123 protein-coding genes, 18 tRNA genes, 1 rRNA gene and 2 pseudogenes (2 of these 144 cut by a window edge) are annotated in these 113958 nt (G+C 43.2%); 16 read left to right on the top strand and 128 right to left on the bottom strand.

Annotated features, from left to right (window positions below):
• Together SSV_RS00880 and SSV_RS00875 are read left to right on the top strand one after the other, a co-directional pair.
• Window positions 1-1136, top strand: the 3' portion of a protein-coding gene (locus tag SSV_RS00880; RefSeq protein ID WP_072073299.1) for a replication-associated recombination protein A. Its footprint begins 133 nt before the window's first position; the window shows 1136 of its 1269 coding nt (coding positions 134-1269); the start codon falls outside the window, past its left edge; it ends in the stop codon at window positions 1134-1136.
• A gap of 265 nt (window positions 1137-1401) precedes the next feature.
• Window positions 1402-1474 (top strand) — tRNA-Lys (locus SSV_RS00875).
• Window positions 1475-1560: 86 nt separating this feature from the next.
• On the opposite strand, the gene SSV_RS00870 is transcribed toward SSV_RS00875, so the two are convergent.
• From SSV_RS00870 to SSV_RS00855, 4 genes are read right to left on the bottom strand one after another with little or no spacing between them, the layout of a single operon-like run.
• On the bottom strand, window positions 1561-2700 hold the full coding sequence (locus SSV_RS00870; RefSeq protein WP_072073298.1) for a site-specific integrase: 1140 nt from the start codon (window positions 2698-2700) through the stop codon (window positions 1561-1563).
• Between the two features lies 1 nt (window position 2701).
• Window positions 2702-2890: a DUF3173 domain-containing protein gene (locus tag SSV_RS00865; protein ID WP_000369785.1), complete on the bottom strand. Its 189-nt coding sequence runs from the start codon at window positions 2888-2890 to the stop codon at window positions 2702-2704.
• 11 nt (window positions 2891-2901) lie between these two features.
• Window positions 2902-3879: a hypothetical protein gene (locus tag SSV_RS00860; protein ID WP_002896713.1), complete on the bottom strand. Its 978-nt coding sequence runs from the start codon at window positions 3877-3879 to the stop codon at window positions 2902-2904.
• 45 nt (window positions 3880-3924) lie between these two features.
• Window positions 3925-4107 carry a hypothetical protein gene (locus tag SSV_RS00855; RefSeq protein WP_002916824.1) on the bottom strand — a complete coding sequence of 61 codons (183 nt, stop codon included), beginning with the start codon at window positions 4105-4107 and terminating at the stop codon, window positions 3925-3927.
• A 332-nt stretch (window positions 4108-4439) separates the two neighbouring features.
• Here SSV_RS00855 and SSV_RS00850 point away from each other — a divergent pair, with 332 nt between their 5' ends.
• The 4 genes and pseudogenes from SSV_RS00850 to SSV_RS00835 all read left to right on the top strand — a co-directional run.
• On the top strand, window positions 4440-4949 hold the full coding sequence (locus SSV_RS00850) for a helix-turn-helix domain-containing protein (protein WP_072073297.1): 510 nt from the start codon (window positions 4440-4442) through the stop codon (window positions 4947-4949).
• Window positions 4950-5163: 214 nt separating this feature from the next.
• Window positions 5164-6309, top strand: a complete 1146-nt coding sequence (locus tag SSV_RS00845) for a low temperature requirement protein A (protein ID WP_072073296.1) — start codon at window positions 5164-5166, stop codon at window positions 6307-6309.
• A gap of 190 nt (window positions 6310-6499) precedes the next feature.
• Window positions 6500-7351, top strand: a pseudogene (locus tag SSV_RS00840) (ferredoxin reductase family protein); the annotation flags it as partial.
• A gap of 4 nt (window positions 7352-7355) precedes the next feature.
• A pseudogene (locus SSV_RS00835) lies at window positions 7356-8141 on the top strand (low temperature requirement protein A); the annotation flags it as partial.
• A 413-nt stretch (window positions 8142-8554) separates the two neighbouring features.
• On the opposite strand, the gene SSV_RS00820 reads toward SSV_RS00835, so the two are convergent.
• The 14 genes from SSV_RS00820 to SSV_RS00755 form a co-directional block, all read right to left on the bottom strand.
• Window positions 8555-9658 (bottom strand): hypothetical protein, encoded by a 1104-nt coding sequence (locus SSV_RS00820; RefSeq protein ID WP_072073293.1) that lies wholly within the window; start codon window positions 9656-9658, stop codon window positions 8555-8557.
• Window positions 9659-10238: 580 nt separating this feature from the next.
• The gene (locus SSV_RS00815; RefSeq protein WP_072073292.1) at window positions 10239-12089 is read right to left on the bottom strand and encodes a Cna B-type domain-containing protein; all 1851 of its coding nucleotides are present in this window, start codon (window positions 12087-12089) and stop codon (window positions 10239-10241) included.
• Window positions 12090-12557: 468 nt separating this feature from the next.
• Complete coding sequence (groL, locus tag SSV_RS00810; protein WP_002914472.1) at window positions 12558-14180, bottom strand: chaperonin GroEL; 1623 nt, start codon at window positions 14178-14180, stop codon at window positions 12558-12560.
• Between the two features lie 23 nt (window positions 14181-14203).
• Window positions 14204-14485, bottom strand: a complete 282-nt coding sequence (gene groES / locus SSV_RS00805; protein ID WP_002919847.1) for a co-chaperone GroES — start codon at window positions 14483-14485, stop codon at window positions 14204-14206.
• 204 nt (window positions 14486-14689) lie between these two features.
• Complete coding sequence (locus SSV_RS00800; RefSeq protein WP_072073291.1) at window positions 14690-14980, bottom strand: PTS fructose transporter subunit IA; 291 nt, start codon at window positions 14978-14980, stop codon at window positions 14690-14692.
• Between the two features lie 94 nt (window positions 14981-15074).
• Entirely contained in the window at window positions 15075-15929 is an 855-nt protein-coding gene (locus tag SSV_RS00795; protein ID WP_002896727.1) for a PTS system mannose/fructose/sorbose family transporter subunit IID, read from the bottom strand.
• The gene (locus SSV_RS00790; RefSeq protein WP_072073290.1) at window positions 15913-16758 is read right to left on the bottom strand and encodes a PTS mannose/fructose/sorbose/N-acetylgalactosamine transporter subunit IIC; all 846 of its coding nucleotides are present in this window, start codon (window positions 16756-16758) and stop codon (window positions 15913-15915) included. The genes SSV_RS00795 and SSV_RS00790 overlap by 17 nt, the downstream gene beginning before the upstream one ends.
• 27 nt (window positions 16759-16785) lie before the next feature.
• Complete coding sequence (locus SSV_RS00785; protein WP_002896729.1) at window positions 16786-17280, bottom strand: PTS sugar transporter subunit IIB; 495 nt, start codon at window positions 17278-17280, stop codon at window positions 16786-16788.
• Window positions 17281-17322: 42 nt separating this feature from the next.
• Window positions 17323-17760, bottom strand: coding sequence for a PTS sugar transporter subunit IIA (locus SSV_RS00780; RefSeq protein WP_072073289.1), 438 nt, complete (start codon window positions 17758-17760; stop codon window positions 17323-17325).
• A gap of 219 nt (window positions 17761-17979) precedes the next feature.
• On the bottom strand, window positions 17980-19263 hold the full coding sequence (locus SSV_RS00775; protein ID WP_072073288.1) for an ABC transporter substrate-binding protein: 1284 nt from the start codon (window positions 19261-19263) through the stop codon (window positions 17980-17982).
• Window positions 19260-19943: a response regulator transcription factor gene (locus SSV_RS00770; protein WP_002896732.1), complete on the bottom strand. Its 684-nt coding sequence runs from the start codon at window positions 19941-19943 to the stop codon at window positions 19260-19262. The genes SSV_RS00775 and SSV_RS00770 overlap by 4 nt, the downstream gene beginning before the upstream one ends.
• Complete coding sequence (locus SSV_RS00765) at window positions 19936-21249, bottom strand: sensor histidine kinase (RefSeq protein ID WP_002896734.1); 1314 nt, start codon at window positions 21247-21249, stop codon at window positions 19936-19938. The genes SSV_RS00770 and SSV_RS00765 overlap by 8 nt, the downstream gene beginning before the upstream one ends.
• Window positions 21249-22235 (bottom strand): substrate-binding domain-containing protein, encoded by a 987-nt coding sequence (locus tag SSV_RS00760; protein WP_072073287.1) that lies wholly within the window; start codon window positions 22233-22235, stop codon window positions 21249-21251. Before SSV_RS00760 ends, SSV_RS00765 begins: the two co-directional genes overlap by 1 nt.
• Window positions 22236-22515: 280 nt before the next feature.
• Window positions 22516-22911, bottom strand: coding sequence for a single-stranded DNA-binding protein (locus tag SSV_RS00755; RefSeq protein ID WP_002896737.1), 396 nt, complete (start codon window positions 22909-22911; stop codon window positions 22516-22518).
• A 128-nt stretch (window positions 22912-23039) separates the two neighbouring features.
• Here SSV_RS00755 and SSV_RS00750 point away from each other — a divergent pair, with 128 nt between their 5' ends.
• Complete coding sequence (locus SSV_RS00750; RefSeq protein WP_072073286.1) at window positions 23040-23627, top strand: hypothetical protein; 588 nt, start codon at window positions 23040-23042, stop codon at window positions 23625-23627.
• A gap of 499 nt (window positions 23628-24126) precedes the next feature.
• Here the strand turns inward: SSV_RS00750 and ytpR are convergent, their stop codons facing one another.
• From ytpR to SSV_RS00730, 3 genes are read right to left on the bottom strand one after another with little or no spacing between them, the layout of a single operon-like run.
• Entirely contained in the window at window positions 24127-24753 is a 627-nt protein-coding gene (gene ytpR / locus SSV_RS00740; protein ID WP_004193702.1) for a YtpR family tRNA-binding protein, read from the bottom strand.
• Window positions 24750-25085: a thioredoxin family protein gene (locus SSV_RS00735; protein WP_072073284.1), complete on the bottom strand. Its 336-nt coding sequence runs from the start codon at window positions 25083-25085 to the stop codon at window positions 24750-24752. The genes ytpR and SSV_RS00735 overlap by 4 nt, the downstream gene beginning before the upstream one ends.
• Window positions 25082-25369, bottom strand: coding sequence for a DUF4651 domain-containing protein (locus SSV_RS00730; protein ID WP_002903480.1), 288 nt, complete (start codon window positions 25367-25369; stop codon window positions 25082-25084). The genes SSV_RS00735 and SSV_RS00730 overlap by 4 nt, the downstream gene beginning before the upstream one ends.
• 170 nt (window positions 25370-25539) lie before the next feature.
• On the opposite strand from SSV_RS00730, the gene pepA reads away from it, so the two are divergent.
• Window positions 25540-26604 carry a glutamyl aminopeptidase gene (gene pepA, locus SSV_RS00725; protein ID WP_002927070.1) on the top strand — a complete coding sequence of 355 codons (1065 nt, stop codon included), beginning with the start codon at window positions 25540-25542 and terminating at the stop codon, window positions 26602-26604.
• A 118-nt stretch (window positions 26605-26722) separates the two neighbouring features.
• Complete coding sequence (locus tag SSV_RS00720) at window positions 26723-28207, top strand: DUF1846 domain-containing protein (RefSeq protein ID WP_002903591.1); 1485 nt, start codon at window positions 26723-26725, stop codon at window positions 28205-28207.
• A gap of 54 nt (window positions 28208-28261) precedes the next feature.
• Here SSV_RS00720 and SSV_RS00715 read toward each other — a convergent pair whose 3' ends face one another.
• The 33 genes from SSV_RS00715 to pbp1b form a co-directional block, all read right to left on the bottom strand.
• The gene (locus SSV_RS00715; protein ID WP_002901684.1) at window positions 28262-28696 is read right to left on the bottom strand and encodes a DUF2178 domain-containing protein; all 435 of its coding nucleotides are present in this window, start codon (window positions 28694-28696) and stop codon (window positions 28262-28264) included.
• A 9-nt stretch (window positions 28697-28705) separates the two neighbouring features.
• Complete coding sequence (locus SSV_RS00710) at window positions 28706-28870, bottom strand: hypothetical protein (RefSeq protein WP_002898608.1); 165 nt, start codon at window positions 28868-28870, stop codon at window positions 28706-28708.
• Window positions 28867-29070, bottom strand: a complete 204-nt coding sequence (locus tag SSV_RS00705) for a helix-turn-helix transcriptional regulator (protein WP_072073283.1) — start codon at window positions 29068-29070, stop codon at window positions 28867-28869. The genes SSV_RS00710 and SSV_RS00705 overlap by 4 nt, the downstream gene beginning before the upstream one ends.
• Window positions 29071-29367: 297 nt before the next feature.
• Entirely contained in the window at window positions 29368-30405 is a 1038-nt protein-coding gene (locus tag SSV_RS00700; protein WP_072073282.1) for a sensor histidine kinase, read from the bottom strand.
• Window positions 30372-31070, bottom strand: a complete 699-nt coding sequence (locus tag SSV_RS00695; protein ID WP_072073281.1) for a response regulator transcription factor — start codon at window positions 31068-31070, stop codon at window positions 30372-30374. Before SSV_RS00695 ends, SSV_RS00700 begins: the two co-directional genes overlap by 34 nt.
• A gap of 12 nt (window positions 31071-31082) precedes the next feature.
• A complete protein-coding gene (locus SSV_RS00690; protein WP_072073280.1) occupies window positions 31083-31805 on the bottom strand; it encodes a lantibiotic ABC transporter permease in 723 nt (240 codons plus the stop codon).
• Window positions 31805-32593, bottom strand: a complete 789-nt coding sequence (locus SSV_RS00685; RefSeq protein ID WP_072073279.1) for an ABC transporter permease — start codon at window positions 32591-32593, stop codon at window positions 31805-31807. The genes SSV_RS00690 and SSV_RS00685 overlap by 1 nt, the downstream gene beginning before the upstream one ends.
• A 1-nt stretch (window position 32594) precedes the next feature.
• Window positions 32595-33302 (bottom strand): ABC transporter ATP-binding protein, encoded by a 708-nt coding sequence (locus SSV_RS00680; RefSeq protein WP_072073278.1) that lies wholly within the window; start codon window positions 33300-33302, stop codon window positions 32595-32597.
• Between the two features lie 95 nt (window positions 33303-33397).
• Window positions 33398-34210 carry a 2-amino-4-hydroxy-6-hydroxymethyldihydropteridine diphosphokinase gene (gene folK / locus SSV_RS00675; RefSeq protein ID WP_072073277.1) on the bottom strand — a complete coding sequence of 271 codons (813 nt, stop codon included), beginning with the start codon at window positions 34208-34210 and terminating at the stop codon, window positions 33398-33400.
• An 87-nt stretch (window positions 34211-34297) separates the two neighbouring features.
• A complete protein-coding gene (gene folE / locus SSV_RS00670; protein ID WP_072073276.1) occupies window positions 34298-34852 on the bottom strand; it encodes a GTP cyclohydrolase I FolE in 555 nt (184 codons plus the stop codon).
• A gap of 31 nt (window positions 34853-34883) precedes the next feature.
• Window positions 34884-36227 carry a bifunctional folylpolyglutamate synthase/dihydrofolate synthase gene (locus SSV_RS00665; RefSeq protein ID WP_072073275.1) on the bottom strand — a complete coding sequence of 448 codons (1344 nt, stop codon included), beginning with the start codon at window positions 36225-36227 and terminating at the stop codon, window positions 34884-34886.
• Between the two features lies 1 nt (window position 36228).
• Window positions 36229-37182: a dihydropteroate synthase gene (gene folP, locus SSV_RS00660; protein ID WP_072073274.1), complete on the bottom strand. Its 954-nt coding sequence runs from the start codon at window positions 37180-37182 to the stop codon at window positions 36229-36231.
• A 194-nt stretch (window positions 37183-37376) separates the two neighbouring features.
• Window positions 37377-38015 carry a CAAX protease family protein gene (locus SSV_RS00655; protein WP_072073273.1) on the bottom strand — a complete coding sequence of 213 codons (639 nt, stop codon included), beginning with the start codon at window positions 38013-38015 and terminating at the stop codon, window positions 37377-37379.
• 117 nt (window positions 38016-38132) lie between these two features.
• Window positions 38133-38882: a CPBP family intramembrane glutamic endopeptidase gene (locus SSV_RS00650; RefSeq protein ID WP_176693522.1), complete on the bottom strand. Its 750-nt coding sequence runs from the start codon at window positions 38880-38882 to the stop codon at window positions 38133-38135.
• Window positions 38883-39025: 143 nt separating this feature from the next.
• Window positions 39026-40219, bottom strand: a complete 1194-nt coding sequence (locus tag SSV_RS00645) for an acetate kinase (protein ID WP_072073271.1) — start codon at window positions 40217-40219, stop codon at window positions 39026-39028.
• Between the two features lie 36 nt (window positions 40220-40255).
• Window positions 40256-41221, bottom strand: a complete 966-nt coding sequence (locus SSV_RS00640) for a class I SAM-dependent methyltransferase (protein WP_072073270.1) — start codon at window positions 41219-41221, stop codon at window positions 40256-40258.
• An 81-nt stretch (window positions 41222-41302) separates the two neighbouring features.
• Window positions 41303-41695 (bottom strand): competence type IV pilus minor pilin ComGG, encoded by a 393-nt coding sequence (comGG, locus tag SSV_RS00635; RefSeq protein WP_125434518.1) that lies wholly within the window; start codon window positions 41693-41695, stop codon window positions 41303-41305.
• Window positions 41676-42113, bottom strand: a complete 438-nt coding sequence (gene comGF / locus SSV_RS00630) for a competence type IV pilus minor pilin ComGF (protein ID WP_072073269.1) — start codon at window positions 42111-42113, stop codon at window positions 41676-41678. Before comGF ends, comGG begins: the two co-directional genes overlap by 20 nt.
• The gene (gene comGE, locus SSV_RS00625) at window positions 42097-42390 is read right to left on the bottom strand and encodes a competence type IV pilus minor pilin ComGE (RefSeq protein WP_072073268.1); all 294 of its coding nucleotides are present in this window, start codon (window positions 42388-42390) and stop codon (window positions 42097-42099) included. The genes comGF and comGE overlap by 17 nt, the downstream gene beginning before the upstream one ends.
• Complete coding sequence (comGD, locus tag SSV_RS00620; protein ID WP_176693521.1) at window positions 42356-42790, bottom strand: competence type IV pilus minor pilin ComGD; 435 nt, start codon at window positions 42788-42790, stop codon at window positions 42356-42358. The genes comGE and comGD overlap by 35 nt, the downstream gene beginning before the upstream one ends.
• The gene (gene comGC, locus SSV_RS00615; protein WP_072073266.1) at window positions 42750-43067 is read right to left on the bottom strand and encodes a competence type IV pilus major pilin ComGC; all 318 of its coding nucleotides are present in this window, start codon (window positions 43065-43067) and stop codon (window positions 42750-42752) included. Before comGC ends, comGD begins: the two co-directional genes overlap by 41 nt.
• Window positions 43067-44101: a competence type IV pilus assembly protein ComGB gene (gene comGB / locus SSV_RS00610; protein WP_255297065.1), complete on the bottom strand. Its 1035-nt coding sequence runs from the start codon at window positions 44099-44101 to the stop codon at window positions 43067-43069. The genes comGC and comGB overlap by 1 nt, the downstream gene beginning before the upstream one ends.
• On the bottom strand, window positions 44031-44972 hold the full coding sequence (gene comGA, locus SSV_RS00605) for a competence type IV pilus ATPase ComGA (protein WP_072073264.1): 942 nt from the start codon (window positions 44970-44972) through the stop codon (window positions 44031-44033). Before comGA ends, comGB begins: the two co-directional genes overlap by 71 nt.
• Window positions 44973-45101: 129 nt before the next feature.
• Window positions 45102-45482 carry a DUF1033 family protein gene (locus SSV_RS00600; RefSeq protein WP_072073263.1) on the bottom strand — a complete coding sequence of 127 codons (381 nt, stop codon included), beginning with the start codon at window positions 45480-45482 and terminating at the stop codon, window positions 45102-45104.
• Between the two features lie 138 nt (window positions 45483-45620).
• Complete coding sequence (locus SSV_RS00595) at window positions 45621-46682, bottom strand: zinc-dependent alcohol dehydrogenase family protein (RefSeq protein WP_072073262.1); 1062 nt, start codon at window positions 46680-46682, stop codon at window positions 45621-45623.
• 170 nt (window positions 46683-46852) lie between these two features.
• Window positions 46853-47959, bottom strand: a complete 1107-nt coding sequence (locus SSV_RS00590; protein ID WP_176693520.1) for a family 8 glycosyl hydrolase — start codon at window positions 47957-47959, stop codon at window positions 46853-46855.
• Window positions 47960-47967: 8 nt separating this feature from the next.
• Window positions 47968-49278 (bottom strand): glycosyltransferase family 2 protein, encoded by a 1311-nt coding sequence (locus SSV_RS00585; protein ID WP_004189100.1) that lies wholly within the window; start codon window positions 49276-49278, stop codon window positions 47968-47970.
• Window positions 49271-49414: a hypothetical protein gene (locus tag SSV_RS00580; RefSeq protein WP_002928913.1), complete on the bottom strand. Its 144-nt coding sequence runs from the start codon at window positions 49412-49414 to the stop codon at window positions 49271-49273. The genes SSV_RS00585 and SSV_RS00580 overlap by 8 nt, the downstream gene beginning before the upstream one ends.
• Window positions 49415-49425: 11 nt before the next feature.
• Window positions 49426-50214 carry a hypothetical protein gene (locus tag SSV_RS00575; RefSeq protein WP_072073261.1) on the bottom strand — a complete coding sequence of 263 codons (789 nt, stop codon included), beginning with the start codon at window positions 50212-50214 and terminating at the stop codon, window positions 49426-49428.
• The gene (wecB, locus tag SSV_RS00570) at window positions 50207-51364 is read right to left on the bottom strand and encodes a non-hydrolyzing UDP-N-acetylglucosamine 2-epimerase (protein WP_072073260.1); all 1158 of its coding nucleotides are present in this window, start codon (window positions 51362-51364) and stop codon (window positions 50207-50209) included. Before wecB ends, SSV_RS00575 begins: the two co-directional genes overlap by 8 nt.
• 763 nt (window positions 51365-52127) lie before the next feature.
• Window positions 52128-55775, bottom strand: coding sequence for a DNA-directed RNA polymerase subunit beta' (rpoC, locus tag SSV_RS00565; protein WP_072073259.1), 3648 nt, complete (start codon window positions 55773-55775; stop codon window positions 52128-52130).
• Window positions 55776-55815: 40 nt separating this feature from the next.
• The gene (rpoB, locus tag SSV_RS00560; protein WP_072073258.1) at window positions 55816-59382 is read right to left on the bottom strand and encodes a DNA-directed RNA polymerase subunit beta; all 3567 of its coding nucleotides are present in this window, start codon (window positions 59380-59382) and stop codon (window positions 55816-55818) included.
• Between the two features lie 393 nt (window positions 59383-59775).
• Window positions 59776-62190, bottom strand: a complete 2415-nt coding sequence (gene pbp1b / locus SSV_RS00555; protein WP_072073257.1) for a penicillin-binding protein PBP1B — start codon at window positions 62188-62190, stop codon at window positions 59776-59778.
• Between the two features lie 154 nt (window positions 62191-62344).
• On the opposite strand from pbp1b, the gene tyrS reads away from it, so the two are divergent.
• Both tyrS and SSV_RS00545 read left to right on the top strand, forming a co-directional pair.
• Window positions 62345-63601 (top strand): tyrosine--tRNA ligase, encoded by a 1257-nt coding sequence (gene tyrS / locus SSV_RS00550; protein ID WP_141640150.1) that lies wholly within the window; start codon window positions 62345-62347, stop codon window positions 63599-63601.
• 92 nt (window positions 63602-63693) lie between these two features.
• Entirely contained in the window at window positions 63694-64542 is an 849-nt protein-coding gene (locus SSV_RS00545) for a putative RNA methyltransferase (protein WP_072073255.1), read from the top strand.
• 83 nt (window positions 64543-64625) lie between these two features.
• Here SSV_RS00545 and SSV_RS00540 read toward each other — a convergent pair whose 3' ends face one another.
• Window positions 64626-65756 (bottom strand): ABC transporter ATP-binding protein, encoded by a 1131-nt coding sequence (locus tag SSV_RS00540; RefSeq protein ID WP_072073254.1) that lies wholly within the window; start codon window positions 65754-65756, stop codon window positions 64626-64628.
• A gap of 177 nt (window positions 65757-65933) precedes the next feature.
• On the bottom strand, window positions 65934-68156 hold the full coding sequence (locus SSV_RS00535) for an SIALI-17 repeat-containing surface protein (RefSeq protein ID WP_072073253.1): 2223 nt from the start codon (window positions 68154-68156) through the stop codon (window positions 65934-65936).
• A gap of 360 nt (window positions 68157-68516) precedes the next feature.
• Between SSV_RS00535 and SSV_RS00530 the strand changes: the two genes are divergently transcribed.
• Both SSV_RS00530 and SSV_RS00525 read left to right on the top strand, forming a co-directional pair.
• The gene (locus SSV_RS00530; RefSeq protein ID WP_072073252.1) at window positions 68517-69119 is read left to right on the top strand and encodes a TetR/AcrR family transcriptional regulator; all 603 of its coding nucleotides are present in this window, start codon (window positions 68517-68519) and stop codon (window positions 69117-69119) included.
• A 205-nt stretch (window positions 69120-69324) separates the two neighbouring features.
• Entirely contained in the window at window positions 69325-69897 is a 573-nt protein-coding gene (locus SSV_RS00525) for a TetR/AcrR family transcriptional regulator (RefSeq protein WP_072073251.1), read from the top strand.
• A 143-nt stretch (window positions 69898-70040) separates the two neighbouring features.
• Here the strand turns inward: SSV_RS00525 and SSV_RS12045 are convergent, their stop codons facing one another.
• From SSV_RS12045 to tgt, 46 genes are all read right to left on the bottom strand, one after another.
• Window positions 70041-70643 carry a DUF6287 domain-containing protein gene (locus SSV_RS12045; RefSeq protein ID WP_176693519.1) on the bottom strand — a complete coding sequence of 201 codons (603 nt, stop codon included), beginning with the start codon at window positions 70641-70643 and terminating at the stop codon, window positions 70041-70043.
• 85 nt (window positions 70644-70728) lie between these two features.
• Entirely contained in the window at window positions 70729-70947 is a 219-nt protein-coding gene (locus SSV_RS00515) for a heavy-metal-associated domain-containing protein (protein ID WP_072073250.1), read from the bottom strand.
• Window positions 70948-70951: 4 nt separating this feature from the next.
• Window positions 70952-73213, bottom strand: a complete 2262-nt coding sequence (locus SSV_RS00510) for a heavy metal translocating P-type ATPase (RefSeq protein WP_072073249.1) — start codon at window positions 73211-73213, stop codon at window positions 70952-70954.
• Entirely contained in the window at window positions 73213-73656 is a 444-nt protein-coding gene (locus SSV_RS00505) for a CopY/TcrY family copper transport repressor (protein WP_072073248.1), read from the bottom strand. Before SSV_RS00505 ends, SSV_RS00510 begins: the two co-directional genes overlap by 1 nt.
• 147 nt (window positions 73657-73803) lie before the next feature.
• On the bottom strand, window positions 73804-75306 hold the full coding sequence (locus tag SSV_RS00500; protein WP_072073247.1) for a zinc ABC transporter substrate-binding protein AdcA: 1503 nt from the start codon (window positions 75304-75306) through the stop codon (window positions 73804-73806).
• Window positions 75307-75315: 9 nt separating this feature from the next.
• Window positions 75316-76122: a metal ABC transporter permease gene (locus SSV_RS00495; protein WP_072073246.1), complete on the bottom strand. Its 807-nt coding sequence runs from the start codon at window positions 76120-76122 to the stop codon at window positions 75316-75318.
• Window positions 76115-76825 carry a metal ABC transporter ATP-binding protein gene (locus tag SSV_RS00490; protein WP_072073245.1) on the bottom strand — a complete coding sequence of 237 codons (711 nt, stop codon included), beginning with the start codon at window positions 76823-76825 and terminating at the stop codon, window positions 76115-76117. Before SSV_RS00490 ends, SSV_RS00495 begins: the two co-directional genes overlap by 8 nt.
• Window positions 76822-77265, bottom strand: coding sequence for a zinc-dependent MarR family transcriptional regulator (locus SSV_RS00485; protein ID WP_072073244.1), 444 nt, complete (start codon window positions 77263-77265; stop codon window positions 76822-76824). The genes SSV_RS00490 and SSV_RS00485 overlap by 4 nt, the downstream gene beginning before the upstream one ends.
• 365 nt (window positions 77266-77630) lie before the next feature.
• Window positions 77631-77714 (bottom strand) — tRNA-Leu (locus SSV_RS00480).
• 12 nt (window positions 77715-77726) lie between these two features.
• Window positions 77727-77798 (bottom strand) — tRNA-Gln (locus tag SSV_RS00475).
• Window positions 77799-77811: 13 nt separating this feature from the next.
• Window positions 77812-77884, bottom strand: a tRNA-His gene (locus SSV_RS00470).
• A 10-nt stretch (window positions 77885-77894) separates the two neighbouring features.
• Window positions 77895-77965, bottom strand: a tRNA-Trp gene (locus SSV_RS00465).
• An 8-nt stretch (window positions 77966-77973) separates the two neighbouring features.
• A tRNA-Tyr gene (locus SSV_RS00460) sits at window positions 77974-78054 on the bottom strand.
• 13 nt (window positions 78055-78067) lie between these two features.
• Window positions 78068-78140 (bottom strand) — tRNA-Phe (locus SSV_RS00455).
• A gap of 248 nt (window positions 78141-78388) precedes the next feature.
• Window positions 78389-79648 (bottom strand): glutamate-cysteine ligase family protein, encoded by a 1260-nt coding sequence (locus SSV_RS00450; protein WP_072073243.1) that lies wholly within the window; start codon window positions 79646-79648, stop codon window positions 78389-78391.
• A 247-nt stretch (window positions 79649-79895) separates the two neighbouring features.
• Window positions 79896-80282, bottom strand: coding sequence for a 50S ribosomal protein L17 (gene rplQ, locus SSV_RS00445; RefSeq protein WP_002894521.1), 387 nt, complete (start codon window positions 80280-80282; stop codon window positions 79896-79898).
• 11 nt (window positions 80283-80293) lie between these two features.
• The gene (locus SSV_RS00440) at window positions 80294-81232 is read right to left on the bottom strand and encodes a DNA-directed RNA polymerase subunit alpha (protein WP_072073242.1); all 939 of its coding nucleotides are present in this window, start codon (window positions 81230-81232) and stop codon (window positions 80294-80296) included.
• A gap of 45 nt (window positions 81233-81277) precedes the next feature.
• Window positions 81278-81661, bottom strand: coding sequence for a 30S ribosomal protein S11 (gene rpsK, locus SSV_RS00435; RefSeq protein ID WP_001118385.1), 384 nt, complete (start codon window positions 81659-81661; stop codon window positions 81278-81280).
• Window positions 81662-81680: 19 nt separating this feature from the next.
• A complete protein-coding gene (rpsM, locus tag SSV_RS00430; RefSeq protein ID WP_002894516.1) occupies window positions 81681-82046 on the bottom strand; it encodes a 30S ribosomal protein S13 in 366 nt (121 codons plus the stop codon).
• Window positions 82047-82063: 17 nt separating this feature from the next.
• Window positions 82064-82180 carry a 50S ribosomal protein L36 gene (gene rpmJ, locus SSV_RS00425; RefSeq protein WP_001808836.1) on the bottom strand — a complete coding sequence of 39 codons (117 nt, stop codon included), beginning with the start codon at window positions 82178-82180 and terminating at the stop codon, window positions 82064-82066.
• Window positions 82181-82202: 22 nt separating this feature from the next.
• Window positions 82203-82421 (bottom strand): translation initiation factor IF-1, encoded by a 219-nt coding sequence (infA, locus tag SSV_RS00420; RefSeq protein WP_001029883.1) that lies wholly within the window; start codon window positions 82419-82421, stop codon window positions 82203-82205.
• A gap of 117 nt (window positions 82422-82538) precedes the next feature.
• Entirely contained in the window at window positions 82539-83177 is a 639-nt protein-coding gene (locus tag SSV_RS00415; protein WP_072073241.1) for an adenylate kinase, read from the bottom strand.
• A gap of 173 nt (window positions 83178-83350) precedes the next feature.
• Complete coding sequence (gene secY / locus SSV_RS00410; protein WP_002905788.1) at window positions 83351-84658, bottom strand: preprotein translocase subunit SecY; 1308 nt, start codon at window positions 84656-84658, stop codon at window positions 83351-83353.
• Between the two features lie 12 nt (window positions 84659-84670).
• Window positions 84671-85111, bottom strand: coding sequence for a 50S ribosomal protein L15 (gene rplO / locus SSV_RS00405; RefSeq protein ID WP_002901833.1), 441 nt, complete (start codon window positions 85109-85111; stop codon window positions 84671-84673).
• Between the two features lie 154 nt (window positions 85112-85265).
• Window positions 85266-85448 carry a 50S ribosomal protein L30 gene (gene rpmD, locus SSV_RS00400; RefSeq protein WP_002894509.1) on the bottom strand — a complete coding sequence of 61 codons (183 nt, stop codon included), beginning with the start codon at window positions 85446-85448 and terminating at the stop codon, window positions 85266-85268.
• A 13-nt stretch (window positions 85449-85461) separates the two neighbouring features.
• On the bottom strand, window positions 85462-85956 hold the full coding sequence (rpsE, locus tag SSV_RS00395) for a 30S ribosomal protein S5 (protein ID WP_002894506.1): 495 nt from the start codon (window positions 85954-85956) through the stop codon (window positions 85462-85464).
• Between the two features lie 17 nt (window positions 85957-85973).
• Window positions 85974-86330 carry a 50S ribosomal protein L18 gene (gene rplR / locus SSV_RS00390; RefSeq protein ID WP_009659213.1) on the bottom strand — a complete coding sequence of 119 codons (357 nt, stop codon included), beginning with the start codon at window positions 86328-86330 and terminating at the stop codon, window positions 85974-85976.
• Between the two features lie 85 nt (window positions 86331-86415).
• Complete coding sequence (gene rplF, locus SSV_RS00385; protein ID WP_072073239.1) at window positions 86416-86952, bottom strand: 50S ribosomal protein L6; 537 nt, start codon at window positions 86950-86952, stop codon at window positions 86416-86418.
• Between the two features lie 191 nt (window positions 86953-87143).
• Window positions 87144-87542: a 30S ribosomal protein S8 gene (gene rpsH, locus SSV_RS00380; RefSeq protein ID WP_072073238.1), complete on the bottom strand. Its 399-nt coding sequence runs from the start codon at window positions 87540-87542 to the stop codon at window positions 87144-87146.
• Between the two features lie 213 nt (window positions 87543-87755).
• Entirely contained in the window at window positions 87756-88025 is a 270-nt protein-coding gene (rpsN, locus tag SSV_RS00375; protein ID WP_072073237.1) for a 30S ribosomal protein S14, read from the bottom strand.
• Between the two features lie 17 nt (window positions 88026-88042).
• Complete coding sequence (gene rplE / locus SSV_RS00370; RefSeq protein ID WP_002894499.1) at window positions 88043-88585, bottom strand: 50S ribosomal protein L5; 543 nt, start codon at window positions 88583-88585, stop codon at window positions 88043-88045.
• Window positions 88586-88608: 23 nt separating this feature from the next.
• Window positions 88609-88914, bottom strand: a complete 306-nt coding sequence (gene rplX, locus SSV_RS00365) for a 50S ribosomal protein L24 (protein ID WP_072073236.1) — start codon at window positions 88912-88914, stop codon at window positions 88609-88611.
• Window positions 88915-88988: 74 nt separating this feature from the next.
• Window positions 88989-89357, bottom strand: a complete 369-nt coding sequence (rplN, locus tag SSV_RS00360) for a 50S ribosomal protein L14 (protein ID WP_002894494.1) — start codon at window positions 89355-89357, stop codon at window positions 88989-88991.
• Window positions 89358-89382: 25 nt separating this feature from the next.
• Window positions 89383-89643, bottom strand: coding sequence for a 30S ribosomal protein S17 (gene rpsQ, locus SSV_RS00355; protein ID WP_000440801.1), 261 nt, complete (start codon window positions 89641-89643; stop codon window positions 89383-89385).
• A gap of 23 nt (window positions 89644-89666) precedes the next feature.
• On the bottom strand, window positions 89667-89873 hold the full coding sequence (gene rpmC, locus SSV_RS00350; protein ID WP_002894488.1) for a 50S ribosomal protein L29: 207 nt from the start codon (window positions 89871-89873) through the stop codon (window positions 89667-89669).
• Window positions 89874-89882: 9 nt separating this feature from the next.
• On the bottom strand, window positions 89883-90296 hold the full coding sequence (rplP, locus tag SSV_RS00345) for a 50S ribosomal protein L16 (protein WP_000960948.1): 414 nt from the start codon (window positions 90294-90296) through the stop codon (window positions 89883-89885).
• Between the two features lie 3 nt (window positions 90297-90299).
• A complete protein-coding gene (gene rpsC, locus SSV_RS00340) occupies window positions 90300-90953 on the bottom strand; it encodes a 30S ribosomal protein S3 (RefSeq protein WP_002894486.1) in 654 nt (217 codons plus the stop codon).
• Between the two features lie 12 nt (window positions 90954-90965).
• A complete protein-coding gene (gene rplV / locus SSV_RS00335; protein ID WP_002894484.1) occupies window positions 90966-91310 on the bottom strand; it encodes a 50S ribosomal protein L22 in 345 nt (114 codons plus the stop codon).
• 11 nt (window positions 91311-91321) lie between these two features.
• Window positions 91322-91603, bottom strand: coding sequence for a 30S ribosomal protein S19 (gene rpsS / locus SSV_RS00330; protein WP_000533766.1), 282 nt, complete (start codon window positions 91601-91603; stop codon window positions 91322-91324).
• Window positions 91604-91688: 85 nt separating this feature from the next.
• Window positions 91689-92522, bottom strand: a complete 834-nt coding sequence (gene rplB, locus SSV_RS00325; RefSeq protein ID WP_002894482.1) for a 50S ribosomal protein L2 — start codon at window positions 92520-92522, stop codon at window positions 91689-91691.
• Window positions 92523-92539: 17 nt separating this feature from the next.
• Entirely contained in the window at window positions 92540-92836 is a 297-nt protein-coding gene (locus SSV_RS00320; protein ID WP_002922993.1) for a 50S ribosomal protein L23, read from the bottom strand.
• On the bottom strand, window positions 92836-93459 hold the full coding sequence (gene rplD, locus SSV_RS00315; RefSeq protein ID WP_072073235.1) for a 50S ribosomal protein L4: 624 nt from the start codon (window positions 93457-93459) through the stop codon (window positions 92836-92838). Before rplD ends, SSV_RS00320 begins: the two co-directional genes overlap by 1 nt.
• Window positions 93460-93483: 24 nt before the next feature.
• Window positions 93484-94110, bottom strand: a complete 627-nt coding sequence (rplC, locus tag SSV_RS00310) for a 50S ribosomal protein L3 (protein ID WP_002894479.1) — start codon at window positions 94108-94110, stop codon at window positions 93484-93486.
• A gap of 84 nt (window positions 94111-94194) precedes the next feature.
• Window positions 94195-94503, bottom strand: a complete 309-nt coding sequence (gene rpsJ, locus SSV_RS00305; RefSeq protein ID WP_002894478.1) for a 30S ribosomal protein S10 — start codon at window positions 94501-94503, stop codon at window positions 94195-94197.
• 373 nt (window positions 94504-94876) lie between these two features.
• Entirely contained in the window at window positions 94877-95515 is a 639-nt protein-coding gene (locus SSV_RS00300) for a uridine kinase family protein (RefSeq protein ID WP_072073234.1), read from the bottom strand.
• Window positions 95516-95540: 25 nt separating this feature from the next.
• Window positions 95541-96683 carry a tRNA guanosine(34) transglycosylase Tgt gene (gene tgt / locus SSV_RS00295; RefSeq protein ID WP_072073233.1) on the bottom strand — a complete coding sequence of 381 codons (1143 nt, stop codon included), beginning with the start codon at window positions 96681-96683 and terminating at the stop codon, window positions 95541-95543.
• A gap of 152 nt (window positions 96684-96835) precedes the next feature.
• Between tgt and SSV_RS00290 the strand changes: the two genes are divergently transcribed.
• A complete protein-coding gene (locus SSV_RS00290) occupies window positions 96836-97711 on the top strand; it encodes a DUF975 family protein (protein WP_072073232.1) in 876 nt (291 codons plus the stop codon).
• A gap of 27 nt (window positions 97712-97738) precedes the next feature.
• On the opposite strand, the gene SSV_RS00285 is transcribed toward SSV_RS00290, so the two are convergent.
• The 3 genes from SSV_RS00285 to polA all read right to left on the bottom strand — a co-directional run bounded on the left by SSV_RS00285 (window position 97739) and on the right by polA (window position 101484).
• On the bottom strand, window positions 97739-98242 hold the full coding sequence (locus tag SSV_RS00285; RefSeq protein WP_072073231.1) for a kinase: 504 nt from the start codon (window positions 98240-98242) through the stop codon (window positions 97739-97741).
• Between the two features lies 1 nt (window position 98243).
• The gene (locus tag SSV_RS00280) at window positions 98244-98681 is read right to left on the bottom strand and encodes a CoA-binding protein (protein ID WP_072073230.1); all 438 of its coding nucleotides are present in this window, start codon (window positions 98679-98681) and stop codon (window positions 98244-98246) included.
• A gap of 160 nt (window positions 98682-98841) precedes the next feature.
• Window positions 98842-101484: a DNA polymerase I gene (gene polA, locus SSV_RS00275; protein WP_072073229.1), complete on the bottom strand. Its 2643-nt coding sequence runs from the start codon at window positions 101482-101484 to the stop codon at window positions 98842-98844.
• Window positions 101485-101582: 98 nt separating this feature from the next.
• On the opposite strand from polA, the gene SSV_RS00270 reads away from it, so the two are divergent.
• Together SSV_RS00270 and SSV_RS00265 are read left to right on the top strand one after the other, a co-directional pair.
• On the top strand, window positions 101583-102125 hold the full coding sequence (locus tag SSV_RS00270; protein WP_072073228.1) for a histidine phosphatase family protein: 543 nt from the start codon (window positions 101583-101585) through the stop codon (window positions 102123-102125).
• Window positions 102126-102204: 79 nt separating this feature from the next.
• Entirely contained in the window at window positions 102205-102690 is a 486-nt protein-coding gene (locus SSV_RS00265; RefSeq protein ID WP_072073227.1) for a YcxB family protein, read from the top strand.
• 47 nt (window positions 102691-102737) lie between these two features.
• On the opposite strand, the gene SSV_RS00260 is transcribed toward SSV_RS00265, so the two are convergent.
• From SSV_RS00260 to SSV_RS00155, 23 genes are all read right to left on the bottom strand, one after another.
• Entirely contained in the window at window positions 102738-103352 is a 615-nt protein-coding gene (locus tag SSV_RS00260; RefSeq protein WP_072073226.1) for an HAD-IA family hydrolase, read from the bottom strand.
• Window positions 103349-104626 carry an MATE family efflux transporter gene (locus SSV_RS00255; protein WP_072073225.1) on the bottom strand — a complete coding sequence of 426 codons (1278 nt, stop codon included), beginning with the start codon at window positions 104624-104626 and terminating at the stop codon, window positions 103349-103351. The genes SSV_RS00260 and SSV_RS00255 overlap by 4 nt, the downstream gene beginning before the upstream one ends.
• Window positions 104627-104803: 177 nt before the next feature.
• Window positions 104804-105739, bottom strand: coding sequence for a YitT family protein (locus SSV_RS00250; protein ID WP_002894123.1), 936 nt, complete (start codon window positions 105737-105739; stop codon window positions 104804-104806).
• Window positions 105726-107480: an aspartate--tRNA ligase gene (aspS, locus tag SSV_RS00245; protein WP_072073224.1), complete on the bottom strand. Its 1755-nt coding sequence runs from the start codon at window positions 107478-107480 to the stop codon at window positions 105726-105728. The genes SSV_RS00250 and aspS overlap by 14 nt, the downstream gene beginning before the upstream one ends.
• A 170-nt stretch (window positions 107481-107650) precedes the next feature.
• Window positions 107651-107863 (bottom strand): hypothetical protein, encoded by a 213-nt coding sequence (locus tag SSV_RS00240; protein ID WP_072073223.1) that lies wholly within the window; start codon window positions 107861-107863, stop codon window positions 107651-107653.
• Between the two features lie 142 nt (window positions 107864-108005).
• Window positions 108006-108380 (bottom strand): hypothetical protein, encoded by a 375-nt coding sequence (locus SSV_RS00235; RefSeq protein ID WP_176693518.1) that lies wholly within the window; start codon window positions 108378-108380, stop codon window positions 108006-108008.
• Complete coding sequence (locus SSV_RS00230) at window positions 108367-109353, bottom strand: hypothetical protein (protein ID WP_072073221.1); 987 nt, start codon at window positions 109351-109353, stop codon at window positions 108367-108369. Before SSV_RS00230 ends, SSV_RS00235 begins: the two co-directional genes overlap by 14 nt.
• A gap of 12 nt (window positions 109354-109365) precedes the next feature.
• Window positions 109366-111189, bottom strand: a complete 1824-nt coding sequence (locus tag SSV_RS00225) for a hypothetical protein (protein WP_255297028.1) — start codon at window positions 111187-111189, stop codon at window positions 109366-109368.
• 36 nt (window positions 111190-111225) lie between these two features.
• Window positions 111226-111531, bottom strand: coding sequence for a hypothetical protein (locus SSV_RS12145; protein WP_255297027.1), 306 nt, complete (start codon window positions 111529-111531; stop codon window positions 111226-111228).
• 2 nt (window positions 111532-111533) lie between these two features.
• The gene (locus SSV_RS00220; protein ID WP_072073220.1) at window positions 111534-111902 is read right to left on the bottom strand and encodes a DUF5082 domain-containing protein; all 369 of its coding nucleotides are present in this window, start codon (window positions 111900-111902) and stop codon (window positions 111534-111536) included.
• A 15-nt stretch (window positions 111903-111917) separates the two neighbouring features.
• On the bottom strand, window positions 111918-112430 hold the full coding sequence (locus SSV_RS00215; RefSeq protein WP_072073219.1) for a hypothetical protein: 513 nt from the start codon (window positions 112428-112430) through the stop codon (window positions 111918-111920).
• A 60-nt stretch (window positions 112431-112490) separates the two neighbouring features.
• Window positions 112491-112564, bottom strand: a tRNA-Arg gene (locus SSV_RS00210).
• A 31-nt stretch (window positions 112565-112595) separates the two neighbouring features.
• Window positions 112596-112681, bottom strand: a tRNA-Leu gene (locus tag SSV_RS00205).
• 7 nt (window positions 112682-112688) lie between these two features.
• Window positions 112689-112760 (bottom strand) — tRNA-Gly (locus SSV_RS00200).
• Between the two features lie 14 nt (window positions 112761-112774).
• A tRNA-Thr gene (locus tag SSV_RS00195) sits at window positions 112775-112847 on the bottom strand.
• A gap of 16 nt (window positions 112848-112863) precedes the next feature.
• A tRNA-Leu gene (locus SSV_RS00190) sits at window positions 112864-112945 on the bottom strand.
• Between the two features lie 5 nt (window positions 112946-112950).
• A tRNA-Lys gene (locus tag SSV_RS00185) sits at window positions 112951-113023 on the bottom strand.
• 32 nt (window positions 113024-113055) lie between these two features.
• A tRNA-Asp gene (locus SSV_RS00180) sits at window positions 113056-113128 on the bottom strand.
• Between the two features lie 16 nt (window positions 113129-113144).
• Window positions 113145-113217, bottom strand: a tRNA-Val gene (locus SSV_RS00175).
• Window positions 113218-113321: 104 nt separating this feature from the next.
• A 5S ribosomal RNA gene (rrf, locus tag SSV_RS00170) occupies window positions 113322-113437 on the bottom strand.
• 284 nt (window positions 113438-113721) lie between these two features.
• A tRNA-Leu gene (locus tag SSV_RS00165) sits at window positions 113722-113805 on the bottom strand.
• A gap of 12 nt (window positions 113806-113817) precedes the next feature.
• A tRNA-Gln gene (locus tag SSV_RS00160) sits at window positions 113818-113889 on the bottom strand.
• 13 nt (window positions 113890-113902) lie between these two features.
• Window positions 113903-113958, bottom strand: a tRNA-His gene (locus SSV_RS00155) (it continues 17 nt past the right edge of the window).

Below are 113958 nucleotides of genomic sequence, written 5' to 3'. Positions count from 1 at the left end.
ACGGGCCACCCGGCATTGGCAAAACCTCTATCGCCTCGGCTATCGCCGGCACAACCAAGTTTGCCTTTCGGACCTTTAACGCCACCGTAGATAGCAAGAAGCGCCTGCAGGAAATCGCTGAAGAAGCTAAATTTTCCGGCGGACTGGTGCTCCTGCTGGACGAGATTCACCGCTTGGACAAGACCAAGCAAGACTTCCTACTGCCGCTATTAGAAAGCGGTTTGGTCATCATGATTGGAGCGACGACAGAAAATCCTTTCTTCTCTGTCACCCCTGCCATCCGAAGCCGGGTTCAGATATTTGAGCTTGAGCCCCTCAGCAACGAAGACATCCGGACAGCCATTCAGCTAGCCCTGACAGACAAGGAGCGAGGATTTGATTTCCAAGTGGAGCTAGACGATGAGGCTCTGGATTTCATTGCTATCTCTACCAACGGAGACCTGCGCTCCGCCTATAACTCGCTGGATCTAGCCGTACTCTCTACCCCAGAAGATAGCAAGGGCATTCGCCACATCACGCTCGATGTCATGGAAAACAGCCTGCAAAAAAGCTATATCACCATGGATAAGGATGGGGACGGCCATTACGATGTCCTCTCTGCCCTGCAGAAGTCCATCCGTGGCTCCGATGTCAATGCCAGTCTCCACTACGCAGCTCGCCTCGTTGAGGCAGGAGACCTGCCTAGCCTAGCTCGACGCCTGACCGTTATAGCTTACGAAGATATTGGCCTGGCAAATCCAGACGCACAAGTCCATACCGTTACAGCTCTGGAAGCAGCCCAGCGGATTGGCTTTCCTGAAGCCCGCATCCTTATTGCCAATATTGTCATCGATCTAGCTCTATCGCCCAAGTCCAACTCAGCCTACCTAGCCATGGACAAGGCCCTAGCTGACTTGCGAAAGAATGGAAACCTCCCCATCCCCCGCCACTTAAGAGACGGCCACTATGCCGGCAGCAAAGAATTGGGCAATGCTCAGGATTATCTCTATCCTCACTCCTATTCTGGCAATTGGGTCAAGCAGGACTATCTGCCTGACAAGATAAAAGATGCCAATTATTTCACTCCTAATGAGAATGGTAAATACGAGCGAGCCCTTGGAATGACTAAGGATAAGATTGATGACTTAAAAAAATGATGACATCGTTTGCAAAAAATCACATTTTTCTCTTGAATTTTTCAAAATTTATGGTATTATAATTATAGAAACGCTGTGGTGTACGACTTCACACTTAAGTGTTGACCGACTATTTTTTGTATTATTAGGGAAACAAAAGACTTCTAACAGCATGCAAGCCGTGTCACGCGGAAGCAGCTTCAGTTAGAGCGAGTTGCCCACCTGCTTAATTGCGCGGGTTCAATACAAATCGTGAAGGTCCGGCACCAATACAGCTTTTTCTATTGCCTCCTTAGCTCAGCTGGCAGAGCAGCGGACTCTTAATCCGTGGGTCGCAGGTTCGATCCCTGCAGGGGGCATCTAAATCAACAGGAAAAAGCCTTGATTTATAAGGCTTTTTTGCTTGTCTATAACTGATTTGCCCCATCATTTGCCCCACATTTTTTTATGAGCAATCTTTCCAAACATCTCTAATTTGATTAAATTCTTCAAAAATTTTCTCTTCTAAAGTGTGTCCATATACTTCTACTAACATTGAAATATCTCTATGCCCTAGAATTTTTGCAATAACTCCAAGGTCAAATCCTTTGTGCCAGAGGTAGCTTCCATAGGTATGACGTGCTCCTTTTGTCGTGATAATTGGATAAATATCTAATTCATTTAAAAGAACACTCAAAGCTTTATTGACACTTGCAATATCTGGTACCAAGTGAATATATCCATAATGCTGAAAAATCATTTTATACCTATTCTTGATTCCTAGCTCTTTATTAGCCTTCTCCTGTTCAATTTTTAGGACTTGTAATATCTTAATACATTCTTCGTCTATCGGTACCATCCGAATAGACGTTTTATTTTTTGGAGGGACAAATTTATGAGAAAGGGTATTAAACCTCCTATATGTTTTTAGCAGTCCTCTGTCAAAGTCAACTTCATTCCAAGTTAACGCTATTAACTCTCCAAACCTCATGCCTGTTTTTAATAGAAAATAGACAATATAAGGAACAATTGAACGTTGGTAATCAAATTTTCTCTTTACTGCTAAAAGTAAATCCAGATAGTCCTTTTCTGTATGTAAATATTTCTCTTCTGTCATCTGTTGTTCTTTGGATGAAAATAACTCGACATGTTGTGTAAAATCATCTATTAGAACTTTGTCTGCAATTGCCATTTGGATGCTCTGATGAATCCCAGTATTCAATCTACCAAGAAAATTTCTACCAACTGTTTGTCCATACTTATTCATAATTCTTTGGTATTCACTCGCACGAATTTGAGTGACTTTTTTATTTCCAAATAATCTTTTAATTGTGTTTTTACGGAGAAGATATTTTTTCTTTGTCTCTTCCGACCTACTACTCGGTAGAATTTTTAGTTCAAGCCATTCTTGATACAGATCTACAAGAGAAATATCTCTAGAAATTCTTTTTCCTAAACGAAGTTCTTGCAGAATCGGTTCAGCTTCTGACTCTGCAAGTTTTTTTGTTTTAAAACCGCTATTATGAACAACAGTTTTCCCTTCGCTACGAATTTCATAGGTCCATAAATTACTATCTCCTCGCTTTCGATAACGAACACTTGCCATATTACGCCACCTCAGTTCCTAGAATCTCATTTACAACACTTTTTGGAACAACCATCAAACGTTTGCGATTATAAAATGTATAGCCTCGTGAGACAAGTAATTCTCTTGCCTGATGAATGATATCATTTGCTGTATGAGGGCGATAGCCCATTTCAATTAATTCTTTGTTACTAATTAAATTATTGTCCATAGTTATCCTCCTTATTTATTTTCTAAATTCAGAAACTCGCCTACAAGTAGTTGTAATTCTGCATTTAATTTAGGGAGATTCTGTATTAATACTTCTTTTAATTCTTCCGCAAATTGGTTCGTTTCTTCTCTCAATAGTTTGCGGACTCTTGTTTTTTTCTTTTTGATGCTGTCTGATTTTAAATTTGGAAAAGCCAATGATAACAGTTCAGGATTGTTGAGAAAGATAATTGTAAATGCTCTTTGCTCCACTCGAATATGTTCTAGCTTATAAAATCCGAAATTATCAAGTCGATTCATAACATCTTGGACCATCTCCTCACCAATCGCTTTGGTTCTAAGTTGGAATTCCAGTCTCCACCAAAACGGATTTACAGCCAAATCTAGCTTCTCATCGCGCTTGTGAGCAATGATTTCTTTATTCTTATCATATAACCTAACTTGTACATTACTACCGCTAGAACCCCAATATTTCGTCTCTAATTCACCCCCTCTACCATAGAAGACCTTATGGGTAACACCACCTTTAATATGTTGCAAATTAACGATTTCAGGCCTATTGAAAATGTCAAATGCCAAATCAAAACGAGACAAACGTACTGTCAATGAATTCAATCTAGCAAAGTACATTAATTGCCTCCATACTTTCATTCCATCAAATTCTTTTAAAGTATTAGGATTGAAATCAATTCGAATCAATTGTTCATTTCCATAAGTGGATAATTGAAAAAATATAATATTGATTGAATCATACTCATTAAAATCTTTAGCTAAAGTAAATACATCATCTCGTACGTTATCATGTATTTCAAATGAATCAACTCTTGTACTTATTGCCTGTTTCAGATTTTTAAAAATTTGTCTTAGGGAACCAATGTCTGTATCCCAGATAACCGTTAATCTATCAATACTGACATCTAACCGCTGTACTAATTCTCCTACATCACATCGTTCTTGAATACTTCTTAAATCTTGTATAGAAACCAACAAAATTGTCCCCCCTTCTTTTAGATTTTTTAGGTTTCAGAAACACCGTCAAATCAACGATTGCTCGTTCCGTCGTTCTTTGGGCGTTGCCCTAAGTGTCCCTTTTTGCTGGCTGTTAGAATAGCCAGCTTTTGCTTGGCTAGAAATTGTCTGGACGGCAGTCTGCAGGACTTCGCCTGACTTCCCGTCAGGCTCGTCCCTTGTCCTTGTCCACACAATTTCTAGCTCCAAGGCTTCGAATAGTCATAAGTCATAGTCTCATCCTCAACTTCCTCCTCACTCACAGTCTGCAGGACTTCGCCTGACTTCCCGTCAGGCTCGTCCCTTGTCCTTGTCCACACAATTTCTAGCTCCAAGGCTTCGAATAGTCATAAGTCATAGTCTCATCCTCAACTTCCTCCTCACTCACTGTCCCTAAACTTATGAACTATTTTTTATCATTTATAACTTATTTCTAAGTTATAAATATATTTTATAAAAAATATTTTAGTTAGTCAACTAAAAACTTGATTTGTAAGTTTTTAGGTGATAAAATAAGTTAAAAATAAAAATAGGAGTTTCCCATGACCTTTATTATTCAAAATTTTGGACCCAATTTGGCACGATTGCGCATAGAAAAAGGAGTAAGCCAAACTCAACTAGCTGAAGATTTAGGAATCGGTAAACAGTCCATCTCTGATTACGAAAAACAAAAAAGCTATCCTACCTTTGCAAATTTGGATAAGATAGCGGAATATTTTAATGCAACTCCAACCCAACTCTTTGGAACGAGTAAAGAGATTGAGTTAGAAAAGAGTGTTCTTGAATCTAATGAATACTCTGATAAAGTAAGTGAAATCTTAAAAGCTGTCAAATACATCGAGCATTTCCTACATACTGATGGACAGTACTTAGAGGATTTACTTTACCTAACAAGAGGCAACCAACTATACACAGAAGATGGAAAAGAGTTGTATATTGATCCAACTTCTCAGAAAAGAACACTTCATACCCAATATGAACCTGGTTTTATTGTAGCAAGAGAGAAATCTCCACTAGAGCTCTTAATTGAAAATAAGGAGCTATTAGATTAAATAAAAAAAGCGAGGATATCCTCGCTTTTCTATTGTAAAATCTTATTCTTCATTATCAATCATCAAACACTCTGCCTGTGAGTTGGTACATGAGGTAAATGTGCTCCAAGGTTTTGACGATTCGCGTCACATGAAGTTATTTAAGCATCTCCTTTTCTCTCATTACCATTTTCTGTTATAATAAATTGTACTTCTAGAATAGAAAGGACTTAAGATGACAACTCTTATTAAACATAAACGTGTAGAATTTTCAGAACTTTTTTATGACCTAGTTTTTGTTTTTGCAATTTCAAAAGCAACTACTTTAATTGACCATCTTCATAACGGTATTTTGACTTGGAATTCTTTCCTTGATTTTTTCATGGCTGTCTTGGTTCTCACCGATTCCTGGATGATTCAAACCGTTTATACCAATCGCTATGGAAAGAACTCTTTATTTAACATGGTAATCATGTTTATCAAAATGGGACTTTTACTCTTTATAGCCAATATGATTGGACCTGATTGGCAACAATATTTTCATTATCTCTGTTGGGCTATTGGTACATTAACCCTTACCTTATTTTTTCAATATTTGGTTGAGTTTTTTAGAAAATCAACCGATGATGTTAATCGGGAAAGTATCAAAGGTTTTCTATGGATAACAGGTCTAGGAAGTTTAGGAGTCTATCTAGCAGCTCTTCTTCCTATTTACGTTAGAGTCTATATCTTCTTTGCTAGTATTCTGCTAACATTTATTATGCCAATTATCTTGCTTAGTAAAGATAAGCATTACCAGGTAAATCTCCCCCATTTAATCGAGCGCATCTCCCTTCTTGTCATTATTACGTTTGGAGAGATGATTATGGAGCTAGCTAACTTCTTTACAATCGAGAATTTCTCGATTTATTCGGTTCTTTATTTCATTATTATGCTTTCTCTGTTCTTGTTTTATTTTGGTCAATTCGACCATGCTATTGATGAAGAATCTAATCAAAAGGGACTATTTCTAATTTACAGTCACTATCCTATTTTCATTGGACTTATTATGATGACCGTTTCGATGAGTTTTCTTCTGAATCCTGAAGCTAATCTTCTCTTTGCAACCATCTTCTCTTATATCGGATTTGGCCTCTTCCAAGTTGCTGTCCTAGTAAATGGGCCCTGTAACAAACACTATCTTCGCTATTCGAAAAGTTACTACTGTGTCCAAGCGACACTCTATCTGGCTGCCTTGATTCTCTCTTTAATCTTTGCTTCTAATCCTATAATAGTAGTGAGTATTACAACCATTTTAGCTCTAGCTATAGCCATTCATTTTATTTATTTTTATATGACACAGAATAAAAAATATTCCAAATCTAACTGGGAGTTCTTTTAATGAGTTTATAACATAAAAAAAGCTTTGGGAACCAAGGCTTTAATTTTTTCATTAATTTGTTTTTTAAAAATTACAAATCTATTGGTAGCTTTTTGGTAGCTAAACAGACAAATTTTATAATGTTTATCAAAGTGAACATAAAAAGAATGTTGATTTGTCAGCATTCTTTTTTATTTCAAATGTATTCTCGGAATTAGAAAAATGGTTCCATGGCATCGAAAAGATGTATGCTTATCATAAGTTTACAGCTATCTTTTCCGTCGTTCTTCTTGCTCTCCACAATGTTGCCATGGGTGGCAGTCTCTGGGGCTCTCATCTGGCAGCCCAGCTTGGGAACGTCGGCATCTATCTATTTGTCAGCATTGTTCTGGTGGCCTATCTTGGCAAGCACATCAAATATGAAGCTTGGCGCTGGATTCACCGCTTTGTCTATTTGGCCTATATCTTTGGTCTCTTCCACGCCTATATGCTGATGGGCGGTCGACTCCTAACACCGACCTTACTAGGTTTCGTAGTCGGATTCTACGCTATCATCGGTTTAGCTTCTGGCTTTTACATCATCTTCCTCTATCAAAGTTTGGCCTTTCGCCATCTGGGAAAAATCATGCAGGTCAAACGCCTCAACCACGATAACGTGGAGTTGAAAATCCAACTCAGTCAAAAGTTAGACTACCAGTACGGTCAGTTTGCCTTCGTCAAGATTTTCCAAGAAGGATTTGAAAAAGCGCCACATCCCTTCTCTATCTCTGGCGGCCATGACAATATTGTCTATTTTACTATCAAGAACTCTGGAGACCACACTAAGAAACTTTATGACAACATTCAAGAAGGAAGAAAGGTTACCATTGACCGAGCTTATGGCCACATGATTCTTGACCAAGGACAGGAAAAGCAGATTTGGATTGCTGGTGGGATTGGCATTACGCCCTTTATCTCCTATATCCGTGAAAATCCTAATCTGAATCGTCCAGTCAGCTTCTACTACGCTTATACTGGAGCAGAAAATGCTGTTTACCTAGACCTCCTCAAAGACTATGCGGCCAANTTTGGTTGAGTTTTTTAGAAAATCAACCGATGATGTTAATCGGGAAAGTATCAAAGGTTTTCTATGGATAACAGGTCTAGGAAGTTTAGGAGTCTATCTAGCAGCTCTTCTTCCTATTTACGTTAGAGTCTATATCTTCTTTGCTAGTATTCTGCTAACATTTATTATGCCAATTATCTTGCTTAGTAAAGATAAGCATTACCAGGTAAATCTCCCCCATTTAATCGAGCGCATCTCCCTTCTTGTCATTATTACGTTTGGAGAGATGATTATGGAGCTAGCTAACTTCTTTACAATCGAGAATTTCTCGATTTATTCGGTTCTTTATTTCATTATTATGCTTTCTCTGTTCTTGTTTTATTTTGGTCAATTCGACCATGCTATTGATGAAGAATCTAATCAAAAGGGACTATTTCTAATTTACAGTCACTATCCTATTTTCATTGGACTTATTATGATGACCGTTTCGATGAGTTTTCTTCTGAATCCTGAAGCTAATCTTCTCTTTGCAACCATCTTCTCTTATATCGGATTTGGCCTCTTCCAAGTTGCTGTCCTAGTAAATGGGCCCTGTAACAAACACTATCTTCGCTATTCGAAAAGTTACTACTGTGTCCAAGCGACACTCTATCTGGCTGCCTTGATTCTCTCTTTAATCTTTGCTTCTAATCCTATAATAGTAGTGAGTATTACAACCATTTTAGCTCTAGCTATAGCCATTCATTTTATTTATTTTTATATGACACAGAATAAAAAATATTCCAAATCTAACTGGGAGTTCTTTTAATGAGTTTATAACATAAAAAAAGCTTTGGGAACCAAGGCTTTATATGATATCAATCACCGACCACGAAAATGTTTAGCTTACAGAACTGCTAGTGAAGCTCTAGAGGATGAGTTCGAGTAAATGTTGCACTTATTCTTGCAATTTATCATTTACTTGATGCACGAACTCGATATTTTTTTCGTTAATTTGTTTTTGCCCCACTTTTGCCCCATTTTTAAATCCTGACATTGAAAATACCTAAAAGTATTTCCCTAAAATCAGCTATATTTCAACATTTTTGTTTATTTTCAATATGAAAAGTTCTTACAAATTCATGCAGGGGGCATAGAAATAGATAAGAAAAAGCCTTGATAATCAAGGTTTTTTTCTTGTACTTTTGCTTATTCAAATCTTTCTCAATTTTAAAACGTATATCACAGCTTCCCTTCCTCTATCTCTTTTAAAAATCTTGTCATATAGATCAAGTGTCCTTTATTTGTATGTACATTAGCATCTAGGTATTCCAAGCATTTCCTAGCTCTAGGAGTGACTGAATATAGAGCCTTTACCTTTTCCCTCATTTCTAATGCCTCTAATACCAGCTCTTCATCTTTCTTTGCTTCTTCTTGGGATTGCTTCAATTCTGATTTTTTTAGCTCCTTTAATACCTTTACTTTTTCAGCAAGATCTGTTAAATTACTCAGTTTTTCTTCATATTCGCTTCTTATACTGTCCCCTTGTTGTTGTAGCCATTTTTTTAATTCTTCAAAGCTCTCATAAAGGTTCTTCCGTTTTAGCAGCTTTATCTCCTCTTCTCTTTGGAGCCGATCCTCCTCTAATTTCCTTTCCTCTTCTAACTTATTTTGCCGTTCAATTTCCTCTTGTTCCCGCAACCGAGCAAGCCTCTCCTCTTCTTTTTGTTTAGCAACTCTATTCCTCTTCTCAGCCTCCTGCTCCTCTTGCTTCGCCTCCTCTCTCCACTGTTTCAATTTTTCTTTGTAGCTTTCAATATCAAATATTTCATTAAGTTCTGGATGAAGATAATCATTTATGACATAAATGATACGCTCAATCTTATTATACGCCAACTGACGTTCCTCATTTTTTCTGCTTAAAGCCATTTTAAAAAGAATATAATCGTTCCATGGATTAAACTCATTTTCTTTATCCTCTTTAAAATAACCCTTACTATAAAAATCTTCCAGCATCTCTTCATCCATCACTTCACGAAGATCTTCAAACTTTAGATTCTTTTTTAATTTATAAATTTTTTCTGCTCTCTTTATACTTTTAGTTAGTTCTTCATTTTCAAAATTCTCAATACAGGAAGAACCGATTGGAGAAAGCTCTATCCCAGAGCCATCATTCCTAGTAATAGCAAATACCTTCTTGAGGCTTTTATGACCGCATAAACAACTTTGTTTTCTATCAGCATCAATTTTTACAAGTTCGGCTTTTGTCCACTCCATTTTTGCCTCTTCCCAATTATCCGCAATACTCAGTTCAATAACTGTCTCTTTCAATAGTTCCTCTGACATTTTTATATCTCCTTATTCCAAATGTTGGTTCCTCAAATTGAGTGAATCTTCTCCTCAGATTTCTAGTACAAGTATAACAGAAAAGAAGATAATCGAAAACGCATACATATAATTCTCTAGATAATTTCCACAAAAAAAATCCCCTTTCCTTTAGGCACAAAAAGGAGGGGCATTGCATAACAAAAACTACGAGAGAAGACTGAAGTAAAATAAGTTTGACGAAAACTTGATAAAGATGATCACACACCGAGCATATTCCTAAGGATGTCTTATAAATTTTTTGGTTTAGGAATTAAGAAAGATTATATATATCAAGTTTCGATGTGCTTCATGCTTGCACATCAAAGCGGCCTTCCCCGTAGTTCTGAGCAACTAATCTGTTCTAGGAAACATCTTAGTTGCTTTTTATTTTAAAACAACAATATTACGGAATATCATAGTCTTGATTAATAAAAGAATACAAGATAATGACCGATTGTAAAATAAAGCTTGCTTGTTCCTACTTTCTAAAAAAAGACTGTTGCTGGTCTAGATTTTGCCGATAAAAAATCTCTGTCCCTTAAGGGAACAGAGATAAAAATTATTTCTTCTTCGCACGGAAGGCAATGAAGCCTACCAAGCCTACTAGAGCTACTCCAGCAGCAATCATGATCCAGCTAGCATTCTCACCAGTCTTAGGAAGACCCTTCTTAGTTACAACATTATAGGCATTTCCTCCGCCACTACCATTGTCTGATTCGATAATCACATCAGTGCTTCCTGTACTGCTACTTGAGCTAGAAGTCGTGCTACTGCTACTTGAGCTAGAAGAACTACTGCTACTACTCTTAGAGCTATTGTCCGAGCTAGGTTTCGGCGGTCTTGGAACTCCTGGAACTGGTGTATTGGTAATGTTCATACCATCAACAGTAGCTGTATAACCATAAACACGGTCTTCAGTAACTGAGTAGACAATATCTTTTCCATCTGCGCCGGTCGCTGGCAAGTCAGTAAACTCATACTTCCACTCGCCCTGCGCATTTGGACCGACTTCCTTAGAAGCAACTTCAACACCATTAGCATGGAGACGAACAGTAATCTTGTCTGGACGTTTGCCATCTTTATCATTGTCGTCATTCCAAGTCTTGGTACCTGAAGCAGTAATCAAGGCCTGACGATTGGTGAAGTCTTTGTAAATAATACCAGAACCATAATTCTTGAGCTGAGCGGCATTGACCTGAATCTCTTCATCTGACAGTTGGTAGCCTGCTGGTGCCTTGGTTTCCTTAATCAGATAATGCTCTTTAATCAAGTTGCTGAAAGAAGCAATCCCATTAGCATCGCTAGTTGCTTTTTGAACAACAGTCACACCATCCTCATCGTACAATGTGAATTCAGCACCTGCCAAAGGTTTACCAGCTTCATCTTTCTTAGTCACCTGTACACCATAGACATCCCCATGTGCATAGCCGTTCGCACGTTGGTAGCGGACAGCAACTGATGATTTTTGTTCTTCGATATTGTCTGCTCGCATGATTGCTTCATTCGGGAAGACTGTTCCATCAGCCGGAATTGTTGGGAAATTAACACGGTAGCGAACATAGAAGCCTTCATTAGCACCGATATGTCCCATATTAATAGTAAAGGAACGCTTGTCAGCAGCAAGATTAATCGCGTAGTTTCCTGTCACATCCTCGCGCTGCTGGCTTAGTCGGTAAGAGTTATCAGCTGGGTCAACAACCCATGAGCCCTTAAGGATTTGGAAGCTATTGAGGTCAATTTCTCCGGTATTAAAGCCCAGCGTATCTGAAATAACAACATTATCCAGTTCTTGATTTTGTTGGTTGATATTCAGACTGTAAGTAATGCTCCTGATATTATCCGCATTATTCCAGCCGTATTTTATGAAAGTATAAGGAGTTGCTTGGCCAGGAAGACCTTTGTAATCAATTTTCCCATACTCAATGATCTTCTTGCCAACGATAAGTTTCAGAGGAATTGAACCTTTATCTCGAACTACATTATGGTCAACGCGAGCTAAAAGGTGAACTTTCCCTTCAATATGAGAGCGAGTCAGGACATAGTCTGTATAAGTCAGTGTAAGCTGCTTAGAGCTTGCATCAACCACAGCTGTCGCTACGAGATTGCCGTCATCATCTTTGACTTCAAAATCAGCCCCTTCCAAGGCAAACTCAACAGGAAGTCCAATGGTAGTCGTATCTCCTGGCTGAACCTTGCCGTAATTGAAGACAAAGTTTGCGTCAATTTGAAATTTTTCCCAAGGGGAAAGGCCGTCAGTCAGTGCTTCACCTTTTTGATTGTAAACATTGATTGATGTGATAACATCATCTACCGTGTTAGCTCTGGCAGATTGACTGCTAGAAAACAGGCTAAAGAGGAGCACAAAGGCTACTGAGAAAAAGCGTGCAATAGTATGAGATATTTTTTTCATAAATAATCCCTCCATTTTTCCTTTTTTCCTTTTTATTGAACATGTAAAAAACATTAAGATTTCTTTACATTTCCAATTTACTACATATATTAGACTAGCATACGATTGACCATAAGTCAACTAATTACCTTAACCAGTTCTGGTCTGGTACACAGGGTGTAAACCAGTTTATTTCTCCAAAAACCTTGTCATATAGGAGTTGGAAACAGTTTCATTCGTCACCTTTTTGTATTCTTCGAAACAAAATTGTAACATTAGACAATCCAATAAATGAACAAATATTGATAATGTGACTACAAAAATAATCATATATATAAATATATTTCTGACAACAAACATAAGTATTAAAGCTTCTGGCAAGACTTGTTATAATCAAAAAAACTGAACAAATCTGCTCAGTTTTTTGTTTGGTAAATATAAGCTAAAGATTATATCTAATTTATACGAATATATAATTCTACTATTTTTCTACATCATACCGCCCATCATGCCTGGATCCATAGCTGGAGCCGGGCTAGCTGGTTCTGGTTGATTAGCCACTACTGCTTCGGTTGTCAAGATAAGACTGGCAACAGAAGCGGCATTTTGCAAGGCTGAACGGGTCACCTTAACTGGGTCAATGATTCCTGCCTCAATCATGTTAACCCATTCGCCAGTCGCGGCATTAAAGCCTGTACCAACTTCAGAGTTTTTCAGACGGTCAATGACGATTGAACCTTCAAAGCCTGCATTCAGAGCGATTTGACGAACAGGCTCTTCCAAGGCGCGAAGAACAATGTTACGTCCAGTCCCTTCATCCCCTGCCAACTCAAGACCTGCAACAGCGTCCAGTACGTTGATATAGGCCGTACCACCACCAGAGACGATTCCTTCTTCTACCGCTGCACGGGTTGCATTAAGGGCATCTTCTATGCGGAGTTTCATTTCTTTAAGTTCTGTTTCGGTTGCAGCTCCAACCTTAATCACAGCTACACCACCGGACAATTTAGCCAGACGCTCTTGCAGTTTCTCACGGTCAAACTCAGAAGTACTGCTTTCAATCTGTGACTTAATGACTGCCACACGGTTAGCAATGGCTTCAGGATTGCCAGAACCTTCCACAATCACAGTGCTGTCCTTATCAACAGTGACTTTAGAAGCTTGTCCAAGGGCTTCAATCGTAGCATCTTTGAGCTCTAGGCCAAGATCATCTGTAATCACTGTACCGCCCGTCAAGATAGCAATGTCTTCCAACATAGCCTTACGACGATCGCCAAAGCCTGGTGCCTTGACAGCTACGACATTAAAGGTTCCGCGAATCTTATTAAGAACCAGCGTTGGCAGAGCTTCTCCGTCCACATCATCCGCCACAATCAAAAGCGGACGGTTGGTTTTCAAGATATTTTCCAATAATGGCAAAATCTCTTGAATGTTAGAAATTTTCTTGTCAGTAATCAAGATGTAAGGATTGTCCAGTTCGGCTACCATTTTTTCATTGTCAGTTACCATGTACTGAGACAAGTAGCCACGGTCAAACTGCATCCCCTCAACCACATCCAACTCAGTTTCCATCCCTTTGGACTCTTCAATGGTAATAACGCCGTCATTTCCAACTTTTTCCATAGCTTCAGAGATGTACTCGCCGACTTTCTCGCTGCGAGAAGAAACGGCAGCAACTTGAGCAATAGCTTCCTTGTTAGAAACTGGTACTGAGTTAGATTTCAGGGCTTCAACAGCTGTCGCAACGGCTGCTTCAATTCCACGGCGGATACCGATTGGATTCGCACCAGCTGTAACATTCTTAATTCCCTCGCGAACGATAGCCTGTGTCAAAACAGTTGCTGTTGTTGTTCCATCACCAGCGATATCGTTGGTCTTTGAAGCAACTTCTGACACCAGCTTAGCCCCCATATTTTCAAAATGGTCTTCCAGTTCGATTTCCTTGGCAATGGTTACACCGTCATTGGTGATAAGAGGTGAACCAAAGGATTTTTCCAAAACGACATTGCGGCCTTTAGGACCCAAAGTCACCTTGACAGTATTCGCCAAGATGTCAACTCCACGAACCATACTGCTTCTTGCATCTGCTGAAAATTTAATATCTTTTGCCATTTTATTATTCCTCTCTTTTAATCTTACTCGACAACTGCTAGAATATTGGCTTCACTGACTAAGAGATAAGCTTCATCTCCGTCCTTGACTTCCACACCTGCATGGCTTTCTACGAGAACCTTGTCCCCTTCCTTGACACTCAGGGCTACCAGCTCACCGTTCAAAGTACGAATCCCTTGTCCGACTGCGACAACTTCTGCTGTCTTAGTCGCTGCTTGGCCGTTGCCTGCAATGACAAATCCACCAACTTTCTGCTCTTTTTCTTCTACTTTCAAGACCACACGGTCTCCTAATGGTTTTAACATAGTTTTCCTCCAAAGATTGATTTTTTAGCACTCTAAACTATCGAGTGCTAATCTATAGTTATTATTTTATCACTTGGTCAGAAATAGTCAAGAAAAAAAGCGGCTAGATGAAAGAAAAATTTTATTTTTTTCTTCACTTGGTCCTAAACTCAAAAAAACAAGTCCGAGCTAAAATCCTCTCAGACTTGTCTTTAGGGGGAATGTCTATCTTGCAAGTTTTAGTTTTGCTTCAAAATCATCAACCACTTTTTGCAGATTTAGGCGTCCTCTATAGATTCCATAGCCAAATACGAGCATGGCTAAGATCCCTAGTAGAGCTAGGACGATTCCTGCAATCAGCGCTAGGAGATTGCTCTCATGAAAGAGATAAATCAGAACAAGACCCATGCTGGCAATGGCAAAGAAGAGACTGAACCAGCGTCCTAGATTTTCAATCATATGCTTCTGGTAGTGAATTTCTGTTTCATAGCCTTGAATCAATTCTTGTTCTGTCATGATCTTCTCCGTTCTTTCTTTTGCTCTGCTCCAATAAATTTGTATTAGACTAGCAGCAAATCGGACTTACTGCCAGCCTAAAATTGAGCGAGGATTAGTATTTCAATTGAGGGTCAAAGATGCCAAGCGCTACACCAATCAAAGCAATGACAACCAAGAGGAGCATAACGAGGTTTGGTGATACTTTTTTCTTGGCCATCAGCCACCAGCAAAGAGTGATAAAGCCAGCTGTTAAGAGACCTGGATAAACACCGTCAATCTTTTCTTGCAGCTTCAAGAAGGCTTCGCCATCAGCATTTTTCAGCTCTAATGAAGTCGTTACAGATACCCAAGTTGCAGCAACTGCCCCGATAACCATACCACCAATGACACTGATTGCCTTACGAAGCGCCTGTCCTTTAGGTCCTACAAGGAACTCTACCGCCTTGTCCCCTAATTCATAGCCTTTGAAGTAGGCAAAGCGCATACCGCCATAGATGAGAACATTCCAGACAAGGATGTAGAAGAGAGCGCCGATAGGATTTCCACCTTTAGAGAGGCCAAGAGCAATCCCCAGCAGAACTGGAATCAAAGTTCCAACCACCAAAGAGTCACCGATACCCGCGATAGGTCCCATGAGACCGGCACGCATACCATTGATAGTTTCGCCATCAACAGCGTCACCATTGGCACGCGCTTCTTCCAAACCAGCTGTAATCCCCACTACCAAAGCCCCGAGCTGAGGTTCTGTATTGAAGAAAGCTGTATAGGTCTGCATAGCTTCTTTCTGCTCTGCTTTGTCTTTGTAAAGTTCTTCCACAATTGGCAGCATAGAGGTCAAGTAGCCGAAAGTCTGCATGTGCTCTTGAGAGAAGCAAGTTAAGTGACCATAGTACCAATGGTGGAATGATTTCGCTAAAGTCTTTTTAGTTATTTTCTTTCTTTCAGCCATCTTAGATATCCTCCTCATCGTCATCAAAGTCAGCCCCACCAGCTGGCGCGGTTACACGAGCTGATTTGATGACTTCCAATTCATAGTAAATTACTGCAAAAATCAATGAAACAACTGCACTGGCAACCAAATTAAGACCGAGTGACTTAGCCAAGGTGAAGCCCACAAAGAATGGGATAAAGTCAGCAGCCTTGGTAACGATTTGTTTCAAAAGAATGGCAATACCGACACATGGGAGAAGAGCTCCGACTGTAAAGAGGGATTTCATGATGAAGCCATCCATTGGCAGGTGAGTCTTCATCAGTTCAACCATATTCGGACCAAACTTCGTGATGATCATGGTTGGAAGGAAAGAGAAGACAAAGTGGGAAATCCAAGGATAGACCCAGTCAACAACGTAAAGCTTTTTGAATTCGCCTTTTTCAACAGCTTTCCAGCCAATGTGCTGCCAAAGCAAGTTTGTAGTGGCTGTTCCATAGAAGAGAACTGTACCGATAGTACCAACTGCTGCTCCGATTGGTGCAGCTGCTGCAGCGATAGCAGATTCTGACGTGATTCCTTTAGAGTGAACAAACAAGATTGCGAGAGGGATCCCAATGTAAGAGATCGCCCGCACGTCAGCGGAAACTGTACCACCTGGTGTTACCAGAGCGATATAGAGGACCTGAAGGGCTACCCCAACCATAATCCCTGTTTTTAAATCTCCGAGAATCAACCCGCTAATCAAACCTCCGACCAGAGGACGTCCCAGAGTGTAGTTACCAATACTAGAACCACCCATACCAGGCATAGAAGCTAAACTAGCAAAAAGACCCAGTAAAGCGGCTTGCAGCCAAGAAATTGTCATAATAGACTCTCCTTTTCATTATTGTAATTAAAAACCAAATTTAGACTTGAAATCGCTCCAGTAACCGATGGAAACATCAGGCAAGAGCTGGAATTTGACTTTGTAGCCAGCTTTTTCAATCGCTTCAATCGCTTCTGCCTCTTCCTGAGTGATAGACTGGTTGTTGCCCAGCTTAACAGCTCCCGGACGGTCATTAGCAGGACCTACGATAATTTCCTTAACATCCCCAGGTACAAAACCTTGGTCCACTAGGATTTCCTTCATGTCTACAGGATTTTTCGTAATGAGGAAATAGCGACTGTCTGACTCAGTGACCTTGCCTGATTTTTCCTTGAAGGCTTCCTTGGTCCAAACAAAAGTCTTCTTGTCAGAAGCTCCCTTGTAGGCCTGAATCAAAACCTTGTTTCCTGCCGCTGCATTATTAACTGCAATCAGGCCATCGCATGGGTATTCCTTAGCCCAACGAGTGACTGTTTGACCGTGGATCATGCGGTCGTCAATCCGTACAAATGATACTGTCATCTTTAAAATCTCCTTTTATCTTTTATAATGTATGCGGAAGCACTAAATGTCGTCTTCATCTTCGTCAGCTGCATCGCTTACGACTTCAAATTCCTGCAAAGCAGCTGTAGCCTCGGAAAGGATAGCCTGAGCCAGCTCTTTTCCGTCTAAGATGTCTTTCATAACCAAGCCAGTCAGTCCCATAGTCAGGTTCAAACCTCCCAAGATAATTGCTGAGTCGAGCTTACCCATGTCAGCTAAGACGCTAGCTGCTGTCGTCAGAGGACTGCCTCCTACAATATCAGCCAGAACTAAGACACTGTCATCAGCGCTTAAGCCAGACAAGGCCTGAGTAAAATCAACTGCAAAATCATCAACTGACTTGCCTTCCTGAAGACCGACCGCAATCACCTGGTCCGTCTTGTCTCCAGCAAACATCTTCAAGGAACTCTGCACGCCTGCAGCCAGTCCCCCATGGCTGACCAGTACAAGGTATTTCATCTTTCCTGCCTCCTTTATCCTTCGACTTCTTAGCCAAGTCAGGCTTTAGATGACGAAGGATTTATTGATGATTTTATTGTACAGAATATGGAACCGGTTTCATATTGTCAAATGTCACTTTGCCCAGATGACATTTGTTAGGAAAAATATGACATTTGTCATATTGGTCTAGGCAGCTGTACTTTTTCTGATTTAATTGGCAATAAAAAAGAAAGCAGATTATTTTCCGCTTTCTATTTCTCTTTGAATGCTCGGCAAGGCACTGTCAATCTCTTGATTCTGCATAGCATTTTGAATTAGATAGTCCATCCGATCCATCGTATGACGGTCCACTTCCAGACTGATGTCAATGATGGAGCGATTCATCATGTGGTCTAGCCTCTCAGAAGTCAAGGAATCCAAGCCAAAATCATCGGCCTGTAAGATTTCTCTACCCTGTTGACTTTTCACTACAGATGGTAAAACTGAGGTCCCCTGCGATTTTTCAAACAAGGCCTGCTGGCTTTCTTTGTCCTGTGACAGCAAGAGCATAAATTCCCAAGCCAGCTTCTCTTGCTTACTATTGGAAGACATGGCAAAGAGCGAGGTCTTAACCTGTGTTCCCATCACCTGGCTATTGGCTGTCGGCATCGGGATACAGGTCCAAGAAAAGCTAGAATACTTGGCAACATGGTATGGATAGGGCTTGTAGGTCCGATACTGGGCCAGACTCATAGGATAGAAGGCCACCCGTCCCTCATCAAAGTCATTAGAAGTCACCTTATAGTGCTGGCTGAGCATGTCTAGCTTGCTCATAAAGGCCAAGGCTTGGTGCATCTCTGCGCTGTCTACATTGATACCGGATTTATCGATAAGATGGCCGCCATAAGCTACCAGAGCCTGCTGCCAAGTGTAATCTGTAATACCGTACTGATCCACCACACCATCGCCATTGGTATCCTTGGTTACTTTCTTGCAAATCTCATAGAAATCCGCCAGGGTCCAACCTGACTCAGGAATGCTAATTCCTTCTTTTTCAAGCAGATCTTTATTGACACACATCATGATGGGATTGCTCTCGACTGGAAGAGCATAGCTGACTCCCTGATATTGCCCAGCTTCATAAGCCACCGGATAAAAAGCCTTTCGCTCATCATCCGTTAAGAGGGTATCCAAGGATTTAAGCGCGCCAGTCGAAGCCAACATGCTAAAGTCGTTTTCCGGTACCATAAAGAGATCCGGCTGCTCGCCTTTCAAGACTTGCTCTGCCAGCCAGTCAGCGTAATCATCCTTGGGAATACCGCTTTCGTAGACGACCTTGACATGAGGATGCGTCTTTTCAAATTTTTTAATCAGGCTGTCCAAGACCTTGTTTTCGCGACTATTAGGCACATCCCAGCTAGAGCCAGCATAGACACCGATACGCAGGACTTTTTCCTGAGCTGAAGCCCAAAAGACAAAAGCCAGAGCAACAGATATGATCAGGACAACCAGCAGGGCCAAATGTCTCAGTCTCCACTTCATTTGTCGCTTTCCTTACTAAAATCTCTCTGGGTGACTCCGGTCTGCACAGCCCAGATAGCCAGCTGGGTTCGGTCGCGCAAGTTGAGCTTGGCTAGGATGCCTGACAGGTAATTTCGGACTGTCCCTTCTGATAGAAAGAGCTTGGCTGCAATTTCTTTATTCGAAATCCCAAAGCCAATCTGCTGGATAATCTTCCACTCCGTCCGGCTCATGTCCTCTATATTTTCCTCCGTCACTGTGATAGCAAAGTTGGACTGAGCCATCTGTGAAAAGATTTTGAAGACCTTGGTGGCAATATTGGGATTGATCATAGCTCCGCCTCGATAGACTGTCTGAATGGCTTCGTGAAGCTCTTCTGTCGAAACCCCTTTAAGAATATAACCAGACGCACCGTATTTGAGAGCGGAGAAGATAAATTCATCGTCATCAAAGGTCGTCAGAATGATAATCTTAACATCTGGATACTGCTCCTTGACAGCCTTGGTACAGAGAACACCGTCCATGACTGGCATGCGAATATCCATTAAAATCACATCTGGGCGTACCCGATGAAGCTTTTCCAGCACTTCCTTACCGTCTCCGACTGTTCCGACAACCTCAATATCTGCGTGGGCAGACAGAATGATTTGCAGAGACTCGCGAATCAAGGCCTGATCGTCTGCTATTAAAACCTTAATCATGTCTTCCTCCTATTTTTGGGATTTCGATATGCGTGTAGAAACCGTCCCGATTTTCAAATCGGACGCTTCCGCCAATAATCATTAGACGCTCCTGCATCTGCTTGAGGCCATAGCCATAGTGGAGTTCATCAAAGCCAACACCATCATCCTGAATGGTCATTACATAGGACTCTTCCTCCAGCAACTCAATCCAGATAGTCTTGGCATGTCCATGGCGGACAGAGTTGGTAATAGACTCCTGAATCACTCGGAAGACAATGTCTTCCTTGGCAATATCCAAGTCAATATTATCCCATTCGTAGCGGAGATGAATCTCCAAATTGGAGATAGCTTCATACTCACGGATAATCTTAATCAGAGCTTCCTTCAAAGTGTTATTTTCCAGAGCTCCCGGCCTCATCTTATTGAGCGAGCCGCGAACATCACGGATACCGTCTCGAACAACGACAGAGACATTATTGAGCTGCTCCTTAGCCCGATTGGTATCAATATCAACCAAGACCTTGACCGCATCAATACCCGCTGAAATTCCCGTCAGGGCATGGCCCAATGTATCGTGAATCTCTCTGGCAATCCGCTTCCGCTCTCGGTCTTCTGCTATTTTCTCAGACAAAGCCAGATAAGAGTTCAACTCGCGATTAGCCTGAGAAGCCATGCGCAGCTCTTCCTCAATCCGATGACGCTCTGTAATAGCCGACAGGATATAGAAGAGCAAGGAAATCATAAAAACGACGATATTGAGGGAGTAGAGAAAGTTCTTGCCAAAAAGCAGCAACAGCCGGACGGACTCTGGGTAAAAACGAATATAGGTATCTAGAGAAGGCAACTTGATAAAGAGCGACATGAGGTCATAGTTGGACAAAAGCAGCATGCCAAAGCTCAAAATAATGAAAGAAAACCAGTACTTCTTGTCCTTGGAAGAATTGAACTCCTTAGAGCCATAGAAAATATCCGCAAACACCAAAAGAATCAAGCCATTGTAGGACGAGTGCAAGACGGAAAAGATGACTAGCATGAGCAGGATTTCAATAATTGTCGCCTTGTCATAGACGGACAGCTGATTGGGGTGGCGCTCGCGATAGTACATGACCAAAAGCAAACTACCATAGAGGCTAATTGATACCCAGAAAATCAAGCTGGGAGAGCCCGGAATGGCATCCAAACGCTCCAAAAGCGAGTGACTGAAGCCCTTAGCCGCTACATAGTTGGTCGCAAAGAGATAGATGGACGCATTATAGACAATGGCAACCAGATTGATGACCATCAGGGCTATTTTGCTGTAAAATATACTTTTTTGAGGTCTCATTATTGCCACCCTGTAACTGTGTATTGACTGATATTATCCCTGTTAACTAAGTGAACAGGAATCAGGTATTGGCTGTCGTAGGATTTCCCCTCCTGCATCAGCTCAATTACCTGCGCCACCTTGCGTCCCATCTGAATGGGAGATTGGGCCACCGTTCCTTCTATATCGCTAGTCGTAGCCAGAAAGTTTTTGATATCTGGCGATCCATCCACACCGTAGATGGAGATTTTCTTATCAAGACCTTGATTTTTAATAGCAGCCAAGGCCCCGATAGCTGCCCGATCATTGAGCGCCATGACTACATTGAAGTCCAATCCTTCGTCTAAGGCACTTTTTACTTGCGGCATGCTTTCCTCTGTCTGGCCCAATGTTTCTCTCTGGGAAACAACCTTATAGCTAGGCTGATTTTCAATGGTATCAATAAATCCCTGAATCCGGTCCATGGCAGAGACGGCATTGCGGTGCTCCAGAAGAAGAATATTGGCAGAAGGCAGACGCTTCATCATGTCCTGGGCAATCAGGACGCCTGCTTGGTAGTTATCAGACACAATTGTCGTATCCACTTTTACATCCTGACTGATAGGCGCATCCACTACGATGATTTTAATACCAGCTTTCTTAGCCTTTTGAAGAGAGGAAATAATACTTGGACTATTGCTTTTTACCGGATTGATGACAATGACATCAACCTTTTCTCGGACAAAAAAGTCAATCTGCTGGCTCTGCTTGCCCTCATCCAGCTCAGGATCCCGGACATAGAGTCGGCTGCCCTGCTGGTTAGTTTTCTTCTCCAGCTCCGCATTTAAGGTCTTGTAAAAGTCATTGTTCATAGTCATGTAGGTCACCCCTATCTTGACTTGCTTCTCATCTGGCAGAACACCCTTGAAATAAACAAAAAGCAAACCCAAGATAAGCAGAATGAAAAGCGGCCAGAGAGCCTTCTTTTGATAATGCTGTATCCGTTTTTTGACCGTAGCTGATACCATTTTTCACCCCCTACGCCGCAAGCACCTTTATGAAACATATAGCATTATTATATTACAAAGCCGCCAAAAAGCAAAATCTTTCTAGAAATAGCTATAATAAAAGAGGCGAGACAGAATCTAAAAAATCCATGATTTTTGATTCTTGGTCCCACCTCGGCAATCATAATTAAACTTTTAAAAGCTTGAGAGAAATAGACTTTCAGTCAAACAGAGCTTGCATCCTGCAAAACTGAATGATGATTTTTTAGAGCTGGGTCATTTCCCAGTCTTTGCTTCTTGCTTAAAAGGGGAGTTCCTCTTCTTCCAACACCAAATCTGCCAAATCAGCTCCGCTATTATTTTCACGCAGGGCACGCTGAGCCCGACTTTCTAGGAGCTGGAAGCTATGACAGAGCACCTCTGTCACATAATGAGTCGCCCCCTCCTTTTCATAGCGACGAGTCCGCAGCTCACCATCCAGAGAAATCAAGCTGCCCTTACTTGCATAGCTGGCTAAAGTCTCAGCTAGACGCCCCCAGACAACCACATTTACAAAATCCGCCTCACGCTCACCGCTCTGAGATTTATAACGGCGATTAACCGCGACCGTTGCGCGAGCCACAGATTTTTCATTCGCAGTCTTGTGCAGTTCAGGCGTAGCCGTAAGCCGGCCGATTACAATTACTTTATTATACATTTTATATCCTCCTAACTTATCATTCGCAAAAGGAGGCAAAAAGTGAAAAAAATGTGGTATAGTATAGATAAAAAGGAAAGTTGCAGTTTCTGCCCCTTTTCTACTAGATTTGTACAACGGAGGCTCCGATGACCATTAAACATTCGCCTGTGAAAAATATTCTTTTTATCCTGATTTCTCTGTGGTTCGGAGGTTTTTCTGCCTTAGCTGCCGTAGACTACCTGACTAGCTCCAACCCCTACAAAGACACTAGTTTCTTTGTCCTTAGTCTGCTGGTTGCTGCTTTCTTCTTACTGCTCCTTATCTTTGCTATTCGCAGACTAACCATTCATGCGACTATCCTCTCCTTTGACCACGACTATGTGACTTACCATTATAGCGGACTCTTATCAGCAGCCACCTACTGCATTCCCATGCAGCAGATTAGTCATGCTCGCTACAGCCGAGACAGTGAAGAATCCGAGATTAGTCTTTGGATGGAGGATGGTTTCCATGACTTTGCAGCCTTTAACCATCCCCGCCACAAAATTTATGCCTATCCTGACAGCCAACTCATCGGTATTGTTTTCAAGAGAAAGCGCCTCAAAGTTTTGGAAGACCACGGCCTAAACAGCCTTATCTACCAATACAAATACAGCACTCCGAGCCAGAGCCCCACAGCCACTCCTCAGTCGACAACCGACTCGCAAAGTAATAGCGACAGCGTCTTCTTTTGAGACAGTGTTGTGATTGTTAAGACAAATCACTTTAGATTACGGAGGATATCTAATGAATTATATAGCTTTTGTTTACTCCATTCTTTTATTATTTTCAACCTATTTCGCTTATAAAAAGAAGATGGGCGGCTCCAAAATCTCATTAATCGTAAGTTTATTTTTATTTTTCTTAACTCTTCTGAATTTATTTTTCTTCAATTTTTTACTGAAAGCTTTAATATCTATACTTTTAATTTTAATCTCAGTAAGTTTTTTCTATGACAGAAAAATGAGTAAGAAGCAGATTCATTATACTCATCATTGTGTTAGATTGATTTTTCATCTGTTAATTATTTATTTTCTCTACCATTAGCATGAGATAGATTTTTAACGCTAAATTTACTACTATAAAAAAATAGAGCGAAACGACTATACAAATCGTTTCGCCCTATTTTATATTTCGGCTACTATAGGATACCTCGCCTATTCCTGAGCTTTTTATGATGTTGAATCCTTATTTTTATCCCTGCCAATGTTTGGCTGGGTCAAAGGCGGTGCCAACTAGTTCGCTATCGGCTAATTCAATGATGCCGCGTTTTTGAGGCGCATTCGGCAGCTGAAGTTCCCGTGGGCTGCACATCATGCCAAAACTCTTTTCGCCTCGAAGTTCTCCCGGAAAAATCAAATTTCCTTTAGGCATCATAGCACCTGGCAGAGCCACAATCGTTTTGAGGCCGACTTTGGCATTAGGAGCACCGGCCACGATTTGAACGGTCTTATCAGCAGCTACCTGCACTTGGCAGATATTCAGATGGTCACTATCTGGATGAGCTACCATATCAACAATTTCTCCAACCACAAACTTCGGCTGGCTGTCATTGACCAAGTCCGCTGGGAAGCCTTCCTTGCTCAACTCCTGATTGAGAATAGCCACTTGCTCATCTGTCAAAAAGACCTGTCCGCGCTCTGCAATTTCAAAAAGGTCTGACTGCTCAAAAATATTCCAAGCTACTGTCTGGCCATTATCTTCACGGTAAACACGCGCCACTCGTCCCTTGCGCTCAGCCGCCAGTTTAGCTCCTTGATTGTCCGCAACAATAACCATCAGCACATCGCCGACATATTCTTTATTATAGGTAAAAATCATTTTAAGCTCCCTTTTTCTCTTATACTCGCTAAAAATTCATTGATTTGACCCTTGGTCTTGCGGTCACGATTGACCAGACGACCAATCTCCTGTCCCTTTTCCAGCACTACTAAGCTGGGAATCCCGTATACGTCCCACTCTTTGGCCAGATCCAGATAATCATCACGATCCACTTGGATAAAGCGATAGTCAGGATTTTCCGCTTCTATCTCTGGCAGAAAAGGTTTGATAAATCGGCAATCTCCGCACCAGTCAGCTGTGAAAAAGATGACAGTCTTCTCCCCATCATTGACATAAGAAGCCAATTCCTCTATATTTACAGGAAAAATCATGCTTCTTCCTCGTAGCTTAGCTGACCATTTTCATAGACAAAAGCAAAATGGCGGTCGTCCTCTAAGACCAGACCACCAACCAAGCGGTCATCTGTGGACTCGTAGAGCTTAACATAAAGGCAGGAAATAGTGCCCTGACTGGAAAAGAAATCTCGCACAAGCTCGACGATTTCCTCCCGATTACGCAGTCGTTTCTGCTCCTGTACGACTTTGGCTGCTCCAAAAGCCAGCGCTCCGGCCCCCAAAAGGGCGGTTGTGGTTAAAATGATTTTTTTAGCTTTCATGTAGAATATTTTAACACAAAAGAGCAGAGGCGACAAACAATATTCCAGATTTTACTTAGATAAGCTGGATTCTTGAATGGGCAGTCCTGTTGATTCAGGCAAGCTATAAGATTTTCCTACTCATTTACCGCAAAAAGTGATAAAATAGGGGACAGAAAGAAGGTAAGTTTATGACAACATTATTTTCAAAAATCAAGGAAGTAACAGAGCTTTCTGCTATTTCGGGTCACGAGGCACCTGTTCGCAGTTACCTGCGGGAAAAACTCACTCCCCATGTCGATGAGGTTGTCACCGACGGCCTAGGCGGTATCTTTGGGGTACGCCATGCAGAAGCTGAAAATGCTCCCCGTGTATTGGTAGCGGCCCACATGGACGAGGTTGGCTTTATGGTCAGCGAGATTAAGCCGGACGGCACCTTCCGCGTAGTGGAAATCGGCGGCTGGAATCCGCTGGTCGTTAGCAGTCAACGCTTCAAACTCTTTACCCGTGAAGGTCGGGAAATCCCTCTTATCTCAGGCTCTGTCCCTCCTCATCTGACGCGCGGATCTGGCGGACCAGTTATGCCACAGATTGCAGATATTGTCTTTGACGGTGGCTTTGCGGATAAGGCGGAAGCTGAAAGCTACGGCATCCGTCCAGGAGATACGATCGTTCCAGACAGCTCTGCTATTCTCACAGCTAACGGGAAAAATATCATCTCCAAAGCCTGGGACAATCGCTACGGCGTCCTTATGGTCAGCGAATTGGCTCAAGCCTTGTCTGGTCAACCACTAGACAGCCAACTCTATGTCGGGGCCAATGTTCAAGAAGAGGTTGGCCTGCGTGGTGCCCATGCTTCAACGACAAAATTTGCCCCTGAGGTCTTTCTAGCTGTGGATTGCTCCCCAGCGGGTGATATTTATGGCGGTCAAGGGGCCATCGGCGACGGAACGCTGATTCGCTTCTTTGACCCTGGTCATCTCATGCTGCCAGCTATGAAAGACTTCCTCTTGACAACTGCTGAGGAAGCAGGCATCAAGTATCAATATTACTGCGGTAAGGGCGGAACGGATGCTGGTGCTGCCCATCTCCAAAGCGGTGGCGTGCCATCTACTACCATTGGTGTCTGTGCCCGCTACATTCATTCCCACCAAACTCTCTATGCCATGGACGATTTCCTGCAAGCCCAAGCCTTCCTGCAAGCTCTGGTCAAAAAGCTGGATCGCTCAACGGTGGATACGATTACCAACTATTAATTGAAAAGGCAGCCCGTTCTTCATTCGGGCTGCTATCTCTTTTGTCTAATACTTTCTCTTTCAACTTTCCAATTTGAAGAAAATTTTGTTATAATGCTTAGCAGAGGTGAAAATATACATGAAAAAAATTGCTTTTGATTCTGAGAAATACTTAAACCTGCAGCGCGACCATATCTTGGAGCGTATTAATCAATTTGAGGGCAAACTTTACATGGAATTCGGCGGTAAAATGCTGGAAGACTTCCATGCTGCCCGCGTCCTGCCAGGCTATGAGCCAGACAATAAAATCAGACTGCTTAAAGAGCTCAAGGAACAAGTAGAGATTGTCATTGCCATCAATGCCAACAACATTGAGCACTCTAAGGCGCGTGGGGATTTGGGCATTTCCTATGATCAGGAAGTGCTGCGACTAATCGATACCTTTAACGAGCTGGATATTTATGTAGGCTCAGTGGTCATCACCCAGTATTCCGGTCAGCCGGCAGCTGATCTCTTCCGCAGCCAGCTGGAAAAGAATGGCATTGCCTCCTATATCCACTACCCAATCAAGGGCTACCCGACTGACATGGATCATATCATCTCACCTGAAGGTATGGGGAAAAACGACTACATCAAAACCAGCCGTAATTTAGTCGTTGTGACCGCACCTGGTCCTGGTTCTGGTAAATTAGCTACTTGCTTGTCCAACATGTATCATGACCAAATCAATGGCATCAAATCAGGCTACGCCAAGTTTGAAACCTTCCCCGTTTGGAATCTGTCCCTACACCATCCGGTCAATTTAGCTTATGAGGCAGCGACGGCAGACCTGGACGATGTCAACATGATTGATCCTTTCCACCTACAAACTTATGGCAAGACTACAGTCAACTACAATCGTGATATTGAAATTTTCCCAGTCCTCAAACGTATGCTGGAGCGCATCCTTGGAAAATCACCTTATGCATCCCCAACGGATATGGGCGTCAACATGGTCGGCTTTGCCATTGTAGATAATGATGCTGCTATCGAGGCATCTCAACAGGAAATTATCCGTCGCTACTACCAAACTATTCTGGACTTCAAGGCGGAGCGCGTTTCTGAATCTGCTGTCAAGAAAATCGAACTCTTGATGAACGATCTGGGTATCACACCGCTGGACCGTAAAGTAACAGTTGTTGCACGCGATAAAGCTGAAAGCACTGGTGAGCCAGCTCTGGCCTTGGAATTGCCAAACGGTGAAATCGTAACTGGTAAGACCTCTGAGCTCTTTGGTCCTACGGCAGCTGTATTGATTAATGCTATTAAGAAATTAGCCAATATTGCCAAAGAGACCAAGCTGATCGAGCCTGAGTATGTCAAGCCAATCCAAGGCCTGAAAATCAATCATCTGGGCAGCCGCAATCCTCGCCTCCACTCAAACGAAATCTTGATGGCTCTGGCAATCACAGCCATGGAAAATCAAGATGCGGCAAATGCCATGCAACAACTCGGTAATCTCAAGGGCAGTGAGGCCCACTCCACTGTCACTCTGACAGATGAAGACAAAAACGTCCTGCGCAAACTAGGCATCCATGTTACAATGGACCCCGTTTACCAGTATGATAGACTCTATAGAAAATAAAAACAAGCTCTGTTAAAAGCTTGTTTAGAAAGCTGGCGACGCCAGCTTTTTTTGTTAATAACGCCTAGACAGGAGAAAACGCAAGAGATAGTAAAGTCCCAAAACCAGGATAATGGTCAAGGTCAGAAACTGATTGAGATTTAAAATGATTGGGAAAACCATAGACAGGACACTCAAGCATGCTGCCAGAAGCAAAAGAATATTAAAAAGCAGTGTGCGAGTCTTTTCGTCAATCATGCGATTGCGCTCATCAGTCACCTGAATGTAGAGCTTCTCAAAATTTTCCTCCCGTCTTAGGACCAGATTATACCGAATGGTCATCAAAGAAAGCCCCAGCAGGATGCCGACCATGACTCCTTCCTGCTGATCATCCAGAGAATGAAAGTGGCTCCAGGCCAGTCCTAGCAAGATGATAAAGGTTAAGATACGCCCCACGATAACTTTCCTTTGAAGTTTTTTCCGAAATTCTTGTTTCGTTAGTGTTTCCATGTCAACCTCCTACTTTTCATATCCTTGAAAAATTTTCAACATCACTACAATTAGAATAATTCCCACAAAAGGCAGGATTTCCTTAGGTATAAAATTGGCTTGCAAATGGAGATAAAATAAGCCAACCACAACCAAAATAGCCAATATCCATTTACACAAATAAGTCCATTTCATGATTCATCCTCCTCAAAGATAAAAACTTCTTCAATCCTTAAATTGAAAAAGGAGGCAATTTTATGAGCCAAAAGCAGCGAGGCATTGTAGCGGCCTTTTTCCAAAGAAATAATCGTTTGTCTCGTGACCTCTAGCTTCTCAGCCAGTTCTTCTTGGCTGAGCTTTTTTCTTTTTCGTAATTCTTGAATTCGATTTTCCAAGGCTGCCTCCTTTCCATAATGTAAAACAAACTTTACTTTTCAAATATAGTATAGCCTCCTTTACATCTTTTGTCAAGAAGAAAGCGGCAAAAAAAGAGGCTGGGACAAAAGTCCTAGCCTCTCAATTGTCTTTGGATTGTCGAGCAAGACGCAGTGGTTGAGTGGGCTCTACTACGCTGATTTCATCAGCTTTTACAGCCCTACTCAACTGTGCGGAGGTGGGACGACGAAATCGAATTCTAACGAATTACCGATTTCTGTCCCACTCTCTTTTATCATCTTTATTGATTTCCTTTGTTATTTGCCTTTTAAAGCTACAGTCAACTCGACACAGGCTCCTCCTTGGTCTGGATTGAGCAGGGTCAGACGACCACCGTGCAAGAGAGCTACCTGCTTAGAAAAGGCTAAGCCGATACCATGATGGGGATTAGCTGAATTGCGGCTTTGGTCACTCTGGTAAAAGAGCCGTTCCGCTCCCAACAGCATCTCCTCTGAAAATGAAGGGCCGTTGTTCCAGATAGAAAAAACCAACTGGTCCTGCTGCACTGATACCGTTAGCTTGACTTCCTTTTGATCCTGGTCTGCATGTTCAAGCGCATTTAGTAAGATATTGAGCAAAGCTCGCTTGAGATAGTCCAAATGGATCAACAAAATCAGACTAAGCTCACAATCTTCTTGGAGAGAAAAACGATAGCTTCCCTGTTTGCTGAACAGTGCCCAGTCGTCCTGGAGATTAGCCAAAAAGTCCCCTAAGGAAAGCTGACTGAACTGATTAGAATCAATCTGAAAAGTCTTAGCGTAATCAATCAAAGAGCCACAATACTCTTCCATCTTGTGACTAGCCTGCAAAATCTCAGCAGCATAGTCTGCCTGTGGCTGGCCTAACTGCGCCAACTCCAAGAGCTCAGCATTCCCTTTAATCACAGTTAGGGGCGTCTTCAAATCGTGCGATGTCGCTGATAGCTGTAAAATCAACTCCTGATTATGCTGCTGCTCTTTTTCTAGAAGACGAGCATTTTCTTGGTGGCTGCTCCGTAAATCGCTATAAACTTCGAGCATTTCCTCAATCCGAAAAAGCTGGCTTTGATTTTCTTCCAAAAGCTTCTCGCTCTTTAGCATTTTTATTTCCCTGTCGATTTTTCGGAGCAATTTCAAAATATGATAAAAAGTAATTAGCAACAAGCTCCCTGCCCAAAAGAACAAGGTAAAAAGAACGTGATCACTTCCTTGCGTAAATTCATAACCTATAAGCACAAAAATCAAAACATGAAAAAAGACGATTTTCAAGCTGGTTGTCCAGACTAGGCTTTGAAAATTTCGAGTTCTAATTGCCATCTATAGCCTACTCCTCTCACTGTTGCGATTGCTTGCAGCCCTTCTTGTTTGCATTTTTGGCGAATCTGATATACGTATTCTGAGATGGAACGAAGCTGTGTTTCTGAGCTTTCTGGATAAAGCAAGGTATGCAAGCGTTCAGCTGAAAAGGTCTGCTTGGGATTGCTAGCTAGTAAATGCAGCAACTTAAACTCTCGCTCTGAAAATTTCAAGACTTTACCAAAACAGGCAACTTCATAGCGCTCTGGATAAAATTGACAAGAAGCAATTTCAGAATATCGCTCCTCCCGTCTTTCCTCCCGCCGAAGATGAGCTCTGACACGCGCCAGCAATTCTTTGGTTCCAAAAGGCTTGACAATATAGTCATCTGCTCCGCGAAAGAGGCCTTCCACCTTGTCCGCCTCCAATTCCTTAGCCGTCAGAAAGATGATTGGACACGAAAGATGAGGACGAATGTAGGAACACAGCTCAAAACCATTAACAGGCTCCATCATCACATCCAGCAGAATCAAGTCATATCCGACAAAATGCGTCAATTCTAGCTCTTCTATCCGATCAAGCGTCGTCACATCATAAGCATCGAGCTCTAGAACATTTTTCACCAGCTTCAAAATGCTCCGGTCGTCATCAACCACCAAAATACGATACTGTCTCATAATTTCCATTATAGCATACCTCTAGCGAACATCTCGTTTCAAGGTTAAGAATATAGCAGAGCTCAAAACCAAAGCTAACCATAACAGCTGTATTCCCAGACCTGATAAATCTATTGAATGCTGAAGCTCTTCATACTCAAAAAGATTTAGCGTAGCCAGATCGGGTAGGTATTTTGCTTCTTTGATGAAAGTCGCCAATAAACGGCTGAGACCAATCAAGAGAGGAAAGAGCACCGACACCGGCAAAACCCAAGATTGAAATAGCAAAGCGAGGCCAGCAGTTAAAAAAGCCAGAAAAATATTGCTGAGAAGACCAAAAGAGCTGTAATAGAGGAATTTCCCCAGTAAGGACCAGCTAAAGTCCAGGTCAAATCGAGCCAGCATAACAAGGAAACAGCTCCCTATCATGATACTGTAGAGGATCAAGAGCAGCACAGCCAGAAAAAGGAACTTCCCAGCCAACCAAGCCTTTCTATTTGATACGGTTAGAAAATTCGTTCGCATCCCAGACTTGACAAACTCCTGAGCAAAATAGAGCGAAGTAAAGATGACGATGACAGGCTGCGCCAGATAGAGGGCATGCAAAGCCTCGCTCAGAGCCTTTGCCTGGCCAACTGCTGTTTGACTATAGTCAAGATTCATCAGAAAAAATGGAACAACTACCAGAGTCACCAAGGCTGCACCAAGAGCAAGAGAGTAAGAACGGAACTTAATCCATTCACTTTTAAGCAGAGCTTTGATCATCAGTAGTGTCCTCCTAAATCCGTCTTCAAAAAGCGCAGAGAGGTCATACCGCCGATGACTAGTAACCATGCACCAAGTATCAAGAGCCCTTGCAAGGGATTGTTGGCATATTGGGAAGTTGGCGTTGCAGCAAACAACTCTCCTGCTGGCTGTGGCAAATAAGCTCCCCAACTCGTGTGAGCTGCCAGGTAGTTTCCCAGATTATAGATCTGAGGTACGAGAAATAGCAGAGGAACTAGCATGGTCCGAGCCAATAAACCTAACAAAAATGAAAGGATTCCTAATAAGGTTAGAGATAAGGTTTTCCACAAAATCAAACTCCAAGCTGCCTGATTGAGCAGAATCGGATCAAGCCCTTCCTTTCCTAAAGCCAGGTGCATGACCATATAACTACAGTAGATTGATAAAAAGCTACTGGCAAGAGAAAAGCAAGCAAAGGTCATGAGTTTCCCCACAAGCAACTTCAGACGGTTATTACAGGTCAAGAGACTGGTTCTCAAGCTATGAGACTGAAATTCCATAGCTCCCAAAATTCCAGCTAAGATGACCAAAACCATGACTGCCATAGAAGCCCCGTTGAGACCTAGATATTCCAGCGGATCAATGGCGTTTATCAGATTAGGAACCGTCTCAGGCGTGGCATCCAAGCCGATAGACAGATACTGTCGGCCCTCCAACCAGGATACGACAGGCACCAATAGCAGCATGAAGGCCACACTCACTTTGAAAGCCTTGGTTGAGCGGATTTTCAACCATTCTGAATGCAATAAAGACATCGTTTCTTTCATCTTAAACCTCCTCTGTCAAATCAAAGAAGATATCTTCTAGACTGTCTGAATCTTGCAGCACCTCTTCCAATCGCCCTTGCTCAATAATTCGCCCATGATGAATCAAGACCACATCATCTGTCACCATTTGCACCTCTGACAGGATGTGGGAGGATAGAAGTACCGTTTTCCCTAAATCAGCCTGCTGACGGATGAACTTTCTAAACCACTTAATCCCACTTGGATCTAGTCCATTAGTCGGCTCATCTAATATAAGAAACTGAGGATCACCCAGCAAAGCTGCCGCTAAACCCAACCGCTGACCTTCCCCCAGAGACAGGCTTGACAAGAGGTCCTTCCTCTTATGAGCGATTCCAGTCATCTCTAAAACTTCATCAATCCGAGACTTGGGAATAGCATTACTCGCTGCAATAATCCTCAAGTGGTCATAGACCTTTCGATTTGGCAGACCGCCAATGCCGTCAAAGGCTGCACCTACCGTTCTGAGCGGATAGGTCATTGACTGATAGGTTTGCCCATCAAAAGTCGCCGTCCCTGCTGTCGCCCGATCTAACCCCAAGAGAATCCTCAAGGTCGAACTTTTCCCTGCACCATTTGGACCCAGAAAAGCTGTAATCCGACCGCTTCTAGCTGTAAAAGAAATATCTTCTAAAATCTGCTTGCTGCCATGCTTTTTGCAGACTCCTTCTATTTTCACTGTATGTTCCATACTGAACTCCTTTTGATTTTTCTTTAGTATACAGGGGCAAGTTCAGAGAAACTTCAGACAATAAAAAAAACTTGCCTTACGACAAGCTTCTTTTCTCATTTTTCAACCTCATCCCAGAGTTGGCGGATGCTTTTTTTCTGTACTGGATCGACAAAGTGTGGCGCGATTTCCACCAGAGATTGCAAGACAAAAGCCCGCTCAGCCACATAAGGATGAGGAACTATCAAATTTGGACTGTATATCTCCTCTTGCCCTATGTAAAGGATATCTAGATCAATCACACGAGGTCCCCATTTGATCTCCCGCACGCGCCCTAAATCCGCTTCGATAGTCAAGAGCGTCTGCATTAATTCCTCAGGATTGAGCCAAGTCTCAACTTCAACAACTTGATTGAGAAACGGAGCCTGCTCAACACCACCCCAAGGTTCTGTCTCGATACGACTTGATGCCTGCAAAATTCTTATATTTTGCTCTGCCATTTTTTCCAGAGCTGCATCCAGATTGGCAGCTGGGTTGCCTTGATTGCTCCCCAGAGCGATAAAGGATTTGCGCTTTTGACGTACTAACTTGACTGAGCAAGTCTCTAAAGGCAACGGCACCGGTGCCCAAGGCTTCTTGACCTCCAAACTGACCTTCTGTACCAAAGGATGGGTCAGAAAAATGCGGTCAATCAACTTGTAAGCCAGCGTCTCAATCAAGTCTTCCTTGCTCTCCTGACACCAGTGGGTCAAATCCTGAGCCAATTCTCCATAGTGGATAGAAGCTGTCAGGTCGCCTGTTTGGGCAGCCCGAGTCATATCATAGTCCAAAATCAGATCCAGCACAAAACGCTGGCCCAATTCCTTCTCCGCTCCAAACAGACCGTGATAGGCATATACTTCTAAATCCTTAATGCGCAGCTGATCCATTCTCTTATCCTTTCTAATTCCAGTTTCTGCATTTCATTCTTGATAAAACTATCTAGCCTTTCCCGACACGCTCCACCTCTGATAAGATCAATGTCCCATCAGTTTGTAAGCTTCATTTTTTAGGTCCTTGTCCGTCGCTAAAATGCCACGCGCCGCTGTAGTAATCGTTGCAGTGCCAGGCTTTCTGACTCCGCGCATATTCATACACATATGCTCAGCTTCCACCCAGACCAGGGCCCCTTGGGCACCCAGATAGTCCATCAAGGCTTCAGCAATCTCTACGGTCAATCGCTCTTGAATCTGCGGTTTCTTGGCATAGACCTCTACTGTTCGGGCCAGCTTGGACAAGCCTGCTACCCGACCATTAGGCACATAGGCGATGTGAACTTTCCCGTAAAATGGCAGGAAGTGGTGCTCACACATGGAATGAAAGAAAATATCCTTCTCCACTACCATGTTATTGTCAATGATTTCAAAAGACTTGGCCAGATGTTCCTCAGCAGTCTCGCCCAGCCCAGCAAAGATTTCCTGGTACATTTTAGCAATGCGCTGTGGCGTCTCCTGCAAACCTTCGCGGCTTCCGTCTTCTCCAACCGCCTCAATAATCTGGGCAACAGCTGCTTCAATTTTCTTCGTGTCCATATATACTCCTATGTTCGTTTTTATTTTTTAATCATTTACTTGGCTGAGAAGGACGCTCAGCCAAATCTAACTTGCTATTCTCAAGGATTGCTTTTCTGACCTGAGCTAGAAAATACAGAGAGCCCGTGATCAGCAAGAGTTCTTCTGACTCATGCTCTACTGCTAAATAATCTGCTAAATAATCTGGCCATTCTTTGTAAGAGAGACCTTGCTGCTCAGCTAGGGCTTGCATGCTCTCTTTAGAAAAACTCCGCGGATCGGCAAAGGCTGTCAAGCTTATAGCTGCTTTGGGAATCTTTTGCAGCAGCTCCACCATGTCATCCAAGGCTTTGGTTTGGATACAAGCAAATAAAATGTGCTTTCTATACGTCGGATAATGTTGGTCCAATGTCGCTGCTAACGACTGCAGGGCATGGGGATTATGGGCTCCATCCAGCAAGATAAGCGGCTGATTCGATATCCTTTCCAAACGACCAGGCCATACAGCAGCAAGCAAGGCCCTCTCAACCTCTGCTTTTGTCAATAAAGGCAGCGACTGCAGCTGACAGTATAGGTCGCACAAGTGCAGAGCTAGTCCAGCATTGTCCGCCTGATGCAGTCCCATCAGAGCTGTTTGATACGAGTCTTTGGCTCGATAGGCATTCGAAAAGGAAAAGCTCTCCCCCTTCTCTGACGCTTGATGTTCCACTTGATAGTCTTGAGACCAAGAAAAGAGCGGAGCATCTTTTTCAGCAGCCTTTTGCTCGACTACTGCCAGAGCCTCTGGCTCCAACCTACCGGTCACAATGGGAACTCCATGCTTGATAATGCCAGCTTTCTGCTGGGCAATAGCCTCTAGACTGTCACCTAGCAAGGCCACATGATCCAGACCGACTGTTGTGATTGCAGTGAGCAAGGGCTGGCAGACATTGGTACTGTCCAAAAGCCCACCCATGCCGACCTCAATAATAGCCACATCCACCTGCTGCTGGACAAAATAATCATAAGCTAGAGCAGTTATAATCTCAAACTCAGTTATCCCAAGCAAGCTAGAGTCTGTCGCATGCTGGGCCAAAAGGTCTTGGTAAAGAGAAAGCAATCGCTGAAGGTCTTGGTCGGAAATTGCATTGCCATTAATGGCAATCTGCTCATTGTAGCTGACTAGGTAGGGAGAGGTGAAAGTGCCAACACGCAGGTCTCGCGCCTCCAAAAGTTGGCGCAGATGGGCAATGGTTGAACCCTTGCCATTAGTCCCTGCAATATGAATGACTGGCAGCTGCAAATGCGGCCCCCCCCGCAACTCCAGTAAACGCTCCATCCGCTCCAAGCCAAAATTGGGACTGGCTGTCCGATAGGCTTCCAGCCAACTTAAATCAGGTAATTCTTGTTTTTTCATCTTACTTATATTGACCTAGATTGAGATCTTCTGTCTGCTGTGCTAGACGAATCGCATCGCCAACGGCCGCAGCCATCCGGTGCTTAGCCACTTCGTGCACTCTGACAACTTCAACACCTCTGCTGGCCGCAAGGCTAGTCAGATGGGCTGAAGCTGTATCACGGTTTTCAAAGCCTTCCTGAGTCTCAGGATTGACCTCAAAGCCGTTTTCTTCTATGATACTAACGAGAAACCGCTTACGAGAAACCCCAAGAAAAATAGGGAAACCAGCCTGATGGAGACTTTCCAGCTCCTGCAAAAGGAGAAGATTCTCACGCTTTGTCAAACCGAAACCAATCCCTGGATCCAGCATGATATTCTCACGCGAAAGGCCAGCGTTTTCGGCCACCTTCAAAGATTTCTCAAAACACTTCCACATGAGTTCTGCAATCGGCAGCTCTGCAAAAAGAGACAATTCTTCCTTGCTAAAAGCAGGGGCAAAGCCAAATTCTGGGAAAATCCTTGCACTGGCATGTTGAGGACGAGCCATCACTGGATTAAACATGACAATGACTGGCGCGCCATATTTCGCAGCCGTCTCCGCCATATTTTCATCGCCCAAGAGACCAGTAATATCGTTGATGATATCTGCACCCGCAGCCAAAGCCGCTGCAGCCACTTCCGACTTCCAAGTATCCACAGAAATCACAATATCACTTTCCCGACGAATAGCTTCAATGACTGGCACCACCCGTTCTATCTCTTCTTGAATAGCCACAAAATGACTGCCTGGCCGAGTAGACTCACCACCAATATCCAGCATGTGAGCTCCCTCAGCAATCAGCTTTCTAGCCTGAGCCAATGCCGTCTCAACCGTATTGTAGCGCCCACCATCTGAAAAGGAATCCGGCGTCGCATTTATAATACCACAGAGGCCCGTTCGGCCATCTGGAGCAATTGCTTTTAGATTTACCATTTAACTTTCATCTCATTTCTATTGGCTGCTCTGCTCTTCAACAAAAAAGGCACACTCATCTAGTGTACCGCAAAGCTCTCAGCAGATGCAGCATCCAGTCCTATGAACTGCACTCGACTTCACAAGAAGACCTTATCTAGTCCCTTGTTTCATTTACCATTTTACCATAATTCTTCTATTTGACAAAACACTTTCTAAAAGCAAAAGGGTAAAAGGCTGAGAATAATCATATTTCGGAGAATATGGGCCAGCATAGACAGCTCCAAACGCTGAAAATAAGGTCTGAGGAGATGGACAAAGACTAGTCCCAAAACTAGATAGGAGAGAAAACACAGAGTTTCCTGAGGATTTTTCGCAAGGGAAAAGCAGAGCAAACCTAGTGCAATCCCCCAGCTCTTCCGATAGCGAAGAGAGAAGTCACTGTCAACAAATTTCGGTGCTGCAGGGGATAAAACGGCAATATCAATCCCCAGAAGCAAAAGAGAAGATGACAGAAAACTCTCCGTCATCATCTGCTCCATCGCCTGTCCTGACTGCGCCTCCTTACCACACAGCAGAAGAACCCCCGCAGCATTGACCAAAATCATCAAAAAATACAAGAAAAGCAGGTGTCGATAGTTGCTTGACTGACGCAAAGAACCTTTGATTTCCTGCAGTTGTCTGGAAAAATAAAAGGCACAACAAAAAAGCAATCCCAGCAAGCCCACCATAAAAAGCAAATTAGCATGACTAAAGACCAAGCGATGAGGCATTGGATGAAGTATGAGCAGCAGTCCCGTCTGAGTCAACATAGCCAGCAATAACAATTGAATGATTTTCTCTAATTTCAGCATATTCTCTCCATTCTTCTCTTATCATTATAGAAAAAGTAAGAGCAAGCTGGGAGAAATCCCCTCAAATGTCCTAATTTGTGCCTCAAATGACCAAAAAAGCAGATATTCTCTGCTTTCCTACTTGTTCACCAAACCTGTCAGTATCATGATGAGTACTGCAACTCCATTTCTCAGCATGTGTGCCAAAATAGACATTTCCAAACGCTTAAATATGTAAGCAACAGTGGCTAAAACAGCACCCATACCTGCATAGATAACAAAACTGCCAATGTTGGTCGGACTATGAAAAAGACCGAAAAGAATGACTCCTACAACCAATCCCCAAACATAATGCTTGGTAAAAATCTTCTGAGGAATCAATCCGCGAAAGACCACTTCCTCCAAGATAGGGGCCTGAATCACAGCTCCTACCACTAATAAAATCTTGGGTACATGCTGAAATAAAGCGTTCAAGGCATCCTGATTAGCAGTGGATATGGCCTGACCTTCCAGTAACATAATAATTGCTCCCAACATGTTGACACCAATCATGACAACATTAGAAACAGCTAACCAGCCCAACGAAGACCATTTGAAGAAGCTAAAGTCAAGGCTCAGCAGTTCTTCTTGCTTCGCCATTCTCAGAACAAAAAAGATAATCAAAAGATATACCACCAGCACAAAGATAGTCTGGCCAGCTGAAAAACTCTTCTCAGAAGCAGTCATCTGTCGGATAAATATAAATGGTATCTGGCTGAGAAATAAGACAAACAGAGTCAGTAGGATGTACTCTAATTTTTTTAGAATTGCTTTCATATCTTCCTCCTTTTCCTTCCTAGTATAGCTTAATTTTCTCTTTTTGTATAGACAATTCTTAACTGCAAGCATTTTATATATCACGTATTGAGAGCCAATACTGATAGTGACTATGAGATAGAATCGCTCAATGTTTTCAAGACCAACAACCAAGAAAATTCTTTCTTAACGCATACAAAAAGCCCAGTCAAACTGAGCTTTTAAATTTTCTTAATTTATTGATTTTTAAAACGTTCAACTTCACGCGCGATGACCAATTCTTCGTCAGTTGGAATAACCAAAACTTTGACCTTGGCATCAGGACTGGAAATCTCGCCTTCAGCACCACGCACATTCTTTTCTGGATCCACGTTACAGCCAAACCACGAGATACCTTCAACAACCAATCTACGAATGGTCACAGAATTTTCACCGATTCCTGCGGTAAAGATGATAGCATCAGCTCCATTTAAGACAGCAAGATACTGACCAATATATTTCTGAATCCGGTCTACAAAAATGTCGTTGGCTAATTGAGCCTTGGCATCACCTGCCCGCATCGCTTCATGAATATCGCGCATATCACTAGACTTCTCAGAAACTCCAAGCAAGCCAGATTCACGGTTCAAAACATTGACCATATCTTCTGGTGTATTAAAATCATTTGTATGTTCCATAAGGTAAGGAATGATATCTGGATCAATATCACCAGTTCTTGTTCCCATCATCACACCTGCAAGTGGTGTGAATCCCATAGATGTATCAACAGATTTTCCACCTTTAACTGCTGTAATAGAACCACCATTACCGATATGACATGTGATTAATTTTAATTCTTCTATTGGACGTCCCAAAAGTTTTGCTGCTTCTTGAGCTACGAATTGATGGCTAGTTCCGTGAGCACCATATTTACGAACTTTATTTTCTGTGTAATATTTAGTTGGTAATGGATAGCGGTAAGCTTTTTCCGGCATAGTTGTATGGAAAGAGGTGTCAAAGACTACCACGCTGGTAATGTCTGGCAGAATTTCTCTAAAAGCACGGATGCCTGCAGCATTGGCTGGATTATGCAATGGAGCCAGAAGAGACAACTCCTCTACCTTTTGAATCACTTCTTCATCAACGAGGGCTGAATCCTTAAAGTATTCACCGCCAGCCACAACACGGTGGCCCACACCGGTAATCTCATCATAAGATTCAATGATATTAAAGCGTTTCAAATCATCCAGCAAAATTTTTACGGCCTGCGTATGATCTTCAATATCAAGAACCTGCTTCTCTGACCGACCATCAAACTTCACTGTTGAAATAGAATCCTTGAGACCAATCCGTTCCAGCAAGCCCTTAGCCAAGACCTTTTCTTCCGGCATCAAATAGAGTTGCCATTTTAAGCTTGAGCTTCCTGCATTAATAGAAATTGTTTTCGACATTTCTTCACCTCTTTAAGCGTTTTCAAAATCATTATATCAAAATTTTGTTTGAATTTCACTATCTTTGTACCAGTTTTGAAAACTTTGGCGGAATTTAAACATTTCATCATGATCCTGCAAATCCCGCAGAGGGTAGATAAAAGGCTGAACGTTATTCGCTTCTTGCTTCCTCAAGACAAAAAGGGTTTTGGCATGCTTGCTGCTTGAGAAAATAGACTCTGGCAAGGTTATCATCGCAATAAACTGAGCCTTGGCTAGGAGCCATTTTTTCAGCAGAGGAGCTTGAGCGCTGGTCAAGAGGTCATTCGGCGCCAGAAATATGGCATAGCCTCCCGGCTTCAGATATTTGAGCGATTGCTCCATTAGAAGATGATGGGCATAAGTGTGCTCATCCGGACTAGCCACTTCATAGCGGGAGGCGATGCTGTCGTCCGGATAATAACCGACCGGTAAATCACTGATAATGATATCACTCTCTTTCAGAACCTGAGGCCGAACCGCATCACCCTGAGCAAAGTGAGCCTTAGAGTTCATAACCTCTGCAATGCTGGCAGAAAGGTCAATTAATAAATCATCTAGCTCCAGACCTAAGTAGTCTATCTTCTTTTGGGTATGATTGAGAATAGTCTCAGCTAAATTTCCTGTTCCGCTGCCGATTTCTAATACATCAGCTTCCTCTCCGTGAGCCAGCTGGTCCAGCAGGAAAGTAATCAAAAAACCAATTGTATCAGGTGTGAATTGATGATTGACCTGCATGGGCTCCGTCTGGGCAGCCTTCATTAGGATAAACTGATAGGCTCTCCGCCACTCTTCCTTGGTCAAATGCAGAGCGCGGATTTTTTCATCGTTGGTCAGAACTTCTTGTAAATCCGTATCTCCATCTAGGTAAATGCCGTTCTGCTCAATCAGAGCATCGTAAAAATTGGTCGCCAGAGCGTTTTGGATATTCTGGACGTTTTCGAGAATCAGAGTATAAGCTTGTTCTATCTTTTCAAAATTCATGGAATCCTCCGTTTATCCTATCATACCAAAAATAAGGCGCTATTCCAAGATATATAAAATTACAAAGATTTTACAGTTATATTAGTCCGACTTACCAGCTTCGTCCAAAATCGCTTTCTCTTTTTTGTCAGTTGCTTTTTTGTCTTCCTTTGCTTTACCCTCATCTTTCTTAGAAGTACTAAAAGTAAAGGAATAGGAATGACCGCTGCTGAGCTGACTGCTGATTTCAAGATTCTTCCCTTGCCTGCGGTAGACAGCCTTGCCCTGCTCAAACTCCATCTCACCGCTATCATCCTTGGCTGTAGCTTTTGTCAGAACTGCCATTGCATAAGCTTCTGTCCTTTCCATGTTGAAAAGCTGCAAACGCTGACTGCTGACTTGACGGTTGAGATAAAACTGCAGGAGCAGGCTAAAGACAGCGGCCATCAGCAGCGCATACAGTAAAATACCAGCCTCAACTTTCTTCTTCCACACGATAGACGAACTCCCTCTCTAAACCTTTTTCAAAGCGAAAATGAAGATGGACAAGCTTACCTTCCTGACGGACGTCAGCTGCTTCTAAACCATAAATCATGGGCTGGTAGCCGCGACCGCTCTTATCTGTTTTACGGAAATCATCTCCCTTGGATTTACCCAAGGCCAAGTCCCTGCCATCTTGTCTGATGTAGATTTTATTGTCTTCAACCTTATCAAATTTACTTCGCGAAAGCTCCGTCTCCAGTTGGTCGGCAAACAAAAGCCACTCTTGCTGCTGATTATTCTCCTTCTGATGCAGTTCTGAAGATAGGAGCTGGGTCATGGCCTGAAAGACCAGTATCCCACCACTGAGAACCAGCAAGGCTACTAAGGTCTCCAAGAGAGTAAAGGCCTTGACTTTAAGGTTTTTGAACACGGATGACTACCTCCCCTTCGTGATAGACTAGCAGCTGCTTATCTGTCTTAAGCTGACGTACAGTAATTCCGTTGATATGAAGCTCTTCTTGCCCTGTCTGCAGAGCCATGCGAGCTACCCGAAGCACCTCTTCCTGATGCAGAAGGACCCGCTGCTCCTTACGAGACCGGCTAATCTGCCCCAAAAGCAAACTGGCAATAGCCGCAAAAACTGCCATGGCCACCAGAGCTTCCAGCAGAATGCTAGCTTGAAGCTGTCGTCTTTTTAAACTTGCCATTCCCCATATAAAGCTGGTAAACAACTGTCCTGTCCTCCGTCTGAAAAGTAATTTTGCTGAGTGAGGAATTTCCACCGGCCCGGTCAAACTGGATGACCTGCTGCTCATGTTCCTGCAAAGTTTGTGGAAAGTCCAGCTCTTGATAGCCATTGGAAATCTGCCGGCCTGAAATCTTGAGAGACAGTTTCTCATGACCGGCTAAACTCAGCCTCTGCGTCTCCTGATAGAGCCTCTCAAACTCTAAAAAGAAGAGCTGTTCTTGAACCTGATTGAAGCCAGCCCTTACCGAGCCTGACAAGCCCAGTAAGAGAAAACTAACAACAAAAAGAACGATGAGACTTTCCAGCAGTGTAAAAGCCTTAATTGGCAACCGTTTGAGTTTCGCCACTGTGTTTTCCATAGTAAGCCTTATAAGAATCTGCCTGTTTCTGGCTGATATTTCCTGAGCTGACTAGCTTGCTTAGGCTAGCCTTTTCATTGGTATTCTTCAGTTCATAGAGCTCCGCCTGGCTTTCTACTACCTTGACCACCGCTGCCGTTCCTGTATCTGAAACAGCATCTTTTTGCTTGGTCAGATTAGGCACAAAGAGCAGCAAGAGAACGCTGATAACCAGCAAGACAATCAGCATTTCCACAAGGGTGAATGCTTGAACTTTTAAGGTGTTAAGTTTTTTCATTATAAATGAACCTCCATATTCTGATAAATGGGCAAGAGCATTGCCGCATAAAGTAAAACAATCACTAAGGCAACAAAAATAAATACTAGGGGCTGAATGAAATTCATGGCTCGGTTGATACGTAGGAAAAATTCCTCCCAAGTCTTTTCAGCATAGACTTCCAGCTCACTACCTAACTTGGATTTGACCTCGCCATACTCAATCATCAAGGACAATTCTTTCTTAAAGAAAGGATAACTAGCCACCTTGTCCGCATAGCCTTGTCCAGCTTGCAAAGCGGTAGCCATGTCTGCTCCGATCTCCTGAAAGAGTTGGGACGGTTGATCCTGCATAATCGCAAAAATCTGACTCAGTTCCAAGCCCTGACCAATCATATTCCCCCATTCACGAGCATAATAAGCGGTCAAGTAGGCCTGTACCAAGCGTCCAAAAAAGGGCAGAGCTGCTAGTTTGCTGAAAAAACGAATCTTGGATGACTTTCGATAGTAAAAGAGAGCCACTGAAACCAAGACAGCTAAAGCAAGGATGCTCCAAAAAAAGATCTGAGGCAGGTGATTAATCAGCTGAGTAGCTAGATTCTGGCTGTCCAATTGAGGCAGAAGATAGTTGCGCAATCCCAGCATGATAAGGACCAAAAAGCCCAGCAGCATGAGAGGATAGGTTCCTACCTCTATCAATTTTTTCTTAACCTTGGATAGATTTTCCAGATAGGCCTCAATCTTGCCCAGACTAAGTGTCAGATTGCCATGCATCTCAGATAAGGACAGCTGGGTAACAACGCTATCGGAAAATCCCAGTCGACTGACAATCTCTGAAAAGGACTGACCAGCTGACAAGCCTGCCCGCATTTCTGCCACATAAGCCTCCTCCAGCAAGGCACTTCGCCTCAGAAAGTCTACAATCTCTGCTAGGTGAAAACCGCTGCTGAAGAGATTATGAAAGAGCTCAATAATCTTTTTCTGCTTAGGCGTAGACAATTTTTTCGGTCTGCCTTTGCTCAGCACTGATATGTCCTTCTGCAAAAAGCTGATCAATCTGCTGATTCCAGACTGCGGCTTCGTGCTCTTGATAGTTTTGACTGACAAAATCAACGACACCTCCTCCCCCAATTAAACGCTGGTAACACACACCCTGAAGGACCATTCTTAGCTCGTCCTCACTAACACCCAATTCCAAAAGCCGCTCATAGACACCTCGAATACTCTTAGCATGAATCGTTGAAAAGACCGTAGCTCCAGTCAAACTTGCCCGAACCACTGCTCTAGCTGTCTCTCGATCACGGATTTCCCCGATAATCAAGAGATCCGGCCGATGTCGCAGAGACAGCTTAATCAAACTATCATAAGTCATGCCAATGGTTTCATTCAGCTGCAGCTGCAGCATAGTCTCTTGCTTAATCTCAACCGGATCTTCAATCGACATAACCTGCTGACCAGAAAATTTGAGCTGAGCCAAATGGTACATCAAGGTCGTCTTGCCACTGCCGACTGGGCCTGAGAATAGATAGAGGCCGCGAGCCTGAATTTTCTTGCGCAACTCCGGCAATTGCTCAAACCAAAAGCGCAGCTCCCTGTCTTCATCATGCAGGAGCCGGATAACCAGACTTTCAAAACCACGGTAATCCCCAACTGACGACAGCCGGATTGAAACCTTGGCTTCCTCACAGTCATAATCGCAAGACCCAAGTTGACTGCGGCGCTTCTCTCCAACATTCATACCTGCGACAAACTTAAAGTGGCTGATAACCGCTGACAGAAGCTCAAAATCATGAGTCTTTATAAAGCGACGTTCATCACCAATCCTCATATAAAGCTCATAGCAAGTGCTCTTAGGAATGAGGTAAATATCCTGCGCCCCTTCTTGCCGAGCCTGCCTGATCATTTCTTTTGCAATTTCTTGAACCATACATCCTCCTCACCTTACTATTCGCAAAAAATCCAGAAAAAGAAAAAACAGCGGAAGAAACTTAACTTCTAACAAGTTAGGTCTCTTCTGCTGCTCTATTATCAGATTTGCAAAATATATTCTGTCGATTTAAAGAGGCTTAGCGGTTTTTAGTTTAGCTGAGCAAGCTCGGTGCTTTTCAAGGCCGTTCTGCTTAGTATAGCCTGGCCGGTACTTGCTCTTAGGAATCTTGCACTCATTCTCCAGCAAAAACAGTGAGTAGTACTGCTGAACATTCTCATCACACTCCTCGCACCAGCGCTGATCCTCCGGATTCCAAAAAATAGTCATTAAATCACTGCGGCTCTTATACAAAGGTGACTGGTCTGCCATTTGCAGCCAGCGGGTTTTATAATATTTAAGGGCTTCATAATAATCATCGAAGTGCTTCTTTGCAACGACATCTTCTTCCCAGCCATCCAGGAACCACCACGGTTCATAGTCCCCGTACATCTCAATTACACAATACATACTCGTCCTCTCTTTGTACCGTATATTATATAAGAATTCTTTGACTAACAAAACTATTTTGCTCAGAATCAGAAAACAATATAAAAACCCCTTTTAACCAAAGATTAAAAGGGATAGGAAAAAGACAACTTAAGAATTTTATTGGACTGGGGAGAGGTCATTTTCTATAATAACCTTAATAGCATGATGGTCAGCAGCTTGGCCAAAGACCTTGAAAGCTTCTTCAATTTCACTCAACTTAAAGTAATGAGTCACTAGCTTTTCTGGCTCAATCTTATGACTTTCCAGAGCCTTTAACAGCTGTGGAGTAGTATTGGTAGATACCAGCCCGGTCGTCACATTGATATTTCGAATCCAGAGCCGGTCTAACTCAAACTCGACAGGTTTGCCATGAACTCCACAGTTAGCAATGGTTCCATCAACGGCAATAACTTTCTGACAAAGATCAAAACTGGCTGGAATCCCTACTGCTTCAATGGCTACATCAACCCCACGTCCATCTGTCAAGTCAAAGATAGCCTGCACAGCTTTTTCAGCATCCGCTGAATTTACCTTATCTGTTGCCCCAAAGGCCATGGCCGTATCTAAACGATTCTCATCGATGTCAACCATGATAATCTTTGACGGAGAATAAAACTGAGCTGTCAGCAGAGACGCGAGACCAATTGGCCCAGAGCCAACGATAGCTACTGTACATCCAGGCTCTACTTTGCCTTTTAAAACTCCTATTTCATAAGCTGTTGGCAAGATGTCTGACAGCATGACTAAGGCTTCATCGGATAAATCAGACGGTGTATGATAGAGAGTATTATCCGCATGGGGCACACGCAGATACTCAGCTTGAGTTCCGTCAATCAAATGCCCGAAAATCCATCCACCTTCATCTTCACAATGGGCGTAAATGCCCTTCTTGCAATAGTAGCACTTGCCACAGGCACAAACACAGGAAATCAGAACCTTATCACCCTTCTTGAAATTGGTTACACTGTCACCAACTTCTTCAACAATACCGATGCCTTCATGTCCCAGAATTGTTCCACTCTTGCAGGCAGGAACATCACCTTTTATAATATGAAGATCAGTCCCACAGATAGTGGTCTTGACCATGCGGACAATAGCATCTGTCGGTTTGCGTACGACAGGTTTATCAACATCTATAAACTGGGCAAATCCCGGCTTAACATAAGTATAGGCTTTCATAGGCTATCCTTTCTATTGTTATGTTATGATGAATGTTTTCCATTTTATTTTAACAGTTTGTGAAAAAAATCTCAAGGTTTTTCCCCCAAAAAAGTGGGACAAACACCGTTTTGTCCCACCCTATTGTCTGCATTATCTTAAGCAAAATTTTCATCTTGCTCGTTTCTGCATTATAAAGTTTCTAAAGCAATCATCGTTGTCACAGCTGCGTCATAGTAATTATCTGACGGCAAGCCCTGCATGAAGAGATATTTATTTTGCTGCACCAATTTGCGGAATTCTATATTGTTATTAGCCGCATAGAATACTGGAGCAGTAAAGCTGCCAGCCTGATTGCTATTGAGAGCCTTGCCTTTCAGGTTGTAGCCCGCATAAATCTTTTCTTGATTGAGGAAGAAGCTCAACATCTTCTTCAGCATTTTTTGACTTTTTTCATCCTTGCTTTGAGCCAAATTGTAAGGAAGTCGGCAGGCATTATAAGAATAATAGCCATCATTTGCAGATTCAACCGTATCAGCATCAGCTGCCCGAACTTTGTCGCCTTCAACCCAGATAAAGTCTGGTATCAAACCAGTCTTATTATCAGCGCTGATTGCTTCAAGTTTGCTGAGCATGTTATCCCGGATTGTCAGCCACTGCTTATCCTTTGTCAACTCATAGAAAGCTTGGAACTGCTGTGGCAATGTATCAGAAGTCCGCATGAGATTATAAAATTTCGATTCTGCATTTGCCCAGTTCCCAACCGTCAAAACACCGTTGCTTTCATTATAGTTATATGCCAAGACATCTTTCAGAATAGACTGAGCCTGAGCTTGGTATTCTTTAGCCTTGTCTGGCCACTGCTTAGATGCCTGAATCAAAGCATAGGCAATGTAGAGATCGCCGTCTGTAGCATTGTTTTCGTCTTCATGATTGCTCTTACCATCCTTAATCGTCTGTTTCCAAGACATAAGCTGGGTATCTTTCAGACGATGAGCTAGATAATATTGGTAGAGCTTTTCAAAATCAGCAGAACTAGCATAGCCTTGCTTAGCTGCATCCACAGCAATCACCATGCCATAACCTTGCGCCTCAGATAGCACAACATCTTCAGTCTTACTGTTTGCCGTCCTGATATAAGACAATTTGTCCTTGGTTACAACATATTCTTTAGACCATTGGCTGTATATCTTCTTTTTGATATTCGGAGTACTGCCCATGCGGGTGTACAAGAGAATACTAGCCAAGACAGCCAGAATTATCACAAACCAAATAAATCTTAATCTTGTTCTTTTCACACTTTCTCCTAACCTGCAAATCGTTTTGTTTTAACCCACTTGGTTTCTTTCCGCTTCAAAATCTTGTCCAAGATAACAGATCCTACTGCATCTAAAGAAACAACGATAAAGAGCTGAGAGTAAGTCAAATAGGACACAAGAGCCAGCCAAATCTGTTTGGTGGTCGCCTGTCCAAACTGAGAAGCCAGGGCGATATTGATCTGCAAAAGATAAAGCAAAATCATCAGAAGCCAGTTAAAGAGCATCAGCTGGACGATATAGATATTCTGAGCATCAAAAGCGAAAGGAATCCGCACATCCGGTATAAAGAGCTGGGTAATCATTGCCGCTACATTGGCAAAGAAAACCAAGTCAGATAAGACAATCGCCAAATTAAACCAGAAGAAGATACAAGAATAATTAAATACTTCCAGTTTCACACGCCAGTTACCGCCGCTAAAAAGATGCTTGAAGTTGTCAATAACCACCTCGTAATTCCCCTTAGCCCAGCGCTTACGCTGCAAGTAGTAGGACTTGAGGGTCTCAGGTTCTTGCTGGAAAGCCTCAGAGTTATAAGCCAAAGCAATCAGTTTGCCGCTCTGCATAATCTTAAAGGAAATTTCCGTATCCTCTGTCAAGGCACCATTTTTCCAACCACCAATACTCTTAACAAACTCAGTGTTAATCAAGAAGTTTGTACCTGGAATCCGTCCAATCTTGAAGAGATGCCACATACCTACGTGATAAACACGCTGAGTTACAACGATTTCTTGGTTGATACAACGGGTCAGGAAGTTCTGGTTGGCATTACGGGTCTTATTGCGTCCAAAGGAAGCAACGTGGCGTTCTGGATCTTCTAAGACTTTCTTGACTAGGAAGTAAAGGGCATTCTTTTCTGGCATAGCATCCGCATCGTAGACACAGATATATTCACCCTTGGCCATCTTCAGGGCATCATTCAGCACCCCTGCCTTACCTCCCGTACCTGTACGGTCTGTAATTATAACATTGCGTCCAGCATACTCAGGCATCGCCTGTACTTTCAGCATTTCCTGATAGGTATCGTCCGAGCAGTTGTCCGCAAAGAGCAGAACTTCCACTCGGTCATGAGGATAATCCAAGTCCAGAATGGCCTTAGTCGTCTGAGCGATAACCACATCTTCATTGTGGGCAGGAACAACGACTGTAACCATAGGATAATGCTCCAAGGGACTGGTATCCACATTGAAGTCACTGCGCTTCATCCAGAAATGCACGGAAGAGCATAGAATAACCAAAGCCCAAGCCAGAGACATCCAGATGGAGAACAGGGTGATAATCATAATAAGCTGACTAATCATGACGAGTCACCGCCCTAAAATTTTTATTAACCCGATTGTAAATAACCAGATAATAGATGAAGAGGACAAAAAAACTAATAGCAAAAAAGATACTTAGCACCATAGATACGATAAAAAATACTTCAGTTAAAGACATGAGTTTACCTCCTAATATTCTACAATAATGTCGGTTTCAAGCTGACGCTCCAGATTGCTCAAAGCGTCGTCAAAATTATGGAATTTATCAATGTTTTGAGCATTCAGTTTTAAGCTGCCAGACTGAAACTGAATTTCTTGGTCAGTTTTCTTATTTTCAAAGCGCATTGTCGTCAAATCGGCACGCACTTTCTCTTGGAAATATTCCTTGACTTCCTGATCCAGATCTTCTACCAGAACGAGAAAGTTACCATTGGATACATAGTAAACCGTTTCTACATTCTGGAAGTCCCAGTTGAGAAGTCGTAAAATTCTCTTGAGCATCCGCTTGTACTCCCGAGAGTGAATTTGATAAAAATGATGATTGTGCGCCCAATGCACTAGCAAGGCCTGAAAGGCTGGAGCTTCTTCCAGATGCACTTTCTTAACTAGCTCATCATAGGCCTCAGCAGCATCTTCACTGTCATCCTGCACTAATCCCAAGCGCTGATGGAGATAGAAATTCACTCGGCTGGTCAGCCAAGCGCTGACAGGGAAGACGTAAAGCAAGAAGAAAACTTGATTATCCGGCAGATAAGTTACATCAAAGAGCAAGACCAGGGTTGCAATAACTACACCTAAAATCATAGCCCATGTCACCAAGAGATCGGATAGGACAAAGACACTAAAAATACCTAATAAAATCAGCGCGATTCCGATATAAAATATGTTAGCTGCAAAATTCCAACTGTAGAAAAGAATTAGTCCAATTGCCAGTACAAAGACTGCTAATGATTTTTCTAGTCCTTTTTTCCTAAACATTCTTTACTCCTGTCTTAAATTCTTCCGGCCTAGCCGTCTGCTTAAAATAGTGAGCTATTGCTTGAGCAATCCGCTCAGAAGCCTTACCGTCACCATACGGATTGCTGGCTTGGGCCATTTCCTGATAGAGTGACTCATCTGTCAGCAGGGCTTCCATTGCCTCTGCTACTGCTTGAGTTTCTGTACCGACCAGCTTCAAGGTACCGGCTTCAACTCCTTCTGGTCTCTCTGTTGTATCACGAAGTACCAGTACAGGCTTACCTAAGGAAGGTGCTTCCTCTTGTACTCCGCCTGAGTCTGACATGATAAAGTAGCTTTTAGCTGCGATATTATGGAAATCCAACACATCCAAAGGCTCAATCAGATGAATTTTCTCATTGTCACTCAGAATTTCTCTAGCCGCTTCCTGAACCGCTGGGCTCAGGTGAACAGGATAGACAATCTCTACATCATCATGGGCATCTACAATCTGCCGTAAAGTTCGAAAGACCCTTCTCATCGGCTCTCCTTGATTTTCCCGGCGATGCATAGTCACCAAAATCATCTTGCGAGCTGAATCAATACGGTCAAGCACTTCGTGCTGGTAATCATCTTGGACGGTCAGCTTGAGAGCGTCGATAGCTGTATTTCCTGTGACAAAAACCGTTTCTGCTGGATGGTTTTCCTTGAGCAAGTTAGCCTTACTCTGATCTGTTGGCGCAAAATACAAGTCCGTTAAAGAGTCAGTCATCTGACGATTCATCTCTTCTGGGAAAGGAGAGTATTTGTTCCAAGTCCGCAAACCAGCTTCCACGTGGCCGATACGAACTTGATTATAAAACGCTGCGAGACTAGCTGCAAAAGTCGTTGTCGTATCACCGTGCACCAGCATAATGTCTGGCTTGTTTTCCTTTAAGATATCATCCAGCTTATGCAGGATCTTGACAGTAATATCTGTCAGGGTTTGATTATTCCCCATAATGTCCAAATCATAATCAGGCTCAATCTTAAAAGTTTCAAGCACCTGATCCAACATCTGACGATGCTGAGCAGTCACAACCGTTGTTGTTTCAAACAAGTCTGCCTGCTTCTTCAGTTCAATAACCAGCGGAGCCATCTTAATTGCTTCTGGACGAGTTCCAAAAACAACCATTACCTTAATTTTCTTCATTTTTCCTCACCAAAAATCAACATTGTTATATTAACTTTTTACTAAAAAATGTTTGTTTTAAGCAACCTTATTTATTTTACCATCAAGCGTTTCAATAATCAAAGCATGAACTATTATTTTATACTTTCTTAATAGTAATTTACATGTTGGTAACTTATTTAAGATTATTTTAATTTTCTTAACTTAACTGTAACTTAAAATTACTGAAATTTTTTGGTTTTCTCAAAAAAATAAATAAAAAGGAAAGAATTTATAGGCTTAAAGCCCTGATTTATGCAGAATTTTGTGTTTTTTACCTATATTTTTTAATCTTTATCCATTGTAATAAAATATTATTCTATTTGTAATCTAATTGTTTTCTACTCTTTATATTTCAAAATCCTCCCTTCATGAATGAGCTAGCTAGATAAACGCCAGCTACTGTTCTCCACAATCTTCGACTACTACCATTAAAACCAACCTCCTCTTTTTAAAAATTTCAAACCTGCTTCTCCTACTATTTTAGGAATTTTAAAATAGTATAACCTAGCGCTATCATACCACCAGAAACCATTGATCTTTCTGATTAAAAATAGATGTGACAAATCGTATCTAAAAAAGCTGAAACACGAAATCTTGCGTGATTCTTCTATAATAGTTTAGTCATAAAGGGGAGCTTAAAATGCACTACTCCTGATTATATTATAGGATAATATCTATTGACGAGCAAGGAATTATCGGCTGCAAGAAAAAATCCCTCCCGAAAATCGGGAGGGAAAGTTCTTTATTTAAGAACAATATTTTCTTCAGTTTCAAATCCATCTGGCAGTTCTGTCACTTCGTCGATAATTTCAACTTCATTGACAGCCTGAGGTTCCAGATTGCGGTAGCGGGCCATACCAGTACCAGCTGGGATAATCTTACCGATGATAACATTTTCTTTGAGTCCGAGCAGATGGTCTTTCTTACCACGGATAGCAGCATCTGTCAGGACACGAGTTGTTTCCTGGAAGGAAGCTGCAGACAGGAAGCTATTTGTCTCAAGGGAAGCCTTGGTGATTCCCATGAGGACTGGACGAGCTGTCGCAGGCACTCCGCCTGAGATAACCACATCACGGTTAGCATCTGTGAAGTCTGTAATATCCATGAGAGTTCCCATGAGAAGATCTGTATCTCCTGGATCCATGACGCGCACCTTGCGAATCATCTGGCGAACCATTACCTCAATGTGTTTGTCGCCGATTTCTACCCCTTGGCTGCGGTAAACTTTTTGTACTTCAGCAAGTAGGTAAGTTTCAACAGACAAGACATCACGGACAGCCAGCAAGTGCTTCGGCTGGATAGAACCTTCAGTCAAGGCAGCACCGCGAGAGACTTGGTCGCCCACTTCAACCTTCATGCGAGCTGTAAATGGTACCACATATTCACCTTCGCCAGTTGCACCTGTAACAAAGACCTTCTTGGTACGAGTAGATGCATCTTCTTCGATGGCAGTAACTTCACCCTTGACTTCAGTGATGACCGCTTCCCCTTTCGGATTGCGGGCTTCAAAGATTTCTTGGACACGAGGAAGACCTTGTGTGATATCGGTATTGGAGGCAACACCACCCGTGTGGAAGGTACGCATGGTCAGCTGTGTACCAGGCTCCCCGATAGACTGGGCAGCGATGGTTCCGACCGCTTCACCGACTTCAACCGCATCGCCAGTCGCCAAGTTGATACCGTAACAATGACGGCAGACACCGTGACGGGTGTTACATGTAAAGACAGAGCGAATCGTCACTTCTTCAACACCAGCATTAACAATCTCGCGCGCCTTATCTTCTGTGATCAATTCATTTGGACCAATAATGACAGCACCAGTTTCTGGATGTTTAACCGTCTTCTTAGTGTAACGACCATTTAGGCGCTCTTCCAGAGACTCGATCATTTCCTTGCCTTCTGTGATAGAAGTGATGAGCAAGCCGCGGTCTGTACCACAGTCATCTTCACGGATAATCACATCTTGGGCAACGTCAACCAGACGACGAGTCAGGTAACCCGAGTCGGCTGTCTTAAGGGCCGTATCGGTCATACCCTTACGAGCACCGTGGGTAGAGAAGAACATTTCCAGAACGGACAGACCTTCACGGAAGTTAGACAAGATTGGCAATTCCATGATACGTCCATTTGGCGCAGCCATCAGACCACGCATACCGGCCAACTGGGAGAAGTTAGAGATGTTACCCCGGGCTCCAGAGTCCATCATCATAACGATAGGGTTCTTCGGATCCTGGTTGGCAACCAGACGTTTTTCCAATTTCTCACGAGCTGCCCGCCACTCAGTAGTCACTGCATTGTAGCGTTCGTCATCAGTAATCATACCGCGACGGAATTGTTTAGTAATTTGTTCAACGCGCTTGTGGGATTCTTCAATAATCTCAGCCTTGTCTTCGACAACTGGGATATCAGCGATACCCACTGTCAGACCAGCCAAAGTAGAATGGTGATAACCCAAGTTCTTCAAGCGGTCAAGAAGAGCAGATGTTTCTGTTGTACGGAATCGTTTAAAGATTTCCGCGATGATATTCCCCAGATTTTTCTTCTTAAACGGAACATTGATCTCAAGCTGTTCAATGACTTCCTTGATGTCTTGTCCTGGCTCCAAGAAGTACTTAGCTGGCACACCTTCTGTCAAGTTAGCATTAGTCGGCTCTTGCAGATAAGGCAATTCCTCTGGCATAATCGCGTTAAAGAGGATTTTACCAACAGTTGTGATCAAAATCTTATGCTTCTGGTCTTCTGTCCAAGGCTTGTTGAGACTGTCTGTTGCAATACCAACACGAGTATGCAAGTGAACATAGCCGTTGCGGAGGGCCATGACAGCCTCATCCATATCCTTGAAAATCATACCTTCGCCTTCGCGGCCAGCCTCTTCCATGGTCAGGTAGTAGTTCCCCAAGACCATATCCTGAGACGGTGTCACAACTGGCTTACCGTCTTTGGGATTCAAGATGTGCTCAGCAGCCAGCATGAGGATACGAGCTTCAGCTTGCGCTTCCTCTGACAATGGTACGTGGATAGCCATTTGGTCCCCGTCAAAGTCGGCATTGTAGGCTTCACAGACAAGCGGATGCAAACGCAAAGCTTTACCGTCAATCAGAACTGGCTCAAAGGCCTGAATTCCCAGACGGTGAAGGGTCGGTGCGCGATTAAGAAGCACTGGATGTTCCTTAATCACTTCTTCCAGAATATCCCAGATGCGTTCATCTCCACGCTCTACCAAGCGTTTGGCAGCTTTTACGTTCTGCACGATGTCACGAGCAACGATTTCCCGCATGACAAATGGCTTGAAAAGCTCAATCGCCATTTCACGCGGCACCCCACATTGGTACATTTTCAATGTAGGACCAACGGCGATAACGGAACGACCTGAGAAGTCAACCCGTTTACCCAGCAAGTTTTGACGGAAACGACCTTGTTTCCCTTTAAGCATGTGGCTCAGAGACTTAAGCGGGCGGCTACCTGGTCCTGTGATAGGACGACCACGGCGACCATTGTCAATCAAAGCATCAACCGCTTCCTGCAGCATCCGCTTTTCATTTTGAACGATAATGCCAGGTGCGTTGAGTTCCAGCAAGCGAGCCAAACGGTTGTTTCGGTTAATAACCCGACGATAGAGATCGTTGAGGTCAGAAGCCGCAAAACGACCACCATCCAGCTGAACCATTGGGCGCAGATCCGGTGGAATAACCGGCAGGATATTGAGGACCATCCATTCTGGCTTGTTGCCAGATTTATAGAAGGCATCCAAAACATCCAAGCGACGAACAGCCTTGATCCGTTTTTGACCGGAAGCAGTTTTCAATTCTTCTTTAAGGACAGCAATCTCAGCTTCCAAGTCCACTTGTTTCAAGAGGTCTTGAATAGCTTCTGCTCCCATTTTGGCTACAAATGAGCCTGCACCGTACTCGCGCAAACGTTCACGGTACTCACGCTCCGTCATGATTGACTTGTGCTCTAGCGGTGTATCCTTAGGATCAATCACCACATAAGCCGCAAAATAAATGACTTCTTCCAGGGCACGTGGGCTCATATCCAAAGTGAGCCCCATGCGGCTTGGAATTCCTTTAAAGTACCAAATATGTGAAACAGGAGCCTTCAATTCGATGTGGCCCATACGCTCACGACGAACCTTAGCACGAGTTACTTCAACACCACAGCGGTCACAGACGATTCCTTTGTAACGAATCCGTTTGTACTTACCACAGGCACATTCCCAGTCCTTTGTTGGACCGAAGATCACTTCGTCAAAAAGACCTTCGCGTTCTGGTTTCAGGGTTCGGTAATTGATTGTTTCAGGTTTCTTCACTTCCCCATAAGACCATGAACGGACCTTATTTGGAGAAGCTAGGGTGATTTGCATACTTTTAAAACGATTTACATCAACCACTATTTCTTACCTTTCTTCATTTTCTAATCAGTGTGTATTCTTATTCTTTTCCTTCAGCCTCAAAAGCTGCTTTCGCTTCTTGAGCTGCTTTTTCACGCGCTTTTTCAAGATCATCAACGTGAATCACATCATCATCTTCACCTTCGTCTAGGTCACGCAGTTCTACTTCATTGTCATCTTCATCGAGAACGCGCATGTCCAGACCAAGAGATTGCAATTCTTTGACAAGAACGCGGAAGGATTCTGGCACACCTGGTTTTGGAATTGGTTTTCCTTTAGTAATAGCTTCGTAAGCCTTCAAACGTCCGTTGACATCATCTGACTTGTAAGTCAGGATTTCTTGCAGAACGTTAGAAGCACCGTAAGCTTCCAAGGCCCAAACTTCCATCTCACCAAAACGTTGTCCACCAAACTGAGCTTTACCTCCGAGCGGCTGTTGGGTAACCATTGAGTAAGGACCTACTGAGCGGGCATGGAGTTTATCATCTACCATGTGGTGGAGCTTGATCATGTACATGACACCGACAGATACACGGTTGTCAAACGGCTCACCGGTACGTCCGTCATAGAGAATAGTCTTGGCATCGCTGTCCATACCAGCTTCGCGGACAGTATCCCAGAGATCTTCTGAGCTTGCTCCATCAAAGACTGGTGTTGCAATATGGATGCCCAAGTTACGCGCTGCCATACCAAGGTGGAGCTCCATAACCTGACCAATGTTCATACGAGATGGCACCCCGAGTGGGTTCAACATGATATCAACTGGTGTTCCGTCTGGCAAGTAAGGCATGTCTTCCACAGGAACGATACGGGATACAACCCCCTTGTTTCCGTGACGACCAGCCATCTTATCTCCGACCTTAATCTTACGTTTTTGAGCGATATAGACACGAACCAGCATATTAACGCCAGATTGCAGCTCATCACCATTAGCACGGGTAAAGATCTTCACGTCACGAACCACTCCATCGGCACCGTGTGGCACACGCAGAGAAGTGTCACGAACTTCACGAGACTTGTCTCCGAAGATAGCGTGCAAGAGACGTTCTTCAGCAGAAAGGTCTTTTTCACCCTTAGGAGTTACTTTACCTACAAGAATATCGCCTTCTTTAACTTCCGCTCCGATGCGGATAATACCCATTTCATCCAGATTGCGAAGGGCATCTTCCCCTACGTTTGGAATTTCGCGGGTAATCTCTTCAGGGCCAAGCTTAGTGTCGCGAGTTTCTGATTCGTATTCTTCCAAGTGAACAGAGGTGTAGACATCGTCTTTCACCAGACGCTCACTCATGATAACCGCATCCTCGAAGTTGTAACCTTCCCATGTCATGTAGGCAACGATTGGGTTTTGTCCCAAGGCCATTTCTCCCTTTTCCATAGAAGGTCCGTCAGCGATAAAGTCACCTTTTTCAACGACATCGCCAACTTTCACCAAGGTACGTTGGTTATAAGCAGTTCCTGAATTAGAACGGCGGAATTTTTGAATTTGGTAAACATCAAGAGAACCATCTTCGCGGCGGACTTCAACCTTGTCTGCATCCGCATAGGCAACCTTACCATCATGCTGGGCAATAACCGCTGCACCAGAGTCGTGGGCAGCTTGGTATTCCATACCAGTACCGACATAAGGCGCTTTTGGATCAATCAAAGGCACAGCCTGACGCTGCATGTTGGCACCCATGAGGGCACGGTTGGAGTCGTCATTTTCCAAGAAAGGAATACATGCTGTCGCCACGGCAACTACCTGCTTAGGCGATACATCCATGTAGTCTACTTGGTCTGATGGAAATTCTTGGTTATTACCTTGGTGGCGTCCCATAACGATAGGCTCAGCAAAGCCGCCTTTTTCATTCAGCTTAGAGTTGGCCTGCGCTACGATAAATTCATCTTCCTCATCAGCTGTCAGCCAAACGATTTCGTTGGTTACCACGCCAGCTTCACGGTCTACCTTACGGTAAGGCGTTTGAATAAATCCGTATTTGTTAAGGTGTCCATAAGAAGACAAGTTATTAATCAAACCGATGTTTGGTCCTTCAGGCGTTTCAATCGGACACATACGGCCATAGTGAGTATAGTGCACGTCCCGCACTTCATAACCAGCACGGTCACGTGTCAAACCACCAGGTCCTAAGGCAGAAAGACGACGCTTGTGAGAGAGTTCAGACAGCGGATTGTGTTGGTCCATGAACTGTGACAACTGTGAAGAACCAAAGAATTCTTTAATGGCTGCAGTTACTGGACGGATGTTGATGATTTGCTGCGGAGTCAGTACTTCATTATCCTGAACAGACATCCGTTCACGAACATTACGCTCCATCCGAGAAAGTCCGAGGCGGACTTGGTTGGCCAAAAGCTCACCAACTGCACGAATACGACGGTTCCCCAAGTGGTCAATATCATCCACACGACCAATTCCTTCAGCCAAGTTGAGGAAGTAGCTCATCTCAGCCAAGATATCAGCTGGTGTCACAATCCGTACCTTGTCAGAAGGATTTGCGTTACCAATGATGGTCACAACGCGGTCTGGATCAGTTGGTGCCACAACCTTGAACTTCTGCAATTCTACAGGGTCTGTCAAAACAGCTGAGTCGTTTGGAATATAAGTGATTTTATTCAAACCATTGTCCAGCTGCTCTGCAATGCTGTCAATCACACTACGGGTCATAACTGTACCAGCTTCAACCAAGATTTCTCCTGTTTCAGCATCTACCAATGGCTCTGCAATGGTTTGGTTCAGCAAGCGTGTCTTGACGCTGAGTTTCTTATTAATCTTGTACCGACCAACTGCTGCCAAGTCATAACGATGCGGATCAAAGAAACGCGCATCAAGGAGAGAGCGAGAGCTTTCAGCCGTCTTAGGCTCGCCTGGACGAAGACGCTCATAGATTTCTTTCAGAGCTTCATCTGTACGGGAGTCCATTGGGTTCTTGTGGATATCTTTTTCGATGGTGTTGCGCACCAAGTCGCTGTCACCAAAGATGTCCAAGATCTCATCATCACCTGAGAAACCAAGCGCACGCACCAAAGTGGTAAATGGAATCTTCCGTGTCCGGTCAATACGAGTGTAGGCAATGTCTTTTGAGTCTGTTTCCAACTCTAACCAAGCTCCGCGGTTAGGAATAACCGTTGAACCGTAGCCGACTTTCCCATTTTTGTCAACTTTATCGTTAAAGTAAACCCCTGGAGAACGAACCAACTGGGATACGATAATCCGCTCACCACCATTGATGATGAAGGTTCCCATTTCAGTCATGATTGGGAAATCACCAAAGAAGACTTCCTGAGTCTTGATTTCACCAGTTTCCTTGTTAATCAGACGGAAAGTCACAAAGATTGGCGCTGAATAGCTGGCATCGTGGATACGTGCTTCTTCCAGCGTATATTTAGGCTCACGGATTTCATAGCCGACAAATTCCAATTCCATGGTGTCGGTAAAGTTTGAAATAGGAAGTACATCTTCAAAGACTTCCTTCAGACCATGATCCAAGAAATCTTGGAACGAATCCGTTTGGATTTCAATCAAATTTGGTAAATCAAGAACTTCCTTAATTCTTGAAAAACTACGACGGGTACGGTGTTTACCGTATCGAACTTCATGTCCTGCCAAGTTTTTACTCCTTTATGATAAGATACTAAGCCCTTGATAAAGCGAGAAGAAACCTATCTTTTTCTCAACGCTTTGAGGGCGAGTTCTGTGAAATGTTTTCAGAGGAAAATCCTCTGTCATTTACAATGCTGCAAAACAGCTACAATCAGTCCCTTTTGTATAATTTTCAGAAAAATTAAATTATGGTTACACAATCCGTTTTTCCTAAAAATAGGCACAAAAAGAGCAGCTAAATCTGACTTATTCAAGTTTGATTTAACTGCTGTAAGCTTCTATTTGGACAATATTTCAAATAAAGCACACGACAAATTATTGTTATCATTATACCTTATTTAGCTAGAAATTGCAAGGATTTCATCCGCTTTCTGAAAAGTTAAAACTGTTCTTGATGCGCTAGTTCCCCTGCCGGTTATTGTTGGAATTGGAGCTGGAATTAGAATTAGAGGTAGAACCGCCCAGAATAGCTGACCAAGCCTTCTGATAATCCGCATCTGATGCCCCGATACCAAAGCGGTAGGTCGTGGTCGGAGCACCGTTTTTAGCCCAATAGCTAGGCACTGTCGGACCACTGAGATTAACAGAACGGCCATTTACCGTTACTGTACCTGGCTTTTCCCCTGTGGACTTGAGTACATCAGACTTAATCACACTCGGATCAAGAGTGAACTTATCACCAACACCCCAGGCATTTGGATCTGCTTGATAGATGGCATCTGCCATATAGGCCATGTAGGAGGCGTTATTATTATAACCAGTCAACGCCGCCATAGAGCTATTATCATCATGACCAATCCAGCCTCCCAAAGTCATCTTAGGAGTAGAAAGCATCAGCCACATATCGCCGTTGCTGTTGGTCGTTCCGGTCTTACCAATCCAGTCAGCTCCAGCCAAGGTTCCGTTGACCTGACTGATTCTAGATTTATAGGTCGTAGTAGCTCCAGAATTGATAACTCCCCTCATGAGCTCCTGCATAATCGTAGCCGCTGCTGGGCTATAAATCTGAACAGGATTGGCCTTATGCTGGTAAATCACCTTGCCATCTCGGTCTGTGATTTTTTCAACCATGTATTTTTTCTGGTAGGTTCCATTATTAGCCAAGGTTTGGAAACCATTGGTGTGCTGAGCTACAGATACTTCGATTCCGCCGCCCATTGGGAGACTCTCAATGCTGTAGTCATCGATGTAATAGCCCATTTTTTCCATATAGCCACGGACATTGACACCTTTTTCGCGTAATCCGCGGTAAGTCCAATAAGCCGGAATATTCCAAGAAGTATTAAGCGCTTCTTGCAGATCCATCATGGCTGTACCACGGCTGTCCACGTGCATAATCGGGTCGCCGCTTGAAAAGTTAGTCGGATAGTTAGAAAGAACGCTGGCGCTGCCCATCAAGCCTTGGTCAATAGCAATCCCATAAGCCAGAATCGGCTTAATAGTTGAACCCGGTGACCGTTCCGTATCAAAGGCGTGATTGTTCTGATTGGAAGCATAATCTCTGCCTCCGACAAAGCCAATCACAGCACCAGTTTTATTATCCAAGAGGACATTTCCCACTTCAACTGCACCAGTTCCGTCATCCAAGACGCCCCCATAGTTGGCTACTGCATTTTGCATAGCGGTGTGGATGTTCTTGTTAATCGTGGTGGTGACAGTATAGCCGCCATCACTCAGTTCTTTAGCAGCCAATTCTTTGTATGCCTTGACAGTGTCATTGTTTTTCAGCTCTTGCTGAGAAACATTGTCCCGCTGAATCAAGTACTCGTACATGGTCTGCTGAGCTTCTTCGACCGCTGTGTAGTAAAGGTAGCCATGCGAAGATTTTTCTGAACTTTCAGAAGGCTTGAAATCCTTGGTCAAGTCGTAGTCCTTGTATTCTTTATACTCTTTCTCGCTTAGACGGCCCGTCCGATACATATTATAGAGCACATCCTTGGCACGTTCCAAGCCCAGAGCCATATCTCCTGCACTCTTGAGACTACCATCTGCTGCATAAGGCGAATAAACAATCGGACTCTGTGGCAAGCCGGCAATAAAAGCAGACTGGGGCACAGTCAAATCCTTAGCAGAAACACCAAAAATCCCTTGAGCAGCTTCTTCCACACCAGCGATATTCTGCCCCTTATTGTTGCGCCCGAAAGGCGAAACGTTCAAGTAAGTCGTCAAAATATCATCCTTGGACATGTAGCGCTCCAAAGCTAGAGCATCAACAATCTCCGCTGCTTTCCTCTTGAAAGTCGGTGCATCGCCCACCACCTGCTGTTTGATCAATTGCTGGGTAATGGTTGACCCACCGCTAGACGAGCCAACTCCAACAACTGACCCGAGCGTAGCCCGAAGCACAGCCTTGGGCACCACTCCGTTATGCGTTTCAAAGTTCTCATCCTCTGTAGCGATAACGGCTTTTTTTACATTTTCAGAGATGGCGTCACTCTTAACTGGGATGCGGAGCAAATCATTGTCAACATCTGAAATCAAACTGCCATCAGCATAGGTAAGCTTAGAAATACCAGAGATATTATTCACCTGCTTGACCAACTCTTCCTGCTTGGGCACTTCCACCTTACTGAAAAGACTAGCTGCATAGCCTATCCCAATCCCAGCACCGATTACGGCACCGAAGAAGATAAACACAAAAGCCATATTCATCAGAAGTTTAAAAGTCCGCAAGAAAACAGCAAAAACATCACCGATAGACCAGCCATTATTGCCACTACCAATCTTCTTGCTCCATTCTGGAAGATGTATTTTTTTGATAAACTGCTGGGCTTTTCCCCAGAACTCTTTTAATTTTTCTATTAATTGTTCCAAGTTCGATTCTCCTTGTTATCCTCCCATTATACCAAATATCTATGATTTATTTCAAGGAAACATTGCTATTTAAAAGCTTTATGATACAATAGAGTAACATAAATTTAAAATATAGATAAGCCAATTTCTTGGCTTTTAGAATAGGAGAGACATGATGCACATTTTTGATGAGCTAAAAGAACGTGGCTTGGTATTCCAAACTACTGATGAAGCAGCTTTACGCAAGGCCTTAGAAGAAGGACAAGTCTCTTATTATAGTGGATACGATCCGACCGCTGACAGCCTGCACCTTGGCCACTTGGTAGCCATTCTGACCAGCCGTCGCTTGCAACTAGCCGGACACAAACCCTACGCTCTGGTCGGAGGAGCAACTGGATTGATTGGCGATCCATCCTTTAGGGATGCAGAGCGCAGCCTCCAAACCAAGGAAACCGTGGAAGGATGGGTGAAATCTATCCAAAATCAGCTTTCTCGCTTTCTGGACTTTGAAAAGGACGATAATAAGGCCGAAATGGTCAATAACTATGACTGGTTCAGCAGCATCAGCTTTATCGATTTTCTGCGCGATGTCGGCAAATATTTCACTGTCAACTACATGATGAGTAAAGATTCCGTCAAGAGCCGGATTGAGACAGGGATTTCCTATACAGAATTCGCCTACCAGATCATGCAAGGATATGACTTCTATATTCTCAATCAAAATCATGGTGTAACCCTTCAAATCGGTGGTTCTGACCAGTGGGGCAATATGACAGCGGGTACAGAGCTACTGCGCCGCAAGGCTGACAAGACTGGCCATGTGATAACCGTTCCGCTCATTACCGACGCTACTGGCAAAAAATTTGGTAAGTCAGAAGGTAATGCTGTCTGGCTCAATCCTGATAAGACTTCTCCTTATGAAATGTACCAATTCTGGATGAATGTCATGGACGCAGACGCTATCCGCTTCCTGAAAATCTTTACCTTCCTATCCTTGGATGAGATCGAAGAGATTCGCCAGCAGTTTGAAGCAGCACCACACGAACGCTTGGCTCAGAAAGTCCTAGCTCGCGAAGTGGTCAGCCTGGTTCACGGTCAAGAAGCTTATCAGGAAGCCCTCAATATCACTGAGCAGCTCTTTGCTGGAAATATCAAAAATTTGTCCGTCAAGGAACTCAAACAAGGTTTGCGCGGTGTGCCTAACTATCAGGTCCAGGCAGAAGACAACCTCAATATTGTAGAACTGCTTGTGACAGCCGGCGTGGTAAACTCAAAACGTCAAGCCCGCGAGGATGTCCAAAACGGTGCTATCTACCTCAATGGCGAGCGCATCCAAGATTTAGATTATGTCCTTAGCGCCTCAGATAAACTGGAAGACGAGCTGACAGTTATCCGCCGCGGTAAGAAGAAATACTTTGTCCTGACCTACTAAAGATACAAATCCGATTACCTGAATCGGATTTTTCTATGTCTTACCAATAAGAAGTCATCCAGTTTTATAAAAACAATAGAAAGAGAGAGCCTATGAAACCAAAACTCGCCCGATTTGCCCAAGCTCCGGCTCTGGCCTGCCCACTCTGCCAGCAAAGCTTGGCTATGGAAGAAAACAGCCTCAAGTGCGCCAATCGCCATTCCTACGACATTGCTAAATTCGGTTATGTCAATCTAGCTCCCCAGGCCAAACAAGCTAAAGACTATGACAAAACGAGCTTTCAAAATAGGCAAGTCATCTTGGAAGCCGGCTTTTATCAGCATATCCTAGACGAGTTACTGGATCTGCTGCAACCCCTGCCTAAAGAGCAGACCATTCTAGACGTCGCATGCGGAGAGGGATATTATGCTCGAAAAATTCAGGAAGAATTTCCCAACAAAGAAATTTATGCTTTTGATTTATCCAAAGATTCTATCCAGTTAGCTGCCAAAAGCGATCAGAACCTAGCTGTAAAATGGTTCGTCGGGGATTTGGCACACTTACCCGTTCAGGATCAAAGCATGGATGTCTTGCTGGACATCTTCTCACCAGCCAACTATCATGAATTTCAGCGAGTATTAAAAAAAGAAGGACTTATCATTAAAGTCATTCCTACAGAAAATCATCTGAAAGAAATTCGTCAAAAAGTTGCTCAACATCTGGACAAGAAAGATTATTCTAATCAAGATATCATCCAGCACTTCCAGAAGCACTTTATGATTCTATCTAGAAAAACCGTAGAATCCACACATGCCCTGCATTCTGAGGAGAAAACTGCCCTGCTGCAGATGACTCCTTTACTCTTTCATGTTGAAAAACATCTAATCAATTGGGAGCAGCTTACACATGCCACCATTTCAGCCGAGATTCTTATCGGAAAACTAAAACAAGCAAAAATCTGAGCACCATTCAGTAAAAAATGAAGTTATAGTAGCCATTTTAAAAACGCAGACAGGATTGTCTGCGTTATTTATTTATCTACTGATTAATAGACCGTCTTCTCTGTCTCTGGATCAAAGAAGTGCGCTTTATTGAGGTCAAAACCTAGGTCAATACCCGCACCAGTTTCTAGGTGATCTCGTGAATCCACACGCGCTACAAACTCACTAGAACCCACTTGGCAGTAGAGATGAGACTCTGCTCCCAGCAATTCTGAAACAGAAATCTTAGCATGCACAACTGAATTCGGGAAAGTTTCCAAGAAAGCAGCTTCCGCATTGATATCTTCCGGACGAATACCGAAGATCAGCTCCTTGCCCTCGTAACCTTTCTCCCGAAGAACCTTGAGTGCTCCTTCTGGCACAGTCAAGCGCAGACCTTCTGCTACAATCTCATTCCCTTCAAGCTTAACTGGGATGAAGTTCATAGCTGGGCTGCCAATGAAGCCGGCAACAAACTTATTAACTGGGTTGTTATAGACTTCCTGCGGTGTACCAATCTGCTCCACTCGCCCAATCGTTCCAGTTCCAGCAGGATTCTTGGTCGCTGACATGATAACAATCCGGTCAGCCAGAGTCATAGCTTCAGTCTGGTCGTGCGTTACGTAGATAGTTGTTGCTCCGATACGACGGTGAATTTTAGCGATTTCAGCACGCATAGAAACACGCAGCTTAGCATCCAAGTTAGACAGAGGCTCATCCATAAGGAAAACCTTTGCATCCCGAACGATAGCGCGTCCCATTGCTACCCGCTGACGCTGACCACCAGACAAGTCGGCTGGCTTACGCTGCAAGAATTCCTTCAAGCCCAGGATTTCTGCTGCTTCATTGACCCGTTTTTCAATATCTTCCTTGCTGTACTTGCGCAGCTTGAGACCAAAGGCCATGTTGTCGTAGACAGTCATGTGCGGATAAAGGGCATAGTTCTGGAAGACCATAGCGATGTCGCGGTCTTTTGGTGCCACATCATTGACCACCGTACCATCAATAGAGGCAGTTCCTTCTGTGATGTCCTCAAGACCCGCAATCATACGTAGAGTAGTTGATTTCCCGCAACCAGACGGACCGACAAAGACGATAAATTCCTTGTCCTTAATATCAAGATTGAAGTCTTCCACTGAGTAGTGGTCGCTGTTGGGATATTTTTTATAGATATTTTTCAGATTTAATTCGACCATAATAAGCCCCTTCTTTTGAATAAAAATATTTTATTTTAAGCTCTCGTTTGCAAAGCGCTTTCACATTGTCCATTATATCGTTTTTTCTTGACTTTTTCAAGCACTTTTAGTAAAACGTTTGCATAATTTTTAAAAATTTTCTCCATCAAAAAAGAGGCCAAGTGGCCTCTTTAAAACTTATTCTTCTTTTTTTCTACTACGGAATGACAATCCAGCTGCGCCTAAAGCACTGATAGCTCCTGCAACTATGAGAAGAGCATTAGAAGCTTGACCCGTATGCGGCAAGACTGACACACCACTCTTACTTTCCTTGTTTTTAGGCTTAACTATCTGAGGGATAGTAGCTGATGAAGGCTGCGCTTGTACTGATTTGGAACCATCAATTGTTGACAAAATACTGGTCGTCACTTGGTAAGCTGGTAAAGCTTCCGCCACAGCCGCGTCAGCGGCATTGACACCACCGGTAAATTCTGGGAGAGCCGACATTTGAGGAGCGCTGTCTGGATGCGCACTCCTGAATGATGGCTGAACGCCAGCATCATAGATTCTATTTTCTGTCATAGTCGGTTCAGAATCATTGACGCCGCCAGTAAATTCAGGCCGTGTTGCTGTTGGTGCTTCTGAATCACTAACATTTCCACTGAATTCTGGTTGTGCAGACGACTGCGGAGCTGTATCTGGATGAGTTCCAACTTCATGGCTAGATAAATCATATTCCGACGCCGTCGCCGTTTCTGGCTCAGAGTCGCTAACTCCTCCACTAAATTCTTGCCTAGCTTCCTGTGGTGAATCACTTGGAATAGAAGAAGTCATCTCAGCTTTGGCAGCATTCTTGACAATTGCTTCTAGATTTTCAAGAGCTTTTGTCTGCTCAGCAGCGATCTGTTCCTGCAGTTTCTCTGCTTTTTCTGCACTGTCTACACTATCATCTAGCTGTGCAATCGCATCTGTCACCGTCTTTAATACTGCTCGAATCTTTTCTTTAGCTTGCTTTTTATCGAGTTCTGAAAGTGTTTGGTGATGTTCAATCGCTTCAATCTGTTTGTCGACTTCTTCTTCAAGCTCATCTAAAACCAAATCTTTGCCAACTGGATGAATCGTGCCCAAGCTAGCAATTCCAGCTTCTTCAATTCTCTCTAGTTCCTCTTCAGTATCAGCCTTTTCAAGCGCCGTTTTTGCTTCTGCTAGAGTTGCTTCTGCTTCAGCTTTAGCTGTAGCCTGTTCTGCCTCTGACAGATTCGGGTTGCTCCGTAAGTCTGCTAGCTTATCAGACAGAGCAAGATCTAGTTTCAGTCCAGTTGTAACTTTCAGCAAACCTTGCTTCTCTGCCGCTACCTGTTCTTGAATTTTTTCAGCATCATCAGGACTTTCAACCCAAGCATTATGAGCTGCAATTGCTTTTTGAGCTATGGCTGCTGCATCTTCAATTTTCTTTTTAGCTGCAGTTTTTTCCTCAGCAGAAAGACTTTGACTCTTCTCAACAGCCTCGATAGTAGCTGTTTTTTCTTCCTGAATTTCTTTTAAGAACTGCTCTTTGCCAATAGGGTGAATCTTGGCTAAGCGGGCTATAGCTGTTTCTTTTGCCCGGTCATAGACTTCCTGAGAATCTGCTCCTTCAATAGCCTTCTTGGCTGCTTCAACCACCTGCTCTATCTCACCTCTAACTGCTTTCTTTTCTGCTTCTGAAAGATTAGGATTTGCTTCCAAGTCAGCTAACTTGGCAGCCAGAGTGAAATCTACGGTTGAACTTGCTATAAATTTGAAAAACTTATCTTCCTCGGTTACTGCTTGCTCTTGAATCACTTCCGCCTGCTCTGCTGTTGCTGCATTAACATCTAATTTCTGAATTGCATCTTCTGCTTCTGCAGCCTTCCTCCTTACAGACTCTTGGAAGCTTTTCTTTTGCTCCTCAGGCAGTAAATCGCTACTATCTACAAGTTTGTCAAACTTTGCTTTCCCATTTTGGATTTCATCTAGAAGTAAATCTTTGCCGACTGGATTGATAGAGTTGATGTCTGCCAATCCATCTTCTTTAGCTTGATCAATCCTTTCTTTATCCTCAGCTGCGGCAATTTCATTCTGAGCCTTTGCCGCTGTTTGATTGACTTCGTCCTTAGCTGCTGCAAGCTCCTCATCTGACAAATTCGGATTATTCCCAAGATCTGTCATTTTCTCAGCCAGAAATGTGCCTACTTCCTTGTTAGCAGCCTCCCTGACTGTTGTCAAATCCTGATTTACTGGCGATGCAGCGACTGGAGTCTCTACTGCATTTGCCACTGGCTGCTCCTCATCAGCCGCTACTAAACTGTGACCCAAAAACAGAGCACAAATAAGGACTGACCCAACACCTAAAACAGACTTCCGAATAGAATATCGCAAAACTTTTTCTGTTCTTTTCATCTTTTTTCTCCTCTGAACATATTTTATTATCCCGATCAGTAATCCTGAATAAAAAGTCCAGCCAAACCTCCCATAAATCTTTCAGATTAGGTAATCTTTAAACTACACTTTCTATTTGACTTCTGATAAGATCTCTTTTTTTATCATTTTAACATATTAACTTTTTAAAATAAAATGATTGCCGGCTTGATATATGTACAACTTTTAAAAGATTGTCTATTTTTAAATAGACAATCTGTCCATAAATAAAACTGAATTTTTTCCATTTAACAATGTGTAAACTTTTTTAGTAAAAATTCTGGGCTATTTTCTAGCTTATTTCAGGCAGAAAAAGTAAAATGGTATAGGAGGGATAAAATTATGGCTCTTAATACACGAGATAGGATTTTGGATGCATTTTTTGAATTAGCAGATAAACAGCCAGACAGGCTGCGTTTTACCTTTACAGAAATCGCTAAAGAAGCCGGTTTGTCAAGACAAGCCATTTACAAACGACACTTTAATAACACTACTGAAATTATCGAATACATTCGCCAAGATATGGTAAATCAAGCCTTTGCTCCCAACTGGAATAGCAACAATTCTGAAGCGGGCTTAGATCCTTTCGCCTTTTTGGCTCAAACGATTCTTCCCGCTATTTATGAGCAACGCCAACGCATTAAAATATTATATACTAGTTCTGTCGATCCTCTGTGGAGCGATTTTATTACTGCCAGTTACAAGGACTGGATCGAGCAGAATCTAAATCTTGATCACCAAAAATTAGGTATTCCTGAAGACCTGGCCAATCAACTGCTGGCCGGCTGGATTAGTTCTCTTATCGAGAATTGGATCACTCAGGATGACCCCGTTCCTTGCAAGCAGTTTTCTAAGACATTTCTCAACCTTGTATCTTCACCCCTAACCAGCTTTGCTGCCTATGATAGTCCAGCTGGTTCTTCAAACAAAATTGTTATCGCATAACCAACCAGAAGAAAAACAGAGAAATGACAGAACCGGTCCTTGTAAGGGAAGACTGGTTTTTTTATATTAAATTTTAAAAATAATTGGACATTTTCTCTATAAAGCGTTATCATTTTAGTTGACAAATGGTAAACTGTCTTGTTGGAGTCTGCTCTATTTTTTGGACATACCAGCAAGAACTTAATATAAAAGAAGGAAGGTACTTATGCCCCAAGATACTCGAGACAAAGTCGTCAATGCCTTAATTGAGCTGGCAGAGCAAAATCCTGAAAAGTCTTATTTTACTTTTTCAGAGATTGCTAAACAAGCCGGTCTATCGCGCCAGGCTATCTATAAAAAGCATTTTAGTAATGTTGAAGACATTATCCAATACATCCGTCAGACAATTATGACTCCGTTTTTGCCCCTGTATGAAAGCTACGAAGAAGGAAATGGAGAAAATCCATTCTGTTTCTTTGCCCAACATATGATCCCTACCCTCTATGAACATAGGAAATGGATGAGGGTGCTCTACACTACAGCTATCGATCCTTTCTGGAGTGACTATCTATCTACCTTCTTCACTCAGTGGGTCGTGCAAAATTTAGAAATTGACTCTAAGAAATTGGGAATTCCAAAAGAAATGGCTACGGAAATTGTTGTTAGATGGATTAACTCCCTCATTGAAATTTGGATTATCAAAGAAGATCCTATGCCTGCAGAGGATTTCGCCAAGCTCTTCCTAAATGTGATTTCAACTCCTATGGATCAGTTTATAACACCTCATAGTGAGTCCTAATTCAACTAAAAGCTATAAAACCTGCCTAATTTAGGCAGGCTTTTTTTGTCAGTAAAATTTCTTACTTTACAAAAGAAAAAAGAGCAGATGTTTTTCTGCTCTCATCAACTATATAGATTTTAACACCAAAAGCCAAGCTTCGTTTAATCTACCCGATAATAGAAGCTGCCTTGCTCGTCAAAGCTATTCAGGCCAACTCCTGTCCAGATTCTGTCTTGACTGGCATCTGAGTTGTCTGTAAAGTTTTCCTTGTCTGCGACCTTAACTCCCTTAGGAAGAAACTCAATCAGAAAACCTCCGCTTTCTCCGCCGTAGACACCGCCAGCAGCAGTGCCATAGTCTGTCAGAGAAGCTCCGTACAATTCATAAACACTTGAAACCAAACCCTTGTCATCAAAAACAAGCTGGTTGCCAGAAGCATCCTGCCAGGTTCCTTTAACGCTGGCATAATTACCATTTGCAAGTGCTGAAATGTCCATCGCGTCTTTCTTTTCCTTGGTTTTTTCTGTGCTCGTACTCTCTGAGCTAGCGCTGCTAGCCGTTGAAGATGCTGCCGCAGTTGATTGACTGGATACCTGCTCCACAGAACTTGTTACCGAGCCCGTACTGCTAGTAGGCGTCTCTGATTGATTCGTAGCACTGCCATTCGAGCAAGCTGTCATAGCTAATAAAGCAGCTCCTGCTAGTAAAAAAGGTAAAGCTTTTTTCTTCATTTTTCTCCTCTTTCTCACGGTAAGATAAAACATGTGATTAGTAACATTATAGATTATTTTATCGCTTTTTACAAGAAGAATTCTAGCAAGTGGGCAGGCGCAAAGCTACTGATTTTATTCATTCAGCTTCTGCCACATCCAGAACCCTGTAGATTGTTTTTGCCAAAGCAGCTTCATAATCTGATGCACCATAAGGCTTATCAGTCGTGACTTGGGCTGTCTGCTGTTCTAGATTTACCGCCACATCTGACACCCCCTCCATAGACAGGAAATGCTGGGTGACGTGTTTGACACAGTTTTGACAAGATAAGTTTTCTAATTGGACTGTTTGTTTCATAGATTCATTCCTCCGTATATTTCTTCATTTTAAAGCGTCCTAGACGCAGAGCATTTGCCACAACTGACACTGAGCTTAAGCTCATGGCCAGACCAGCCAGCATAGGATTGAGCAAGGGACCGCCAAAAAGATGCAGAAGCCCCATAGCAATCGGGATGCCCAGTGTATTATAGGCAAAGGCCCAGAAAAGATTTTCCTTGATGTTACGAATGGTCGCCTGACTGAGCTTGATAGCCTTGACCACATCCTGCAAATCACTATGCATGAGCACTACATCTGCCGACTCAATAGCTACATCAGCGCCTGATCCGATGGCAATTCCCACATCTGCCTGAACCAGAGCCGGCGCATCATTGATACCGTCTCCGACCATGGCCAGTTTTTTACCAGCTTCCTGCAAGTTCTTGATAGCAGTTGCCTTACCATCTGGCAATACACCTGCGATAACTTTTTGGATTCCAGCTTTCTGAGCAATAGCTGTCGCTGTTTCTTCACGATCTCCTGTCAGCATGATAACTTCCAGCCCCATAGACTGGAGCTCTTGTACAGCCGACAGGCTGCTGGATTTCATCTCATCTGCTACCGCTAAAATACCAGCCAGCTGTCCATCTACTGCGACAAACATGGCTGTCTTCCCTTCTTGGGAAAGCTCCAACAACTGCCCTTGAAAGGCACTGCTATCAATGTGCTCTTCTTCCATCAATGACTCATTTCCCACCAGAAGCTGTCTACCCTCAACCTGAGCAGCCAAGCCTCGGCCAACAATGGCCTCAAAATGACTGACAGGTAGCAAGCCAAGCTCCTCCTCTTCAGCTGCTTCCAAGATAGCCTGAGCCAAAGGATGCTCAGAATGCTGCTCAGCACTGGCTATTAACCGCAACAAGTCGGACCGATTCAAATCACTCAAGGGCAGCAGATCTGTCAGACTGGGCTTACCAACCGTAATCGTCCCCGTCTTATCAAGAACAATAGTATCCAGTTGATAAGCTGCTTCCAAAGCTTGTCCAGACTTAATCAGAATTCCATTTTCAGCCCCTTTACCAGTCCCAACCATAATGGCTGTCGGAGTGGCTAATCCCAGCGCACAAGGGCAGGCAATGACCAGAACTGCGATAAAGATTGACAGAGAAAAGCCAAGGCTCTCACCAGCTAGAACATACCAGCCCAGCGCAGACAAAGCAGCCAAGCTCAGCACGATTGGGACAAAATAAAGCGAAATCTTATCGGCCAAAGCCGCTATTGGCGCCTTAGACCCCTGCGCTTCCTCCACCAATCTAACAATCTGGGCTAAGGTCGTATCCGATCCTACCCTAGTTGCTTGGTAGTCAATACTACCATTTTGATTGATTGTTGCACTGGTAATGGTATCGCCGACCTTCTTTTCAATCGGGACACTTTCACCAGTCATCATGGACTCATCCACAAAGGTCTGACCTTCCGTCACAAGGCCGTCTACCGGCATACGCTCCCCTGGCTTGATACGGATAATGTCTCCAACTCGGATATCCTCCGTATCAATGGTCACAGCTTCACCATAACGAATCACTGTCGCCTGACTAGGCACTAGCTCAAGCAGAGACTGAATTGCCTGAGACGTTCTCCCTTTAGCTGAACTTTCCAGATATTTCCCCAGAAGAACCAAGGCAATAATCACTGCAACCGACTCAAAATAGAGCTGATGAACAAAGGCATGATAGCCTAGAAAAACCTGACCGACCGAGTAGAGGCTGTAAAAAAATGCTGCGCCGGTCCCCACCGCAATCAAACTATCCATATTGGGATGTTGCTTGATAAGATTGCGAAATCCTCTCTGATAGAAGCCACGCCCAATCCACACAGCAGGCAGAGTCAAAAGAAGTTGTGACAGAACGAAGACCAAGGGATGCGCCATATGGTTCAAGAAACTAGGCAAGGGAAGACCAATCATACTTCCCATAGAGATATAAAGTAAAGGCAGAGACGTAAGTAAAAGAATCAGTAATTCTTGCTTTTTCCTTTCCAATTCCTTCGCTTTCATTGTAGCCTCTTCGCTTACATGGGACAGTCGGTCTTTTCCTTTTTCTTCCGCCTGATAACCAGCCTCGGCTACTGCATCCAGCACTTGCTGGCTGTCAAATCCCTCCTTAGGAACCAAACTGAGACGTTCTGTTGCCAGATTGACACTGACGTCCTTGACCGTTTCTAAGTCCTTGACCGCCATCTCAACTGTCATAGCACAAGATGCACAGGTCATTCCTGAGAGTTTGTATTCTTTCTTCTCGCTCATCAATGCTCCTCCTTTCCGTGCCCGCAACGACACTGACCTTGCGGACAGTGACATTTGATTTCTAACGGAGCTGAAGCCCTTTTCTTATCAATAGCCTGACTAAGCAGTTGCAAATCTCCTTGGCTGAACTGACTTCTCTCAATCATCGAAATCAAAAGTTCTCCGTGTTTAGTGTTACAGATATTGTCAAAAAGAGCCTGCCAAGTACTTTCCAAATGGTCCGCTTCTAAAATTCGAGCATCATAGTAAAACTTGCCCTCGATTTTTTCCATAGCGATAAATTCTTTGGTCTTCAGACGATTCAAAAGGGTCTTGATGGTTGCGGGCTTCCATGAGAAGTCTGCTTCCAAACGCGCTATAATCTCTGTACTACGGCTATGTGGATAAGCCCACAACACACGCATGACTTGCCATTCAGCTTGGCTAATATTTTGCTGTTCCATTGTTTAGCACTTCCTTGTTATTTACATTTGTAATTCAATACTTTATTAGTTTACATTTGTAATCGTAATTTGTCAAGTATTTTTATCGCTAATTTTCAAAATGTAAAAAAGAAGGCGGGATAATCCCGTCTTCTTACTTTATTTATATTAGTGCGCCAGCATTTCTTGGGCAATTTCTTGACCGGTCAATTTACTTGGATAGTAGGTTGGCCAGTTTTCCAGTTCATCAAAGAGTGCTTCCTGGCTTTCGCCGCCATAGAAGATGTGGAAATGAGCTGCCTTAGTTGGTGCAATGTTGTGGTCGCTAAACTGAACATACTTGTACTCTCCGGCATCCTCGTCTGTTGCTTCAAACATAAAGCGAACTCCGCGATTTCCCTTAGAGTAAGTCAGAGTATGCTTACCAACGTATTTATACGTATATTTCTGGGATTTTCCATCTACCACAAATTCCATAGTCTTATCTGTGATATTGATATTGGAAACATCCGTCTTGTAGCCCTTGTCATAGTAGTCCTTGTATTCAGCTGCCGTCATTTTTCCAGTCAGCTTAGCCTTGTAGTCAAAGACTTGGTCCAAGGTCCCGTCCTTCAGATAAGGGTAAACAGACTGCCACTCGCCAGCATAGTCAGACAAGGTCCGATCCTTGACAGCACTGTCTTCAAAGTAGCCGTTTTGGACTGTCTTATCGTCTTCTTCTTTCTCGGCTGCAATCTCTGCTCCCTCTTGGTCAGTTGTCTTCTTGAGAGCCTTTAGATTGGCCTGCATGATAGAAATATAGTCTGCCCCATCCTTGGTCTGCTCTTCAGTCAAGCTTTCCAGCGGATTCAAGACATCTAGTTCTACCCCTGTTTCCTTAGCCAGAGTAGAAGCCAAAGCCTGAGAGGCATTCTCTTCAAAGTAGATATACTTGATTTTATTTTTCTTGATATACTCGGTCAATTCAGCCAAGCGTGAAGCGGATGGCTCGCTATCTGGTGAAAGTCCAGAAATTGGCACCTGCTTCAAGCCATAGTCCAATGCCAGATAGTTAAAGGCTGCGTGCTGAGTGACAAAGCTCTTTTGCTTGGCATTCGCCAAACCATCTTCATATTCCTTGTCCAAGGCTTCCAGCTTCTTGATATAAGCCGCTGCATTTTTCTCAAAAGCAGCTTTCTTGTCAGGATAAGACTTGCTCAGGCTATCACGGATGTGCTCCACCATTTTAATAGCCCGCTTCGGAGATAGCCAGACATGGGGATCATAGGCATGATGATGCCCCTCTTCCCCATGGTCGTGGTCTTCTTCCTCTTCGCCACCAGGCAGCAAGAGCATGTCTCCTGTTGCTTTGATAACCGTTTCTTCCTTATTTTTCAAGTTTTTTAGCAGATCTGGAACCCAAGTCTCCATGTTTTCATTTTCATAGACAAAGGCATCTGCATCCTGAATCTTCGCAACTGCCTTTGCAGAAGGTTCATAATCATGTGGCTCTGTTCCAGCACCGATTAGAAGATCAACATTGGCCTCATCCCCAGCCACCTGCTTAGTAAACTCATAAACCGGATAAAAAGTCGTGACAATATTGAGCTTGCCATCTGCATTTTTTTGATTGGAACAAGCTACTAAGAAAATACTCAGTAAACCTGCTAATAGTAAGCTAATTTTTTTCATTTTCTGCTCCTATTTTATAAATTTTTTGACCAGATTGACCAGCAAGAACAAGCTGACGAAGATAATCGTAATGCTGGCGCTTGCTGGCGTTTCTGCATAGTAAGAAATATAAAGTCCGGCAATCATACCAAAGAAGCCGATGACATTTGCCAGCAAAATAACCGACTTGAAATTTTTCCCAATCCGCAGGGCAATACTGGCCGGCAGGACCATAATGGTCGAGACCAGCAAGGCTCCCGCAGCTGGAATCATGAGGGCAATCGCAATACCCGTCACAATATTAAAGAGAATAGACATAGTCCGCACAGGCAGCCCATCCACAAAGGCCGTATCCTCATCAAAGGTCAAGATATACATAGGCCGAATGAAGAGGAAAGTCAAGACAAGCACCACAGCAGCAATGACAAAGAGAGAAATCACCTGCTCCCTACTGATAGTCACAATGGAGCCAAATAGATACTGATCCAAACTCATCGAGCTTGAACTCTTACCCTTACTCATAACAATCAAGGAAACCGCTAATCCCGTTGACATGAGAATAGCTGTACCGATTTCCATGAAATTCTTATAAATAGTCCGCAGATACTCTAAGAAGACTGCTGCGATTATAACCACCACTACTGTTGTGAAGGTCGGTGACAAACCTAGAACCAGGCCAAAGGCCACACCTGCCAGTGAAACGTGACTAAGCGTGTCACTCATGAGGCTCTGACGACGTAAAATAAGGAAAGTTCCCAAAATCGGCGAAAAAAGGCTCATGGCAATAACTGCCAGAAAGGCTCGCTGCATAAAATCATAGGAAAATAGATTAAGCATGGCTTACCTCCTGTCCGCTGTCACTTTCATGCACATTGAAGCAGCGCCAAGGTGAATCCTGATTCCGGACCAGGTGAATGTTGCGATCAGCATATTTACGAACTTCTTCCGGATCGTGTGTAATCATCAAGACAGCTTTTCCATGCTGATGAGCACTATGGTGCATGAGCTTGTAAAATTCATCCTTGCTGCCTGCATCCATCCCTGTTGTCGGCTCATCTAGGACAAATATATCTGGATCTGAAGCAAACATCCGAGCAATCACAGCCCTCTGCTTTTGCCCGCCAGAAAGAGAACCAATCCGCTTGTCCCGATGTTCCCACATTCCAACTGACTCTAAACTAGCCTTGATATGCTCCTCATCGTGCTCATTCAAATGACGGAACCAACCCTTGCGCGGATAACGTCCCGACTTGACAAACTCATACACCGTACTAGGAAAACCAGCATTAAAACTAGCAATCTGCTGAGGAAGATAGGCAATCCGCAATTTCTTGCCTCGCACATTAGTTTTGGAAATCTTCACTTCCCCATGCTTAGGCTGCAAAATACCCAAACTAGCCTTGATAAGCGTCGTCTTAGCAGCTCCATTTTCCCCCGTCAAAGTTAGAAACTCACCACTGTCTAGAAAATAATGAATATGCTCAAGCACGGGCTCCTTGTCATAGTAAAAGGAAAGATTATCCACTGTGATATATCTCATTTACCAATCTCTCCCACCAATGCTTCCAAGAACTTCGCAATTGTCGTCTGTTCACTAGCAGAAAACTGGTCTGCCAATTTTTGATACGTCTCCAAAGTATGTGCGTGATGATGTTGATGTTCCTTTGCGATCGGCTGCGCTAAGTCAGTCAAACGGTAAAAGGTAACCCGAGCATCTCTCTTATCTTTAAAGGCTTGCAGCATCTCTTGCCGAACTAAAGATTTCACAGCCTTGGTCACAGCAGCTTGACTCACATTCAGTTTTTTTGCTAAATCAGAATTTGTCAAAGATTCCTCAGACAAAAGCATCAAAATATGCTCCTGCGTATTGGTTAAAGGCACATCACTCGTGCAAGAACCAATCAGAATCTCATGCTGATTTTCTGCCTTCAAAATAACTTCATTTAAAAATTGATCGACCTTCTGCGCTAAATGAGTCATTTCTTCCCTCCTTATCTTAACCAGTTAAAGCTTTACTGGTTAATTATACCACAAAACAGAAAAGAGTCAAGAATTTTCAGTAAAGGTCAGATGCTTTTCACAAAAAATATTTAATTATACAATTAGATTCTTAAGCCTTAAATAAAAACTCAATCAGAGAATAAAAAGGAACAAACCAAGCAGCTCCTTATTAGCATTCTAGATCCTATAAGCCATTTAATGATGAAAGTCTCCCTTATCAATTACACTAGTTAAGTGTAAATTTACAAGCAAAATCACAATTCAACCTTCCGCCTTAGCTTGCAAGTAAATACTACGGAAAAGACAAAAAAACGAAGCTAAAATGCTTCGCTAAACTTAAGCAATACCGGCGGCCGGGGTCGAACCGGCACGTCCGTGAGGACACTGGATTTTGAGTCCAGCGCGTCTGCCAATTCCGCCACGCCGGCTCAAGTTTTTAACTGGGGTAGCTGGATTCGAACCAACGCATGAGGGAGTCAAAGTCCCTTGCCTTACCGCTTGGCTATACCCCAATAATATTAAATAGGCGAGTGATGGGGATCGAACCCACGCATGCCAGAGCCACAATCTGGTGTGTTAACCACTTCACCACACCCGCCATATTCAAACACGGGCAGTAGGAATCGAACCCACACTGAAGGTTTTGGAGACCTTAGTTCTACCTTTAAACTATGCCCGTAAAGGTTATGGAAGGGGAGGGATTCGAACCCCCGAACCCGAAGGAGCGGATTTACAGTCCGCCGCGTTTAGCCTCTTCGCTACCCTTCCGATTATAAAATTATGGCGCGAGACGGAATCGAACCGCCGACACATGGAGCTTCAATCCATTGCTCTACCAACTGAGCTACCGAGCCAACTATTGCGGGAGCAGGATTTGAACCTACNCATTACTGTCCACTGACAGATTTATTTTCTCGTTTTTTGACAGGTTACATATCTCTATGTCACCCTGCACTTGGTTCGTCTTGTTCAGTTTTCAAAGGGCTTTGTCTTTCGCGACAACTATATTAGTATATCACCCAACCACACCTCCTGTCAATACCTTTTTCCGATTTTTTTAAATTTTTTTGAAGTTTTTTATTCATTAAAGTCTTTTCATCTATTAGAGTGTAGGAAGATATACTTCCTCCCCTAGTTGACGGGCTAATAAACCAGCTCTTGCCAACTGAAGCAAAGTCTTTGTGAATTCATAAATATGCTCTGTTTCACTTGCAGTCAACTCTTTTTTGGAAAACTTTCTTCTTAAAGCTTTGTAATCCTGACCTTCCTCCTGAAAGAAGGGAGCGTCTTGTAAAAATGCTTTTACATTTTCCAAGTTTTCTAAAACACCAAGATGAAAAGCAGCAGAAGCAAAAGTTTTATCAAAAGGCTGGGTGCAAACACTCCGAAACTCTACTGTCCCCCGTGTCGTCAAATCTTGATACTGGTAACTTCTGTGATTCTTGAAGTCTGCTTCCCTTGGAGTCAAGTTTACTTTTTCACCTGAAAGGCCGTAAGCTTCAATAATTTTCTGGCTCAAGTATTCATTAGCAGCTATCGGATAGAAATAGTAGGATTTGCCTTCCCGTTCGGCAGTGAAAAGTGCTGATTTACCAAGATAAGCAAAAAAATCATCTTCTGTTTGAAAATCTTTCTGATTAACGCCTGCATTTTCCTGTAAAATACCATGCATCGATTGCTCCCAGAAAATATCCCGAGCTATTTTTGTATCCCAAGAAGAATCTGAAAACTCTGAATTGGCAAAGAGGTATGCTTTAGCAGCTTCAATTTGATTGAAGACATTGATAACAGTTAAATAATTTTCTCTTGAGACATCCAACTGAACTTGACTCCCACAAATAAAAGCACCATATTCTGGATAATTGTGCAGACCTTCCATGTTCTTTCCCATAGCTAAATACTGCATCAGCATTTCATATCTTGGATATTTAACTGGACTATTATCATTTTCTGCCCAGAAAGGATGAATACCTTCACCTTGAATTTCATGGTTTTCTTCGCGCAGAATTGGCCGAATAATATTCAGATAGGTCTTAAAACGCTCTTCAACTTCTTGAATTCTACTAGCCTTGGCAAAAGCAAATTCCAAAGTATTGTAAGAAACCTCAAAAAGAATTCTGTCTTCATTTTTAGTAGATTTCAGTTGGATAGGATTCCCATCTCTATCGAATCGTTCTGCCTCAAAATCATACTCTTCTAACAGACGTTTCAAGAGATTCTTGGCAACGGTCGTATCAGTCCCTCCGCCCTGGCAATTGACAATAGGAAATTCTAACTCAATGCCAATGTAGACAGTTGGATTTTCTTTAATATTCTTTAAATAGCGTTCTTTTAAAATTTGGATTGAATCAATCATTTCGATTTCCTATAAATTTTTGATAGTGTTAGAGTATTATAACAAAATTTCAGGTATTTTCCTAGCTTCATGCAAAAACGCCTGCTTACGAAATTGTTTTTGTCTTAAAAGCAATTTCGTAAACAAGCGTCTACCTATTATCAACTATATGATGAGTGTTCCCGCTAGGAAAAAATCCTAGCGGTAGACCAGAGCTAGACTAAGAATAGAGCTTCTATTCCATCATCATAACACTCAACAAAGATTGATGATCTTATACTAATTCGATGATTGCCATTGGCGCAGCATCTCCGCGGCGCGGTTCAGTTTTCAGGATACGAGTATATCCACCGTTGCGCTCTGCATAGCGTGGTGCAATCTCAGAGAACAATTTTTGAAGAGCAGTAGTTGTAGTATACTTTTCTGTTGCTTCATCATAGTTTTCTGATGCGATTTCATTGCGTACAAAAGCTGCGGCTTGACGGCGAGCGTGCAAGTCTCCACGTTTGCCCAATGTAATCATTTTTTCAACTGTTTTACGGATTTCTTTAGCACGAGCTTCAGTTGTCACGATTGATTCGTTGATCAGCAAATCAGTAGTCAAATCGCGAAGCATTGCTTTACGTTGTGAGCTAGTGCGTCCTAGTTTACGGTAAGCCATGTATTCCTCCTTTATTTATCGTTTTTTAACCCCAGACCGAGATCAGCAAGTTTAACTTTTACTTCTTCCAGACTCTTGCGTCCCAAGTTACGAACTTTCATCATTTCTGGCTCAGATTTTTCTGTCAAATCAAATACAGTATTGATACCTGCACGTTTCAAACAGTTGTATAAGCGAACTGACAAATCTAATTCTTCGATGGTCCGTTCCAAAATGCGGTCATCAGAAGTCTTTTCTGCTTCCTTCATAACGTCTGCAGCGATAGCTACTTCTGTCAGGTTGGTGAAGAGATTCAAATGCTCCGTAAGGATGCGGGCTGAAAGTCCCAAAGCATCTTCTGGAATAATTGTTCCATTCGTTAAAATTTCAAGGGTTAGTTTGTCAAAACCATCGTTGCTACCAACACGAGCTGGCTCAACCTGGTAATTAACTTTTGTCACTGGCGTATAGATGGAATCCACCGCAAGTGTTCCCACTGGTGCATCATCTTTCTTATTTTCATCTGCAGGCACATAACCACGACCGCTGTTGACAGTCATCGTCGCCTTAAAGCTTGCACCTTCTCCGATTGTAAAGAGATAATGATCAGGGTTTATAATTTCAATATCACTGTCTGTCAAAATGTCTCCGGCAGTTACTTCTGCTGGCCCTTCAACATCCAGTTCAATAATCTTTTCGTCTTGGACGTAAGATTTTACAGCAATCCCTTTGACGTTCAAAATGATTTGCATCACGTCTTCACGGACACCGGAAATCGTATCAAACTCGTGTAAAACACCTTCAATATTAATTGAAGTGACAGCCGCACCTGGAAGTGAAGCTAAAAGCACACGGCGAAGAGAATTTCCCAGTGTTGTACCATAGCCACGCTCAAGCGGCTCTACTACAAACTTGCCATAATCTTTATTTTCATCAATTTTTGTTATATTTGGTTTTTCAAACTCAATCATTTGCTATACTCCCTCTTAAACGAAAAGCAGTGTAACGGTTGGTGATTATACACGGCGACGTTTTGGAGGACGAGCACCATTGTGTGGTACAGGAGTCACATCACGAATAGCTGTTACTTCAAGACCAGCGGCAGCAAGAGCACGAATAGCAGACTCACGACCAGAACCTGGACCTTTTACAGTAACTTCAACTGATTTCAGACCGTGTTCCTGTGCAGATTTAGCAGCTGCTTCAGATGCCATTTGGGCAGCAAATGGTGTAGATTTACGAGAACCTTTAAATCCAAGAGCTCCAGCAGATGACCAAGCAATCGCGTTACCATGCACATCAGTAATCATAACAATAGTGTTATTAAATGTAGCGTGAATATGAGCAATACCGGATTCGATATTTTTCTTCACACGACGTTTACGTGTTGGTTTAGCCAAGACTTTTTACCTCCTTATATTATTTTTTCTTACCTGCAATCGCAACAGCTTTACCTTTACGAGTGCGGGCGTTATTTTTAGTGTTTTGTCCACGGACAGGAAGTCCACGACGGTGACGGATTCCACGGTATGAACCGATTTCCATCAAACGTTTGATGTTCAAGTTTACTTCACGACGAAGGTCACCTTCAACTTTAATCGCATCTACTTCACGACGGATAGCGTCTTCTTGTTCGATTGTAAGATCTTTTACACGGATGTCTTCTGAAACTCCAGCAGCTGCCAAGATTTTCTTAGAAGTTGGAAGTCCGATACCGTACACATAAGTCAGTGAAACGACTACACGTTTGTCATTTGGAATGTCAACTCCAGCAATACGAGCCATTTTTTCTCCTTTCTATCTTATCCTTGACGTTGTTTGTGTTTTGGATTTGCTGGGCAAATTACCATAACACGACCATTACGACGAATGACTTTGCAGTATTCGCAAATTGGTTTGACCGATGGTCTTACTTTCATTTTTTCCCTCCAAGTTTTTCGATTATTTAAAGCGGTATGTGATCCGTCCACGTGTCAAATCATAAGGACTCATTTCTACAGTCACACGGTCTCCCGCTAAAATACGAATATAGTTTTTACGAATTTTACCAGAAACTGTTGCTAAAATCTGATGTCCATTTTCAAGTTCAACCGTAAACATTGCATTAGGCATTGTATCAACTACCTTGCCTTCAACCTCAATCACATCGTCTTTTGCCACGCAAAAGTACCTCCATAAATTTCGATTTGATCCCTCTGAGCACAGAGGTAACAATTATAAGTCAGACTAATTCATTGTATCACTACTTGTCAAATATTGCAAGCAGGAAAAACGCTTTTATTTCAAATTTGTCAAGACTTTTTCGATAGCTGAGAAGACATCATTAATATTTTGATTTCCTTGAATATCATGGACCAGACCTTTGCTGCGATAGTGATTAATGATTGGCTGACCTTGTGCAATATTGACATCCAAACGACGTTTAACTGTCTCAGGCTTGTCATCTTCGCGCTGGTAATAATCCTCTTCCTTATAGTCTGCTGGCGGATTGAAGACCTTGTGGAAAGTTTCGCCTGTTTGACGATGGATAATCCGACCGCTCAAACGCTCCAAGAGACAGTCTGGATTCACTTCAATATTGATTACACCTTCAAGTTCGATACCAAGTTCAGCCAATGTTTTGTCCAAGGCATGTGCTTGCTCAATCGTGCGAGGATAGCCATCCAAGAGGAAGCCTGTTTGCTTAATATCGTCTTGACTCAAACGCTCTTTGACAATACCGTTTGTCACTTGGTCTGGGACCAACTCGCCCTTGTCAATATATGACTTGGCTAAAACGCCCATCTCTGTTTGGTTAGCAATCGCCGCACGGAACATATCTCCAGTCGAAATATGCGCAACATTGAAATGCTCAACGATTTTAGCAGCTTGAGTTCCTTTACCAGCACCTGGTAAGCCCATAATCAAAAGATTCATGATTGGTCTCCTTTTTTGTTTTTAAAGCAATCTATTAAACCGATTAATAAACTCGTTTAAAAACAAAATAGAAGGGGGTGAGTCTACTCTGTCCCCTTTTATTTTGTTTATTTTCGGTTCAAGAAAGGTTATCTGAACTAGCTTCTCGTTAGAAAAGCTATTCAAAAGATCCCTTACTCTGATGTATCCATAAAGCCAACATACTTTCTCTTCAGCAGGTAGCCTTCTAGCTGTTTCATTCCCTCAATACCAGTTGAGATGATGATCAAGAGACTGGTTCCTCCAAGAGCAACGGCATCTGTCAATCCAAATACATCTTTAGCCAAGATAGGCAGGATAGAAATGAAACCTAAGAAGAGAGATCCAACTGTTGCCAAACGACGCAACAGCTTAGACATGTAGTCTTCTGTTCCTTTACCAGGGCGAACACCTGGAATGTAAGCTCCGCTCTTTTGCAGATTTTCTGCTGTCTTCTCAGGATTAATCTGTACAAAAGTATAGAAGAATGTAAAGAGGACAATCAGGAAGGCGTACATGAACATACCACTAATGGTCGTTGTTGCCAAAAGTGACTGAGCTGTCTTAACCCAATCTGCGTCATAGCCCATGGCACTGACAACTTGGAAAATCGCTGCCGGTGCAGCTGTAATCGAGCTGGCAAAGATTACTGGAATAACCCCAGCCGGATTGACTTTCAGTGGCAGATAGGAGCTAGAAGGTGCACCCTTAGCTACTTTCGTATACTGAATTGGAATTTTATATTCAGCCTGCTGTACAAAGGTTGTAAAATAAATGATAAGCAGGACTGCCACAATCAGAATCCCTACAAAAATGAAGGATGAAGTCAAACGTTCACTAGGAATATTTACAAAGTAATCTTCATAGATACCTTTAATCATATCAGGGATAGCTGAAACGATACCGGCAAAGATAATCATGGAAACGCCATTTCCGTAACCCTTGTCTGTAATCTGCTCACCTAGCCAAGTTACAATCATAGAACCAGTAGCTAGAAGAACGCAAATCAAAGCGTAGGTCTGAACATTAGGATTGGCAACCAGATTAGCTCTTGAGAGAGTATCAAAACCAGCGGTAATCCCTATCGCCTGCACAAAGGCCAAAACCAGGGCAATATAACGAGTCGCTTGATTCAGCTTTCTGCGTCCTACTTCCCCTTGCTTGCCCCACTCTACAAACTTCGGAAGCAAGTCCATTTGTAGCAACTGAACAACGATAGAAGCTGTGATGTATGGACTGACTCCCAGAGCAAAGACTGAGAAGTTGCGCATGGCATTACCAGAGACCAAGCTCAGCATATTCAGGAATGGCAAATCATTCAAATTGCTTAAGGCTTTGGCATTAATCCCTGGAACCGTTATGGTTGTACCGATACGGAAAACTAAGATGATAAAAATCGTGAACAGAATCTTAGACCGTACCTGTTTGATTTTAAATGCGTCTTTTAATAGTTTGAAAAACATAGGTCACCTCGCTTAGATGACTTCCACTGAACCACCTTTAGCAGTGATAGCTTCTTCAGCTGATTTAGAGAATTTAGCTGCCTTAACAGTCAATTTCTTTGTCAATTCTCCGTTACCAAGAATCTTGATACCTGATTTTTCAGCTTTTACAATACCTGCTTCGATGAGAACAACTGGTGTTACTTCAGCGCCATCTTCAAAGGCGTTCAGTTGGTCAAGGTTAACAATCGCATATTCTTTGCGGTTGATGTTCAAGAAACCACGTTTTGGAAGACGACGGAACAATGGAGTTTGTCCACCTTCAAAACCAAGGCGAACGCCGCCACCGCTACGAGCTTTTTGACCTTTTTGACCACGGCCAGATGTTTTACCGTTACCAGATGATGTACCACGACCAACACGGTTGCGGACTTTACGAGAACCTGCAGCAGGTTGTAATTCATGAAGTTTCATTATATTATTTCTCCTCTTTTGTAAAATGCTAGCGCTCATATAGGAGAAAAGGTGTCTCCTATATAAACTCGCCTATACATATATTTAGTTTTAGGGGCTGAGAAAATCCCATCCCCTAACGTATTTTAATTTAAAGTTGTTAAACCAGCAAAGCTTATTTAACTTCTTCAACAGTTACCAAGTGTGATACTGCAGTAATCATACCGCGTACTGCTGGATTATCTTCTTTGATAACTGAGCTGTTCAATTTGCCAAGTCCAAGTGCTACAACAGTTTTACGTTGTGACGGGATGCGTCCGATTGGAGACTTAGTCAAAGTAATTTTAATTTGAGCCATGTTATCCCCTTTCTTATGCCAAGTCAGAAACTGAAATACCACGAAGGGCAGCAACTTCTTCAGCGCGTTTTAATTGTTTCAAACCTTCAACAGTTGCGCGAACGATGTTGATTGGAGTGTTAGAGCCAAGAGATTTAGATGTAACATCTGCTACACCTGCCAACTCGATGACGGCACGAACCGCGCCACCAGCAGCAACTCCAGAACCCTCAACAGCTGGCTTAAGCAATACTTTCGCTCCGCCAAATTCTGAAAGAACTTCGTGAGGAATTGTTGTGCCAACCATTGGTACTTCAATCAAATTCTTCTTCGCATCTTCAACTGCTTTGCGGATTGCTTCTGGTACTTCTTGAGCTTTACCAGTACCGAAGCCAACACGACCATTGCGGTCACCAACAACTACAAGAGCTGCAAAGCGAAGACGACGTCCACCTTTAACAACTTTTGTAACACGGTTGATGGCAACTAAACGTTCTTCAAGTTCAACTGCGTTGTCTTTAAATGCCATTTTCTAGTGTCCTCCTCTTAGAATTTCAATCCGTTTTCACGAGCTGCATCAGCCAAAGCTTTTACACGTCCGTGATAGAGATATCCACCGCGGTCGAAGACGACTTCAGAAATACCTTTAGCAACTGCACGTTCAGCAACGAGCTTACCAACAACAACGGCTTGTTCTGTTTTAGTTCCTTTTGAAACTTCTTTGTCAAGAGTTGAAGCGCTTGCGAGCGTTACACCCGCTACGTCATCAATCACTTGAGCGTAGATGCCTGTATTAGAACGGAATACGTTCAAACGTGGGCGATCAGCAGTTCCAGAGAGTTTTCCGCGAACGCGACGGTGGCGTTTTTGGCGGATTTTATTTTTATCTGGTTTCGTAATCACAATTTTCACCTCTTAATTTTAATCTTGTGCTTATGCACAACCTTGGGAAACAACTTGTTTGGCTAAAAAAATCAGCCAGACAAGATTATTTACCAGTTTTACCTTCTTTACGGCGAACGAATTCATCAACGTAGCGGATACCTTTACCTTTGTATGGCTCTGGAGCACGCAGGCTACGTACGTAAGCTGCAGTTTGTCCAACTACTTCTTTTGAAATTCCGCTGATAACGATAGTCGTTGGGTTTGGAAGTTCAAAAGTGATGCCTTCTGGTGCTTCTACTTCGTCTGGATGAGATTTACCAACTGAAAGTACAAGCTTTTTGCCTTGAAGTTGAGCACGGTAACCAACCCCACGCATTTCAAGTTCTTTCTTGAATCCTTCTGATACACCAACAACCATGTTGTTCAAAAGGGCACGAGTTGTTCCGTGGATTGTTTTCATTTCTTTTGAATCGTTTGGACGGTGAAGAGTTACTTCAGTTCCTTCCACACGGATTTCAATATCTTTTGAGAACTCACGAGTCAGTTCTCCTTTAGGTCCTTTTACAGTTACAACGTTGTCTTTGTTGCTGAGTTCAACACCAGCAGGCAACACGATAACTTTATTACCAATACGTGACATGTATATATTCTCCTGTTAGATTGTCAGGCCGCAAACGACCAGTTTTCACGGGGGGCTTAAATCGATTTCTCGATTTAAAAGAATATTTAGGTTTCAATTTCAAAGCGAATCTAGGCATCGTCTCGCAGGCATAACTTTGGGTTAGGCAAGAGACGATAACGAAGAGTCACAAAGAAATTGGGAGCTAAATATTACCAAACGTAAGCGATAACTTCTCCACCAATATTCTTTTGGCGTGCTTCTTTATCAGTCAGCAAGCCTTCAGATGTTGAAAGGATAGCAATTCCAAGTCCGTTCAGAACTTTTGGAAGATCTTCGCGTTTCTTGTAAACACGCAGACCTGGTTTTGAAACGCGTTTCAAACCAGTGATAACTTTTTCACCATTTTGTCCGTATTTAAGGAATACACGGATGATGCCTTGTTTGTCATCTTCGATGATTTCAACGTTTTTTACAAAACCTTCACGCTTCAGGATTTCAGCGATCCCTTTTTTGATGTTTGATGCAGGCACTTCAAGCACTTCGTGATTTGCTTGGTTAGCATTACGGATACGTGTCAGAAAGTCTGCAATTGGGTCAGTCATAACCATTTTATATTTCTCCTCTTACTAGTAGTTTGCAAGCTGCACTTGCTAGTTAATGATTGAGCTATGCTCAGATAGTATTGATACATTCAAATAAGATAATTCTTATTTGAACACGAGCTACAACCTTGGCAAAAAAGATAGATTTGTTTTGGAGCATCGCTCCTATACCAAATCTCCTATTTTTGCTGTGGTTGTTACGCTCTTTGTATCATGATATTACCAAGATGCTTTTGTTACACCAGGGATTTGACCTTTATGAGCAAGTTCGCGAAAAGCGATACGACTCAGGCCAAATTTGCGGTAAACTGAATGGGGGCGCCCAGTAACTTTACAACGATTATGTAAACGAGTCGGTGAGGCGTTGCGAGGTAATTTAGATAAACCTTCATAGTCCCCTGCCGCCTTTAATGCAGCACGTTTTTCAGCATAACGGTCAACAATTTTTTGGCGTTTAGCCTCTCTAGCTACCATTGATTTTTTAGCCATTAGATCTACCTCCTATATTATTTTGCAAAAGGCATTCCAAGGCCTGTAAGCAATTCGCGTGACTCTTCGTCAGTGTTAGCAGTTGTTACGATAACGATGTCAAGACCGCGAGTCTTATCAACGTCATCAAAGTTGATTTCTGGGAAGATCAATTGTTCTTTCACACCAAGCGTGTAGTTCCCGCGTCCATCAAAAGATTTTGTTGGAACACCGTGGAAGTCACGAACACGTGGAAGAGAAACTGAAACCAATTTATCCAAGAATTCATACATACGTTCGCCACGAAGGGTTACTTTAGCACCGATCGCTACACCTTCACGAAGACGGAAGCCGGCGATTGATTTTTTAGCTTTAGTGATAAGTGGTTTTTGACCTGAGATAAGAGCCAATTCTTCAGCAGCTTTTTCAAGGTTTTTAGCGTTTGATACAGCGTCACCGACACCCATGTTCAAAACGATTTTATCCACTTTTGGCACAGCCATAACAGATGAGTAGTTGAACTTTTCAGTCAAAGCAGGAACTACTTCTTTAAGATATTTTTCTTTTAAACGATTTGCCATTATACTTCTCCTTTCCTTCGTGATTAGTCAAGCACTTCGCCTGATTTTTTATTGTAACGAACTTTTTTGCCGTCTACAAACTTGTAGCCAACACGTCCTGCAACACCTTTTTTGTCAAGAACTTGAACGTTTGACACATGGATTGGTGCTTCTTTTTCCACGATAGCACCTTGAGGGTTTTCGTTATTTGGCTTTTGGTGTTTCTTAACGATGTTTACACCTTCAACAACAACTTTGTTTACTTTTGGAAGAGCTGTAACAACAAGTGCTTCAACACCCTTGTCTTTACCAGCAATTACGCGAACTTTGTCGCCTTTTTTTACAAACATTTATTTCTCCTCTTAATTCTTACGCCCATAGGGCACCCTGACTTTTGTCAGGGGACTGTGTTTGTTAATTTTGATTAAAGCACTTCTGGAGCCAATGATACGATCTTCATGAAGCCGCCGTCACGCAATTCACGAGCAACTGGGCCGAAGATACGAGTTCCGCGAGGAGTTTTGTCTTCACGGATGATGACTGCAGCGTTTTCGTCAAATTTGATGTATGAACCATCTTTACGACGAGCACCTGATTTAGTACGAACGATAACAGCTTTTACAACGTCACCTTTCTTAACCGCACCACCAGGAGTAGCTTGTTTTACAGACGCAACGATTACATCACCGATGTTAGCGAACTTACGTCCTGAGCCACCAAGAACTTTGATTGTCAAGATTTCGCGAGCGCCGCTGTTGTCGGCAACTTTCAAACGAGTTTCTGTTTGAATCATTTAAGTTTTCTCCTTTCTGGTTTGATTAGATGATAACCGCTTCTTCAACGACTTCTACAAGACGGAAGCGTTTTGTAGCTGAAAGCGGACGAGTTTCCATGATACGAACGATATCGCCTTCTTTGGCAACATTGTTTTCGTCATGTGCTTTGTACTTCTTAGAGTAGTTAATACGTTTACCATAGACTGGGTGGTTACGTTTAGTTTCAACTACAACTGTGATTGTTTTGTCCATTTTGTCAGAAACAACGCGTCCGACAAGAACTTTACGATTATTGCGTTCCATTGAAATTCTCCTTCCCTAGTCTATTATTTAACTTCTGATTGAACAGTTTTGATACGAGCGATTTGTTTTTTCACTTCTTTCAGTCGAGCTGTCTGCTCCAATTGGCCAGCAGCTGCTTGGAAACGAAGATCAAACAATTCTTTCTTCAATTCATTTTCACGCTTCGCGAGTTCTTCTTGAGAAAGACCACGAAGTTCTTTAACAAATTCTTTTACTTCATTAAGTTTCATGCCTTCTCCTTATTCTGCTTCACGTTTTACGAATTTACATTTAACTGGAAGTTTGTGGCTTGCAAGGCGAAGCGCTTCGCGAGCGATTTCTTCTGAAACGCCAGCAACTTCAAACATTACTTTGCCACGCTTAACTGGTGCAACCCATCCTTCTGGAGCACCTTTACCAGATCCCATCCGTACACCGATAGCTTTTGCAGTGTATGATTTGTGTGGGAAGATTTTAATCCAAACTTTACCACCACGTTTCATGTAACGAGTCATAGCGATACGGGCAGCTTCGATTTGGCGGTTAGTGATCCAGTGGCTAGTAGTTGCTTGAAGACCGTATTCTCCAAATGCTACTTCTTTTCCGCCTTTAGCTTCACCGCGCATTTTTCCACGGAATTCGCGACGGTGTTTAACACGTTTAGGTACTAACATTGGTTATTTACCTCCTTTAGTGTTTTTACGAGCTGGAAGGACTTCTCCACGGTAGATCCAGACTTTAACACCCAGTTTACCGTAAGTAGTGTCAGCTTCTTCCCAAGCGTAATCGATATCCGCACGAAGTGTATGAAGCGGAACAGTTCCCTCAGAGTAACCTTCGCTGCGGGCAATATCTGCACCGTTCAAACGACCTGATACTTGAGTTTTGATTCCTTTAGCTCCCGCACGCATTGTACGTTGGATAGCTTGTTTTTGAGCACGACGGAAAGCAACACGCTGCTCAAGCTGGCGAGCAATTCCTTCACCAACCAGATGCGCATCCAAGTCAGGACGCTTGATTTCGATGATGTTGATGTGGACTTGTTTTCCAGTCAATTTGTTGAGTTTTGCACGAAGTGCATCAACGTTTGCTCCACCTTTACCGATAACCATACCTGGCTTAGCAGTGTGAAGAGAAACGTTTACTTTGTTTACTGCGCGTTCAATTTCAATAGTTGAAATTGCTGCGTCAGCTAATTCTTTTTGAACGAATTTACGGATTGCAAGATCTTCATGAAGGTAATCCGCGTATTCTTTTTCAGCATACCATTTGGCATCCCAATCACGGATGATGCCGACACGCATACCAATTGGATGTACTTTTTGACCCACGATGTTACCTCCTTATTTTTCTGCAACGACCACAGTGATGTGGCTTGTGCGTTTGTTGATTGGTGAAGCTGAACCTTTAGCGCGTGGACGGAAACGTTTCATAGTTGGTCCTTCGTTTGCGAAAGCTTCAGATACTACCAAGTTTGCTTTTTCCAAACCAAAGTTGTTTTCAGCATTAGCGATTGCAGAGTTCAAAACTTTTTCGATAATGCCAGCAGCTTTGTTTGGCGTGAATTTCAAGATTGCGATTGCGTCAGCGACGTTTTTACCACGAATATTGTCAAGAACCAGACGAGATTTACGAGGTGAAACACGCACTGTACGAGCCATTGCTTTAGCTGAAGTAATTTCTGCCATTTATGTTCTCCTTATTTTCTACGTGTTTTCTTGTCGTCTGCAGCGTGACCCTTGTAAGTACGAGTTGGCGCAAATTCACCAAGCTTGTGACCTACCATGTCTTCCTGGATGTAAACAGGCACGTGTTTACGTCCGTCATAAACTGCGATTGTGTAACCAATGAAACTTGGGAAGATCGTTGAACGACGTGACCAAGTTTTGATGACTTTTTTCTTTTCGTCGTTAGCTTGAGCTTCAACTTTCTTCATCAGATGCTCATCGACGAAAGGTCCTTTTTTAAGACTGCGTCCCATTTTATATTTTCTCCTTTAAATAAGTACCACAGCGGCCTGCGCTGACTAAGCAGCGCTACCGAGCTGGCGGATAGATTGTTTTAAATTATTTCTCGTTGCGACGACGAACGATAAGTTTGTCAGATTTCGCTTTTTTGTTACGAGTTTTAAGTCCAAGAGCAGGTTTGCCCCATGGAGTAGAAGGCGCTTTACGACCAACTGGTGCTTTACCTTCACCACCACCGTGTGGGTGATCGTTAGGGTTCATTACAGAACCACGAACTGTTGGGCGGATACCTTTCCAACGGCTACGTCCTGCTTTACCAAGGTTTACAAGTCCATGTTGTTCGTTTCCGACAACACCAACTGTAGCGCGGCAAGTACCAAGAATCATACGAACTTCGCCTGATTGAAGACGAACAAGAGTGTACTTACCTTCTTGACCCAATACTTGAGCAGAAGCTCCAGCAGCACGAACCAATTCTCCGCCGCGGCCTGGCTTCAACTCAATGTTGTGCACCAAAGTACCAACTGGGATGTTTGCAAGCGGAAGAGCGTTTCCGACTTTGATATCTGCTTCAGGACCTGAAACGATACGTTGACCAACTTCAAGACCTTTAGGAGCGATGATATAAGCTTTCACACCGTCAGTGTAGTGAACCAAAGCGATGTTTGCTGAACGATTTGGATCATACTCGATTGTTTTTACAACTGCTTCAACAGCGTCTTTGTTACGCTTGAAGTCAATCAAACGGTAGTGACGCTTGTGGCCGCCACCTTGGTGACGAACAGTGATGCGACCGTTGTTGTTACGACCAGCCTTGCTCTTCAAAGAAACAAGCAAAGATTTTTCTGGAGTGCTGGTAGTGATTTCAGCGAAATCCAAAGAAGTCATATTACGGCGACCGTTTGTTGTTGGTTTATAAACACGAATTCCCACGATATTTCCTCCTTAGATTATTCTTCTTCTGCACCGAACAACTCGATTGCTTTAGAATCAGCTGTCAGTGTTACGATAGCTTTTTTAGTTTTGTTTGTAAAACCAGTGTAACGTCCAACGCGTTTTGCTTTTGGTTTTACATTGATAGTGTTAACGTTAGCAACCTTAACTCCTTCAAAAGCAGCTTCAATAGCTTGCTTGATCAAGAGTTTGTGAGCGCGAGTGTCCACTTCAAATACGTATTTGCCTGCTTCGTACTGAGCCATTGAGCCTTCAGTGATAACAGGTTTTTTGATTACGTCGTACAAATTCATTATGCAAGAACCTCCTCAATTTTAGAGATAGCTGCCTGAGTAACCAGAAGTTTATCGCTGTTTACGATGTCCAGAACGCTTGCAGTTGTTGCAGTTGCAACTTTCACGTTTGGAAGGTTGCGAGCTGAAAGTGCAGCGAATTCATTTCCTTCTTCAAGGATAACAAGAACTTTTGTATCAATGCTCAGTGCAGCAAGCATTTTTGCAAACTCAGCAGTTTTTGGAGCTGTAAATGAAAGGCTGTCTACAGCTACGAATTTGTTTTCAGCAACTTTTTCAGAGTAAACTGATTTCAATGCCAATCTACGAACTTTACGTGGAAGTTTGTAAGCATATGAACGAGGAGTTGGACCGAATACGATACCACCACCACGCCATTGTGGAGAGCGGATAGAACCTTGACGAGCACGTCCAGTTCCTTTTTGACGCCATGGTTTGCGTCCGCCGCCTGATACTGCAGAACGGTTTTTAACAGCGTGAGTTCCTTGACGAAGGCTAGCGCGTTGGCTGATGATAACATCAAAGACAACTGATTCATTTGGTTCAATACCAAAGACCGCATCGTTCAGAACTACTTCACCAGCTTCTTTACCAGTTTGGTCAAATAATTTTACGTTTGCCATTGTGACTGATTTCCCCTTTCTTTATTATTTACCAGCTTTAACTGCTGACTTGATAGTGATAAGAGATTTCTTAGCACCTGGTACGTTACCTTTAATCAGGATAACGTTCTTCTCTGGAACAACCTGTACGATTTCAAGGTTTTGAATCGTTACACGGTTGCCACCCATACGTCCAGCCAAGCGTTTGTTTTTGAACACGCGGTTTGGCGCAACTGGCCCCATTGAACCAGGACGACGGTGGTAACGTGAACCGTGAGCCATTGGACCACGAGATTGGCCGTGGCGTTTGATAACACCTTGGAAACCTTTACCTTTTGAAGTTCCTGTTACATCAACAACATCACCAGCTTCGAATGTATCGACAGTGATTTCTGCTCCTACTTCCAAGCCTTCAATGTTTTTGAATTCACGAATGAAGCGCTTAGGAGCTGTGTTAGCTTTCGCTACATGGCCTTTGGCAGGTTTGTTGCTCAATACGTCACGAAGGTCATCAAAACCAACTTGAACTGCGTTGTAACCATCTGTTTCAACTGTTTTCACTTGAAGAACAACGTTTGGAGCTGCTTCAACAACAGTTACAGGGATTAATTCGCCAGCTTCAGTGAAGATTTGAGTCATTCCCACTTTTTTCCCTAAGATTCCTTTTGTCATGAGAAAATGTTTCCTTTTCTATAATTTTTTTCAAAAAGTTTTTAACGAGCGTTTTTCATGCTCTGGTTTAGATCAAGCTTTAGATTAAAGTTTAATCTCTACGTTCACACCACTTGGAAGATCCAACTTCATCAAAGCGTCAACTGTTTTTTGAGTTGGGTTGATGATGTCGATCAAGCGTTTGTGAGTACGCATTTCAAATTGTTCGCGAGAGTCTTTGTATTTGTGAGTCGCACGAATGATTGTGTAGAGGCTGCGCTCAGTTGGAAGTGGGATTGGACCCGCAACTTCAGCACCAGTACGAGTAGCAGTTTCTACGATTTTTGCAGCCGCTGTATCAAGTGTACGATGTTCGTAAGCTTTCAAACGGATGCGGATTTTTTTGTTTGCCATCTTTTTCTCCTTTTCGTCTATTTAAGATAATAGGCTAGCTCCACAAGAAAACCGACAGGGGATTGCGTGGCAATGCAACCGAGCGTGTCGCAACCTCTTGCATCAAAGCTACACACTGTATTTTTACAGCACCATAGTATCTTAACACAAAGAACCAGTCATTGCAAGGGATTTGAGTAATTTTTTAAAGATTTTTAGGATAATTTTTTATGAAAGTGTTTTCTAAACAATTTATAAGTCTTGTAAGTCACTATCTAGAAGAAAATTTAGACTTTTTCACCAATTTATTCGAGTTTGTATTCAGAAAATACAAAATCCCACTGACGCACATCAGTGAGATAAAAAATGAAAATTTACCCTTGGCTACTTTATTTTATAGTATGGGGCTGTCCTTTTCGATGCGAATGCTGTTGTCCGACTGGCAGATGACAAGGTCGGCAGCTACTAGATAGGGCTGATAGAAGTGCCTATATTGCTCTCGCCGAGCTAGATGTGTCTGCTTTATCCAATCTGACCTGCGCTCTCGCACAGCCACATCCCTTGCCAAGCGTCGTTCTAACTCGGTCTGATCATCCGTGTAAAAGCAAATCGACAAATCAAACAAACTTTCAGACAAAAAGGCAGTCGACATGCCTTCTACTATTAAAATCGGCTTTCGGGCTGATAAACGCAAGCTAGGCGACCAAGCTGTGCCAATGGTCAGAATATCCAGACCAGACTGCAAGGCACAAATATCTCGCTCCAGACTGCTTAGTTCATGAACGGCTGGGAGGCAAGCTGTGACTTTTTGATGAGGAAAATCTTTGGAACTGAGCAAATCTCGATACTCCCCAGTAATTACATAAGGATCTGTTTCCAGCAGATTGGCTCGTTCCTCACCCAATATTAGTTGGAGTTTTCGAGCAAAAGTTGACTTGCCCGAAGCACCATGACCGTATATACGTATGGTATGTTTTTGGTCGTCTGACAGATACGCTGTCAATCTTTTCAGCAATTTCTCTTCATCAGACATGGCTTCCCCTTTCAAATGGAGATTCTTAGAAATTTCGGCTGGATTTATTGTAGCCGTAGCGCTCAATAAAGTCTTCACGGAATTCCAGCAGATTGTCATCCATGATAGCTTGGCGAACCTTCTTCATAAGGTTTACCAAGAAGTAGAGGTTGTGATAGCTGGTTAGGCGGATTCCAAAGGTTTCGTCCGCTTTAAGCAAGTGGCGGATATAGGCCCTCGTGTAGTTGCTGCAAGTGTAGCAGTCACAGTCATGGTCCAGCGGCGTGAAATCTTCCTCAAACTGAGCATTTTTAACCACCAGACGTCCTTCACTGGTCATACAGGTACCGTTTCGGGCAATCCGAGTCGGAAGGACGCAGTCAAACATATCCACACCACGGATAACACCATCAATCAAGCTATCTGGCGCCCCAACTCCCATGAGATAGCGAGGCTTGCTTTCAGGTAGCATAGGTGTTGTGAAGTCTAGCACTGCATTCATCTCTTCGTGAGACTCTCCGACAGCCAAGCCTCCGATTGAGTAGCCTGGGAAATCCATGCTGACCAAGTCTTGAGCAGACTGACGGCGCAAATCTTCAAAGCCAGCACCCTGAACAATCCCAAAAAGACCTTGGTCGTGCGGACGGCTGTGGGCCTTGAGGCCACGCTCTGCCCAACGGCTAGTCCGCTCAATGGACTTCTTGACATAATCATAAGGCTGGTAGAACTGCGGGCACTCATCAAAAGACATCATAATGTCACTGCCTAGATTGTTCTGGATGGAGATGGCCTTTTCGGGTGACAGGAACATCCTGGAACCATTGAGGTGGTTCTTGAAGGTTACTCCTTCTTCTGTGATGTTGCGGTTGTCAGCTAGAGAATAGACCTGGAAACCGCCACTATCAGTCAGAATAGGCTGGTCCCAGTTCATGAACTTGTGCAGGCCACCTGCACGGGCAATCAGCTCATCGCCTGGACGCAGCCAAAGGTGGTAAGTATTGGCCAAGATAATACCCGACCCCATTTGCTTGAGCTCTTCTGGTGACTGGGTCTTGACCGTCGCCTGGGTACCAACCGGCATAAACATAGGCGTCGGAAAAGTCCCGTGAGGCGTGATAATTTCCCCCAAACGAGCACCTGTATGCTTTTCTTTTTTAATCAAACGATACTGAATCGGTGATGTTGACATGTTTCCTCCTGCTGGGAAAAACAGTCCCAGCGATTTTTCTTCTATACAATGAGCAGCAAGGGCTCACAAGATACCGTATGATTTTACCAAAAAAACTTCTATCTGTCACGGGGTATGATATAATGTAACAGACAAATCCAAATGGAGGAATTATGAATCTAAGTAACATCAGAGCTCAGGCTCGTACTGTCCGCAGCCAAACGAGGGGGATTTTTCTTTTGTTTGCGGCTCCGACTCTTGCCGGTATCCTAAACATCTTGCTTTCCCTTATTGGGAATCTAAGAGACTCCGTTTCCGACCTGACCTTCAGCCAGTTCATATATTTTCTGATTAGCCGAACTCTTTTTCCGACGACCATTCAGTTTATCACGTCTCTCCTGCTGCTTTCTGCCAGCTACACCATGATAACCGTCATCCGCAAGAAAAAGGATGAGGTTCGCTTTTCAGATATTGGGCATCTTTTTACGAGCAAGAACTTCACACCTGTTTTCAAAACCGTTTTGCTCAAGCAGCTCTTGCTTTTCCTTTGGAATCTTCCTATATTTTGTGGGAGTCTTCTGTCCGTCTTCAATGCTTATAAGATTCTCAATATTTCGGAAAAACTTCCTGCCCATACTGTGCTGACTGCTCAAAGCGAGGCAGGTCAGCAGATTCTTCAATACACCCCTGGTATGTTACTGGGAAGCCTCTTGATATTGGTTGATCTAGGCATCACCATCCCTCAGTACTACGCATATTCTCAAGCAGAGCTGATCCTATATGACCAGCTTGAGACTGACACCTACCTGGGAGCTTTCTCTGCTATCCGTCAAAGTCGGAAGCTCATGAAGGGCTATAAAAGAAAGCTGTTTATGCTAGACCTGAGCTTCATCGGCTGGAATTTATTGACCAAAATGACTTACGGTGTACTGAATATTATGGTTCTTCCTTATACAGCGACTGCTTACATTCTTTTCTACGAAGAGTTGAAAAAAGAAAAAGCTATTCTAAACGAAAACAACCCGCAAGCACGGACCCCCTTGTCCTAAGCTTGTGAGTTGTTTTTTTATTTACTATTATATTTCTGTCTTGTCAAGGGCAGAGCAGATTTTATCAAATGCTGTCTCTAGTGAATCCTCATCGGTGAAAAAGGATTCCTCTTCCCAGCCTAAGAAGTCTAGCTCTTTCCACCAGCGCTTCATGTCGGCTGGGGTAAATTCTTCTTGTTTAGCTCTAGTCTGATGGCGGCGGACTGTTTCTTCAAAGGATAGGTCATAGTAGTAGGCAAAGACCTGCGGAGCGAAGAGTTTTTTCAACCGCTCTAGCATCTGTCCGTAAAAGTCCGTCTCATAAAACCCTTCTACCAGAACCAGCAAATCATGTTCGTAGCCGAAGCTGGCCAACGTTTCCGTCAGGTCAATAGACAAATTTCCCGGCTCAACTTTTTCCTTGAGCATATCCCGTCTAACCGTATCCTGCGCTATCAGGAGAGTCCCTCGGCCATAGTGAGTCTGCAGTTTCCTGGCTAGGCTAGACTTGCCAGAGCCGGAATTGCCACGAATGATGACTAACTTGGCCATCTTATTCGCCCAGAATCAAGCGGGTATGCTCGCGTTTAATGCAGCGGTCCATGACAATGTCGTCCCGACCGGCTGTCCGCAAAATCTGCTCAGCTTCCTCACTCTCCAAGCCCAACTGAGCCCAGAAAATCTTGGCATCCGACTGCAGAAAATCAAGTGCCACATCCGGCAAAAACTCACTGCGGCGGTATACATCGACAATATCCACCGGAAAAGGAATGTCTTTGAGACTGGCATAAACAGTTTCACCAAAAATTTGACTGCCCGCTGCCCGCGGGTTGACCGGAATAATGCGATAGCCTCGCTCCTGCATTTCCTTGGACACACGGTTGCTGGTCGTTTCTTCGCGGTCAGACAGGCCGACAACAGCAATCACCTTGCTGTTTTCCAGATAATGCTTGACGATGGCATCACTGGGATTTTGAAAATGATAAGTCATAGGCTTCCTCCTCATTCATAATAAAGCTGGATAGTTTTGCAAGTATTGTGTCCTAACTGAATCCGGGCAAAACACCGTGTGAAAAAGACAAGCTTCCTTGCATTCATCGAATGCTATGTCAGCTTTCTATTTTCACTTTGTGTTTTACGCCCTTGATATCTTACTTCGCCTCGTACCAAGTTTGGCCGGCATTTTCATCAGCTACTAATGGAACGGCCAGCTCAATCGCAGCTTCCATGGTTTCTTTGACTAGCTGGCGGACGGCTGTTAGCTCGTCATTGGGCACTTCCAGCACGATTTCATCGTGCACCTGCAAGAGCATGCGAGACTTGAAATTCTTCTCTGTCAGAGCTCGGTCCAGATTAATCATAGAGACTTTGAGAATGTCTGCGGCGGAGCCTTGGATCGGGCTGTTAATAGCAGTGCGCTCCGCAAAATTTCGGATGTTAAAGTTGCGGGAATTGATGTCTGGCAAGGAGCGACGGCGATGGTAAATGGTCTCTACATAGCCCTTATCACGCGCTTCGCGGACAATCGTTTCCATATAATTCTTGATGCCTGGGAAGCGCTCAAAATAGGTCTGGATATAGTCCTTGGCAGCCTTGCGGGAAATTCCCAAATTATTGGCCAGTCCGAAGTCAGAAATGCCATAGACTACTCCGAAGTTGACAGCCTTGGCATTACGGCGATCATTAGGTGTCACATCCTCTGCCTTTTCAATACCAAAGACCCGCATGGCTGTAGCCGTGTGAATATCTTCTCCATGCTGAAAGGCAGCAATCAAATGCTCGTCCTGAGAAATGTGGGCCAGCACCCGCAGCTCAATCTGGGAATAATCCGAGCTGAGAAGTACGCTATCTGCCCACTCTGGCACAAAGGCCTTGCGAATGAGGCGGCCCTGCTCCAAACGAACGGGGATATTCTGCAAGTTAGGGTCAACAGAGGACAGGCGGCCCGTCTGAGTCAAATCCTGAACATAGCGAGTGTGAATCTTACCGTCAGCCGCTATGGCCTCTTGCAATCCGATAATGTAAGTCGACTGAAGCTTGCTGATTTGACGGTATTCCAGAATCTTAGACACAATCGGTGCAATGGGAGCTAGGCGCTCCAGTACATCCACCGCTGTTGAGTAGCCTGTCTTGGTCTTTTTGGTGTACTCCAGCGGCAGCCCCATATCCTCAAAGAGAATGGTTCCCAGCTGTTTCGGCGAGTTAATATTGAACTCCTGACCAGCCAGATCATAAATCTCTTGGGTCAGACTTTCCAGCGTCTTTTCATTTTCCGCCTGCATGCCTTGTAGGGTTTCCCGCTCAACCTTAATCCCCGCAATCTCCATCTTGGCTAAGACAAAGGCCAATGGCTGCTCCATTTCAAGCAACAAATCCAGCTGGTTGTGAGAACGGAGCTGCTCTTGCATCGGTTCTTCTGTTTCCAGCATTACTTGGACCTTACGAGCTAGATGCTCAAAGAGCTGCTCTTGCTCCGGCAAAGCGCGCTTGGCTCCCTTGCCATAAACCTCGTCATCCGTCGGCAGAATTGTTTGGCCGTAGAGGCGAGCAATAGTCGCCAGCTCATTGTCCTCGACCGTCGAAAGCAGATACTTGGCTAGACGCGCATCAAAGGAGGCTGCTGGTAGTTCGATGCCATAATGACTGAGCAGTACCTTGGTCCGCTTGAGGTCGTAGGTTTTTAGAGCTGTTTTTGTCAGAAATTCCTGAAAGAGAGGCTGTTGCAGTAAATCGCTGGTGCCGACATAAATCTGACGGCTATCGCCCCAGGCAAGACCGACTATGTCTTCCTTGTGGTAGTTGTCACCCAAGATTTCAAAATAGAAGAATTGCTCTGGTGCCAGCATATCCTCTGTGACCTCAGTCACTTTGGTAAATTCAATTGGTTTGGCTTTTACCGGCTCTTGACCAGTTCCTAGCTGAGCCTTGAGTTGCTTGAAGCCCATCTCGTCATAGAACTTGCTCAGGGCCTCTATTTGCGGACCCTTATAAACCAAATCATCCAGCCCGATTTCAATCGGAGCCTGAGTATTGATAGTAGCTAGGGTTTTTGATAAGAAAGCCTTGTCCTTGTCATTGATCAGATTTTCCTTCATCTTGGAAGCCTTGAGCTGGTCAATATTTTCATAGAGATTTTCCAAAGAGCCGTACTCCAAGAGGAGCTTGAGACCAGTCTTCTCACCGATCTTGGTCACTCCGGGGATATTATCCGACTGATCGCCCATCAGCGCCTTGAGGTCAATGAACTGCTCTGGTGTGATGCCCATCTTTTCCATGAGGTAGGCTGGGGTAAATTCCTCAAACTCGGCCACGCCTTTCTTGGAAATCTCCACCACGGTATTATCATCCGTCAGCTGAATCAAGTCTTTATCGCCGCTGACAATGGTCACATCGTAAGGCACAGCTGTCTTTTCAGCCATCTTGTCCAAGGTCCCGATAATGTCATCCGCCTCATACTGAGCCAAGTCATAGAAGTGAATGCCTAGGTGCTTCAGCATTTCACGGATAAAAGGCAGCTGCTCACGAAATTCATCTGGTGTCTTGGCCCGACCAGCCTTATAGTCGGCGTACATCTCGGTCCGGAAGGTCGTCTTGCCAGCATCAAAAGCTACCAGGACATGAGTCGGCTGCACGCGCTCCAAGAGATGATTGAGCATGAGGTGGAAGCCATAAATAGCATTAGTATGCAGGCCCGATGGACTCTTGAAACGGTCGATTTGATTATAAAGCGCAAAAAAAGCGCGAAAAGCAACGGACGAACCATCGATTAATAATAATTTGTTCTTTTTTTCCATAGGTTTATTATAACACGAAAGGCCGACAAAGACAGGAACAGCGATGTGGAAAATAGGTAGAAAATGAATTGAGATTTAAATTTTGCTATAATCATTTTATGAACAATACCTACTATTTTATCCGTCATGCGCATTCTAACTATACACCTGATGAAATCAACCGACCATTATCAGACAAAGGGCAAGAATCCTTGGCGCAGCTTGACTTTTTAGCAGACAAACCCATTACCGCCATTTATTCCAGTCCTTACCGAAGAGCCATCCAGACGGTTGAACCTTTGGCTCAGAGCCTAAAACTCGCTATTCAAACCGACAAACGGCTAATAGAGCGAAAGCTAAGTAGTCAAGCGATTGCCGACCAAGACTTTGAAGAAGCCCTCATGCAACTTTGGTCACGGCCTACATTTTCACTTGCTGGTGGTGAGTCTAATCAACAAGCTCAACAGCGAGCCTTGACTTTCCTTCATGAACTGGAAAGCAAACATCAAAATGAGGAAATTATCCTCAGCTCCCACGGCAACCTGATTTGCATTTTACTAAGCGCATTTGACCTAAGTATTGATTATAACTTCTGGCATAATCTTTCCATGCCAGATGTGCTAGTTTTAGATAAAGACGAAAGAATCACTCACCTCCCATAAAAGATGGTATCGCCTAACAAGACTCGGCTAAATCTTATCGCTCATATATGGTATAATAATAAAAACTAGGAGGTAAAAGATGTTTCCAATAACCATTCCAACTCTTGTGACTGAGGAAGTGTATCAACGATTTGCTTGGTCTATTTTCTTACGCGGGAAAAGATTCTTGCTAAATATGTTCATTTTGATAGGAATCTTGGTTCTCTATCTAACCTTCCTACCTGAAAATCTGAGGCGTTTTTCTTTCTTTACCGTGCTATTTACATCTTTGATTATATTCCCAGTAATGTACTTTGGTACGGACTTTCAGATAAAGAAAGCCTATCAAAAAACTCCTTTCTGGAAGGATATGGAGCAAACTCTTATATTTGAGAAAGATAAATTTTCTGTAAAAAGCAAACGAGGAGAGTTTCTTTATAGCTATGATGACATCGTCAAAGTTTTTCATACTAAGGAAGATTTTTATATCATGTTGGGGCCAAATATCGGTTTCCCTATTGAAAAAAAGAACTGTTCTCCCGAGGCTCTTGAGTTCTTGCTGGAAATACAGATTGAGAATATGTAAAAGAAAAAGCAGGCTAGACTGACAGTAAATCAGTTCTAGTCTGCTTTTTATCTTGTAAATAATTGCTTGATGTCCACCAACTTCTCTATCTTCTGATTGATTTCTGGTCGGTAGTCACAGAAGTTAATGCTCTGGATGCCACTGTTGACGGCGACATCCACATCCAGGGTCCGGTCACCGATATAGTAGGTTTCCTGCTTGTCCAGGCCATATTTCTCAAGCAGATAATCGATACCTTCTGGGTGGGGCTTGCGCTCAAAGCCGTTGGCTGTTGTGATGATTTCTGTAAAATAATCATGAATGCCCAAGTCTTGCAAGATTTGATGGGCATTGATTCCTTTATGGGTATAGACGCACTGGGCAATGCCCTGCTCTTCAGCCCAGGCTAGTATCTCCGCAGCTCCTTCCATCAGATGGACCTGAGCATTTTTCTCCTTTAGGCTTGCTCCACGGAAGACATTCATCTCGGCAGCGTCCAGACCTTTCTCAGACGCTACTTTTTCCAAGAGCTTCTGCACAGAGTGCTTTAGGATATAGCTGTGAATACTAGCCCTGTCGAAGTCCAGATCATAGTGAGCATAGGTTTCCTCAATCCCCGCCAAAATAGCATCGTAGGAGTCCAGCAAGGTGCCGTCCAAATCCCAAATAAACGCTTTTGTCATGTGATTTCCCTCATTTTCCTGTCAAATAAAACCTTTAAAAACAGCCAGCGGAAGCCATTGTCCAAGAGCATCCCAGTCCAGACTCCTGGCAGACCCAAGCCAAAGGTCACTCCCAGCAAGTAACCGGCAACGATGCGAATCAGCCACATACCAATAGTCGTGGCATAAAAGGGAAGTCTGGCATTCCCCAGCCCCTGCCAGATAGCTGTGTAAATCACGGTGCCCACCGCCATGGGAGTTCCCAGCAAGGAGAAAAGCATGACTGAAAGACTGGCTGTGATAGCGCCGCTATTATCCGTATAGAGCAAGGTCAGTGGCCGACCAAAAACGAAAATTCCTAGAGCCACGGGTAGCATGCAAGCAAAAGAGAGCCAGAAGGTCCGCTGACGAATCAGACCGACCTCTTGCATATCTCCCTCACCTACCGCATGGCCTACCAGCATGACTGTTGCTGTTGCGACCCCGAAGATTGGCATATAATTAAACTGCGTCAGAACTTCACCGATAGCATTCCCCGCTACTGCGTCCGTCCCAAAGACGACCACAATGGCGATAATAACTACATCACCAGCCCGCATCATGAGCCGCTCTCCAGCAGCCGGCAGAGACAGGCGCAAGAGCTCTCCGTCTAAGCCCCAGCTCCAGCGGATTGTGGACAAATCCAGCTCCCGCCAGAGAATCAGCACACCGACCAAACGAGCCAGCACCGTGCCCAGCGCTACACCGACAATACCAAGCCGAAAGACGTAAATCCCCAGACCGGAAAAGAGGGCATTGAGGACATTGGTCATAATACTCACATACATGGGGAATCTAGGATTGCGTGTGACCCGCACTAAAGCTCCAAAAGAAGTCATCAAGCCTAGCAGAACAATAGTCCCACCAACCAGAGCCAGATAAAGACCACCTGCTTCAGCTACCGCTTTTTCCGTCCCCAGAAGGTCCAGCATCTGCCTGCCAAAGAGTAGAGAAATCAGCCCCAACAGAAGACTCAGAAGTAATGTCAGTTTGATAGCCTCAGCTGTATGATAGGCCAACCGCTCCTTGTCTCCCTGCGCCAGAGTTTTGGAGATGAGACTGGAAATAGCAGCCCCCAGCGCGATAAAGATTGCCTGATAAATCGTAATGATGTTGCCGGCCACCGAGACACCCGAAATCGCAATCAGCCCAAGACTGGCCACCAAATAGCTGTCGACCATCCCCATGAGCATCTGCAAAAAATTCTCCGCCATAGCCGGCAAGGCGATATTCATGATTTTTTTATAAGTCGTCATTGTCTAAAAATCTCCTGCATTTATATATCCTTTCTTACTCGAGCCACTCTCCACCATAGAGAATAGAAAGCGGTGGGACTATTGTCCTACCGCATATGAATCTCCTATCACAAAAGCTCGTTTTAAGCACAAACTCCCAACTATACCTCTTTGCATTCCCAAGCTTAATGAATATCTTCACTCCTCCACAAACAGTCCCAAGATATGGACATTGTCTGCGACGGAAACAAAGGCAGCTGGATCTGTATGCTTCATGATTTGCTTGAATTCATTAAACTCAGCTCGGGTGATAACCGTCACCAGAACAGCTTTTTTCTCATGATTATAAGTTCCCTCAGCGCCATGAATCACTGTCGCCCCGCGATGCAGCTTATTGTGAATCTTATCAATCACCCTATCTGGATGACTAGTGATAATCATAGCCTGCATGCGCTTCTGCTTGGTAAAGACGGCATCCGTCACCCTGCTAGACACAAAAATAGTAATCATGGAGTAGAGTGCATACTCCCAGCCAAAGGTCAGACCCGCAATCAGCATAATAATCCCATTGACAATCAAGGAAATATTCCCGACATTCCGGCCCGTTTTTTTCCGAACAGTTAGACTTACAATATCAGTCCCACCGCTGGAGATGCTGGACTTAAGGGCAAAGCCAATCCCCGTGCCCATGACCACACCACCAAAAAGAGCGTTGATAATAGGATTGTCAGTCAAGGTTACTTCCGGCACAAACTGGATAAAGAGCGAGCTCATGGTAACCGTGATAAAGGTGAAAATGGTAAACTTATGCCCAATCTGGTACCAGGCTAGGATCATCAGCGGAATATTGATGGCGTAAAAAGTCACAGAAACCGGAATGGTAAAACCTAAGAAACGAGTACTGAGGGCTGTAATAACCTGCGCCAGACCAGTCGCCCCGCTGGAATAAACATGCCCCGGCTGAAAGAAGAAATTGACTGCGACAGCTGATAAAAAGCCATAGACAAGCGAGGCAGAAATCTTCTCATCGTACTTCTCACGCGAGATACTCTTTAAAGACCGCAAAATCTTAAAATTATAAGCAAACCTGCGGACATAATAGCGAAAGAGCTTGTAAAAATTAGTCTTCTTCATGTGCTTCCACTTGTAAACTTAATTCCTCTAGTTGAGCGACCGACACTGGGCTAGGTGCCTGTGTCATTGGATCAGAAGCCTTGTTATTCTTTGGAAAGGCAATGACTTCGCGGATATTTTCTTCACCAGCCAAGAGCATCACAAAGCGGTCCAAGCCTAAAGCCAAGCCACCATGCGGTGGAAAACCATAGTCCATAGCCTCCAGAAGGAAGCCAAACTGCTCGGCAGCTTCTTGAGCTGAGAAGCCAAGCGCCTTGAACATCCGCTCCTGCAAGTCTTTCTGGTTGATCCGAAGACTTCCACCGCCTAACTCATAACCATTGAGGACGATATCATAGGCCACAGCCCGTACCTTGCTCAGGTCGCCTTCCAGCTCTTGCTCAGAATCTTTCTGAGGCAGAGTGAAAGGGTGGTGGGCACTCATGTAGCGGCCCTCTTCTTCTGACCATTCAAACATGGGCCAATCAACCACCCAAAGGTAGTTAAATGTATCAGGAGCAATCAAGTCCAGTTCTTTACCCAAACGAACACGAAGAGCTCCCAAAGCAGCGTTTGCCACTTCCAAAGTATCAGCCACAAAGAGAATTAGGTCATTATTTTCAAGCTGTAAAGCTTCTGTCAACTGACTTGTCAAGTCTGTCAAGAACTTAGCAACTGGACCAGCCAGCTCACCATCAGCCACTTTCACCCAAGCAAGACCTTTAGCACCATGCTGTTTCGCTTGTTCTGTCAGCTTATCAATATCCTTACGAGAGTATTTATCTGCAGCATTTTTTACCACGATAGCCTTGACAGCTGGAGCTTCTGAAAAGACCTTAAAGTCAACTTCCTTGACAAGATCTGTCAAGTCCTGCAACAACATTTCAAAACGAGTATCAGGCTTATCAACCCCATAAAGAGCCATGGCATCATCATACTTCATACGAGGGAAAGGCAGAGAAACATCAATACCCTTGGTCTCTTTCATAACACGAGCAATCAAGCCTTCTGTAATGTCCTGAATCTCCTGATCAGACAAGAAAGAAGTCTCCAAGTCCACCTGAGTAAACTCTGGCTGACGGTCACCGCGCAAGTCCTCGTCCCGAAAGCATTTAACAATCTGGTAATAACGATCGAAACCAGCATTCATCAAAAGCTGCTTAGTAATCTGTGGACTCTGTGGCAGAGCGTAAAAATGCCCCTGATGAACCCGACTAGGCACCAAGTAATCACGCGCTCCTTCTGGCGTTGACTTAGATAGGAAAGGTGTTTCCACATCAAGGAACTCCAGCTCATCAAGATAATTGCGAATAGAGTGAGTCACCTTGGCACGGAGCTTGAAGTTCTCCAGCATCTCTGGCCGGCGCAAGTCTAGATAACGGTAGCGCAAACGCGTATCGTCATTCACTTCAATGCCGTCTTTGATTTCAAAAGGCGTCGTCTTAGCTGTATTTAAGACAGTCAGACTCTTCACATGCAGCTCCACGCTTCCTGTCGCCAGCTTGTCATTGACCTGCTCACGCGCAGCCACCTTGCCTGTCACTTCCAGCACAAACTCACTACGCAGGCTTTCCGCTGTTGACATGACCTCTGCAGCCACTGTCTCAGGATTGATGACCAGCTGCATAATGCCTTCTCGGTCGCGCAAATCAATGAAAATCAGACCGCCCAAATCCCGACGGCGGGCTACCCAACCCTTCAAAGTGACTTCCTGACCAACATGCTCCTTGCGAACACGCCCAGCATACATAGAACGTTTCATCTTTACTCTCCAAATTTTTAATTCTGTTACTATTTTACCACAAAGCGCCTAAGAAAGCCCTTCTGTCCGTTCTTTTTCTAAAAAATATTAAAGCTCCGCATGACTAACGCTGATAGTTATGACAAAAGGCCTGAGGCGAATGACCCCAGACCTACTGCCTACTCTATAGATTAGTCCTCTTTCTTGCTATCCTCATAGAGACTAGGTGCAAATGCTTTTGTCACCATGGCCGTCACGAAGCGAAAACCTCCCGCTGCTAGACCAAAAATCGGCGCCAAAGCACGGAAGAAAAAATCCCCCCGCATAAATAAACAAAGCAGACCAGTAATCACAAAGATAGCCAAGCCCTGCACCACAACCACTAATAATATTTTCTTCATCATTCCCTCGACTTTCTATAGACTATTATAGCATAAGAAAGGAATGTTAGGGAAGAAACTGGAAACTTTTAGAGAATAGCAAGGTAGAAAGAGGAGGTGCAAAAGAAAACCACCTGAATTAGGATTCAGGTGGAGATATTTATCTTTATGGAAGGTTCTCATAAAAAGAAATATCATATTGTTTTTGCTGAACTCGCATCTTCTCTTTCTTTTCAGGATCTGACTCTGGCTCCTTTGGAGCTACACTATACATATCATTTGATTGAATTGATTTAGCCATTTTTTCATCTACATCTTGAAAGGCTTGCGCGACATTATCAAGAAACAAATCTAGAGAATCAACTGTTTCTACCAAATTTTCCATGCATGTTTTCGCACTATTTGCACAAGATTCAAGACTATTTGTAACTGGTGCCTCAATAATACTACTCATCCCTTTTGAAATTTCTTCAGTTGAAGCATTAATGCTAGCCTTAATACTTTGAATTCGCCAAGGCTGTATTCGCTTAATTGGCATCATTTTCCTCCTCTGTTACTTTTAAAATACTAATAAATTCTTCATAAGAATTGACCACATGATCTTGACCGTCTTTTGTGACACTACCATAAACAGTTAAGTTATCAAATAACTGCTTATCTTTTGGTATTAAAAGACTGTAAATGTCTGACATCAGTTTAGGATCTGTCTTATCCGTCAAAAGATATAATTGACCTCCTTGCTTCGTCATCAAGTCATAAGCTTTAGGGTATTCCTCCTTTAGACGCCAATCAGAAGATTGTTTAATAACTGAATTGGGGAAAGAGATAGATGAGAATATATTATCAATAGGCTCTTTATAGTATTTTTTTAAACTTGTAGAATTACTAATAATATCAGTTCGCTTATCTTTTGGAATTTCGACATCTTTTGGAACATCCTCTATTTTTCCTGTCGCCATATTAAACAAAACTATACGGCCACTTCCGCCTCCAACCTTTTCTAACTCCACTGTTCGATATTCTTGATTATCATAACTAAAGAAAGCCGAATAAGTCGCAAAAGGTACATAACTATCATCATATTCTCGAATCGCTTCAAGTAAATCATATTCCTTACGATATAACTTATTAGTACTAATATCGTAGACCTGTATTTTCCAAAACTCCCCCCAACTTAAATCTTTTAGATTAAAATCAGGATCATGAAACCGGCGAACAAATTGATAGCTGTCCGTTGAAAGATAGTGCTTTCCATAAACCGCTGCGCCAAATCCTACTGACTGTCCTTCGCCACTGTTATTATCTGGGATTTTTGAGTCAATAATTTGGGAATTTGCTTTTTTCCATGAAATAACTAAGCCTTGTTTGTTTGCAATAAATTCATAAGCTCGTGGTTCAATTGCATAGTTTCTTTCTTTATAACGATTATATGTAAAATATCGATACGCATCGTAAGTACCGACTAAAGACAAGACAATGACGAGCACTGCTATAAATTTCCATTTTTTCTTCATAGAGTGTTCTCCTTATTTATAATACGTATTCATATATGCTCCATATTCTTCCGTACCATTTGTTCCCACATTAGGAGCATTTATCGGCAGTCTATCTAATACCATTTCAAATTCATTGATTTGCTGATTATTCATATCTGTCAAGGATAAGGAAGAGCCAGACTCTCCCAGAAGGTAAGATTGGACTTCTGGGGATATCTTGGTTCCATTCCCATTTTTGTTTATTTTATCTATTGTATTTTTTATAATTTGTTGTGCGCTAAGATCAGAATCTTCTGTTAATGTATAGTTCTCTGCTGTTCTAGCATAGTTAACGTAAGGAACAATCCCTCGATTATTCATCTCTGCTAAGCGCAAAGTAGCTTTATAGTCATGACGTGTCAACGAGGAAATATTCACAACCTCTCCCTTACCAAGATCTTGTCCTAAATACGCCCCACCTTTATCTAAGAATCTATTGATAAACTTAAGACGAACTTCATCTGCTTTTTTCTGAGCTTCATTTAGTGTATTGACATAACCCACATAATTTTCTAAAGCTTCAATTGGGGCAGTGAGACCAAATACATAAGAGCCTGTTTTACTAAAACCGCCTTGAATTGTCTTATTTCCAATTGTTACATTCTTATCTACAAAAGAGCTCAGTTGCTTAGTAAATTTTGTGGTATCACTACTAGCTAATCCATCAATTGCCATCACAAGAGGAAGGATTTCTGGTGCAAAAACAGTAACTGCTCCATAACCGGCAGTCTTCGCTAGACTAGCAGCTAAATCTTTCCGTGCCTGTTTTCTGGCTTCAGCTAACTCACCTAAACGAGCATGATTTTCCCAACTATCTACCCCTTCATAAGTAGAGAAAATCTGAGTTTTATACTGTTTCTCTTCTGTAGTCGTATAATCGCCTACTGGATAAATCATACCATAAGCATTGGACTCTGTTGTCATATTTCGAGTGATAATCTTAGCATTCAAACCAACGGTAGAACTACTAGCATTCAAATCATCAATAGTTAACTTTGTAGTTGTATCCGTAGTATACAGTCGAGAATTATTATTCAGACTTCCACTTGTTGTTCGGACTGTACCAATGCCCAGCATATACAAAGTCTCCATTAAACCAACAAATTTATCAGACAAATCTAAATAACCAGAATACTCAGACATTTGTTTACTATTTAAATCCCCGTTTGTCTGACGCTCTAGTTCCATTGCTTCCATAGTTGTATCCCCAAGCTTAATTCCCGCTTGTTGAAAACTTTTTAAGAATGGTTCGTTCTCAGAAAACTCACGTTTCCCCATTGCCTTAAGGAGTCTATTTAGCGTATCCTTATCTCCCGATTTTATCCAGGCCATCATTTCTCTAGCACTTATTACATAAAGTCCTTCACTAAGATTTTCTGGTTTCTCATTTAAAATCTCTTCTGGTCTCTTTGCAAGAAGAGCACCTAAAGCACGCCCATCTGCTTCAGTCTGTATCCCATCAAAATATTCAAGTTTACTTTTTCTAAAACTACCATTTTGAATACCTTCAAAGATATTAGCAGCTGGAATACTACTAATAGCACGAGCATTAACTATTTTTGTTTGTAGATCCTGTAATTCCGACTCAACTTCTGTCGCTTTTTTTGACAAATCATCATGTGCTCCCTGTAAAGCATTATGAGTGTTTCTACGATTATTCGCAGCATCCGTCAACTTGCTCATTGCTGATGTTTTGATAGGAGTCAAGTCCTCGGACTCAATACCCAACTTGCCACTTGCATCATCCAGAATTGTTTGTAAAGCTTTAGCTTTCTCTTCAACCTTTTGATATTGTTCAGACTCCGCTCCATTCAACTTGTTATAAACAGTATCATTCCCTGACTGCTGGGTTCATGCTTTCTTTTCAAAACCAGCTCCTGTAACCTCCCCTTCAAACTTAGATAAAGCTGTCGAAAAATGTGTAATTGTTGTCGGAAACTCTTTGAATACCTGCGTTTGAAGTTGGTTAAGACGTTCAAAGAAAGCATTGATTGCTTCACCTTCGTCTCCTTCTCCTTCTGTTTTACCTGTTTTCACATTAAATGTTCGCTCAGTCTCCTTAGAGGCAGAATCTACCCCTTTAGCAAATTCTTGCACAGATTTACTATAGCGAGCTATTGCCGGTAAATCGTGAACCTTTATAATATCGTCACTCATACTTAGTCCTCCTTCGTAATGTCTTTAAGAACTTCAAGAAGCTTAATAGAGGTTCCTATTGATAACTTTTCAAGCTCTAAAGCTGCAATTTTTGTGGCTAATTTTTCAATCATCTCTTCTTTTTTTCCAGAGAATGACTGCCCAACTTCTCTGACAATCCCTTCCTCAGCTCTTGTTTCTTGTAGATAAGGAGTACCAGCCAGATAGTAAGTTGCTTTTATATGTTCATGATTCTCCAGTACATATTTTACATCTGTAGAAAAAGATGTCAATGCACTCTTGCTCGCTTCTAATTCTTCTATTTTCCCACTTAGAGCGGATAATGCATCATTTTTTGCATTAATCTCTGCTTGTATAGCTGCTTTCCCCATTTTTTATTTTTCCTCCTATGCCATTAATACTTTTATTTTATTTGCTAAACCGTCTGCTATATAATAGTGTTCCTGTTCTCCTAATTGAGCCTCACGAACCACTCTATTTACAACACTTAAAACTGATTGATCACTCAATCGCATTGATATAATAGCTTGCTTATAAGCACGAGCAAGCTTAGACGCTGCATCAATATGTTTGGTAAGTTGAGGTGAACTCATCACAACGGAAGCATAACCAGTTCGAAGCCCTTTTTCTAAAATATATGCTAGACTTTCAAGCGCATCCATTCCTAATTCTTCGACTAACTCTGTTAAATTATATACAACTAGCGTTACTACATGTCCTCGTTCTTGCTTTTCTAATCGTTCTTGAACTCTCTGCTCTATTACCACAAGAGATTTTACAGATTCTTCTGAAGTCGAAATAATTTGAACTCCCTCCATCTCAGGCAGATTATGATACTTCGGCGCTAGCACAATCACCTTCTGCTTGCCTCGTGCAATCTGCTCAGTCAAAGCACTCATCTGCTCTTCCTTATCCGTTAAGTAGAGAAGATTACCCTTAGAGAGGTTCCAAGTAATTAATGCACCCTAGAGGAGTCGAACCTCTAACCGCCTGATTCGTAGTCAGGTACTCTATCCAGTTGAGCTAAGGGTGCTCATCTTCTTCTACTGCCTCTTACAAGTCTATGCCGAGGACCGGAATCGAACCGGTACGATCGTTACCAATCGCAGGATTTTAAGTCCTGTGCGTCTGCCAGTTCCGCCACCCCGGCCGCCTCAAGCGAACGACGGGATTCGAACCCGCGACCCCCACCTTGGCAAGGTGATGTTCTACCACTGAACTACGTTCGCATCCTATTCAAAAATGCCGGCTACATGACTTGAACACGCGACCCTCTGATTACAAATCAGATGCTCTACCAACTGAGCTAAGCCGGCTCATTATTATCTTATATGCGGGTTAAGGGACTTGAACCCCCACGCCCTAAAGCGCCAGATCCTAAATCTGGTGCGTCTGCCAATTCCGCCAAACCCGCTCTTATGACCCGTACTGGGCTCGAACCAGTGACCCTTTGATTAAAAGTCAAATGCTCTACCAACTGAGCTAACGAGTCTCTTACTTTTATTGAAATCTTCTCGACTTCAACGGTCCCGACGGGAATCGAACCCGCGATCTTCGCCGTGACAGGGCGACGTGATAACCGCTACACTACGGGACCTATTCTTTTCAGAATATGGGAGTTAACGGGATCGAACCGCTGACCCTCTGCTTGTAAGGCAGATGCTCTCCCAGCTGAGCTAAACTCCCAAAGGGTGGAGTCTAGCTCAGCCAACGGTGAGAAACTTCGTTTCTCTCATCCGCCGATTGTAATTTCGATTTCCTCTCAATTACAACTAAGCTAAACTCCCTTCGCTAAGCGACTTCCATATCTCACAGGGGGCAACCCCCAACTACTTCCGGCGTTCTAGGGCTTAACTGCTGTGTTCGGCATGGGTACAGGTGTATCTCCTAGGCTATCGTCACTTAACTATTGAATTAACTACTTTACCTCTCAGNTTAATTATACAATTAGATTCTTAAGCCTTAAATAAAAACTCAATCAGAGAATAAAAAGGAACAAACCAAGCAGCTCCTTATTAGCATTCTAGATCCTATAAGCCATTTAATGATGAAAGTCTCCCTTATCAATTACACTAGTTAAGTGTAAATTTACAAGCAAAATCACAATTCAACCTTCCGCCTTAGCTTGCAAGTAAATACTACGGAAAAGACAAAAAAACGAAGCTAAAATGCTTCGCTAAACTTAAGCAATACCGGCGGCCGGGGTCGAACCGGCACGTCCGTGAGGACACTGGATTTTGAGTCCAGCGCGTCTGCCAATTCCGCCACGCCGGCTCAAGTTTTTAACTGGGGTAGCTGGATTCGAACCAACGCATGAGGGAGTCAAAGTCCCTTGCCTTACCGCTTGGCTATACCCCAATAATATTAAATAGGCGAGTGATGGGGATCGAACCCACGCATGCCAGAGCCACAATCTGGTGTGTTAAC

The sequence above is a fragment of the Streptococcus sanguinis genome (genome assembly GCF_001078705.1).
Lineage (GTDB): Bacteria > Bacillota > Bacilli > Lactobacillales > Streptococcaceae > Streptococcus > Streptococcus sanguinis_D.
Note: the sequence above shows the minus strand (reverse complement) of the source record. Positions and strands in the feature narration are given on the sequence as shown.

Coding starts and splice junctions, on each gene's coding strand:
- SSV_RS00710 (WP_002898608.1), bottom strand. CDS start 28,870: ATGAAATGGACTTATTTGTGTAAATGGATATTGGCTATTTTGGTTGTG.
- SSV_RS00795 (WP_002896727.1), bottom strand. CDS start 15,929: ATGAGGAGGATATCTAAGATGGCTGAAAGAAAGAAAATAACTAAAAAG.
- comGD (WP_176693521.1), bottom strand. CDS start 42,790: ATGGAAAACACAGTGGCGAAACTCAAACGGTTGCCAATTAAGGCTTTT.
- SSV_RS00580 (WP_002928913.1), bottom strand. CDS start 49,414: ATGTCTTTAACTGAAGTATTTTTTATCGTATCTATGGTGCTAAGTATC.
- groL (WP_002914472.1), bottom strand. CDS start 14,180: ATGGCAAAAGATATTAAATTTTCAGCAGATGCAAGAAGCAGTATGGTT.
- SSV_RS00695 (WP_072073281.1), bottom strand. CDS start 31,070: ATGGAAATTATGAGACAGTATCGTATTTTGGTGGTTGATGACGACCGG.
- aspS (WP_072073224.1), bottom strand. CDS start 107,480: ATGAAACGTTCTATGTATGCTGGGCGTGTTCGCAAGGAGCATGTTGGT.
- rplD (WP_072073235.1), bottom strand. CDS start 93,459: ATGGCAAACGTAAAATTATTTGACCAAACTGGTAAAGAAGCTGGTGAA.
- SSV_RS00870 (WP_072073298.1), bottom strand. CDS start 2,700: ATGGCAAGTGTTCGTTATCGAAAGCGAGGAGATAGTAATTTATGGACC.
- rplN (WP_002894494.1), bottom strand. CDS start 89,357: ATGATTCAAACAGAAACTCGTTTGAAAGTTGCCGACAACAGCGGCGCT.
- tgt (WP_072073233.1), bottom strand. CDS start 96,683: ATGTCAACATCACCGATTCAGTATCGTTTGATTAAAAAAGAAAAGCAT.
- SSV_RS00540 (WP_072073254.1), bottom strand. CDS start 65,756: ATGGTCGAATTAAATCTGAAAAATATCTATAAAAAATATCCCAACAGC.
- rplE (WP_002894499.1), bottom strand. CDS start 88,585: ATGGCAAATCGTTTAAAAGAAAAATATCTTAAAGAAGTAGTTCCTGCT.
- SSV_RS00235 (WP_176693518.1), bottom strand. CDS start 108,380: ATGATGCCAATTAAGCGAATACAGCCTTGGCGAATTCAAAGTATTAAG.
- rpsS (WP_000533766.1), bottom strand. CDS start 91,603: ATGGGACGCAGTCTTAAAAAAGGACCTTTCGTCGATGAGCATCTGATG.
- SSV_RS00285 (WP_072073231.1), bottom strand. CDS start 98,242: ATGGCCAAGTTAGTCATCATTCGTGGCAATTCCGGCTCTGGCAAGTCT.
- SSV_RS00490 (WP_072073245.1), bottom strand. CDS start 76,825: ATGAGATATATCACAGTGGATAATCTTTCCTTTTACTATGACAAGGAG.
- rplV (WP_002894484.1), bottom strand. CDS start 91,310: ATGGCAGAAATTACTTCAGCTAAAGCAATGGCTCGTACAGTGCGTGTT.
- SSV_RS00485 (WP_072073244.1), bottom strand. CDS start 77,265: ATGACTCATTTAGCGCAGAAGGTCGATCAATTTTTAAATGAAGTTATT.
- SSV_RS00790 (WP_072073290.1), bottom strand. CDS start 16,758: ATGACAATTTCTTGGCTGCAAGCCGCTTTACTGGGTCTTTTTGCTAGT.
- SSV_RS00265 (WP_072073227.1), top strand. CDS start 102,205: ATGTTTCCAATAACCATTCCAACTCTTGTGACTGAGGAAGTGTATCAA.
- SSV_RS00510 (WP_072073249.1), bottom strand. CDS start 73,213: ATGAGCGAGAAGAAAGAATACAAACTCTCAGGAATGACCTGTGCATCT.
- polA (WP_072073229.1), bottom strand. CDS start 101,484: ATGGAAAAAAAGAACAAATTATTATTAATCGATGGTTCGTCCGTTGCT.
- SSV_RS00750 (WP_072073286.1), top strand. CDS start 23,040: ATGACCATTAAACATTCGCCTGTGAAAAATATTCTTTTTATCCTGATT.
- comGA (WP_072073264.1), bottom strand. CDS start 44,972: ATGGTTCAAGAAATTGCAAAAGAAATGATCAGGCAGGCTCGGCAAGAA.
- SSV_RS00765 (WP_002896734.1), bottom strand. CDS start 21,249: ATGAGACCTCAAAAAAGTATATTTTACAGCAAAATAGCCCTGATGGTC.
- SSV_RS00280 (WP_072073230.1), bottom strand. CDS start 98,681: ATGACTTATCATTTTCAAAATCCCAGTGATGCCATCGTCAAGCATTAT.
- SSV_RS00530 (WP_072073252.1), top strand. CDS start 68,517: ATGGCTCTTAATACACGAGATAGGATTTTGGATGCATTTTTTGAATTA.
- SSV_RS00770 (WP_002896732.1), bottom strand. CDS start 19,943: ATGATTAAGGTTTTAATAGCAGACGATCAGGCCTTGATTCGCGAGTCT.
- rplP (WP_000960948.1), bottom strand. CDS start 90,296: ATGTTAGTACCTAAACGTGTTAAACACCGTCGCGAATTCCGTGGAAAA.
- ytpR (WP_004193702.1), bottom strand. CDS start 24,753: ATGATTTTTACCTATAATAAAGAATATGTCGGCGATGTGCTGATGGTT.
- SSV_RS00595 (WP_072073262.1), bottom strand. CDS start 46,682: ATGAAAGCCTATACTTATGTTAAGCCGGGATTTGCCCAGTTTATAGAT.
- SSV_RS00735 (WP_072073284.1), bottom strand. CDS start 25,085: ATGATTTTTCCTGTAAATATAGAGGAATTGGCTTCTTATGTCAATGAT.
- wecB (WP_072073260.1), bottom strand. CDS start 51,364: ATGAAGAAAATTAAGGTAATGGTTGTTTTTGGAACTCGTCCAGAAGCA.
- SSV_RS00535 (WP_072073253.1), bottom strand. CDS start 68,156: ATGAAAAGAACAGAAAAAGTTTTGCGATATTCTATTCGGAAGTCTGTT.
- SSV_RS00575 (WP_072073261.1), bottom strand. CDS start 50,214: ATGTTTAGGAAAAAAGGACTAGAAAAATCATTAGCAGTCTTTGTACTG.
- SSV_RS00815 (WP_072073292.1), bottom strand. CDS start 12,089: ATGAAAAAAATATCTCATACTATTGCACGCTTTTTCTCAGTAGCCTTT.
- SSV_RS12045 (WP_176693519.1), bottom strand. CDS start 70,643: ATGTTTTATCTTACCGTGAGAAAGAGGAGAAAAATGAAGAAAAAAGCT.
- SSV_RS00775 (WP_072073288.1), bottom strand. CDS start 19,263: ATGAAGTGGAGACTGAGACATTTGGCCCTGCTGGTTGTCCTGATCATA.
- folK (WP_072073277.1), bottom strand. CDS start 34,210: ATGGATCAGCTGCGCATTAAGGATTTAGAAGTATATGCCTATCACGGT.
- folE (WP_072073276.1), bottom strand. CDS start 34,852: ATGGACACGAAGAAAATTGAAGCAGCTGTTGCCCAGATTATTGAGGCG.
- SSV_RS00220 (WP_072073220.1), bottom strand. CDS start 111,902: ATGGGGAAAGCAGCTATACAAGCAGAGATTAATGCAAAAAATGATGCA.
- SSV_RS00690 (WP_072073280.1), bottom strand. CDS start 31,805: ATGATCAAAGCTCTGCTTAAAAGTGAATGGATTAAGTTCCGTTCTTAC.
- rpsJ (WP_002894478.1), bottom strand. CDS start 94,503: ATGGCAAACAAAAAAATCCGCATCCGTTTGAAAGCTTACGAACATCGT.
- secY (WP_002905788.1), bottom strand. CDS start 84,658: ATGTTTTTCAAACTATTAAAAGACGCATTTAAAATCAAACAGGTACGG.
- SSV_RS00700 (WP_072073282.1), bottom strand. CDS start 30,405: ATGGCAATTAGAACTCGAAATTTTCAAAGCCTAGTCTGGACAACCAGC.
- SSV_RS00640 (WP_072073270.1), bottom strand. CDS start 41,221: ATGAATTTTGAAAAGATAGAACAAGCTTATACTCTGATTCTCGAAAAC.
- rplO (WP_002901833.1), bottom strand. CDS start 85,111: ATGAAACTTCATGAATTACAACCTGCTGCAGGTTCTCGTAAAGTCCGC.
- SSV_RS00645 (WP_072073271.1), bottom strand. CDS start 40,219: ATGTCGAAAACAATTTCTATTAATGCAGGAAGCTCAAGCTTAAAATGG.
- rpsQ (WP_000440801.1), bottom strand. CDS start 89,643: ATGGAACGCAATAATCGTAAAGTTCTTGTCGGACGCGTTGTTTCTGAC.
- SSV_RS00250 (WP_002894123.1), bottom strand. CDS start 105,739: ATGAAGAAGACTAATTTTTACAAGCTCTTTCGCTATTATGTCCGCAGG.
- rplQ (WP_002894521.1), bottom strand. CDS start 80,282: ATGGCTTACCGTAAACTAGGACGCACTAGCTCACAACGTAAAGCAATG.
- SSV_RS00760 (WP_072073287.1), bottom strand. CDS start 22,235: ATGGTATCAGCTACGGTCAAAAAACGGATACAGCATTATCAAAAGAAG.
- SSV_RS00845 (WP_072073296.1), top strand. CDS start 5,164: ATGACAACTCTTATTAAACATAAACGTGTAGAATTTTCAGAACTTTTT.
- SSV_RS00270 (WP_072073228.1), top strand. CDS start 101,583: ATGAACAATACCTACTATTTTATCCGTCATGCGCATTCTAACTATACA.
- SSV_RS00865 (WP_000369785.1), bottom strand. CDS start 2,890: ATGGACAATAATTTAATTAGTAACAAAGAATTAATTGAAATGGGCTAT.
- groES (WP_002919847.1), bottom strand. CDS start 14,485: ATGTTAAAACCATTAGGAGACCGTGTGGTCTTGAAAGTAGAAGAAAAA.
- SSV_RS00720 (WP_002903591.1), top strand. CDS start 26,723: ATGAAAAAAATTGCTTTTGATTCTGAGAAATACTTAAACCTGCAGCGC.
- SSV_RS00440 (WP_072073242.1), bottom strand. CDS start 81,232: ATGATTGAGTTTGAAAAACCAAATATAACAAAAATTGATGAAAATAAA.
- SSV_RS00240 (WP_072073223.1), bottom strand. CDS start 107,863: ATGATGAAGAAAATATTATTAGTGGTTGTGGTGCAGGGCTTGGCTATC.
- SSV_RS00525 (WP_072073251.1), top strand. CDS start 69,325: ATGCCCCAAGATACTCGAGACAAAGTCGTCAATGCCTTAATTGAGCTG.
- SSV_RS00585 (WP_004189100.1), bottom strand. CDS start 49,278: ATGATTAGTCAGCTTATTATGATTATCACCCTGTTCTCCATCTGGATG.
- rpsM (WP_002894516.1), bottom strand. CDS start 82,046: ATGGCTCGTATTGCTGGAGTTGACATTCCAAATGACAAACGTGTAGTC.
- SSV_RS00415 (WP_072073241.1), bottom strand. CDS start 83,177: ATGAATCTTTTGATTATGGGCTTACCAGGTGCTGGTAAAGGAACTCAA.
- SSV_RS00685 (WP_072073279.1), bottom strand. CDS start 32,593: ATGAAAGAAACGATGTCTTTATTGCATTCAGAATGGTTGAAAATCCGC.
- SSV_RS00780 (WP_072073289.1), bottom strand. CDS start 17,760: ATGAAATACCTTGTACTGGTCAGCCATGGGGGACTGGCTGCAGGCGTG.
- pepA (WP_002927070.1), top strand. CDS start 25,540: ATGACAACATTATTTTCAAAAATCAAGGAAGTAACAGAGCTTTCTGCT.
- SSV_RS00655 (WP_072073273.1), bottom strand. CDS start 38,015: ATGCTGAAATTAGAGAAAATCATTCAATTGTTATTGCTGGCTATGTTG.
- SSV_RS00755 (WP_002896737.1), bottom strand. CDS start 22,911: ATGTATAATAAAGTAATTGTAATCGGCCGGCTTACGGCTACGCCTGAA.
- SSV_RS00215 (WP_072073219.1), bottom strand. CDS start 112,430: ATGAGTGCTTTGACTGAGCAGATTGCACGAGGCAAGCAGAAGGTGATT.
- SSV_RS00680 (WP_072073278.1), bottom strand. CDS start 33,302: ATGGAACATACAGTGAAAATAGAAGGAGTCTGCAAAAAGCATGGCAGC.
- rpmD (WP_002894509.1), bottom strand. CDS start 85,448: ATGGCTCAAATTAAAATTACTTTGACTAAGTCTCCAATCGGACGCATC.
- SSV_RS00515 (WP_072073250.1), bottom strand. CDS start 70,947: ATGAAACAAACAGTCCAATTAGAAAACTTATCTTGTCAAAACTGTGTC.
- SSV_RS00730 (WP_002903480.1), bottom strand. CDS start 25,369: ATGAAAGCTAAAAAAATCATTTTAACCACAACCGCCCTTTTGGGGGCC.
- rpsH (WP_072073238.1), bottom strand. CDS start 87,542: ATGGTTATGACTGACCCAATTGCAGACTTTCTGACACGTATCCGTAAT.
- SSV_RS00820 (WP_072073293.1), bottom strand. CDS start 9,658: ATGTCAGAGGAACTATTGAAAGAGACAGTTATTGAACTGAGTATTGCG.
- SSV_RS00505 (WP_072073248.1), bottom strand. CDS start 73,656: ATGGAACAGCAAAATATTAGCCAAGCTGAATGGCAAGTCATGCGTGTG.
- SSV_RS00290 (WP_072073232.1), top strand. CDS start 96,836: ATGAATCTAAGTAACATCAGAGCTCAGGCTCGTACTGTCCGCAGCCAA.
- SSV_RS00850 (WP_072073297.1), top strand. CDS start 4,440: ATGACCTTTATTATTCAAAATTTTGGACCCAATTTGGCACGATTGCGC.
- rplX (WP_072073236.1), bottom strand. CDS start 88,914: ATGTTTGTAAAAAAAGGCGACAAAGTTCGCGTAATTGCTGGTAAAGAC.
- rpsE (WP_002894506.1), bottom strand. CDS start 85,956: ATGGCATTTAAAGACAACGCAGTTGAACTTGAAGAACGTTTAGTTGCC.
- SSV_RS00800 (WP_072073291.1), bottom strand. CDS start 14,980: ATGACAGAACAAGAATTGATTCAAGGCTATGAAACAGAAATTCACTAC.
- SSV_RS00500 (WP_072073247.1), bottom strand. CDS start 75,306: ATGAAAAAAATTAGCTTACTATTAGCAGGTTTACTGAGTATTTTCTTA.
- rpsN (WP_072073237.1), bottom strand. CDS start 88,025: ATGGCTAAAAAATCAATGGTAGCTAGAGAGGCTAAACGCCAAAAAATT.
- rpmJ (WP_001808836.1), bottom strand. CDS start 82,180: ATGAAAGTAAGACCATCGGTCAAACCAATTTGCGAATACTGCAAAGTC.
- SSV_RS00600 (WP_072073263.1), bottom strand. CDS start 45,482: ATGTATTGTGTAATTGAGATGTACGGGGACTATGAACCGTGGTGGTTC.
- rpmC (WP_002894488.1), bottom strand. CDS start 89,873: ATGAAACTTAATGAAGTAAAAGAATTTGTTAAAGAACTTCGTGGTCTT.
- SSV_RS00495 (WP_072073246.1), bottom strand. CDS start 76,122: ATGCTTAATCTATTTTCCTATGATTTTATGCAGCGAGCCTTTCTGGCA.
- tyrS (WP_141640150.1), top strand. CDS start 62,345: ATGCACATTTTTGATGAGCTAAAAGAACGTGGCTTGGTATTCCAAACT.
- SSV_RS12145 (WP_255297027.1), bottom strand. CDS start 111,531: ATGAGTGACGATATTATAAAGGTTCACGATTTACCGGCAATAGCTCGC.
- folP (WP_072073274.1), bottom strand. CDS start 37,182: ATGGTAAATCTAAAAGCAATTGCTCCAGATGGCCGAACGGGCCTCTGT.
- comGE (WP_072073268.1), bottom strand. CDS start 42,390: ATGGCAAGTTTAAAAAGACGACAGCTTCAAGCTAGCATTCTGCTGGAA.
- comGC (WP_072073266.1), bottom strand. CDS start 43,067: ATGAAAAAACTTAACACCTTAAAAGTTCAAGCATTCACCCTTGTGGAA.
- SSV_RS00260 (WP_072073226.1), bottom strand. CDS start 103,352: ATGACAAAAGCGTTTATTTGGGATTTGGACGGCACCTTGCTGGACTCC.
- SSV_RS00715 (WP_002901684.1), bottom strand. CDS start 28,696: ATGGAAACACTAACGAAACAAGAATTTCGGAAAAAACTTCAAAGGAAA.
- SSV_RS00665 (WP_072073275.1), bottom strand. CDS start 36,227: ATGAAAAAACAAGAATTACCTGATTTAAGTTGGCTGGAAGCCTATCGG.
- rplF (WP_072073239.1), bottom strand. CDS start 86,952: ATGTCACGTATTGGTAATAAAGTTATCGTGTTGCCTGCTGGTGTTGAA.
- SSV_RS00320 (WP_002922993.1), bottom strand. CDS start 92,836: ATGAATTTGTACGACGTAATCAAAAAACCTGTTATCACTGAAGGCTCA.
- SSV_RS00650 (WP_176693522.1), bottom strand. CDS start 38,882: ATGCTTGCAGTTAAGAATTGTCTATACAAAAAGAGAAAATTAAGCTAT.
- SSV_RS00300 (WP_072073234.1), bottom strand. CDS start 95,515: ATGTCTGATGAAGAGAAATTGCTGAAAAGATTGACAGCGTATCTGTCA.
- rplC (WP_002894479.1), bottom strand. CDS start 94,110: ATGACAAAAGGAATCTTAGGGAAAAAAGTGGGAATGACTCAAATCTTC.
- SSV_RS00545 (WP_072073255.1), top strand. CDS start 63,694: ATGAAACCAAAACTCGCCCGATTTGCCCAAGCTCCGGCTCTGGCCTGC.
- SSV_RS00255 (WP_072073225.1), bottom strand. CDS start 104,626: ATGACGACTTATAAAAAAATCATGAATATCGCCTTGCCGGCTATGGCG.
- SSV_RS00230 (WP_072073221.1), bottom strand. CDS start 109,353: ATGAAGAAAAAATGGAAATTTATAGCAGTGCTCGTCATTGTCTTGTCT.
- SSV_RS00785 (WP_002896729.1), bottom strand. CDS start 17,280: ATGACAGTATCATTTGTACGGATTGACGACCGCATGATCCACGGTCAA.